Here is a 101,782-nt window from a genome sequence, read left to right as displayed (position 1 = left end):
CGAAGAATCTTTTCCAAAGAAATTGTTCAAACTAAAGAATCCTCCTAACGTCGGAATGACAGAAATCACAAGCACAGGTCATTCAGAGCGCAACAAAGTGGAGCGAAGAATCTAATCACATTATTTCTTAATATAGTAAGATGAAAACCTTTGGAACACATAATTACTATGTCTATATTCTATCCAATAAACATAAAACTGTTTTATATATAGGAGTAACAAATAATTTAGAAAATCGCTTATACCAGCATAAAAATCCGGAAGCAAACAGCAAAGCGTTTACCGCAAAATACAATTGTTTTTATCTTATATATTATGAACTTTTCTTTGATATAGATACTGCAATCCAGCGGGAAAAAATAATAAAAGGTTGGTCTAGGCAAAAGAAAGATGATTTAATTACAAATTTCAATCCTTCTTGGAACTTCTTGAACGATAGGATATGAGATTCCTCCTGTGTCGGAATGATACCACTCCGAAATGACAGTCGTATGTGATTCAGAGCGCAACAAAGTGGAGCGAAGAATCTTTAACCTCCAAACTCAATGAGATTTCTCCTTCGTCGAAATGACAAATTTAGAGGAATGACTATTGTAGATTAAATCTTCAACAACAAATTAGGATCCGGGCAGTTTTTAAGAAAAATTTCTAAATCCTCTTTTTTCACCACGCCGGGATAATCTCCGACATTGCCCTGCATATCTTCGATGATCTGAAAATGTAAATGAGGCGCATAATCGCCATTTTCATCATAATCACCTAATTCAGCAATTTTATCACCTTTTTTTATCTCCTTGCCGATCTCCAGGTTATTAAGTGACTCTCGTGATAAATGTCCGTAAAGTGTGAAGAATTTTCGATCCTGTAAATTATGTTCAAGAATAATAGTTGGTCCATAATCGCCAAAATTATCATTATCTCTAAAACTATGGATCTTAGCATCTAAAGGACTAATAATATCGGAAAAAGCAGGAACCCAGATATCAAGCCCAATATGAATATTTCGATTTGCCTCCGTATTATTAAAAAGCTGGCTTCGGTTATATAAAGTTCTCAATTCATTGTATCCTCCATATGCAGCCTTGGATTCTCTGTTCTTTAGATATTCTAAAATGAAAATAGAAAATGCTTCCGAAGAAGCAACTTCAAGTTTCAATAGATCCCGGTTATTTTCAGAAAGGTCTATATATGCGTAATCTTCCTGCTTATACGCCCCTCCAATAACAGGAGTAAAACCGGAAGTCAATTCATTTAAAAAATCAGAAAAACTTTGCATCTCATTTAACTTAAGGAAGCCAAATGTAATATCTATGTTTTAATTTATCAATACATCGCTAAAATTAGCTTTTATAGTGATATTGGAATTTCCTTCCCTGGATTTATTATACCCATTCAGGATCTCATTATCGTACGATTTGGTAGATTTTAATTTCAAACCTGATGGATGTTTTATGGAACTTTGCATTCCATTGAAAGTAAAATTGAAAGCTGTATCCGGAACATTGAGCTCCAGATCACTATTTTCCAGGCTGATATTCAGGGTTTCAAATCCGGCGCCAAGATTATTGATATCCAGCTTACCGAAAGAACCGGTTAAAACCCCGGTTTTCTGAAGTTCATTGATCACCACATCGCTGGAATTTGAATTTAACTTAATACTCACCGCTTTATCAATATTGCAGCTTTTAACGAACTCGGTAGAAAGTACACCATAATCCCAAAAAGCTACTTTTACTGGCGTATAAGATGCTTTTATATGGGTATCCTTTCCCATGATTCGATTAGCTGAAAGCCGACTGTGTGACAGATCGGCTTTCAGGTTTTTTATATTGCTTCCAAGTTTTAATTCTCCGTGACGTACATTCAATTCTAATTTTGCATCCTTCGGAATCTTAAGTTTGATGGTTTTTTTCGATTTTACACCCTTTCCATCTTCCATAATGAAAACGTTGCCTCCACTATTTTCCATTTGAGCTTCAAATTGTTTTCCAAATCGTTCACCCCAGGCTTCCATTTTCTTTCCGAATTCTTCTCCCCAGGCTTCCATATCCTTTTCAAAATCTTTGCCCCAGGCTTCCATTTTCACTTCATATTCCTTTTCCCATTTTTCAGAATTCTTCTCCATGTTCTCAGCCCACTTTTCCATTTTGACTTCATATTCTTTTCCGAATTTCTTTTCGAAATCTGCCTCCCACTTTTCAAGGTATTTGTCGCCATCCTTTTTATAGGCTTCGTAATCGAATTTCATACCTTTCATATCTTCAGCAAATCCAGGCGGAAGTGGATTTTCAGCTATATTGTTCAGAATAGGACCCACAAGATTTTCCATTAAAGGACCCAGCATATCTGGCAACTCATCTAAAGCCGGTTGTAAATGAGACATTGCTATGTCTATTTCTCCCATATCCATACTCCAATTAGAACTGCCCCCTGAATTGATCTTTACTTTTCCATTGGAAGCTGATGTTTCCAGTTTCCACGAATCCAGAATTTTCTTTGTCATTTCCTTGTCACCGGTATCTCCTTCAAGAAAAGCCTCTATTTGCACCTCGTTCTTATCCCAGTTTTCAATGATGATATTCGTATGTCTGGAATCGAGTTCTACATTCACATCTTGCGAAGTTTTATAGTTTTTGCTTAGTTTTTTAGTTTGAGCAAAACTTCCAGCTGTGGTAAAAAGCAGTGACAAAATCACGTATTTAAGCCTGATAGTTCTCATATCTGTTGTCTTTTGATTGTTTAATTTCGTTCAACTTTGTTTTTAATTTTTTAAGGAGATCCAGTCTTAGCTGTAAGTTCGCGATCATCGCTTCAACAGTTTCCTCATTTAAACCGGTATCCTGAATTTCAGCATTCAATGCTATATATTCATCATTCAGGGTTTCCAGTTTCTTCATAAATGCATCTATAAGTTCTTTGTTATTTGGAGTCATTTCCAGCTTGGCCAGCTGAATATTCACACTCGCCATATAATAATCTTCTATTTTTTTGAATTCAGGAGAAACATCGCTCAACCTGTATTCTGTAGTTGACTCTTTCTCTTCTTCTGAAACTTCCTCAGCCGGAGCATCTACCATTTGATTGTTATGCTGAACAGGCAGCTCATTGTTATTGAAGAAAAAGAAAGCACCTATTCCTAGGGCTACAACTATCACAGCTGCTATTTTAAGGAAATCACGATAACCTTGTTTTGATTTTTTCTCAACCGGCAGCGCTTCCTCAAGCCTGGCTTCAAATCTTTTTTGATGACCTTCCCTAAGCTTTTCATTTTCTATATGCTTCTCGCTTCGAAACATCTCTCTAATATCCTGTCCCATTTCTCAATCTTTTTAGTTCTTCCTGTAATTTCTTTTTTCCCCTGTGTACTAACGTCCTGGATGCGACCTGTGTGATATCTAAAATCTCACTTATCTCTTCATGGTCGTAACCTTCTACCAGATATAGCATTAAAGGATATTTATATTTTTCAGGCAGATTCTCCATTTTCTTTTTCACTTCTTCTATGCTCACTTCGTCTTCTATCTGCCAGTTCTCTTCATCTTCAACCGTTCCAAGAGTCTGCTCGTTTATAGCGACTAATTCCAGTTTCTTTGCTTTTAGCTTGTCCAGACATTTATTGATGACAATTCGTTTAAGCCAGGCACCAAAGGTGACCTCTCCGTTAAACTGATGTAATTTTGAGAAGGCTTTTATAAAAGCTTCCTGCATTGCATCCTCTGCCTCCATCGTATCTTGCATAAATCGCAATGCCACATAATACATCCCGTCACAATATTTGTTGTACAGCTGCAACTGAGCCCTTCGGCTATTTTGCTTGCAAGCTTCTATTAGCTTATGCTGTATCAATTTAATTGGTTTTTGATGGGTTAGTTCATTTTAAAGACGAGACTAATATCCTCGCGTTGCAAAAAATCATAAATTTTTTTTCATCTGGATCTAATTTATACCTTTTATATGATGAGATGCGATTTAACTTTAGACAATCTCTTGAAGATACCTGTTTATTAAATCTTACTACATTTGAATTGAAGTTATGGCGAGGTTTTTGAAAAAAGACTATAAAACAAATTATGAACAAAAATCTTAAACTTATACTGAAGATTGGAGGAATCCTTGCTTTGCTAGGGCTTATCGTCATGTTCATCTTAAGATATACCACGAAAGCACATAGCCCCGAGGAAATAATAACTTATGAGCAGGATGGGTTAAAATTAGAAGTTTTTTATAACAGGCCTTATAAAAAAGACAGGCGTATCTTCGGAAATCTTGTTCCATATAACGAAGTATGGAGAACCGGTGCTAACGAGGCCACTACTTTTGAAACAAATCAGGATATTCTAGTGGACGGAAGTCTTTTAGAGGCCGGAAAATACACCTTATGGACTATTCCTATGGAAAATAGCTGGAAAATAATGTTCAATTCAAAAATGTATCCCTGGGGTATTAACATGAACGAAGAAGCTTACCGTGATCCACAATTCGACTCCCTCGTGCTGGAAAGACCTGTAGAAGAAATAAATAAAGAACTGGAACAGTTCACCATTTTTTTTGAAGAAAACGGGGAATTTGTTAATATGGTGCTTGCCTGGGATGACACCAGTATTCGTATTCCCATAAAAGAAGAAGAGGCACCAGTTGGCACCTCTTCAATCTAAACAAAATCAAATTTTATTCGTCTAAAAGTAGGTTTAGACTAACATCTATATTATCTCTTGTCGCTCTGGAATAAGGACAGATCTCATGAGCTTCGTTTACAAGTTTTTCACCTGTTTCCACATCAACTCCTGGAATGTAAGAATCCAGAATAGCAGTTAACTGAAGATTTCCTGAATCTGTCTGGCCAAGTTTTACCGTAGCGGTCACACTATAATCTCCAAGCTCTACCTTATGCTTTTTAGCTACTTCTTCCAGTGCACTACCATAACAGGCAGAATAGCCTGCAGCAAATAATTGCTCAGGGTTTGAATAATCGCCACCCGGACCACCAAGGCCCTCCGGCTTTTTAAGTTCCATATCTAAAATACCATCTTCACTACGAGTGTGACCATTACGACCACCGTGCGTAGTTACTTTAGTTTTATACAGGTTTTTCATTGCGTGAAATAATTTAAGTAATTTAGTTTGCTTCAATATACCAAGCATTTAATGATGCCTGAAACACGATTTCATAAATTTGTCATAAATATTCAACCTAATTTTGAGTAAAGAACAGCAAAAATCAGCCTTAAGCGAGTCTGGAAGCAAACCCGCCTCTAAAAATATAAGTGCAGAATCTGCGAAAAAGATTAGAAGTTTCAGGAGAAATAAATCTTCTGAAAAGGATTTTTTGAAGGATTTGCTGAACGGAAGCAAAACAGCGCTGGGAAGAGGCATTACCCTGATTGAAAGCAACCAGAAAACCCATCAAAAACAGGCAGAATCTTTAATTGAAGGTGCTTTGCCTCACGCACATAAATCCATTAGGATTGGAATTACAGGCGTTCCTGGTGTAGGCAAAAGTACATTTATTGAGAGTTTTGGTTCTTATTTGATAGAACAGGGAAAGAAAGTGGCTGTTCTTGCCGTAGATCCCAGTAGTTCTGTTTCTCACGGTAGTATTTTGGGAGATAAAACAAGAATGGAAAAACTCGTAACTGAAAAAAATGCTTTCATAAGGCCTTCCCCCAGCGGCGATTCCCTTGGTGGCGTAGCTCGAAAAACAAGGGAAAGTATTATCCTTTGCGAGGCAGCGGGATTTGATGTCATTCTTATTGAAACCGTAGGGGTTGGACAAAGTGAAACCACCGTCCATAGTATGACCGATTTCTTTTTATTATTAAAACTTGCCGGCGCCGGTGATGAACTTCAGGGAATTAAAAGAGGTATCGTGGAAATGGCAGATGCTATCGTCATTAATAAAGCCGATGGAGAAAATCAGAAAGCAGCGAGGGACGCTAAAATGGAATTTAATCGCGCATTACACTTATATCCTCCAAAAGAAAGTGAATGGAAACCGAAAGTAAAACTTTGCAGCGCCTTATACAATGAAGGAGTTCCGGATATTTGGGAAATGATTACTGAATTTAAGGCGAAAGTAGATGAAAATGGCCACTTTCAGCACAATAGACAGGAGCAGAATAAATTTTGGTTATATCAAACCATCAATGATTATTTGAAAAGCAGGTTCTACGATGATCCTAAGATCAAAACTGCCTTAAAAGAACAATTAAAGCTTATTGAAAATAATAAAACTACGGCTTTCGCTGCCGCAAAATATTTATTAAGCCTGGCTTAGATCTTTCTTTTAGAATTTTAAGAAATAGCTTTCTAAACAATTATTAAAACCTTCAATATGACTTTTTTTAAATTCTTTAATTTATAGAGACTTATTATTTCAGAAATCATTGTGATTTATCTTCAATGGCTTATCGAAAATTTATTATGAATTTTGAAGTGAAACCAGCGCAAAATTTTAGGCTGTTTAAGCGGAACTAATTTTAGTATATGCTAGAATCACCCTCGCGAGTTCCTAAAATTTAGGTGAAAAATAAATTCAAATAATTTTTCGGAAGCCTAGATTTTTTTGGTTACTTTTTTCATCAATGGAAAAAAGTAACAAACACAAGATTTAGGATGATATTATTTTTTTCGTCAGAAATTTTCTGAGAAGATGAAATAGATATCCGAAAACAGCACCTATAAACATACCCGTCACAACATCCCCCGGATAATGTACACCAAGATATATCCTGCTGTAAGACACTACTACGGCCCAAATTAAAAGAAATACAAATAGTTTAGGATAATGTTTTCTAAAAAGGAGACTTAAAAAAACTGCCACTCCGGTAGAGTTTGCTGCATGAGCAGAGAAATATCCAAATCTGCCACATCTTTCTGCCACGTATCTGGCATATTCCATCACGCCTTCCTGCCTGCAGGGCCTTGGTCTTTCAAACCCATGTTTGAAGATATTGGCTAATTGATCTGTAGCGGTAATCAATAAAGTAACTACCACCATGGTGATCAAAGTTGGTTTCCAGCCGAATTTTCTGAAGATAAGATATAGCAAAAGCGCATATAAGGGAATGGCCATCCATTTGTCACTTATCGCGATCCATAACCAGTCCCAGGTTTCTGAACCAAGATTATTTAGGAATAAGAAAAGTTCCCTGTCTAATTCGGCTAATTTCCCCATTTAACTGTCTTCGTATCGATTTACCTCACGGTCGTAAAATTCATTTGCCTGGGTGATCAAAGATTCAGCTTCGCTTGAAAGCTCTTTTTCATCATCTTTATCAAAATCTTCCAGCCATTCCACCTCATCATCCTTCAGATCAATGATAAAACGTGGAAATTCAGTATGAATCACAAAAATTGATTCGGGAAGATCTGTGTTGTCTCCTAATATAAATTTTGGAAGCTCCATATAACTATGCTATTAAGGTTTCTTTTGTCCTGATTAATTTTCGGCTTAAATAATTAAAGCGGAAATATAACAATATTGCCGAGGATGTCAAGCCTGCAAGCAATCCCAACCATATTCCCATACTGCCTAATTCATCTGCCTGTCCGAAATAAAAACTGACCGGAAAGCCGATGATCCAGTAAGAAATAAAGCAAATAACGGTGGGTATTTTCACATCCTGCAAACCTCTTAAGGCCCCCAGAATCACCACCTGAATCCCGTCACTAAGCTGAAATAATGCCGCGATGACAAGCAGTTGGGATGCTAATGAAATTACTTCAATATTGTCTATATAGAAAACCGGCAAAATATCCTTCAGCAGAATGAAGAGAATTGCAAAAACGGCTTCAATCAAGAAGACCAGTAAGAAAATAGAATATCCAATCCTCCTTAATTCCCTGTAGCGTTTTAATCCTACCTGGTTACCTACCCGAATAGTCGCAGTTACGCCAAGACCTACTGCGATCATAAAAGTCATGGAGGCAAGGTTTAAAGCGATTTGATTGGCCGCCTGCGGATTGGTACCAAGATTCCCCGCCAAAAAAATAGTTCCGGTAAAAATGGCGACTTCAAAGAGCATTTGTAAAGCTGTTGGAAAACCAAGGGAGAGTATTCTTTTAAAAACAGACCACTTGATCATTTCTTTTTTAGACCACTTAAAATATTCTATGAATTTTGACTTTCGCCTTAAAATCTCCCAAACAAACCAAAGCATAAAGAATCTTGAAATAAGCGTACCCCAGGCCGCACCTTCCAGTTCCAGTCTCGGGAAAAACCAGATTCCGTAGATCAATAAATAATTGAAAACCACATTCACTACATTGGCCAAAATCGTGGCATACATAGCGTACCGGGTTTGAGAAAGTCCGTCGGCGAACTGTTTAAAAGCCTGGAACGCCATTAAAGGAAGCATGGAAAAAGCTACAATATTAAGATAAGGGATGGCGAGTTCTACCACTTCAGCCGGCTGATCCAGGTAATAGAGCACCGGTTTGGCGATAAGCAGAAGTATAAAAAGTAATAACCCATTGATGCTGCTAAGAATGAGTCCGTGATGGAAATAGCTTCTACCACCTTCAAGATCATCTGCGCCGTCAGCTTCTGCAATTAAAGGCGTAATAGCAAAAGAGAAACCAATTCCCATTGACATGGCGATAAAAACCAGGGCATTCCCTAAAGAAACTGCTGCCAGCGGGGCAGCTCCCAATCTACCTATCATAAGGTTATCTACCAAACCTACCATCACATGACCTAACTGACCGAGCATCACGGGATAAGCGATATTAAGGTTCTTCCGAAATTCTTTGGTGTAGGCTGTAAGCTGCAAAACTAAATTTTAAGTTTGCAAAGGTAGAAGCTTTAGATTTCTTTTAAAGTGATAATCCCTAAATTCTTCAGTCGAATGATCAATCCAGGATCTCTGTAGTTTCCTTGCTTATATTATTAAAACCATATTTATCTACCAGGTACACCAGGGAAGCCATTGTAGCAGCACCTAATTCCAGTTCTCTCTTATTAACTTTATCAAAAGTATCGTTTGCAGCATGGTGATAATCAAAATAACGCTGTGAATCTGGCCTTAAACCTGCTAAAACGGTATTACCACCTTCCAGCGGACCTATATCGGCACCACTTCCCCCCTGTTCAAAATAATGGACAAGGTAAGGTTTGAACAAATTTTTCCAGGCAAGCACTTTATCGAACTGCGCATCTGTAGCCATAAAACTAAAACCCCGGGGAGTAAAACCACCTGCATCACTCTCCAATGCAAAAACATGATTTTCATTCTTCGATTTTGCGACCTCAGCATATTTATTCCCTCCACGAAGTCCGTTTTCTTCATTCATAAAAAGCACTACTCGAAGCGTTTTTTTAGGTTTATAGCCAATCTCTTTAAAAAGCCTAAGCACTTCCATAGATTGCACAACACCGGCGCCATCATCGTGAGCACCATCGCCCAGATCCCATGAATCCAGGTGACCTCCTACAACCATAATTTCTTTTGGTTGTTCTGAACCGGTTATTTCACCTATAACATTATAAGACTCAACATCTTCATGCAGTTCACAACTCATTTTAAAATATAATTCCAGGTCTTTCTGAACTTTTAGAATTCCGCTTAAATATTGAGCATCATTGGTAGAAATCGCGGCTGCCGGAATCCTCTTATCTTTTGGAGTATCACCATAACTCATAGCGCCAGTATGCGGAAAATCATCCATTCGTAAGTTCATAGACCTTACGATGACTCCAACAGCACCATATTTTGCAGCCTCCTCTGCACCTGAGTAACGCTGATCCACACAACCGCCATAAGCTTCAAAAGTCTGAATATGATCGGCACGCATAGGTCTGTTATAGAATACAATTTTTCCTTCAATCTGTTCCCGGCCATATTCTTTTAGCTGTTCTAATCCCTGTACTTCAATCACCTTGGCCTTTGTTCCTCCGGCAGGAGTGGCAATAGAACCACCAAGCGCAGTGATATTGACATTTCGTGTAACGCCCGGGGCGGTTTGCACATAAGCAAACTCCCTTTCTCCACGCGTCCACTTTGGAACCATCACCGGTTGCAACCATACTTTATCCAATCCAAGCTTTTCAAGTTCTACTTTGGTATATTCTACGGCTTGCTGCGCACTAAATGATCCGGACAATCTTCCTCCAATCTCATTAGATAAATGGTCTAACCACTCATAACTCTTCCCATTAAGAAGAGACATGTCGTAAATTTTTCTAATATTAAGAGAATCAGATGTGGAATTGTTCTGACCAAAGGCCATAATTCCAGAAAAAATTAGAATAAAAGTGAAATAAAATGACTTCATGAAAAATAATTTTGCCGCTAAATAACGGCATTTTTTTCATTTATGCGAAGCCTGGTTAATTCTTTTCCTTTTTCAAATCTTCCCTATAGGTATCGAGATTCTTTTTAATCTCAGGATCCAATTCCGGCTCTTTAATATCTTTGTATTTGATTAATTCTTCGTAGAGAATTTTAGCAACTAAATACCTGGCGGTAGCTTTATCATCTGCCGGAATCACATACCAGGGAGCTTTCTCTGTAGAAGTTTTGTTAATAGCATCCTGATAACATTTTTGATAATCGTTCCACAATTCCCGCTCTTTAAGATCACCCGGAGAAAATTTCCAGTTTTTGCTCGGCTTATTCAATCTTCTTAAAAGCCGTTGACGCTGTTCTTCTTTAGAAAGGTGCAGAAAGAATTTAAATATGATGGTGCCATTTTCAGCAATATGATCTTCAAAATTCCGAATCTGTTCAAATCTTTTGTTCCAGAATTCTTCCGTGATATCCCCGGTGCTATCTATTGCGGGTAAATTCTCACTCAAAATATATTCTGGATGCACCCTGGTCACCAGCACATTTTCATAATGGGTGCGATTAAAAACACCAAATTTTCCTCGTTCTGGCAATGCGATATAGTGCCTCCACAAATAATCATGCTTTAGCTCTTTTTCCGAAGGAACTTTAAAACTATGTACTACCACTCCCCTACTATTGAAATCTTTAAAAACTTCTCTTATCAAACTATCTTTTCCGGAAGTATCTGTTCCCTGCAAACATATAAGCACCGCATATTTTCCATGAGCATATAACTTATCCTGCCAGTCCCCAAGATCTTTTCTAATTTCTTTCATTTCACCCTTTATCCTTTCTTCTGAAGCGCCAAGATCTATTTTAGTCTTTGTCTGGGAGAGCTCTGTACTTCCTGCCACCTTCAATGCGGAATGGTCTATTTGTTTCATATCTTCAATGTATCTACAATTAAATATACAATCTTTATAAGAGTTAATTTTTTTATCTTCGCAGCAAATAATTTTTCAGCTTGGACAAACTTGAAAGGAAAGACATCATAGATAAGGTTACCACACTTTTAAAAGAAATTCCATCTTCTATGGATATCGTAAAAAAGGGAGGAAATAGGGATAAAAGATTTCAATATCTCGCTACCCACATGGTAGATAAAGCGATTGAAAAAGATGCGCTTATCGTTTCTGAAAACCGCCAGGGTGTTGCCATCCTTTTTAAGACCAGTAAGAATGATGATAATATCTGGAAAGATCTTTGGGCGCAACTTAAACTTGTTGCAAATGTTACCGGAGTTAAAAATGCGCTACAGATTCTAAGAACTCAAAAATATATCAAAAATCAGCGTCCTCAGGAGGGAGAATATCTTTATTGCTGGTTTTGGGGTATTTTAAAAGACTATCGCGGTGCAGATACGCAGGTAGGAAAAGAAATGAAGGATGTTTTCTTCAGAACCGCACACGATACCGGCCTGGAATTATATGCTGAAACCCGCGGAAGAACAAATGCCATCGTATACCAACGGGTGGGTTTTGAACTTTTTCATGAATGGGACCACCCTAGCGGGGATACCATGTATTTTCTAAAATATAATCCTAAGAATCCCCGAAATAAAAGACCTTAGAAACGGCTTCCGAAAAGTTTTACATCTTCATCGGTAATCTCTTTTCCGCCAAGGATAAATAATCGTTCCACCACATTTCTTAGTTCCCGAACGTTTCCGCGCCATTCGCTTTCTTTTAAAACCTGTATCGCATCTTCAGTAAACTCCTTTTTGTTGGTGCCCTGCTCCTGGGCGATCTTTTCACTGAAATAATCAACCAATAGAGGAATATCTTCTTTTCGATCTTTTAAAGCCGGCACTTCAATAAGGATCACGGCAAGCCTATGATAAAGATCCTCCCTGAAATTATTCTCTTCGATTTCTTTCTTAAGATCCTTATTCGTAGCCGCAACTACTCTAACATCTACCTTAATATCCTTGTCGCTACCTACTCTAGAAATTCTATTTTCCTGAAGCGCCCTTAAAACCTTCGCCTGGGCTGAAAGGCTCATATCGCCAATTTCATCCAGAAAGATCGTTCCTTTATTTGCTGCCTCAAACTTCCCTGCCCTGTCTTTATTAGCGGAAGTAAAAGCTCCTTTCACATGGCCAAAAAGTTCACTTTCGATCAATTCTGAAGGGATGGCAGCACAATTAACCTCTACCATAGGTCCTTTAGAACGATCACTTTTTTGATGAAGCCAATGAGCTACCAATTCTTTTCCCGTACCATTGGGACCAGTGATTAGAACACGCGCATCGGTATGCGCAACCTTTTCAATCATATCCTTGATATTCTGAATTGCTTCAGATTCACCAATCATCTGGTAGTTCTTGCTCACCTTCTTTTTAAGCCTTGTGTTTTCTACCACAAGCTCCTTTCGGTCTAAAGCGTTACGAACCGTATTTAAAAGTCGGTTTAGATCTGGCGGTTTAGAAATATAATCGAAAGCTCCAATTTTCATGGTATTCACTGCAGTATCCAGATCACCATGACCGGAGATCATAACCACCGGAATTTCCGGTTTTATCTTTTTCACAGCCTCCAACACCTCAACACCATCCATTTTTGGCATTTTTATATCACACAGAATAAGGTCAAAATCTTCATTTTTCACCAATTCCATACCTTCCAATCCATCTTCGGCTTCGGTAACATGATAATCTTTGCTTTCTTCAGTAAGAATTTTATTTAAAACCCTCCTAATCGATGCTTCGTCTTCTATTAATAAAATTTTTGCCATTATAGTATCGTAAATTTTAATCCGCTTCTAACGTAAAATGTATTTGTATCGTTTATAGTATAAACATCATTTCTATCTACATCCCTAAATCGTATATCATTTATTAAAGTATGCCCGCCATATAGATAGAATTTCAAGTGTTCAGTAAGCATGAATTCATATCCCAAACCACTCAAAAGAATGGTCATGGACATACTTTCTGCGAGCTTATCATTATTCTCAATTTCAGGAGTGGTATCAAAGTTATTCTGAACATTTGAGAAAAAACCATCCAGGGTCACAAAAAACTGGGCTTCATGTCTGTCATCAAAATAATACTTTAAATTGGATTTTGGGGTGCCTAGCATATAAGACCATTTTTCGTCCCATCTTTTATAATAATTTACAATAGGTAGCGGAAAGGGAAAACCGGTAGTTGTAGAATACTGAAGACCCAGAATGAGTCTCCAGGGCTCGTAATATCTATCGTCTTCTTTTATTTTGATAAAAAAAACCGCGCCGGTATAAATGAGATCATCTTTCAAAATATCTCCGCGATCAAAATTTGAGGCTATTTTCACCCCGCCCTGAGCTCCAAACCTCCAGATTTCATCCATTTTAAAGGTATATCCCAATGTAGCCGTAAAGCTTTGAAATCGATCTAAATCTCCTGTATTGAACAATTCAGGATCATCATATTTAAAATGAACGTTTCTATATTCAAGGCCAGGAATTAAATAGGAGCCTTCTTTTTTCAATGATATAGGAAAAGCTACCTGTGCCCTTGACCTTCTAAAGGAATTATCTGAATTTTTCTGTGGAAAGTAAGTATACTCCAACCTGGCCAGATCTGTAGACTGGCAAAAGGAATTTATACTGAATCCTAAAAGAATAAGAAAAATAAGTCTTTTATGCATCATCAGTCAATTCTTCATTGCTTCCTGTTTCCCTGGGATAAAACATATGGACATCCCTTTGTGGGAATGGAATGGTGATATTATTCAATCTAAACTTATGATTGATTTTAAATCGTAATTCACTCTTCACTTTGGGATCTACGAAACTATCTGAAATATAAAAATGTAATCCGAATAACAAAGCTGAATCCCCAAAGTCTTCAAAAAGCACAAAAGGTTCAGGCTTCTTTAAAATTCCTTTTTGCTCCCTGGTACACTCCAGTAGAACCTCTCTCACTTTCTCAATATCACTTCCGTAGGAAACTCCAACTTTAACAGCTTCCCTGGTGGTTTTATGGTTTTGGGTATAATTATAAACGGTATCACTAATAAATTTATGATTGGGAATGATCATTACTTTATCATCCCGGGTAAGCGCTCTTGTAGTTCTGAGTTTTATTTCAAAGACACGAGCTACTCTCCCTTCCAGTTCAATAACATCTCCAACCAGTAAGGATTTATCTAAAATTATAAAAATACCCCCAATAACGTCCTGAAATAATTCCTGTAAGGCAAGTCCAAGACCTACAAACAAGGCGGCAGAAGCAGTTAAAAGTATGGTAACATCCACACCTGCCGAGCTTAAGGTTATGAGAATTACAGTGAGATAAACAAAATATTTAATGAACTTAAATACACTAATGAACTTTAGCTTATCTTCTTCTAAGAGTTTTGAGGTTATAAAAGATCTTATCACCCGTAAAACTACACTGGTTAAAAGAAAAGCAAGTACCACCAGAACTATTAATCCTACCGTAATTTTTACTTCTTCGTTACTAATAGTATAACTAAAACCAGCATTCCAAAACTCTTTTATGAGACCCCAGATATCCTGCTCAATAACCTCTGTAACTTTTTCTTTAGTTGTTTGATCCTGCATACTTAATATTTGAGCCATTTATACAGTTCTTTATAACTGGGCTTCTTGCCATACATCAAAATTCCTACGCGATAAATCTTAGCCGACAACCATAAAACTCCAAAATTTGTGGCAATTAATATAATTATGGAAGCGGTAATTTCCCACCATGGCACTCCAAAAGGAATTCTCATTAACATTACTATAGGAGACGTTAAGGGAATTATAGAGAAAATAGTAGAAACCGTTCCATGTGGGTTCTCAACTACAGAAAAGAATCCAACGTAAATCCCAAGAATTAGCGGAAGAATAATAGGAAACATGAATTGTTGTGTATCTGTTTCACTATCTACTGCAGCACCAATCGCCGCATATATCGCACTATACAAGAAATACCCTCCAATAAAATAGATAACGAAGAAGGTAAGTAAACTTGCATAAGGCAGCTTGAGAATATCTACCACCAGCTGATTGATCTCCGGTCTTGCTGCATTCTCTATAGCTGCTGAGGCCGGGGATTGTGCTGCAGCAGGATCGATCCCTAAAAATGAGGAAATTCCCAGCAGGAGAACACTTCCTAAAATTACCCAAACCGTAAATTGGGTTATCCCGGCCAATGAAGTTCCAAGAACCTTTCCCAACAATAACTGAAATGGTTTTACTGAAGAAACGATAATTTCAATAATTCGGTTGGTTTTTTCTTCGATCACACTTCGCATTACCATATTACCATAAATAATGATGAACATCATTAAAAGATAACCTGCTGCGCCTCCAAAAAACATCTTGATATAATTAGACATTTTAGAGCTTCGCTCTCCGGAAAAATTCTGGATCTGCACACTTACATCGGCACGTGCTTTATCAATTTCAGAAACATCAATTCCTTTTGCGATAAGCTGCTCCCTGGTTAATTTATCTGAAATGGTTTTTTCAATATTTTCAATAGTTCCAAAACCCGGAGTGTCTTTTCCTAAAAATTCGATATTAGCTGGTTTACCTGTAATTCTATCTAATTCTGAAATATGGATCAGGCCAAAATATTCATTATCCAGCACCTCCTGACGGGCGATTTCAAGCTCTTTTTCGGAATAATCTAAATACTGTACCTGTTCACCATCCTTGAATTCGGCTGCAAACATGCCACTCTCATCATGAATACCTATAATCTTCTGTTCCGTACTATTCAGCATACTTAAATAGGCTATAAGCAGGATCATCCCCACGAAGATCAACGGACTCAAAAAAGTCATGACAATAAAGGTCTTATTTTTGACCCTCGCCATATATTCCCGGTTAATGATAAGTTTTAGATTACGCATGTTGAGTCACGGTTTTAATAAAAATATCGTTCACAGAAGGAATCACCTCCACAAAATGATTGATTCTGGCCCGGCTGAGTAAGAACTGAATCAAATCGTTGGAAGATTCATTATTCTTTAATTTAATCGTTAGTTTTAAATCGTTCTGAATACTTTTAAATTTCGCTGGTCCTACCGTAAAACGATCTTCCAGCTCACGTTTTAGGGTAGGTTCGTCTACGGCATCCAGCCCCACTTCAAAAGTATTTGATTTGTATTGCTTTTTTATATCTGAAACCTTGCCGTCTAAAAGCTTATTGGATTTATGGATCAAAGCAATATATTCACAAAGTTCTTCAACGCTTTCCATACGATGGGTTGAAAATAAAATCGTAGCTCCCTCTTCTTTTAACTGTAGAATTTCGTCTTTTATAAGGTTTGCATTTACCGGATCAAAACCACTAAAGGGCTCATCAAAAATGAGCAATTTCGGCCTGTGCAAAACGGTAATGACAAATTGTACTTTTTGCGCCATCCCTTTAGAAAGTTCCTGTATCTTTTTATCCCACCAACCTTCAATTTCCAGTTTCTTGAACCAAAATTGCAGCCTTTCCTTTGCTTCAGCTTTAGACAATCCTTTAAGCCTGGCAAGATAAAGCGCCTGCTCCCCCACTTTCATGGATTTATAAAGCCCCCTTTCTTCCGGAAGGTATCCAATATGGGCGATATCATCTGGATGAAGCGGCCTGCCTCCAAGGTAAATCTTACCTTCATCGGGCATGGTAATTTGGTTGATAATTCGGAGCAAAGTGGTCTTTCCTGCGCCATTGGGACCTAATAGACCAAATATACTTTCTTTAGGGATATTTATTGAAACGTTATTGAGTGCAGTGAAATTTCCGAAGCGTTTATAAATATTTTCCGCAACCAAAAGATTTTCCATATAGCGAATTGTAGAAGTGTTAAAGATATATAAATAGGAAGAGAGTAAAAGGCTATTAAGAGGATTTTATAATTTGAAAAACCTCTATAAAAACAAAACCCACCCTTAATAAATTAAGGATGGGAAAAAAATTGCTATGAAAAAGAAAAATTATCACTAAAAGACTTAGTGATTCTCAAATATATAAATTTTTTCTTAAAATTGGCTTTCTAAGAAAACATATCTTTAACTTTTTCAAAGAATGATTTATCATTTTTTTCCGGATTCGGCTGGAAGTTCTCATCATCAGCCATTCTTTCAAAAAATTCTTTTTGTTCCCTGGATAAGGTTTTAGGGGTCCATACATTTACATGAACCAGAAGATCGCCTTTTCCATATCCATTAATACTGCTAATACCTTTTCCTCTAAGTCTTAATATCTTACCAGACTGTACCCCTTCTTCAATCTTAATACGAACTTTACCTGTAACGGTATCAATTTCCTTAGAAGTACCTAAAGCAGCTTCAGAATAACTTATATAAAGGTCATAATGCAAATTATCACCTTCTCTTTGCAAGGTAGCATGCTCTTTTTCTTCGATCGCTACGAGAAGATCTCCTGGAATTCCATTTCCTGGGGCATCATTTCCTTTTCCTGATACCTTTAATTGCATTCCATCTTCAACTCCGGCCGGTATTTTGATCGAAACGGTTTCTTCCTGCATTACGAGGCCCTGAGCATCTGAACCTTCAGGCTTTTTATCTATCATCTGCCCACTACCACCACATGTAGTACATGGAGATGCCGTTTGCATTCTACCCAGGATTGTATTGGTCACTCTGGTCACCTGACCTGTACCCTTACAGGTACTGCAGGTTTTATAAGTAGTACCGGAAGCCTGAACTTTCCTTTTAACTTTTATCTTCTTCTCGCATCCATTCGCAATCTCTTCCAGATTTAAACTTACGCGTATTCTAAGATTACTTCCTTTAGCCCTACGCTGGCCGCCACCAAAGCCGCCAAAACCTGAAAATCCGCCGCCGCCAAAACCGCCGCCAAAGATATCACCAAACTGGCTGAAGATGTCATCCATATTCATACCTCCACCGCCAAAGCCACCACCTTCAAATGCCTGGTGACCAAAACGATCATATTTGGCTCTCTTTTCCTGATTTCCTAAAACTTCATAGGCCTCAGCAGATTTCTTGAACATTTCTTCTGCTTCCGTATCTCCCGGATTTTTATCTGGGTGGTACTTTAAAGCCTTCTTTCTATATGCTTTTTTAATCTCTGCAGCTGAAGCATCTTTACTTAAGCCTAATATTTCGTAATAATCTTCTTTCATGTTGGGTTTTTACAAAATTTGTAAAAGCGATTTTTATTTTCCGGTTACTACTTTTGGATATCTTATAATTCTCTCTCCAAGTTTATATCCTGGCTCTACTACATCAACAATCTTGCCTTTAAGATCATCAGATGGCGCCGGAACCTGCGTAATGGCTTCATGTACTTCAGAATCAAAATCTGAGCCCTGCTCCACTTCAATTCGCTCTAATCCCTTTGCCTTAAGGGTTTCCTTCAATTTATTATGTATTAAATTAATCCCTACCAGAAGGTTTTCGTCGCCAGACTTCTTTAATTCAGCTAACGCCCTGTCAAAATCATCTAATATAGGCAGCATGGCAGTCATGACTTCCTGGTTGGCAGTCTTGAATAATTCCAGCCTTTCTTTAGAAGTACGCCTTTTGTAGTTTTCAAATTCAGCAAAAAGTCTTAAAAATTTATCTTTTTCTTTTTGCACTTCTTCTTTCAAAAGCTCTTCTTCCGTTAGCTCATCTTCTTCCATTTCAAGGGGGTCACTACTATTATTGTCATTTCCTTCTACTTCATCTATAGCATCATTCATCGCTTCTTCCACCTGGTCTTTCACCTTTTTATCTTCGTCTTTAATTTTATCTTCTTTTCGGCTCATCGTTTTTAATTTTTCTTTCACGCACTTCAGGTCAAATTCGTTGCCAATTCAATTAAAATGTCAAAATGTCACAAGATATTTTTAGTAAAATTTTATGAGCTGTGGAATGAATTTCGGCTTACATTTGCGCCGAACTTTTAAAATCATTAAACCTAATGAAAAGAATTTTTTTAAATGCATTTGTAATTGCAGGTCTTGGACTGGCTTTTACGGGATGTAAGAACGAAAATAAAGAGGCTGAAATGGCAGAATCTAAAGAAGTTGCTACTGCAGAAGCTGAAGCAATGGAATTTAAAGTAGATACTACATCTTCTGTAATAGAATGGAAAGGTGAAAAACCTACGGGAACTCACACCGGCACAATTAAAGTAACTAACGGTACTTTTATGGCCAATGACAGTGTTGTAGAAAGTGGAACCTTTGTTATAGATATGGAATCTATTGAAGTTACAGATCTGGAAGGCGAGCAAAAAACAAATCTTGAAGCTCACTTAAAAGGTACTGTTGAAGGAAAAGAAGGTGACTTTTTTAATGTAACTAAGTTTCCTGAAGCTACATTTGAAGTAACTGGAGTTACTGAGCAGGAAGGCCAGGCAATGCTTCAAGGTAACCTTACGATTAAAGAGGAAACCAAAAACATTGTTTTTCCGGTAAATATTTCTAATAACGGAGAGACGATCGAAATTACAAGTGAAGAATTCACGATAGATCGTACTAAATGGAATGTGAATTACGGTTCAAAATCTGTATTTGACGGTTTAGGTGACAAATTCATCAATGATGATATTACATTAAAAGTAAATCTGAAAGCTAAAAAAGCTTAATTTATAATTTGAATTTTATAAGAGGCTGCCAGTGATGGCGGCCTTTTTTATTTTAAGTTAAATCTCCAAGTGCCCTGGAAAGATTCGTGTAATTAAAATTATAACCGGCACTCTCAATTTTTTTGCTGCTTACCAACTGGCTGGATAAAACGATTTCTGACATTTCTCCCAGCAAAGCTTTTAAAGCGAAGGCTGGAACATTTGGTAACCAAACGGATTTTCCCATTTTGCCTGCCAGTTCTTTTGTAAGTTCTTTATTAGTAACCGGATTTGGCGCCACAGCATTGTAGACTCCTGTTAGATCATTTTTTATCGCAAATAAAAAGATCCCTGCAAGATCCTCTATATGAATCCAGGATTGCCATTGTTTTCCACTTCCCAGGGCAGCTCCCATATTTAAGGAAACCGGTTTTTTTATTTTTTCCAGCATACCGCCATTTTCAGCGAGTACCAGACCTACCCTGATTTTAGCTACATCAAGCCCTAACTTCTCAAATTCATCTGCGGCTGCTTCCCATTTTTCAACTACTTTACCCACAAAATTATCAGCAACCTGATTATCATCTTCAAAATATAATTTCTCCAACGAACTGGGATACACCCCGATTGCGCTGGCTGAAATATAATTTTCAACCTGATGTGGATTTTCCTGCAAGGTTTTACGGAGTAAAGCAGCGGTTTTGGTTCTGCTTTTAATGATGGTTTTCTTGTAAGAATTAGACCAGGGCTCTGCAATACTGGCTCCGGCCAGATGAACAATAGTATGTACGTCTTTTATACATCCAGCCTCTATGACTTCATTTTTAGGATTCCAATAATACCCCTGATAATCTTCCTTATTTTCAATTTTGGATTTGTTGGTAGTCAGGTAGTTAATTTTTATCCCTTCGTTGCGGCACAAATTGCTCAGTTCTGAGCCAATCAATCCTGTTGCACCTGTAATTAATACCCGCATATTTTTTCCCGTTAAGATACATAAGACAAATGGTGATTGACTTATTTTATAACAGGTTTAACGGCTTTCCTTTTAAGATTTAACAGCTCTTATCATCTCTCTTTTCCCCGGTGGACCGGGAAGTTTTTGAACTTCAAATCCCGAAGCAATCATCGCTCTTCTCACACTCCCCTTTGCAGCATAAGTCACCAATACCCCGTTTTTTCTTAAAGCATTGTACATTTTACTGAATATTTCCTCAGTCCATAATTCCGGCTGAACCCGAGCTCCAAAGGCGTCGAAGTAAATAAGATCATAAAGGTTTTCATCATTCACTTCAGCAAACTTTTTCTTTATTTTGGTCAGGCTGAAATAATCAGAAATTGGGAATAACTTCTCCCATTCGATATCATGTAATTGGAAAAAAAGATCTGATTGTTCCTGTGCCTGACAGGTTTCAGGATAATTTAAAAACTTTACTTCCTCCGGCGGAACGGGATAAGCTTCCACTCCGGTATAATTTATTTTTAAATTCAACTTTTCAGCTTCCAATAATGTAAGGAAAGCATTTAGACCTGTGCCAAATCCTATCTCAAGGATCGAGAGTTCATCTAAAGAATGCTGTTCTAAAAAATAGTGCAGACCCATTTTTAAGAAGACATGCCGCGCTTCCTGAACAGCGCCATGTTTAGAATGATACTGTTCATTCCATTCCGGTAAATGTATTGTTACTGAACCGTCATCGGTTTTTATTATTTTTCTTTCCAATTATTTTTTTATTAAAATCCCGTCTGCTATAAAACCAAAAGATTTCAGGGGTTCGGTTATCGCCACCACCTCATCAACAGGTTTTCCAGCATCTTCAGCATAATGCCTTTGCTCTTCTACCGAAGTTATCTGTACAAATGCTTTTCCGCGTACAATCACTTCTTTTCCTATCACATCCTCTGGTACAAAAAATCCGTAATCTTTAAAAGTCACCCTCACATCATCTACTCCCGGCAACTCAAGCACCATCCAGCAACCTTTCTTCTGGCATACACTATTTATGGTGGTACGGAATTTCTCTTTAATAGTATCTCCACTTCTTAATCCTTCAAATTTTTCCAACATGACCGATGAGGAAAAACTTCCTTCTTTACTTATTTTAGCACCATAGGATTCAAATTCTTTCTGCTCCTGTTCGACTATCCCAATTTCTTCCTGGTCCTTCTCTTTATTTTGTTTACAGGAAATTACCAGGAACAGAACAAAAACAAATAAAACTTTTTTCATGATTGTGTATAAAACGGAGTTGACCTCAAATTTACCAAAACTTTAGATTTTGATTCTGCTATTAATTGGGTAAATTTGTTGACTTATCACGAATCCATGAAAAATCCAATATCTATGATAGACATACAAAGAGCTCCCAAATCTAAACTAAGCGAAACTAATTTTGATAATCTGGTTTTCGGGCAGGTCTTTTCAGATCATATGATGGAATGTGATTATAAGAATGGTAAATGGCAAACGCCTGTAATCAAACCTTATGGCCCTTTATCGCTGGAACCCTCGGCTCGAGTTTTTCACTATGGCCAGGCGGTTTTTGAAGGGATGAAAGCCTATAAGGATGAAAATGATAAAATCTGGCTTTTTAGACCTGATGAGAATTTCAATAGGATCAATAGGTCCAGTAAACGCCTGGCGATTCCAGAATTCCCTAAGGAATATTTCTTTGAGGCTTTGGAAGAATTACTTAAAATTGATAAAGCCTGGATCAAGAAAGGATTTGGAAACAGCCTTTATTTGAGACCTTTTGTTATCGCTACAGAAGCAGGGGTATCTGCTTCCCCGGCTAATGAATATAAGTTTATGATCATCTGCTCTCCTGCTCAGGCATACTATAGCGGTGAAGTAAGAGTGAAATTTTCAGAGAAATACAGCCGTGCAGCAGATGGCGGTGTTGGTTTTGCCAAAGCAGCTGGTAATTATGGTGCTCAGTTTTATCCAACCAATCTTGCCAAAGAAGAAGGATATCAGCAAATTATCTGGACAGATGCCAATACTCACGATTACCTTGAAGAAGCTGGAACTATGAATATTTTCTTCAGGATTGGGGACAAACTTGTTACCGCCCCCACCAATGATAGAATACTGGATGGGGTGACCAGGAAAAGTGTATTAAGCCTTGCGGAGGAATTTAATATTGAGACTGAAGTTCGCAGAGTTAGTGTGCAGGAAATTATAGAAGCGGCTGAAAAAGGAGAATTAAAAGAAATGTTTGGTTCGGGAACCGCAACCGTTATAAATCCTATCGTTGGATTTGGATATAAAGATCATAAATTTGATTTACCAAACATGGAAGATTCATATGCCCGATCCTTCAAGGATAAGCTTATGAAAATACAATATAACCAGGCCGAAGATAAATTTGGTTGGAGATATGAAGTAAAATAATAATTCCTATTTTAAATAATGAAATCCTGGCTTCTGGCCGGGGTTTTTAATTTTTAGAAAGTAGTGTTCGATAGAATTTAAAAAAACGAACCTGAACCCAGTTATTTTAATAACTCTAACTCAAGGTATTTTCCTACTAGCTATCCACTGCTTTTAAAATTTCTGATTTTTGGTATTCTTTATGTTGAACTTCTTTTGTCTATCAGTTAGTTAAGTTCAGGTCTAAATTCTTATAACTAAAAGCCAAGCGGTCTAGTTTCTTTTAACCTGAGATGAGTGATTTTTAGACGAAAATAGAATGGGTAATTTATAGCTTCTGTCCTTACTTTTTTTACCTGAAGGATTTGCTCTTTTAAAGATTAGGTAACCGCGTTTATAATTCGGTGATTCAAACTCTATTTTTCCCGAGAAATCCACAAAATCCTCCGTCATCCATTTTCCCTCTGCCTCAATGTATGATTCTGCCAACGTGTTAAAATTTTTATCCTGAATTTCTATTGGCGCATTTGCCTCAAAAAACCAATATCCAAGTGCCTTTCCTTTTATTATAAGCGGTGAAGTAACAACCTTATTTGGCAATGGCTTTTCAATTTTAATCCAATTAGAAACCAAGTTTTGGTGATTTGAATTGAATTGAAAGGATTCCAGTATTTTAATCATCCTGGACTTTATCTCTGCTTCAACTTTTCCATAATATTTAATATTATCCTCTCCCATGGGATCGCAATTCTCTAAATCCTTTTGATTTCCAGCTTTATCCACACATTTAGCTTCAAAGTTCTGAATAGGAAAATGGACAAAGACACCACCGTATTTTTTCCAATTTTCAGGTGGATCTTTAAACCTTAAAAAATAAGCCCAGGATTCTCCAGATTCTAAAATATAGGCTTCATTAACATCCATCTTCAAATCTGGGTTTAAATTGACAGTTTCATTTATATCTTCAAAAGCTATCTTACTTCCGTTAGGTGCGTCCACACCAAAACCTTTAGGAAGCACCGCGATATAAGCATTTTGAGGATCTTCATGAATGGCAAAAGGAGGCTTAAAGCCAGTATCCTTCAAATAAAAATTAATAACCGGTGATTCACCAGGAAGTTCAGACTCCAGCGAAGTGAAACTTTTAGGATATTCCAAAGTGAAGCCCCATTCCTCATTGTTATAGGCTATCACTGAATCTATGGGAGTACCTATAGATTCTTGATCTCCTGTAAAATCAGATTCAGTTTCATTTCTATCCTGGTCTTTACAGGAAATACAGCTTAAAACTATCAAGAATATGATAAAGCTTCTCATTTTTCTTTTTAAGATAAAAAAATGAGCAGAGGAATATTTTAAAATTTTCTAAAACTACTCATCAAGTATCTTTAAAATATCGGGTTTGAAATAATTTGGCCCTTTAAGTACTTTTCCATCTTCCCTATAGATTGGTTTTCCATCGGCTCCCAGCTTACTCATGTTACTGGATTGTATCTCATCAAAAACTTCTTCAATTTTATGTTGCATTCCGTGCTCTATAATAGTTCCGCAGAGAATATATAACATATCCCCCAAGGCATCTGCCACTTCAGCGAGATCACTGTTATTGGCTGCTTCAAGATATTCTTCGTTCTCTTCCTTCATCAAATTATACCGAAGTAAATTTTTAGCTTTCCCAAGGTTAGCTACTGGTTTTTCTTCGATTCCCAATCCAAATGCCGAATGAAATTCTTTTACGGCTGCAATTCTTTTCTTCATATTGTCTCAAGCTTTAAAAAGTTAACTTTGCATAAAAATAAATAAATGTTTTCTACAGGACAGCTCATTTTTGCGGGACTTTTTATTGTTGCGTTTGTAATCATTATAATCTATAGTTATAGAAAAGACATTAAACTCCATAAGAAATACTATAAAGGAAGTCTCTATGTTTTAATTGGATTTATAATTTTTATACTCTTGCTTTTCTTTATTAAAACCAGGCTTAATCATTAGTTCCATCGGAATTAACCTATCCCCGGTCTCTTAAAATAATTATATTAGCACTATCAAATCTTAACCAAGCATGAAAATTTTCAAATACTTATTATTCTTATTGCTCATTTTTATCATTGGAGCCTCCATATACATCGCAACCAAAGACGGTAAATTTCAAGTGGAACAAGAGATGATCATGGAAGCACCCCAGGAAGTTGTTTATAAAGAGGTAAATGATTTTACTACTTGGAAAAACTGGGAGCCATGGTCACAGGAAACTGATGACATGATCTTAAATTATGGTGAAAAAACTAGTGGTGAAGGTGCTTCTTACTCCTGGCAGAGTGAGGAAATGGGCAAAGGTAAAATGATTACCACTAAAGCCAATCCACATAAAACAATCGAACAAAAAATAACTTTTAAAACTCCTTTTGGAGAGTCAACAAGTGATATCTATTGGGAATTTGAACCACAGGGTGATAGTACCAGAGTAACCTGGGGTATGATAGGAGAACAGAGTTTTATGGAAAAAGCAGCGTTTATTTTTCAGGATGAAAGCCTGAAGGAAATGATGCAACCCATGTTTGAAAAAGGACTGAACAATCTTCAGGAGGAGCTAAGAGTGAAGATGAATAGTTACTCTATTAATATTGAAGGAGTAACTCAACATGGTGGTGGTTATTATATGTATATCACCACTGCTAGCAAAATTAGCCAGGTTAATGAAAGGATGGTAAAAATGATTACTGAAGTAGGTAATTTTATGAATACCAATAATATTGAGCAGGTAGGGAAACCTTTTGTGCTGTATAACGAATGGAATGAAGATCAGGCTACTGCTATATACTCTGCAGCTTACTTTACTCCAAGTGAAGTGATAACAACTTCAGAGAGCAGCGTTTTAAATGGATTTATGCCAAATCAACGCACCTTGAAAACAACTTTAAAAGGTGATTATGATAACCTGCAGGAAGCATGGGATAATTCTTATGCTTATTTACAGAAAAACGGCATGCAGATAGACGAGGATGCAAAAGCATTTGAAGTTTATGTAACCGGACCTAAGGATAATGCTAATCCAGCAGAATGGATCACAAACATCTATATTCCACTAGAGCAGGTAACAGCAGACACAAATAATAATGATTAAAAATTTACTTCTTGTATTTATCGGGGGTGGCCTGGGAAGTTGTTTTAGATTTATTATTAGCAAATATCTCAATACATCATCCATTATTCCCTACGGAACATTTCTGGTAAATATTGTGGGAAGTTTATTATTAGGGATCATTTTAGGCTGGGCAATAAAATCCAATTCTCTTAATAGCCCTCTAAATTTAATGCTGAGTATAGGTTTTTGCGGAGGCTTTACCACTTTTTCTACCTTTTCTTTTGAAAATTACTCCATGATCCGCTCTGGAGATTACTTAAATTTTTCAATCTACTTCTTCGGAAGCGTTATATTAGGGATTTTAGCCATCCTTGCCGGAGTTTTGATCTCAAAATATCTATAAATCGTTTTCTTACGATATTAAATTCTTAAAAATTTTCAATTAAAATAAACACCCCTAAAATTTTAGGGGTGTTTATTTTTTATATAGAAAAAATTAAACATTACCCCTATTTTTATAGGGGTATAAATATGTATTTTTATAATTTTAACCTATTATTAATAAATTATTATGAAATGAGCCAAAGATTGAAATTCGATTTAAATAGAGATAATCATTGGCGAATTACATCTGAAAAGATCAAAAACAATTAAACAAAAGCAGATGAAAAAAATTGAAGCAATCATTCGAAAATCAGAATTCGATGAAACCAAAGAGGCACTCCATGCGATTGGAGTTACCTTTTTTAGTTACTGGGACGTTACCGGAGTTGGTAATGAAAAAGTAGGTCATGTTTACCGGGGGGTAAGTTACAGCACCGCAGATATCCAAAGAAGATACCTCTCTATAGTGGTAACCGATTCTTTTCTGGAAAAAACTGTTGAAACTCTTCTAAAAACAGCCCATACAGGAAAAGTGGGTGACGGGAAGATCTTTGTTTCTTCAATTGAAGAAGCTTATCGAATTAGGACCAAAGAAAAAGGCGGTGAATCGCTTAAATAAATTACAATAAAACTAAGGTATAAGATATTATGGAAGGACTATTAACTATAAATAACGTATGGATGATGATCTGTACGGGATTGGTGTTTTTTATGCACCTCGGTTTCGCATTATTAGAAATAGGGTTAACCAGACAAAAAAATACAATCAACATTTTATTTAAAAATATTTTCATTATCACCATGGGGCTGCTTTTATATTGTCTCCTAGGTTTTAATTTAATGTATCCGGGTGAATTTAACGGGTTTATAGGTTTCGCCGGTTTCGGGTTATCGAGTCCCCTCGTAGACGGTAGTCTTGACCTGGCTTATAGTGAAGGATATACTTACTGGACCGACTTCTTGTTCCAGGGAATGTTTGCAGCTACAGCCGCCACTATCGTGTCTGGTGCTGTTGCAGAAAGAATTAAGCTGAACAGCTTTATGATCTTCGTGATACTCTACATAGGAATTGTATATCCAATTGCAGGTTCCTGGAAATGGGGAGGTGGATTCCTTGATGAGATGGGATTCTATGATTTTGCCGGTTCAACGCTGGTACATTCTGTTGGAGGATGGGCAGCATTAGTAGCTATCTGGCTTTTAGGTGCCAGAATAGGGAAGTTTAAAGACGGTAAGATTGGAGCTTTTCCTGGTCATAACATGCCTTTCGCCACGGCAGGGGTTATCATACTTTGGTTAGGATGGTTTGGTTTCAATGGAGGTTCTGTACTTTCTGCAGATCCAGAATTAACCTCCTTAACACTCGTAACAACCTGTCTTGCCGCGGCCGCTGGTGGTGTTGCATCTTTTATTTTCTCCACGATTCTTTATAAAAATTATGATATTACCATGTTTTTAAACGGTATACTTGGCGGATTAGTAGGTATAACTGCCGGAGCAGACCAAATGTCGCCCACCGATGCTATTCTAATAGGTGCCATAGCCGGAGTGATCATTGTACTTGGAGTGGCATTGATAGATAGAATAAGACTGGACGATCCTGTAGGAGCGGTTGCAGTTCATCTAATTTGTGGGATTTGGGGAACCCTTGCTGTTGGTATCTTCGGAAATCTGGCCGGTTGGGATCAGTTTATTAATCAGCTTATAGGAGTAGCTTGCTACGCCGCTATTTGTATAGTTGGGTCCTTTATTATTTTCTATTTATTGAAGCTTAGCATAGGAATACGGGTTTCAGCCAAAGAAGAAACTGAAGGTCTTGACATCCATGAACATGGAATGGACGCTTATCCAGATTTCGGCTTAAAGCAACCTTAATATCAATGTGGAATAAAAAATTTCTTGGAACCTACTATTCCCCGGACAAGCTGTAGAAGTATTTCCGATGGTGATCGGTATCACTTTAGCATCCCTGCCAAAATCCGAAATTTTTTATTTCCCCTCACCCGAAACTGCGAAATAGCAGTTCCGACCTCTCCCAAGGGAGAAGTAAAGCATAAATCCAGGGGCAGAGTCGCCGGGAAATTTGTAGAATTAAAACAAAAAACGGAGCGTTCCTCCAAACGCTCCGTATACAATAATCACTTCAATGTATGATCAATAGAAGATCAATCCGGTCGCAAAACCAAATATTAAATCAAATTATTAATCAATGTCATTATGAAAGCAATTACAACTTCAAAATTAGTGAAATTTCTCTTTTTACTACCTGTAGCCTTTACAACTTCTTCCTTAATTGCACAGGAAGAAGAGGCTACGTCAACTTTCACCATAAGCGGTAGCGTAGATGCCTATTTTAGAACTAATTTCAACGGCTTGAATAAAGAAGAATATAGTTCTGCAGAACCTGATCTATTAATTGGATCCCCGCAGGCACCTGCTTCTTCTTTTGCTAACGATCCTGGATTTGCCATAGGCATGGCCAATGTTATCCTTGGTTATGAAAGGGACAAAGTAGGTTTCGTGGCCGATCTTGTCTTTGGTCCAAGAGGTGAAGATGCCGTATTCTTATCACAACCTTCTACCAATATCGTGAATCAGTTATATGCCTATTATAAAGTAAATGATGCCTTAAAATTTACTTTGGGTAACTGGAATACTTTTCTGGGATATGAAGTGATTTCGCCTGTAGGTAATTTTAACTACTCCACCTCTTATATGTTTTCATACGGCCCATTTTCGCATACCGGGCTAAAAGCAGATTTCAGCTTTGATGCTCACTGGACAGGAATGCTGGCGGTTATGAATCCTACCGATTATACTGAATTTAATCCTATTGGAAAATATTCCTTCGGGGGACAACTGGGATACTCCAACGCTTATGGTAGTGCTTTTTTAAATTTAATCTACGGGGAACAATCACTTTCAGACGATGCTTTATTCCAGATTGATCTTACCACTGGATGGGACCTTACCGAAACTTTCTATTTAGGATTCAACGGAACATATCAGGATACTGATGGAATAGGCTTTTATGGTGCTGCCCTTTATCCGCAATTAAGCCTCTCTGATAATTTTGGACTTGGACTTAGAGCGGAATATTTTAAAGAGCTTGAAGATGGAGGCCCGGTTTATGGGGCCGATGTAAGAGCACTGGATTTTACCTTAACCGGAAGTTATACGGTTGGAGGCCTTATCATCAAACCGGAATTACGACTTGACAGTATTTCTGAAGACGTTTTCTTAAATAAGGACTTGGAGGCTACAGACAATTTATCATCCTTTGTACTTGCAGCCATCTATGCTTTCTAATCAATAAGCTTTAAATGCCTTCACACCGGCAAATATTTCTATCTCCAAATCATTTTCTTCAGGTGGAATGGGACAGGAATATTTGCCGCTATAAGCACAATAAGGATTATAAGCCTTATTGAAGTCTAGAATCACTTCCTTAGATTCCGGAATCCTGAAATCTATATATCTTCCACCACCATAAGTACTTTCCCCGTTTGTTAGATCTGTAAAAGGCAGAAACAAATAATTAAAATATTCCGGATCCTGGGTCAACTCCTGGTTCTGATAGAGGTTCAGTTTAAAATCCTTTCCTTTTAAATTAAAATAAAGCTCGCCGTACTTCACATACACAGGCATTCTGTCTGTACTGGTCTTCATACGAAAAGGAGACTCTGCGGGCGTTCTAACGAATTCAGCTTTTACGATATAATCTGGATTGATTTCAAAGAAATCCAGACCTCGAAATTCTTTTAAATCTTTATCCTCTAATGGAGATTCTTCAGGATTGGCATATTCCCTATTTAATTCATCCTGAAATTCCCTGGAACTGTCGATAAATGCTTTCTCCTGTGTTTGCATTTCACTGCAAAAACAACTAAAAAAGAATAAAATTAAAAGCTTTGTTTTATACATAATTGGGCTTCTTCAAAGGATTAAAATTAATGATTAATACCGTCAAAATTTAATTTAATTTTGAAGCAGACACCAACCATGAAAAAATTATTTAGATCATATTTTGAATCCTTCGGAGGATTAAGAAAAGAAATCTGGCTCCTGTCCCTTATTACCCTGATTAATAGAGCGGGAACTATGGTCATCCCATTCCTATCGCTTTATCTTACTAAAAGCAGGGGTTTTAGCCTGGAAGAAGTAGGATGGATACTCAGCTTTTTCGGACTTGGATCTGTCACTGGTTCATGGCTTGGCGGAAAACTTACTGATAAGATAGGCCATTACAAAACCATGGTAATAAGCCTAATTTTATCTTCAGTATTATTTGTTCTACTACAGTTTCCTTCGTCATTTTGGTCCATATGCCTCGGAATCTACCTGGTGATGACGGTGGCAGATATTTTTAGACCAGCAGTTTTCGTAGCAATTAACGCCTATAGCAAACCAGAAAATAGAACCAGATCTGTTACCTTGATTAGGTTGGCCATAAATTTGGGTTTTTCTGCGGGTCCGGCAGTAGGTGGATTGATTATTGCCACTGCAGGTTATAGCGGACTTTTCTGGATAGATGGGCTCACCTGTTTAGCAGCAGGAATTTTACTTCTAAAACTTTTACATCCTAAAAGGGCAAAAGAAGAGCCCGAAGATATCATAGTACAGACCAGAACTGCCATGAGTGATAAATTATACCTAATCTTTATCCTGGCAATGATGATCTTTGGATTTATTTTCATCCAATATTTTTCTACCATGCCCCTGTATTATGCGAATTTTCATCAATTAGATGAATTTGAAATAGGGCTGCTATTAGGATTAAACGGATTAACGATCTTCCTTTTTGAAATGCCCCTCATAAAATTTTTAGAAAATCGAAAGCATTCTGCCATAGCCTATGTAATATTAGGAACGATATTATCTGGGATCAGTTTTCTGGTAATCAATTTAACCGATTGGACAGGAGTATTAATTATAGGAATGTTACTGGTGACTCTAGGGGAAATGATTGCATTTCCGTTTTCAAACAGCTTTGCCCTGAACAGATCTGACGGAAAAAAAAGAGGTTCCTATATGGCTCTTTATAGCATAGCATTTTCCGTAAGTCATATTTTTGGCCATAACTCAGGAATGCAGCTCATAGATAATTTTGGTTTTAAATTTACCTGGTACACCATGCTAATACTGGCAATTGCTGCCTGCGGATTGCTTATAATTTTAAAAGGATTGCTAAAAAAAGAAGCCGTTTAATTCTATTCCACTTTATCATCGAAGAATTTAGATTCACCCAGATATTGTTTTACGATCTTATTATATTCAGGGGAGAACTGTAAATCTAATGCGCCATCTATATTATAGAGTGATTCCATGTCTGAATAACCGGTTTTAAGAAGATCTTCCAGGTAAAGTAATGCGGTTTCATAGTCGCCATCATTCGAAGCCAACGAAATAATTTTAAAATAGGCCTCCGGGTCTTCTTTATTAATTGCAGTTCTAAGAACGCTAATGAATATTTTGGTATCTATAGAAGCATTGGATTTTACGATATTATCAAATTCTTTTTTAGAAACAAAATCAAGATATCCCAACAGTCTATAGGCCATATTTGACTTTGCTTCATTTGAATTCTCTTTTAGTTTTTCCAGTTCATCTACCTGATATGCCCACCAGCCTATATTCTGAAAATTGGAGGTCATTATATCATTGATTAGCAAATATTCATATTCTGCCTGTTGTTGTTTTTCAAAGGAAGTAGCTTCTCTGAAGTCCCTTCGCTGGGATTTAAACCCATCGGTTTTTTTAATAGCTTTTTTTCTTTCCTTAATCTCATCTTCATAACCAAACCGCTCATATTTCTCCTCCATCCTGTCTAATTTCTCTGATGCAGCATAATAATTACGTGTTCTTCTTAAGGTTTCAACATAAGCAATTTCATCTTCATAAAGTTTCTGAATAAAATCTTCTTCTTTAGTACGTTTTCCGTTTTTGATTGCTTCCAGGGTAAAACCAGACATGGCATTGGTTATAACAGAAGGATTTGGCCATTCGTCCTCCTTACCATCGAAATAATAAACATCTGTAGTGAAATCCTGATTGTCATAAAACCGAAGGTAATTTTCTATTTCATATACCATATAATCCTTATCTCCGGCAATCCCAATAAACATATATGGATTATTTCTATCAAGATAATTTGGATTCACAAAGGAATTGCCAATAGCCATAACCCCTGCCATTTGTTTGTAGATTAATGGTAATGCCGAACCCACCTGTGCACCCTCTCCCAAACCGGCAGTATACACCATGCCGGGATCAACAGGAAAAGAATTCAGCACGCTATTCATCATCGCAGTTGCGGTTTGAATAATACTGTCTATGGGTTTGGAAGTTAGATTGATATTGGAAGAAGCTATAAGATATTTTTGATTTTCTGCAGCAACTCTGAAAAGGTTTGCAGTGGTAGCCCCTCTACCTTTAGGATCAAACACAAATACGACGGGCCACTTTTGCTCTGCTGAATAATTTGTAGGCGCATAAAGGGCATAGGTATCTGAGGTACCCGATGGAATTGGAAGTGAATCTGTAACTCCACCTTTAACGATCCTATATTCCTGTGCGGCTAAATTGGAAAAACTAGCAATAGTAAAAATTGCCAATAATAATCTTTTCATAATTATAAGAATATGCTTAAATATATGAATTGCATCATTAATTATTCCATAAAAAAACCCATTGTAAAAACAACGGGTTCCAATTTTGAAATTTATATACCTTTTTATTTATTTACTGGCTGATATTTCACTTTAGGTTTTTCACGAAAAAATAACTTTGCCAGTAGTGAAATCACCAATAGATCTGCAAAAATCAGGAACATGACTCGTATCACTTCAATACCGTCAAAGGATAATCCTGTGAAACCAACAATTCCTGTTATTAATGCAAGTACTAAAAATAATAATGTCTTCTTTTTCATAGCTCTTTCTTAGCTTTCTATTTTGAAACAAATTTAAGTACAGATTAGACGTAACATTCATAATAAAATTACAATTGGATTCCTTTTAACTAAAAAAAAAGAAGTTGGTAATGAGTTGTTAATTTCCATTTTCAAAATAGAATAGTTTTAACAACACTCAGGGCTTATTATGATCAATACGCTGTTTTACCGGAGCATCTTCCACTACATTTGAAAGAACTATATGGGTTCTGGTCTCTCCATAGGTAATTAATCTGTCTATAAGTTTTTCAAGGTGTTCCTGATCGTGAAGGATTACTTCCATAATAATGTTCTCGTTACCGGTTATCCTATAACAATTAATCACTTCTTTAAAACTGTTCACAGTTTCCAGAAATGCTTTTAACCTTCCGGTGAATGCCCGAAGCGTTATTACCGCCCTAAGCTGATATCCCGCTTTTTGATGGGAAATGTTTACTTTATAAGAACCAATCACCCCAGAATCTTCCATTTTTTTAACTCTTTCTGCTACAGCCGGTGAAGTAAGTCCTACTTTTCTTCCTATTTCAGAAAAAGAGGCTCTTGCATTTTCCTGCAATTCCTCTAAAATTGCCCAGTTTAGTTTATCCAGATACATTTAAGGTTTTTTGATTTGTTTTCGTTTAAATTTAAATAATTTTCCACATTTAGCTATTAAATTTAAAGTAAAGTAAACCTCCTGAATAGTAATTTAGAAGAAAATTAAAGCAGATGCCTTCTTTTTCAGCTAATTCAGATAATCCTCGACTGGCTCTTTATTTTAAGGCTCGCGAAATTATGTTCCTGTCCAGGCATGTCTCCGATTATCTGGTACCTGACCTTGCCGGGTTGAATGAAAGTGGAAAGGAAGATAAATATGTCTATTTTACCGGAGATATCATTAGACACTCCAATTCACTTATTCCTAATATAATAAAAGCTGAAAATGAATTCTTCCAGGAAGCACGAAGCCAATATGTAAGTGCGGTAGGACATTTAACAGATCGGCTTTCAAAAAATTGTGAAAAATTAGAGTCGGCTAATAGTAATGGACGGGAATTCGTCTGTCTTTTACGCAAGGAACTTCAAAAATTTAAAAAACTTCAACGGGTCTGGAGATTGACTCTTTAAGACTCTATTTCCATATATTAGAAACTTATAGAAAGTACAGGTTCAACTTCCTATTTCATAAAAAAGTTTGTTCCAAATAAGGCTCATCCGGATTTTTCCTATTTTTACATTAACTTTTATCAAACTTAAGTTCAAACTTAACTATTGAAGTATGAGTGATTTATGGAAGCGACATCCTAAGTTTGAAGAATTAGAGATCAAGGCAGATGGTTCCGAGCTGAAATACAAAGGTAAACTGCTGAATATTAGAGATTTTAAAGGAAGAACCGGAAGATTGATGAAAAGGGTCTATTTTAAGCGTTCTCACTATTCGGTTCCAAAATTAATACTCGAAACTTACACCGGATATATGCCTAAGGGACGGCACTATGCTACCTACAAAGATGGTAACATTCACAACCTACATCCAGACAATCTCTATTGGAGTAAAGCGCATGTAATTTCGAAAGAGCGAAAATTTGAGAACGACCTTAAATTGAGTAAATTAACAAAAGATCAAACCTATTCTGCCCTGGTAAGCCACAGCAAAGGCATTCCCATTTCAAAAATCGCAGAAAATTATAAGGTGTCAGACATGACGGTTCACAGAGCAATTCAACGCCTAAAAAGAAAGATTGAAAAATAGGAATGGTTTCCTGGATTATCTTCTCCTCACATAAAAAATATTTGAAAATATCCAGTAGCTTTTAAACGACCCTAAGGATTATTCTGGACAACAACAAAAAGAAAGATTCAGGGAATAGATCCCGATATCGCTTTGCTTATCGGGATAAGCGATTCGCACAACTTTCCAACCGAAGCTGGAAAGTTGGCTCTCTGCTTACATATTTCTTCTATACTGCCCTCCTACTTCAAATAAAGCATGAGTGATCTGTCCAAGTGAACAAACCTTGGTGGCTTCCATCAGTTCTTCAAATAAATTTTCATTGTTCACTGCTGCTTTCTTAATCTTTTCCAGGGTTTTATCGGCTTTAGATTCTTTTGCTTTGTGCAAAGTTTCTAAGGTTTTGATCTGATGTTCCTTTTCCTCTTCCGTAGCCCTGATCACTTCACCCGGCGTAACCGTTGGAGAACCCGTAGAGCTCAAAAAAGTATTTACCCCGATAATTGGATACTCCCCATTATGTTTTAAAGTTTCATAATAAAGACTTTCTTCCTGTATCTTTCCTCGTTGGTACATGGTTTCCATTGCCCCAAGCACTCCACCTCTTTCGGTAATTCTGTCAAATTCTGTAAGTACAGCTTCTTCAACAAGATCTGTTAGCTCTTCTATAATAAATGATCCCTGAATTGGATTTTCATTTTTAGCAAGTCCTAATTCTTTATTGATAATAAGCTGAATCGCCATCGCTCTTCTTACTGAAGCCTCTGTTGGAGTTGTAATTGCTTCATCATAAGCATTGGTATGCAGCGAATTACAATTATCATAGATCGCATACAATGCCTGCAGGGTAGTTCTAATATCATTAAAATCAATTTCCTGCGCGTGCAATGACCTACCGGAAGTCTGGATATGATATTTCAGCATTTGTGCCCGGGAATTCGCTCCATATTTGTGTTTAAGCGCTTTAGACCAGATTCTCCTGGCCACACGACCAATTACTGCATATTCAGGATCTACACCATTGGAAAAGAAAAAGGATAAATTCGGTCCGAATTTATTGATATCCATTCCACGGCTTAAATAATATTCCACATAGGTAAATCCGTTAGCAAGCGTAAATGCCAGCTGTGTTATTGGATTTGCTCCTGCTTCGGCAATATGATATCCGGATATAGAAACCGAATAAAAGTTCCTTACCTTCTCTTCAATAAAATATTCCTGAACATCTCCCATTAACCTCAGGGCAAATTCAGTAGAAAAAATACATGTATTCTGTGCCTGATCTTCTTTTAAAATATCTGCCTGCACCGTTCCACGAACTACACTAATGGTTTCCGCTTTTATTTTTTCATAAACTTCTGTGGGCAAAACCTGATCTCCGGTTAGACCCAGCAACATCAATCCAAGACCATTATTGCCTTCAGGAAGATCACCCCTGTATTGGGGACGGTCTATATTATTGTCATCATAAAGCTCTTTCAACTTAGCTTCAACGCGGTCTTCGAGTCTGTTTTCCTTGATATACTTTTCACAATTCTGATCGATCGCTGCATTCATAAAAAACCCAAGTAACATTGGTGCAGGACCGTTAATGGTCATAGAAACCGATGTCATCGCATCTGCCAAATCGAACCCGGAATATAATTTCTTGGCATCGTCCAGGCAGCAAATTGAAACTCCTGAATTACCAATCTTCCCATAAATATCGGGACGATGGTCCGGGTCATTTCCATAAAGGGTTACCGAATCAAAGGCTGTAGAAAGTCGTTTTGCTGGAAGTCCCTGGCTTACATAGTGAAAACGCCTGTTGGTTCTTTCCGGCCCACCTTCGCCGGCAAACATTCTGGTTGGATCTTCCCCGGTTCTTTTAAAAGGATATAATCCTGCCGTATATGGGAACTCTCCCGGAACATTTTCCTGAAGACACCACAATAATATATCTCCCCAGGCCTTATATTTTGGTAAAGCTACTTTAGGAATCTGTGTATGTGAAAGGGACTCAGTATGAGTTTCAATTTTAATTTCTTTATCCCGAACTTTAAAGCTATAAACAGGTTCTCTGTATTTCGTCACTTTATTATTCCAGGCAAGGATCATTTCCCAGTTATAGGGATCCAGATCCATCTTAATTTTATCAAATTCAGCAAAAAGCAATTTCAAAAAATCATTCTGAGACTCTTCAGCTATATCATAGATTCCATCCTGATCAATTCCATTCTTATCCAAATATTTCTGCTGGTCTTCCCCAAATTCAGTCTTGATCCCCGCAACAGTTTCTATGGTTTTATATATTCCGTAGAGCCTTTGAGCTACGTCCACCTGCGCACTGGCTTTCTCATCATAGCTTCGGTTATTTTCAGCAATTTCAGAAAGGTAACGGGTACGTTTTGGCGGGATCACAAAGATCTTCTCACTCATTTCTTTCGAAATCTCAAAAGTGGAAGAAAGTCCAGATTTGGTTTTCTCTTCTACCTCATCCATGATACTCTTATAAAGAGTGTTCATTCCGGGATCGTTGAACTGAGAGGCAATTGTTCCAAAAACAGGTAGCGTTTCAGCATCTGAATGCCACAACTGGTGGTTTCGCTGATATTGTTTTTTCACATCCCGCAAAGCATCCTGAGCGCCACGCTTATCGAATTTATTGATCGCTACCAGATCTGCAAAATCAAGCATATCAATCTTTTCCAACTGAGTAGCCGCTCCAAATTCCGGTGTCATCACATATAAAGAAACATCTGAATGATCTAAAATCTCCGTATCACTCTGTCCAATCCCTGAAGTTTCCAAAATAATTAGATCATAACCTGAAGCTTTCAAAACATCTACTGCTTCAGCAACATATTTGGAAAGGGCAAGGTTGGCCTGTCTGGTGGCCAGTGACCGCATATATACACGTTCGTGATTAATTGAATTCATACGAATCCTGTCACCCAAAAGTGCTCCGCCAGTCTTCTTTTTGGATGGATCTACAGATACGATTCCAATATGTTTTTCAGGAAAATCCATTAGAAACCGACGAACTAATTCATCTACCAGGCTGGATTTACCTGATCCCCCGGTACCGGTAATCCCAAGAACCGGAGTCTTTTCTGAATCAAAATCATTCCTATTAAAAAACTTATCAAACTCTTCATGCCGGTTTTCCGCAAGAGAAATAAGCCTGGAAATTGTATTTACGTCTTTTTTGCTAAGATTTTCTGAAACCTTATCTGGGTTCTTGAGATCTGGAACTTCATTGTCCACCCTTTTAATCATATCGTTGATCATCCCCTGAAGTCCCATTTCACGGCCATCATCGGGTGAATAAATACGATCAATACCATAATCCATCAATTCCTTGATCTCCTCAGGTAGAATAACACCTCCACCCCCACCAAAAACTTTGATGTTTCCGGCGCCTTTTTCGTTGAGCAGGTCGTACATATATTTAAAGTACTCGGTATGACCACCCTGATACGAAGTCATGGCAATTGCCTGGGCATCTTCCTGAATTGCGCAATTCACCACTTCTTCCACACTACGATCGTGTCCAAGGTGAATTACTTCAACGCCGGTCGCCTGGATGATTCGACGCATGATATTAATTGCCGCATCGTGACCATCAAAAAGAGAGGCGGCGGTTACAATTCTTATTTTATTTTTAGGTTTATAGGGATTTTGCTGTTCCATTTCTAATGTTAGGTATTTTTTGGAGCTGCAATTTACGAAAATTGTAAAAGATACAGGCCTTCTTTAAGAATAGTATAAAAGCCATCGGCAGTCAATCTTAGTGTCTGAAAATCTTTAATATTCTGTGGAAATATCATCTATTAAAATTTCCCTTGCCAATTACTTGCGGAAAGATTGAAAATAAATAAAATTCTGAAACCCATTATCACCGAGGAGCCCTGAAGAAATTAGTATCATTAAATTTTATCTCATGGAAAATAGCCGACTTCCAACAAGAATTCTACCTAAGGAATTGAGCAGACTACCCTAGTTTTAGTATTATTATAACTTTTAGTAATCAGGTTATAACACTATTGCCCTTATTTTTATCAAAAATGCCATACATGAAAAAAATTATCGCCCTTGCAGGAATCCTTTTCTTTTCGTCCTGTGCTGAATTACAACAAATTGCCACCCAATTACCTCAGGAATACGGGGTAAGTAATGCCGAAATTAGTTCAGGTTTAAAACAAGCCCTTGAATTTGGTATAGATAAAGAGGTTACCAATCTGGCAAAAGAAAATGGTTTTTTCAATAATGAGTTAATAAGGATAGGGCTTCCGCCAGAACTTCAGAAAGTAGATAAGACCTTACGTGACGTGGGATTAGACGCATTGGCAGATGAGGGTCTTAAGGTACTTAACCGTGCCGCAGAAGATGCCGTGGGCGAAGCAATACCCGTTTTTGCTGATGCCGTAACCGGAATTAGCTTTGCAGATGCCAGAAATATTTTACTGGGTGCAGATAATGCCGCGACCTTGTATCTTTCTAATAAAACCGAAACAGAATTATATGCACGATTTAATCCTATTATTAATAATTCTTTGGATAAAGTTGGTGCAACCCAGGTTTGGAAAAATATCATCCAGAAATATAATTCCCTTCCAATAACCTCGAATGTAAACCCAGACCTGACAGATTATGTAACCAATGAAGCTCTTGAGGGAGTTTTTATAATGATCGCAAAAGAAGAAAAAGCCATCCGAAATACGATTTCTGCAAGAACCACAGATCTACTACGGAAAGTATTTGCACTTCAGGATAAATAATATTTTTCTTTCAATGTGCATTTTTTTAACACTTATCACCTCTAATTCTTTATTTTTTACAATAAACTTAACTGCTATTTATAATTTTGTAAGTTATTAGCGCCTTAATTTTGTAATGTGAAAATGATTTAATGACGAAAGAGAATTTAGATTTATCCCATGTTTAAAATTTTTGAAAATAAAACAAAGGAAGAAAGACTTTGCGAGAAATATTCGTGGCTAATGCAGCGCTCCTACAAACTTGCCCTTTTTGATAAAGAAAAAAGTGATCGATTAAATGACCGCGCCAGAAAAATCATGGCTGAATTAAGAAGAATGAATTGCGATTTGGTGGAAGCTAAGAGTGAAACTGCTTAAAATAATCCATCGCCTCTAAAAGTCGGCTACCGTACCAGCTAAAATATTCACCATCCACGATTTTTGCTTCTTTAGAAACATTCTGAAATTGGAATTTATGTTCTTCTTTAAAAGGAAAAGGTTCCGAAGAAAGTAAACATATCTCTATATCTAAATCCTTAAGTTCTTCCAGATTCGCCTGTGGATACCTTTCAGCAGAAAAAACATTTTTAAACTTATTCAGGCTAAGCATTTCATCTATAAAGGTGCCGGTTCCTGCAACCATTAATGGTTTGTTCCATATAAAATAAGCGACTCTTTTTTCAGTAGAATTCACGACTATCTCTTTGAGTTTCTGCGCTTTCTTCTGAATAGATTTAACTATAGTTGATGCTAACTCCTCACATTTAAAGATGCTGCCATAATCCTTCATAAGCCGATAGGCGTCCTCGATATTCGCTACATCAGACACATGAACCGGTGCGATCTTCTCGAGATCTTCCACCATTTCTTTAGTATTTTCTTCTTTATTGCAAAGAATGATATCCGGCTGTAGCTCCTTTACTTTACGTAGATTTACTTTTTTTGTACCCCCAACACTGATTTTTATTTGCTTTAAATATGTTGGATGAACGCAATAATGGGTAATCCCAACGATGAATTTTTCCAGTCCCAGATCGACTAATAATTCTGTCTGACTGGGAACAAGGGAAATTATTCTTACAGGAGTCTCCTTCAGTTCAATTGTTCTTCCTAACTGATCCTGAATTCGCATGACAAAAAATTATAATTTTTCTAATTCCAGGGCCATCTGGTTTTGCATGGCTTCAGCCTTTGCACCGGCTATTTCTGCAAAATTTGAAGAATCTGAAGCATAAATTATTTTACGGGAACTATTTACCAGAAGCCCCACATTTTTAGTGATCCCATATTTACAAACTTCTTCCAAACTTCCTCCCTGTGCTCCCACTCCGGGAACCAGCAAGAAATTTTCAGGAATAATTTTTCTAATATCTGCGAGGTATTCAGCTTTCGTGGCGCCCACAACATACATTAAATTTTCAGAATTTTGCCATTCTTTTGAAGTTTGGATCACCTTTTTGTAGAGATCGTCATCTCCGGTTTTCAAGGTCTGAAAATCAAAAGCACCTTCATTGGAAGTCAAAGCCAAAAGAATGGTATGCTTATTTTTAAATTCAAGAAAAGGTTCTACAGAATCTTTTCCCATATAGGGCGCAACCGTAATTGAGTCAAAACCAAGATCATCAAAAAAGGCTTTTGCATACATTCTGGAAGTGTTTCCAATATCACCCCGCTTAGCATCTGCAATGGTATAAATATCTGGATATTCTGAATGTAAATATTCTATCGTTTTTTTTAATGCCTTCCAACCATCTACTCCTAACGCCTCATAAAAGGCAATATTTGGTTTATAAGCTACACAATACTCGTGCGTTGCATCTATAATAGCTTTATTAAAGCTGAAAACAGGATCTTTCTCAGAAAGTAGATAAGTAGGGATCTTATCCAGATCGGTATCAAGGCCCACACATAAAAAAGATTTCTTTTTAAATATCTGTTCTGTGAGCTCTTTTGAAGTCATATTTGTTTATCGGTTGTAGGTTCTCGATTATCTATTGTCACCCTAAGCTTGGTGAAGGGCAGTTATCAGTTATCAGTTATCAGTTATCAGTTATCAGTTATCAGAAAATAAAATTTTAATCGTACTTTAGAAAACTTTTCACTTTTCACTTTTCACTTTTCACTTTTCGCTTTCCCTTCCACCTGTCATTGAAAGCGAAGTGTAACGAAGCGACGCAATCTCGTGTTTGCTTTAGAATTAAATTAGACTGCCGCGCTATTCTGCGCTACACTCGCATCCAGACTCACTTTTCACTAAAGCATATCTGAATTCTCTTTCAGTTTCTCAGTATTTTCAGCTAACTGAAGTTCATCGATGATCTTTTGTATATCCCCATTAATTATATTGGAAAGATCATATAACGTTAAATTGATCCTGTGATCGGTTACACGACTTTGCGCATAATTATATGTTCTAATCTTGGCACTACGGTCTCCACTGGAAACCATGGAGTTTCTTTTAGCGGCATCTGCTTCCATTTTTTTAGCCAGCTCCATTTCATAAAGCCTGGAACGGAGTACACGAAATGCTTTCTCTTTATTCTTATGCTGGGACTTCTGATCCTGACACTGCGCTACTAAACCTGTAGGTTCGTGAGTTAACCTTACTGCAGAATAGGTTGTGTTTACCGACTGCCCCCCAGGTCCTGAAGAACAGAAATAATCTATTCTCACATCTTTTGGATCAATTTCCACATCAAATTCTTCTGCTTCAGGCAGTACCATCACGGTTGCTGCTGAAGTATGAACTCGTCCCTGGGTTTCGGTTTGCGGAACACGCTGAACACGATGCACCCCGGCTTCAAACTTCATTGTTCCATAAACATCATCCCCAGAAATTTCAAAGATCATCTCCTTAAATCCTCCACTGGTACCTTCGCTAAAATCTACAATATTATGGCTCCAGCCTCTGCTTTCCACATATTTTGTATACATACGATAAAGATCGCCGGCAAAAATACTGGCCTCATCTCCTCCTGTACCGGCACGAATCTCCATTACCACATTCTTGGCATCTTCAGGATCCTTAGGAATAAGCATCATTCTTATTTTCTCCTCCAGTTCCGGAAGTTGACCTTTGGCCTCTTCTAACTGGAGTTTTGCCATTTCGGTCATTTCGGGATCGCTGCCGTCTGAAATTATTTCTTCAGCTTCCTGAATATTATCGGTAAGACTGATATATTTTTCGCGCTCGTCCATTAGCGCACGAAGATCTTTATACTCTTTATTTAATTGAATATACCGCTTCTGATCTGATATTACATCTGGCTGAATAATTAGATCATTCACCTCATCAAACCGCTGTTTTACGATATTTAGTCTCTCAATCATATAATACTACTGAATTTAGGATAGCAAATTTACGATAATTTGCCTGAAATTTCAGAGAAAGCTTTAAAGGCTTTCTAAAGTTTCGACCGTCTTATGGCTCTTCCGAAGGAATTAAATTTCACCAATCCGGCAATTCCCAGAATATAGAAAAACCTATCGGGAAAATAAAATTCTTCAAATTCAAGATAATAAGCGATAAAGGAAGAGATATCAGAAAAAACCAGACAAAGGGTGGCTGCCGTAAAGAAGAAAGATGTTTTATCTGAATAACGGTTGCTGTAGGAAATCGCAGCAATAACCATACTTATCATAGATATTCCATAGGCATAAAAAAGAAGATTCAGGCCGGGATAAACATATTCACCAGGCACCATACCTACTAATAGATAAAGCATGGCAAGGTTCAGCGTAAAAACAACTACAAATAATACCTTCTGAAAAAGACTGGTTTGAAGCTTCTTTAGCTCTGACCCCACCACGAAAACGAGTAAGAGATAGGCCGTAATTCGCATTAAAAATGTTCCTGCATTGGCTAAGGGATTTTCGTAATAGAATAATCCAATATCAGAAATAAGCAAGAAAAAGAACACTCCAAGCAACCTCTTACTGTAAGTTCTTTGTAAAAGTAAAAGAAACATAAAAACGGAAGTACTCACTAAACGAGCCCATCGGCTAACTTCCAGGTCATAAGCAAATATGATATAAAAATTTGCCAAAAGTATTATCGCAGTGAGCGCAGATAGTAAAGACTTAGAAAGCATGGTAATTTGTTTGGTTGCAAGAGAGTTAGGATAAATATAGAATTCTACCTGTTAATTAAAGGAAAATATAAAGGTTTTTTAAAGAGTAGACGCACTAACAGAATTTTTATCCTTATGTTTTAATCGTCTTGAAAATAATAATAGCGCTCCTATGCCAAGAATATTAGCTAATCTATCCAGATAATAAAATACTTCAAAATCAAGATAGTAAGCATTATAATAGAAAATATCAGACAATACAAACCCAAACGCCGCTATCACAAGGAGGAAAGCTTTCTTATTCGCATATCTGTTTAAATAAGAAAGACATGCAGCTACAATGGCAAGTGAAAAAAAACCTAACAGATAAAAAAGACTAAGAAATAAAGGATTTTTATCACTCTCTGGCAATGATTCAGCCATTTCATGCAAGAGATAAATATCTATGCCTATCACAAACACAGAGATTAAAACAGTGAATAAATTGAGAACAAGTTTATTTAAGGCAGGTATAACTAATAAAATGAGATTTAAATAAGCAAGTATCCTTACCAAATAAAGAGTATTCTTTACAACGGAAAATTTCATAGAATACGATAAGGCCGTCGCAGATTGCCAACAATAAGAAAATACTGAATAGTCGCTTGCTGGAGAAATATTTTAAAACGTAGATCAGCAGAAAAAGAAAGGTCGCCCAAACCTGAACCACCTGTCTGCGATTAAATCTAAATAGAATATGGCTAAAAAATTGGCCAGGACAACGATACATATGAAAAGGCCAAACCAGAATTTCATTCTTTTAAGTTACTTCTTGTCAAATTAAACTGAATTATCTAAATCGCGTCACCAACTACCGCTTAATTTAAACGCTGTACAGTTAATATTAACTATATTCAAACATTCCATGCGGGCTTTTGATAGATAGTTTCTTATTTTCTGAAGCTTCTACCCTGCCTATGATCTTTGCATCTACATTAAAGGATTCTGAAATTTTAATGATTTCTGAGGCAAAATTTTCATCCACATAAATTTCCATTCGGTGTCCCATATTAAAAACCTGGTACATTTCCTTCCAGTCGGTTTTACTTTCCTGCTGAATCAATTTAAAAAGCGGTGGTGTCTCAAAAAGATTGTCCTTTATGATATGGTTTTGATCTATAAAATGTAATATTTTGGTTTGGGCACCTCCACTACAATGAACCATTCCATTAATATTTTCATTCCCAACATCCTGAAGGATCTTTTTGATAATAGGAGCATAGGTCCTGGTAGGGGAAAGCACTAATTTACCGGCATCTATGGGACTCTCTGCCACCTCATCGGTAAGTTTCTTAGTGCCGGAATATACTAATTCTTCAGGGATCGAATCATCAAAACTTTCCGGATATTTTTCAGCTAAGATTTTGGAAAACACATCGTGACGGGCAGAAGTCAATCCGTTACTTCCCATGCCGCCATTATATTCTTTTTCATAAGAAGCCTGCCCGGAAGATGATAAACCAACTATAACATTGCCGGGTTTGATGTTTGCATTATCAATAACCTTATTTTTAGGCATCCTGGCAGTTACTGTGGAATCTACAATGATAGTTCTTACAAGATCCCCCACATCGGCAGTTTCTCCGCCGGTAGAATGAATTTCGACTCCAAAGTTTTTGAGTTCTGAAATTAATTCTTCGGTTCCATTAATAATTGCTGAAATAACTTCACCGGAAATAAGATTTTTATTCCTTCCAATAGTTGAAGAAAGTAAGATATTATCGGTTGCGCCTACGCAAAGTAGATCATCGATATTCATGATAAGAGCATCCTGCGCTATCCCCTTCCAAACCGAAATATCACCGGTCTCCTTCCAGTACGTATACGCCAGTGAAGATTTTGTTCCAGCACCATCTGCATGCATGATCAAACAGTGATCCTCACTCCCTGTTAAATGATCTGGTACAATTTTACAGAACGCCTTCGGAAAAAGTCCTTTATCTACATTTTTAATCGCATTATGTACATCTTCTTTTCCGGCGGAAACACCTCTTCCTGAATAACGCTTACTAACTTCTTTACTCATTATTTTTTCTTAGAGACCTCAAAGATAATTAGTTTAAACAGTTTTGGTAAATAATCGGTAAATTTTAAAGAAAAAAGCCACGCTTTTGGGCGTGGCTTTAGTAAATAATTCGATTTTAAATAATCTATCTCGTAAACAATAGCTCTCTGTACTTGGCTAATGGCCAAAGTTCATCATCTATTAATAACTCTAACTTGTCACAATGATATCTTATCTCTTCAAAATAAGGTTTTACATCATCACAATAAGCAAAAGCTTTTTCTTCAGCCTCCTCTAATTTATTAGCAATCTTTCTGGCTTCGATCATAGCATTTACATTAGAGTTGATGCTAGCGATGTGAGCAGAGATACCTTCTATAAGCTCTAATTGCTCTTTAGCATGGCGCGTAAAATCATCTGTATAGATTTCCTTTAATCCACGCACATTCTCAATAAGGATATTCTGGTAACGAACTGCGGTAGGTATCACATGATTTCTGGCAATATCTCCAAGAATACGACCTTCAATCTGGATCCTCATCGCATACTCCTCGAGTTCGATCTCATGGCGAGCTTCGACCTCTGTTTGGTTCATTACCTCTAATTCTTTATATAAAGCGATGGTCTTCTTGCTAACCTGAGCTTTTAAAGCTTGCGGAGTAGTACGGTTATTACTTAAGCCACGTTTTTCTGCTTCCTTTTCCCATGCTTCGCCGTAACCATCACCTTCAAACCGGATCTTTTTGGATTTTTTGATATATTCTCTAAGAACATTAAAGATCGCATCATCCTTCTTCATCTTCTTGTCCTTGATTAACTTATCTACTTCTACTTTAAAGTCTTTAAGCTGCTTTGCCACGATACTGTTCAGCACGGTCATAGCGTTTGCACAATTCGCAAGAGAACCAACGGCGCGGAATTCAAATTTGTTCCCGGTAAAGGCAAAAGAAGAAGTACGGTTTCTATCGGTATTATCACGCAAAATTTCCGGAATCTTGCCTACTACATTTAATTTTAGATCTGTTTTTTCCTGGGGAGAAAGTTTACCATCTGTCACCTTTTCAAGCTCATCCAGAACTTTCGTTAGTTGTGAACCTATAAATACAGAAATAATTGCCGGTGGTGCTTCATTGGCACCTAAACGATGATCGTTAGATGCACTCGCGATGCAAGCCCTCAACAATTCTTCATTATCATAAACGGCTTTAATAGTGTTTATAAAGAAAGTTAAGAATTGCAGGTTCTTCATAGGGGTTGAGCCAGGAGAAAGCAGGTTTGTTCCAGTATCTGTAGCTAAAGACCAGTTGTTATGCTTTCCACTACCGTTAATCCCGGCGAATGGTTTTTCATGCATCAAGACACTTAAATTATGTCTTTCCCCAACTTTTTTCATCACATCCATAATTAATGAATTATGATCTACTGCGAGGTTAGCCTCTTCAAAAATAGGTGCCAGCTCAAACTGATTAGGTGCTACTTCGTTATGACGGGTTTTAACCGGTATCCCCAATTTCATACATTCGATCTCAAGATCCATCATAAAAGCAATAGCCCGGGAAGGAATAGATCCAAAATAGTGATCATCCAATTGCTGTCCTTTTGCAGGAGAATGTCCCAGAAGGGTTCTACCTGTAAGGGTTATATCTGGTCGTGAAGCAACAAGTGCAGAATCTATAAGAAAATACTCCTGCTCCCATCCAAGGGTGGCATTCACTTTCTTAACGTTTTTATCAAAATATTTAGCAACATTGGTGGCAGCATTATCTACCGCCTGAAGCGCTCTTAGTAAAGGAGTCTTATTATCCAGTGCTTCTCCCGTATAGGAAACAAAAATTGTTGGAATGCATAATGTGGTTCCCCAGATAAAAGCAGGAGATGTTGGGTCCCATGCGGTATAACCACGTGCTTCAAAAGTATTTCTAATACCTCCACTTGGAAAACTGGAAGCATCTGGTTCCTGTTGCACTAACTGACTACCTCCAAATTTCTCAATAGCAAGACCTTCAGATAAAGGTTCGAAAAAAGAATCGTGTTTTTCAGCGGTAGTTCCTGTTAAAGGTTGAAACCAATGAGTATAATGGGTAACTCCCTTAGAAATCGCCCATTCTTTCATTCCGGTAGAAATGTGATCGGCTACATTACGGTCAATTTTCTTCCCGGTACGCATGGCTTCAGTTACATTTTCAAAAGCCTCCTTGGTAAGAAACTGGCGCATCACCGTTTCATTAAAAACATTACTGGAGAAAATTTCTGATCTTCTTGCAGGTTCTTCGATCTTAACTGGTTTGCGGTTAAGTGTTTCCTTTAAAGCTTGAAATCGTAAAGTTGGCATATATTCTAAATTAAGATTTTTAAAATTTACGCGACAAATGTATGTAAATTAATAATTACCCCATAAGAATAAAGGGGCTAAAAATAAATAAATAGGATTTTATTAAGAAGAACCCCTGTTTTTTAACAGTTCATAAAAACCGATGTGAAAAGAAGCCATATATTACGAATGTCATAAACCGATTATAACCTAAAGATTCAAAAAAAGATTATTTTTTCGATAAATAGCCTGAATACTATCTCCTGATATTTAAGATGATCAGAAAAAAATTTTGAAACATTCCTTTTAAAGGAAATTTATGCAGAAGTACTTTCTATATGAATTGCATAAAAATTGACTTATGTCCGGTTGAAGAAACCAGACCGCCTCACTTTAGACATAAGGAGTTAGACCTGAACTTAACTAACTGATAACCAAAAGAAGTTGGAAATTGTGTCTTTCAATAAATACTATAATTATAAAATGTGTAAAAGCGGGGTATAGGGAATAGTTAAAAGCTCTGAACTATTGAAAATTCTGTTCAGGTTCGTTCTTTAAATTTTATCAGACACTACTGAAAAAAATTATAAGCCATTTTTAGAATGGCAGTTTACATAATAGTTAGGAGAATAAAAACGGTATAACCTGCAAGCAATGCAAAACCTTCTTTCCTTCCCATTTCAGAGAATTTTGGGATTAAAAGCATAGGCAGCAAAATAAAAGCGATCCCAAGCATCCAGAACATGTCATTGGTTAAAATTGCGGAGGATTGAACTACAATAGGTTTGATAACAGCAGTTAACCCAAGTACCGATGCAATATTGAAGATATTGGAACCTATTAAATTCCCCAGGGAAATTGCTTTTTCTTTTTTTACCGCGGCAATAAGGGAAGCGGCAAGCTCTGGCACACTGGTTCCTACCGCAATAACGGTAACCGATACTACCCGTTCACTGATTCCTAGTTTTGTTGCCAAATCTACAGCTCCTTTAACCAACAATTCAGACCCACCCCAAAGAGCAACAATCCCAATAAGGAGCCAGATAGTCAATTTAAATCCGCTTACATTTCGAAGTGATACATCAACTTCTTCTGCAATGACCTTGTCTTTTCTTCGGGAACGTTTTATAAGTAGGAACAGGTAAGCAACCAGTCCTATTAATAATGCTACGCCTTCTATTCGGGATAATTCATTATTGCTTAACAGAAAAAAATAGAGCACGATAGAAAAAATCATCATGGTTGGCCAGTTAATCCTATAGAAATCACGATCTACCATCAATGGAGATACCATTGCCGTTAAGCCCAGCACCAAACCAATATTGGCAATATTGGAGCCAATTACATTCCCCAGGGAGATATCAGAAAAACCCTCAATCGCCGCCTGTAAGCTTACCAATAGTTCAGGAGCAGACGTAGCAAAAGATACCACTGTTAGCCCAATGACCATTCTGGAAATGTTTAGCTTTAATGAAAGGGCAACGGAAGATCTTACCAGAAACTCCCCTCCTATTACCAGCAACACAAAACCAATCAATAGAAATACAATGCTCATGCAACAATTTTTGGCGAAGATAGGAGAAATGCTTTAAAAAAGTGCTAGATTAAAACACAACTACGTTTGTAGTTTTTAAACTATTTTTTTCGTTATATTTGAGAATTGGAAAATTTAAAATGCAAATAAATGGAGAAACTGACTAACAAAGAAGAAGAGATTATGAGAGTGCTTTGGCAGCTTGAAAAAGCTTTTGTAAAAGAGGTGCTTCCCGAGTTAAAAGATCAAAAACTGCATTACAATACCGTTTCTACAATTATTCGAAATCTGGAGGAGAAAGGTTATGTTTCACATAAAGCCTACGGAAAGACTCATCAGTATTTTCCTATTATAAGCAAGGAAAAATACAGAAAGCAATTTATGAATATGGCCACCAAGCGCTTTTTTGACAACTCTTTCAAAAATGTAGTTTCCTATTTTGCCAGGGAGGAGAAAATTAGTGCAGAGGAACTACGTGAAATTTTGGACATCATCGAAAAAGAAAAGAAATGATGGAAAGTATTATTATTTATCTCTTAAAAGCCTCTGCCCTGCTAGGAATTTTTTATCTGGGTTATTTGTTGCTTCTCAAAAAGGAAACTTCTTTCCAGCTAAACAGGAAGTATTTAGCTTACGGGATCATTACCGCTACAATCTTACCTTTTATCTATTTTACGCGGAAAGTATTTATCGAGCAAAAACCCCAATCCCTTAATTTCCTGGTTGGTACTACTGAAACCTCCAAAATTCCTATGGAAACTCCGGTGGACTGGTGGCAGATCACAGGAATTCTATACTTCATCATCACCGGCTTATTTTTATTGAGATTTTCCATTCAGCTATATACAGTCATTAAAATTATTATATCACATGATTTTCAGAAAAATTCAGGATTAAAATATCTGGAAGTGTCAGAAAATCAACTTCCCTTTTCTTTCTTTAATTATATAATTTACAATCCAACCCAACACTCCCATAAAGACCTAGCCCTTATTTTAGAGCACGAAAAGGTGCATGCGAAACAACTACATTCAGCCGATATTCTTCTGGTGAACCTGGTGAGTTGCCTGTTATGGTTCAATCCATTTGCTTGGGTATACAAAAAATCGGTAGAAGAAAACCTGGAATTTATTGCCGACCGGGAAACGGTAAAGTCAAAAGCTGAATTAAAGCAATACCAGCATGCCCTGGTAAAAGTTTCTATAGCCGACCTGAAACCGGCACTTACTAATCATTTTTACAAATCATTTATCAAAAAACGAATCCTTATGTTAAACAAAAAATCATCCACACAAAGTCCGGCATGGAAGTTAAGCTTACTGATGCCTGTTTTGCTAGCTTTTCTGCTGCTATTTAATGTGAAGACTGAAGCAAACGTGCGAACATCTACTGAAAAAGAGGTTTCTACACAAATAGAATATCCCAGGGAAGGGATGGCAATTACAATCAATGCTAAGACATCAGAAGAAGATCTTGAAAAACTCGAAAACATTTTTGAGAAAGATGGAAGGGTTTTGAAATTTTTTGACTTAAAATTTAATTCTGAGAAAATCATTAGTATAAGATCCACGCTTACAGATCCTGTTAAAGGTATTACCCGAACTTATAATCAATCTAATAGTAATGGTATTAAACCGGTCAAAATCTTTGTAAATAAAGATGGCAACATAGGTTATGAAACATTGGAAAATGCAGATATTTCAGTTGTAGACCTTCATAAACAGATGGAGGCACTAGGTGATAACCCACTTTATATAATCGAGGGTAAGCCCATTAAGGCTAATAAACTTCGAAATAAATATGTGAAAATCATGGGACCTATAGAGATTAGAACAGGTATTAGATCTGTTGCTTTATACGGCTCCAGTGGTCAGGATGGTTCTATAGATATCAGCAAAGGAAAAATACTTGATAAATTTACAGATGACCAGGTTTTTGAAACGGATAAAAATTTTAGTCAGAATTATTTAATCATAGATAAAAATGGCAAATCGAGGATAATGAAAGTTGATGCTCAGGTGAACGTTTCGGAAGAAAAGACTAAACAGAAAAAGAATAAAAGTATTGAAGATGAAGGTTTCCAGAAAAAGAGCGATTATGAAATGATGAAGGATAAACCCGGGAAAGTTGAAGTTACAGGAACTGGATTTTTCACAGAGGACCCAGAAGAAATTAAAGAAATGTCTGGTGACCACATAATCGGTTTTCAGTCAACCAAATTAAATTCTAGACATACAGGAAGCATATCTGAATCCAACAATACGATCACGAGTGATCAAATATTTATACAACAATCCAATCCTTTATACGTCTTAAATGGAGAGGTTCAGAAGAGAGATTTCGAGAAGGAAAAAATCGACCCTAAAAACATATTAAAAATTAATGTGCTAAAAGGAACATCTGCAACCGATAAATATGGGGAAGCGGCTTCAGATGGTGTGATAGAAATTTATACTAAGAAATTTGAAGGAGACACATCTCATCCAGTTAAAACCGATTTGTATGTACTTCACAAAAACTCCAATGAAGAAAATATTAAAAATTTGAAAAAAATGATCAAATCTGGAGCAGACATTGAAACTGAATTTACGGGTATCAAGAGAAATTCGGAGGGTGATATAACTGCTGTAAGTATTAAGGCAACAACAAAAGACGGGAAGATGGCCAGTGCAAGTTTTCAGAACTCAGAAGGTATACCACATGTGATTATTGGCCTAACAAAAGATGGTAAACTTATCGTTTCGAGCAATTATGGAAGCTATTAAACAATATGATTTGTGATAAAAGCCGCTAGTGTAGTGGCTTTTTATCATCATTATTATAATTGTATATTAGATAACTAATTGTTGAATTGATGAAAAAGCATATTTTCAAGACAATTGCCAAACTCAATAAAAAAGTCCTCCCCAGTTATTCCAAGAAGGATGATTTTGATTTGCGGAATGCTTCCAAAGCACAAATGGCAATTATAGGATGGAAACTGTGGGTAACAAAAAACTCCCTGGATTAGGGATATTTAATTAAGGAGGACACATTGTAATTTTTCAGCTTATTTAGCCCCTTTAAGAACTCCAACTCTACCAGGAAATTACACTGCACGATCTCTCCGCCACATTTTTCTATTAATTTACAGGTGGCTGCAGCCGTACCTCCAGTGGCGAGTACATCATCATGTAAAAGAATCTTTTCACCTTTTAGAATGGCATCTTCATGTATTTCTAATGAATCTTTTCCATATTCCAGTTCGTATACTTCCCTATGCACCTGATAAGGCAATTTACCCGGTTTACGAACGGGAATAAAACCTGCATTCAGTTTTTCGGCAAGTAGCGTTGCAAATAAGAAACCCCGTGATTCAATGCCAACTACTTTATCTATATTTCCTTTGGGCAGATTCTCTAAAAAAAGTTTTACAGCGAGTTGCATTGCCTTGTGATCCAGTAAAAGGGGCGTAATATCTTTATAACTCACTCCTTTTTTAGGAAAATCGGGGATTTCACGAACGTATGATTTTAAATCCATTAATTTCTATTGAACAGTTATCGCGTTGTTAAGGTAGTGACGAAAAGCTGACATTTCTCTATATATACTTATAAGTTTTTCCTGAAAATCATCTTTTACAATCTCTTCTTGGTTAAGGCTAGACATTACGGCAAAACTCTTATTTCGCAATAGTTCTATATGCTCATGGTTTTGATAAAAGCCTTTAGGGGCAGTTTTTAGTTTTTCATCCTCCATCAATCCGCCAAAAGTATCTTTAAAGGATTTTTTATGGAGTATTTTTTCCAAAACCTCACCATTATAATCTATAGCAGCTCTAATACTATCTAGCATTTGTTTTTTCGGCCTGTAAATTCCTCCGGCTACAAAACTTTCATTGATTCCTATATGAATATAAAAATCCCCTTTATCTTTCTCCTTATCGAGGCCAGCTCCAAAATGGTCTTTATAAACCGGTTTATTTGGATGAAAAAGAAGGTTGTTGTTAATTCTATTTATTGCCTGCTTTCCGGTAGTGGGTGAATAATTTGAATCAATTTTAGCTAGTTTTATATCCAATTGATTTAACCAATCAACATAGAAATCCCGCACTTCATGATATTCATTTCGATGCTCATCCATCCACTCTTTATAATTGTTCCGGTTGAGTCGACGTAAAAAATCAAACATTTTGTAAAAGCCCATTTTTATATCAAAGGTGTTAATCTGAATTTAAATTAGATAAATAGAGCCTTCTTTTAAAAAATAGACCTCAAGAACCTTTTCTTCAGATGCTAAACTCTAAGCTTAAATCCTGGTTTTTTCAACCAACTTATAAGAAAAAAAAGCAATCCCTAATTTCTCTCAAAAAATTAAGGATTGTGAATATATTAAACTTTCTCAACATTAATAATCAATAAAACGCTTACAATTATTCACTCATCTTCCCTGCTCTTTCTTCCAGTTTATTCACTTGTGTGGGATAAGGACTCTCCTTAAGTGTTTTTGCGAGATGCACCATATTATGAACCATAAGCAGCATCATATTATTCGTAAATTCATGTTTATCGCCTTCAGCCTCTATATAACTTGGTCCTGGCCCTGCCTTACCAACATAATAACAAAAAGCATTTACAGGAATGCTGAATCCGTGTTCAGAGAGATCGAAAGCAATACTTGAAATTGCCTTTTTAGCGCCATCCTCATTCCCGTCTACCATAATGCCTCCAACTTTATTATAGGTAGGATACTGGCCATTTTTATCGTTTCCTTCTTCCATAATACCATCAAAACGTTCATTGATCATTTTCGCGACAGAACTACGGTCCCCTCTCCAAATTGGGGTCGCTATAATGAGCATATCAGCTGCTTTTACTTTTTTTAGGATTTCAGGCCATTCATCACCATCTCCTTCATCTGATGTATTGCCAAAACTCACTTGGTGATCTACCACTCTGATACTTTCCGTCTCCACATCAAGTTCTTTGAATATCTTTTCGGCGTTTTTAATAAAGGCTTCAGTATTGGAAGTTTCCGGGGATTTTTTCAATGTACAATTAAGGAAAAGTGCTTTCAGTTCCATAGATTTATTTTTTTCAGGTTAATAATTACTGAACATATAAAATTCCCCTCTGTATTGCAGTTAACAACCGGTTAAAAAAATTCATTTTCTGCTATTATATTTTAAAATCTGAATTTTAAGGAACGAACCTGAACCACATCTTTTCAATGGTTCAAAGCGCTTAACTGCTATATTTAACCTGCTTTTTTTATTTTTAATTGGGACATTCATTGAAAGACAAAATTTCCCACCTACATCGTTAAGTTCGAGTGTAACTTCTAAAAGCGAAGGTGAAATTAAATTTAGAGGTAGATAAAAATAGCGCCAGGCTTACCGACAATTATGTTACTTACTGAATACCAATCTTTTGTATTCATAAAAAACGGGATTGTGTTAATTGAAATAAAGATTTTAAATTAATTTTAGGTATAAACCCGACCACCATGAAATACAAAAAACTTGGAAATGATCTGGAGATTCCGAAGGTGAATGAACTACCGCTTAAGAATAAAGAGAAAATTAAATTTAATTACTATTGTTCAAGCAGAACCAATGGAAATTTAATAGATCTTGATATTACATCTAAACTATTTGATCAGGATAAAATGTACATTAGAAAATCCTGTTACCGCATACCTCTTGGGGAAATGGAAAAATGTGTAAAACAGAACAGCATAGATCATATGATCAGTCTTGGATTAAAGGAAAAGTTTATCCCGGATTCTTTGAAAAGATTTAATAAAAACCCTTCTTCCAAGAATTTCAAAAAGAATGCTATTCCTGAATAGCCTATATTTTATAGATTTTAAAATCCTGATATTTTCTACTTTCTGATTGCAGAATAATATAAAGAATTTTATTTGAGGTTAATTTTATTTACCTCATTAGCTGTATTTTTAGCAGATCCTGACCGAGAAATTGATTCTTTTTCTCAATTCATAATTTCCTTATCATAATTCATGAAGCTTTTATAGCTTTAAAAGATTATAAAAATTCAGGAGAATTGGAATCATTGAGTTGATGATATTATAGTGGAATTTTTAAGCTCTTAAACCGAGAGGGAATAAAAACTTTCTTGAAAACTACTATCTTTAAGGTAAGCTGTAGGGGTATTTCGCCGGTTTCATTTTGGCCTTCCCGGCCAAAAACCGATTTTTTTATTTTCCCCACCCGGAACTGCTAAAAAAGCAGTTCCGACCTCTCCCAAGGGAGAGGTGCAACTGTTAGAGGAAAAGGAACTGGAAAATATTATGCATCTCCAAGTTTATAAACTCAAAATGGCTTTAGAAATAATCTCATGAGCGAAGACATTTACTCCAGGCTAAAGAGGTATATAAACCTTTAAAATTTAAAGAATATTTAATGGAATCTATTTTATGAAAAATCTATCCCTTCTACTATTCATCCTTGTTTGTTTCAGCTCCTTAGGACAAACCCCCGAAGAAAAGTTAAATCATTTAAATATCAAGCTACCCGAAGTTACAGAACCTTCTGCCAACTTTGTAAAATGGCGACAGACAGGAAATTTGCTCTATCTGGCGGGCGATGGAAGTAAAATGAAAGGAAAACTTGGTGAGGATCTTACTATCGACCAGGGATATGAAGCAGCTCGCCAAACCGGCATTGATATCATTGCAACTCTTAAGGCGGCAACCGGAGACCTCAGCAGAATTAAACAATTTATAAAAGTACGGGGAATGGTAAATTCCTCTTCTGAATTTTATGATCAGCCTAAAGTGATCAATGGATTTTCTGATCTTATGGTTGAAATTTTTGGAGATAAAGGAAAACACGCACGTGTAGCCGTTGGACATTGTTCATTACCATCGAATATTGCTGTAGAAATTGAAGTGATTGTGGAATTAGAGGAATAAAAATCTGGAGAATTTAATAAATAACGTTTATTGTAAAAACTGTTTAGATCTTCCATAAAATTACTTATTAATAAATAGCATTCTTTATCAACTGCTGGATCTTTGGTACAGTCAAATATTTTCATAGGAAAGCGCAGAAGGGTTTATTTTTATTGGTTCCATCCTATAACTATTGTTTTTTCGCTGGAGATTTTTCCAGTATGGGATCAGTGTTTTGATCTCGCGGAATGTACCTGGATCTCTTAGATATATGAAAGATGAGTAGTCTTGTGCCTCAATTCCAATTAGTGTAAGAATAATTTGAATTCATGCAGTAGATTTTGAATAGGCTAATCTTAATCTTATTTCGCTCTAACTATTTTATCTCTTATTTCCCGCCAGGTAACCAAAATAATGTTATTGTCTTCCACTAATTTTCGTGCTTTTTCACTGGTGAAGAAATCAAGATCATCCTGTCGCCATTGGCTTCCATAATCTGGATGATCTTTGGTAACAGCCTTCATTTCATCATTATTGATAGCCAGATGGATAAGGATCACTGAAAGTCCGGGCTCAAGATTAGTTAGAATATCTTCATAGAAATTCTCCATACCCTGGGTATTGTAAGCTTCTGGATATGCCTGAAAAAGATGGTCTGTAACTACATCCTTGGAGGTAAATTCCATCTTCTCCTTTAGCATTTCAAAAGCAGGAAATTGTTTACTTAATAATACTGGTACTTTATACTCCCTGCCTTTCTTAATATATGCTTCCATAAATTCCGGTGTACTCATCACCGCCATCATATGGCCGTCAAGATGGGTTACATCCACTCCAAAGTCAAGCGCTTTTCTGATCTGACTGTCTATCTCCTTTTCCACATCCATAGCATCGCCTTTTACTCGTACACTATCTGTTAAATGGTAAAAATATCCGTGGTTATTAATAAGGCTCTTCACCTCATTTTTGGAGCTTGTAGAACCCCATTTAAAATCTTTCCATTCACTAGTGATAGTGAGGTGAAGCCCAAAATCCTTTTCGGAATTCTCTCTTGCATATGCCGCAATTTCCGGAAACCAGGGGCATGGTACCATTATACTGGCAGAGTTAACGATTCCGGCTTCCATTCCTTTAATGGTAGCCATATTTTCTGAATGACTTACCCCTGCATCATCGGCATGAATAATAAGGAGTTTCGAATCGCCCGGGTAGCCTAATTTTTCAGCAATATTGCCTGTATTCTGTGCTGAAATCGAAAAAGTGAACGTGAATAGAAATACAAAAAAACAGGAAGCAACTCGAATTTTCATTAGATAGATTTTTGTTGAACCATATGAAGATAATTAAAATTTTTCGGTTAAACTTCATAATTAGATAGTGAGCCTAATATACCGGTATTATAACCAATTGTCTTGGTTAAGAATTTTTTAAACACTCCTTTCCAATTACTTATAGTCTTTTTCCTGATCGGGCAAGCATGACTATAAACTTCAATTTTTATCGTACTTTTCACAATAACTTAAAATGAGCTTCACCAATGTCAAAACTTTTAAAATTCAGCATTATACTCTTATTTGTTATCGCTTCTCAGCCCATATTCGCGCAGGAAGGCCCATCAGACTTCGATAAGAATTTCGTCCATGTGGTTTACTTCTGGTTAAATAATCCACAAAATGAACAGGACAGAGCAGATTTTGAGGCCTCACTTAAAGAATTTCTAAATAAAAGCGAATACGCGGGAACAAAATTTATTGGTGTTCCTGCCAATACGCCTAGAGAAGTTGTCGATAACTCCTATACGTATTCTTTGATACTTAGCTTTGCTTCAAAAGAAATTCAGAACAAATACCAAAAAGAACCAGCTCATCTAAAGTTTATTGATGAAGCTTCCCATCTATGGAAAAAGGTACAGGTATATGATTCAGTAGAATTGAATAAAAGTAAATAAAATAGATTTGTCTTTTTTTTCTTCAGTTTCTCATAAAGCTTAGTTAATCTGCAATTCCCGAATTACTAACGAACACTATGTATCTGCTATCCGGGGACCACGACGGGACGTTAATAGTTCCCTGACCACCGTACAAATAAGCAATTACTTTTGGCGCGCCTCCTGAAGTTGGCATTAAATTGAGCGTTACCCCTTTAAAGGAAGGATGATCGTTTACCGGAATTTCTGCAGGAAATGAGATATAGGCGATCCATTTTCCGTCCGGTGAAATATGCGGAAACCAGTCATTCCTGGCATCAAATGTAAGTTGCTCTTTATTGGAACCATCTGGTTTCATTCTCCAGATCTGCATGGTGCCGGAAGCACTGCCATTGTAATAAATATATTCCCCATCTGGAGAATATTCACAACCATCTACGTGTTCACCTTCCCCGGTATCGGTAAGGGCAATTTCTTCACCGCCATGAATAGATTTTTTATAAATATCATAAGTGGGATTGCCTTCACGAGTAGCTACGTAAACCACCTCCTCATTATTTGGCGCCCAGCCGTGCCAATAAGATGGAGTTTCTTCTGTAACAAGCTGCGGAGTTCCTCCCTCAATAGGAAGGACATAGATCGTGGAGCCCCCACCTTGCAAACCATCACGATGATGGCTAATAGCAATCATTTTCCCATCAAATGAAATCCCATGATCATTGTTGAGGTTATCTGCGAACCCTGTATCGAATTTCACAGGTTCACCTCCGGTTAAAGGTATGGTGTATAAGGAACCTTCCATATTGAATAAAAGATTTTCTCCTCCCGGCATCCAGTTAGGTGCTTCAAAGCGATCATTTTTTTCATAGATCACATTTCGCATTCCATTCTGCACGTTCAGAATTTCCAGGCGACAGCCTAACCAGCCTTCTTCACCCGGATTGTAATCATCTGCTACCGGCCGGTCTATTCTAACATTCCAGGCTCTGGCAGTTTCAACCACCTCTTCATTATGAGAATTTATAAATAAGCCTACCAATACTTCACCAGAGAGATTGGGCAGGTTTTTGGAACCTATTTTTTGTAGAGGTTCGCCCCAATGTGCAGCCCGCATTATAATTTCATTTCCTTTCCGTTCAAGTTGAAGAATTTCGTATCCGGATTTCGGTGAAAATATCTGTGTTTCGGGATTTCTCATTTCAGATCCCCGTGACTCGCGCCACTGCAATAGCGTAAGACCATCCCCATGAAGACTTGCGCTGGCATGTGCTGCATCTTCGTCTTCAGATTTTCTTATCATCAATCCTACTTTGCGATGGGAATCTGTTCCCTCTCCATCGAATTCAAAATTCGCGGTTATAATAAAATCTCCTTCAATTTTATTGTACAGGTAATGAAATTCATCTTTTTCGAACCAGATATTATAACCGGCTCCACTCAAAGTATAGCTTTGATCCTCCTGATTATAGATTGCAGAACCTTCCCCGGAAGGATTGCCAATATCTTTGCTGAAACTGAATATCCCTACAGGGTTTTGAGCAACACTCAAAATACTGTTCAACAATAAAAAGAGTAAACTAAAAACTCGCATTCTGGGAAGGTTAAATTTTTAAATGAAAATTAGATCTATATTATTATAAAGACATAGCTCTCCCGCTGCCCAGTTCAGTGATTGGTGCACACGGAATATATTCACCGGGAACCGGATCGTACCAGAGCACGTTTTCCCCTATTTCTTCACTCGTTTTCCAGGCCCATATCCCCATATTCCTGATATCCTTAAGGTATCCAAAAGCAAGTGAATCTGCCTGCTCAGGAGTGAATAGATTCTCTTCTTCCGGAGTTTTATCCATAGGATCCTGAGTTTCTCCACTCCTCCTGGCAAATTCCTCCTGTTGTGCAGGGGTAGCCTCAAAAAATTTCTTTATGATCCTTAAAAAATCCTCTGTGTTTCCTTCTTCAGCTTCTTTCTCTAACTCATTCTTAAAGGCCTGGCTAAATGCTTCGGCAGAACGTTTAAAATTCTGTTTTTCCTCCGGGGATAGTACTTTTTCCATATAGGCATCAATAAACCCGGCAACATTTACATCGTTCGCCCCAGGAGTATCTGTAGCCGGGATAATTACATCAAGAATTTTAGTAAGAATGAGGCCTTGGCCTGCGCTCAAGAAAACCGGCTGCCATTTATTTTCAGGCTCCTTTTTACAACCCTGAAGAATGCTAAGAGCAGTAGGTCCTACTACGAAAAAGCCTGCGCCGTATCCAATATTTTTTAATGCTTGTCGCCTGTTCATTTTATATGTGTTTTTCTCTGAAAAAGCTTTATAATTGGATGAGATCATTCTTTATATAGGAATAACTTTCAGCAAGGCTCTCGTATGGATCCATTTTAAAATTCTCCTGCTCCAGGATGAAATGCTTAGCTCCTGCCAATCTAGCTTTTTCAAATATTTTCTGAAAATCGATTGTACCACTACCAATTTCCGTATTCAATTCATTATTCATTCTATCCATATCTTTCACATGCCATAATGGAAATCTTCCCGGATATTGCTGAAACAATTCAACCGGATCCTTACCTGCCCTGACCACCCAATATATATCCATTTCGAAAAAGACAAGATCTTCCTCGGTATTTTCCAGGAATACTTCATAGCCCGTGCTTCCATTGAAGCTATCGAATTCGAACGCGTGATTATGATAGCCCAATTTTAAACCTGCTTCTTTACATTTTCTTCCGGCCTCATTCAGCTTATCGGCCATCCGTTTGTAATCATCAATAGAGGTCCTTAAAGGCTCCCCGATGTATGGTATGATCACATAAGTTTGTCCCAGCTCGTTAGCCGCATCCAGCACATTCTGAAAATCACTCATAGTACCCTGCGCACTCAAAAATTTATCGGCTCCATAATGTCCACTTGGTGAGCTGAGTCCGTTCCTGTTCAAAAGATCCTTAAACTGTGTTATAGTTAAACCCCAGAAACCATTTTCCGGTGAATAACCATAGGTCTCTACTTCTTTGAATCCTACTCCGGCCACTTTCTCGATCGCACCTTCCACATTATTCCCAATGGTCTCCCTTAAGGAATAAAGCTGTAAACCAAGAGGATAATCTTTTCTGCAGCTATAAAAAATACTGGGAAGAACTGTTGTAGCCGCAAGTGCCAGTCCTGTTTGTTTTAAAAAAGTACGTCTTTGGATCATAATTTTTATTTTTAGGTGGGTTGGATTTCTACAGTATTACTCGAAGAGGTTTTAAATTTGCCCGCTTTAAATTCTTCTATGGCATGATTGGCTGCCCTGGCTGTAATAGCCATATAAGTAAGGGAGGGATTCTGGGAAGCTGAAGAGGTCATGCAGGCTCCATCTGTTACATAAACATTAGGAACTGCGTGAATTTGATTATACTTATTTAAAACAGAAGTTTTTGGATCCCTTCCCATCCTGGCAGTTCCCATTTCGTGAATACCATTACCTGGAAAGCACGGATCTTCGTAGCCTTCCACATCTTTAAATCCTGCTGCTTTAAGCATTGCTACGGCCTGCTCCTGAGCGTCTTTTCGCATCGCTCTTTCATTTTCTTTATATTCACAATCGAAGGTAACTGTAGGCAACCCCCATTGATCTGGCTTATCATAGTTCAAGGTCATTTTGTTATCATGATAAGGCAAGCATTCGCCGAAACAATTGATGCCTATCGTCCAGCCACCCGGCTTGATTAATTTGTCCTTGAGTTTTTTACCATAACTCATTTCCCCTACGGCTTCCGTCCAATCGGTTCTGCTGGCTCCGCCCTGCATACCATAACCGCGGATAAACGTATTCATGGTGCTTTTTTCGTCTATATTCCGAAAACGAGGAACGAAAAAACCTGCCGGCTTTCTTCCCTTATAATAATCCTCCTGGTGATTATCAGATTTACCGGTAGCACCCACTTTAAAATGATGGTCCATTATATTATGACCCAGCTCTCCGCTATCGTTCCCAAGGCCATTTGGAAATCTTTCCGATTTTGATTGCATAAGAATCGAAGTTGAAGGGATTGCGCCGGCACAACAAAATATAACATCAGCGTAGAATTCCATTTTTTCTTTAGTCTCCGCATCAATAACCCTAACCCCTGTAGCCTTTCCCAAGGCATCATCATATATAATTTCATGAACGATCGAATGCGGTCTAAGGCTTATGTTACCAGTTCTTTCCGCAGCGGGAAGCGTACAGGAGTTACTACTAAAGTATGCTCCATAAGGACAACCTCTGATACACCTGTTCCGGTACTGGCAGGGACCACGTCCTTCCCTTCCTTCAGGATCAGTTAGGTTTGCAGCCCTGGAATTTATAACTTTTCTGTCATCGTAGTTTGCTTCTACTCCGTCCTTCAGCTCCATTTCCACACAATTCAGGGGCATTTCCGGAGTAAAGATGCTATCTGGCAATTGAGGTAGATTTTCAGTTTTCCCACTAATTCCAATATATTTCTCCACCTTCTCATACCACGGAACCAGATCTTTATACCTGATTGGCCAGTCTACCCCGTGGCCATCCTTTTTATTGGCTTCAAAATCCATTTCGCTCCACCTAAAAGACATTCGGGCCCACATGAGGGATTTTCCACCAACATGATAGCCGCGAATCCAGTCAAAACGCTTTTCTTCATTATAGGGATGCTCTATATCATCAACAAACCAGTGCTTACTCGCTTCCCCTGTAGTGTAGCCCGTTCTCGCCTGTTTCAGCTGCCGCTGTCTTTCTTCATAGGTTGGCTGACCTCTAAACTGAAAATCCCAGGGATCTTTATTCATAGTAGGATAGTCCTTTACATGCTCCACCATTCTTCCCCGCTCCAGAACAAGTGTATCAAGGCCTCCTTCTGTGAGTTCCTTCGATGCCCATCCTCCGGTAATACCGGTACCAATAACTATTGCATCATATTTTTTCTTTAGATCCGGACTTTTCATAAATGGTTGATTTTGCTGAAATATTTAATTATTAGCGGCTGCTATTTCATTATTCTTTGAAATCGGCTCTTTAAGCTTAATCAATTGTAAATTGTCATTATTCTTAGCCACTATGATATATTCCCCATCAGGAGTTCTCAGCCTGGCCATATCCTTTACATCACCAGGTATAAAGAAACCACTATCTCTAGCTTTTACCGGCTCAAAACCCCCATTTCCGTCACCTAGCAGCAAAAGACCTATTCCGGCATCTGCCCGGGGTGTTTCCACTTCTGAAGCATATAGATTGCCGGCAATTATTACATCCAGGTTTCCATCCTTATTAAAATCTTCTGTGAGAATCTGGTTTATAGTTGAAATCTGGGCCTCCTTAGGTAAATTATGTTTAATAAATTTATCTCCCCTGTTTTCAATATATACACTGGCAAAAGAGTTTACCTGGTAATGGAGAGCATTTCCTAAGTAATTCGTGGTATATATATCTTCCAGATTTGCATTTGCAAAAGAGTTATAATCTTCAAATTTCTTTTTGATTCCGGGCATTTGTTGGGAAGAACACTCTCTTCCCCGCACAGGAAATTTTTCCCCATCATTATAGTAACTTAACACAATATCCCTGGTGTCATTTCCGTCAAAATCATAATAATATATATCAAAACTAGCATCCTCGCTGGCCTTGTACTTATAGTTCTCACCTAAGTTTCCTGCTATAAAATCCATATCACCATCATTGTCAAAATCACCCTCCTTTATGCTGAACCACCAACCTGTAGAATCTGCAAGTCCTAACTGTTTTGATATATCGAAAAAATTGCCGCGATTATTCTTAAATACCTTGATCGGCATCCATTCTCCTGCGATAACTAAATCTGTCCATCCATCATTGTCAAAATCTGTCCAAGTAGCACTAGTTACCATTCCAAGATTTGAAAGTTCAGGCGCTGCTTTTGGTGTTGCATCTATAAATTTGGCATTTCCATTTTCAGAAATATTTTCCAAAAGATAGCTGGTAGCAGGTGAGGGATAATTACCCGGCACTAACCTTCCACCAACAAAAAGATCGAGGTCTCCGTCCTTATCATAATCATGCGCATAAGCTCTTGAACCACTGGTAATCATTTCCGGCAGTGCGGATCTCGATTTTTGAAAATTTCCATTTTCATTGATATACAGCCTATCCTGTAAGAATTCAGAATGTGGAGAGAATTCATTTCCACCGCTAACCACATAAAGATCATTATCGCCATCATTATCTGCATCGAAGATCAGGGCTCCAAGGTCTTCGTATTTAAGATCTTTATATATAGCCTCAAACTCCTTCTTTTGAAAGCCATTAGGAGTTTGAAAATAAATTCCGGCTGGAGATTCTGAAGCTCCGCCAATAAAAAGATCATCCAGTCCGTCATTATTCAAATCCCCTACAGCCATCCCCGGGCCAAACATAGAAGTTTTATGAGGTAGGAGAATTTCTTTTTGGAAATCATCAAAGGTGTTTTCCGAATGTTTATAATCAAGATTAAGCGAGTCTGCTGAAACCGTTAAAAATAGCTTTCTCACAGGATTTTTGGGAACCACAGAAGTCGGGGTCTGGGAATCGGAATAATTAATAACCAAATCTTGGTTAACTGAAACATCCTTTAAGACCTGGGTTCTTTGATCTGCCCAAACAACCTTAAGCTCTTCTATTTTTTTCCTGTTTCCTAATCCAAAGTGTAATTCCGGAGCTACAGAAGATTGAAAGCCCCGGCTTAGATTAAGCTCCTGCATTTGAGACTGCTCATTATTTTTAAGATAAACCCGGGCACCAATACCAAATTTATTTTTTTCCGGACCTTTCAAGCTGATATTTAAATAACTATTTCCATCTAGATTATTATTCCGAAATATGGTTGCGGTATCATCAATATTGTTCAGCACAATTTCCAGGTCCCCGTCATTATCAAGATCGGCATATACAGTTCCATTGGAAAAGCCTGCATAATTTAAACCCCACTTATCATTCACTCTTTCAAAAGTTAAATCTCCTTTATTTCTAAAAACGAAATTATCTATTTTTTCAGAAGGAATTTCCAGGGATTTCTCCAGAAGACTATCGTTCTGAACAGATCTTTTTTTAAGTTCATTAAAATAATCTTTATTGTTTATCTCCCTTCTTGTGCCGTTCGAAATAAAAATATCCTTCCATCCGTCATTATCCAGATCGGCAAATAACGGAGCCCAGCTCCAATCTGTGGCTTGTACTCCAGCAAGATTTGCTGTATTACTAAAATAGGGTGTATTTCCTTGCAAATTTCCCGCATTGGTCTGAAGAGAATTGAACATATACTGGTAATGAAACCCTGAATTTACTGTACTCCAGAACAGATCTGGATTCATACTGGCCATATTCGCTTTCGAGCGTCTATTATCCTTGGCGGCCATATCCATTTGCAGAATATCCAGAAGTCCGTCATTATTGTAATCAGCAATATCCACCCCCATACCATAGAAAGAAGTTTGTTGAGTAGCTTCTTTCAGCACATCGGTAAAAGTTCCATCCTGATTGTTAAGATACATATAATCTGGTGTGCTAAAATCGTTGGAAATGTAAATATCTGGCCATCCATCTTCATTCAAATCACCCACTGTGGCACTGAGTGAAAGTCCGAAAGATTTTACTCCGGCTTCATCGGTAACTTTGGTAAAAACGCCATTATCGTTTCTATATAAATTATCTGACTCTACCTCTTTGAGGTTTTGCATTTTGAACAAATAAAAATGATTGGGGGAATCAAAACGTGTGGGAGGATAATTAGCTACAAAAAGATCCAGATCTCCATCAAGGTCATAATCAAAGAAAGTAGATTGCACACTATGACCTTTATCTGCTATTCCATATTCCCGGGCTCTTTCTGTAAAGGTGCCATCCTTATTATTCACATACAGTAAGTTTTCGCGAGGTTCAAATTTTCCAGAAGCCGAGACGTAAATATCAAGCCAGCCGTCAGCATTTACATCTGCCATGGTCACGCCGGTAAACCAACGTCCATCTCCTTCTACACCTGCTTTTTTTGAGATATCCTTAAACTTAAGCTTGCCTTCATTTAGATACAGTTTGTTTGATACCATATTTCCGGTAAAAAAAAGATCTGTAAGGCCGTCATTATTTATGTCTCCTGCAGCTATACCTCCACCCATATATAGATAAGAATAACTGAAGTAGTTAAGACTATCATTCTCGGTTAAAATATTCTGAAAATCTATATTCGAGTCTTCTACACTTAATCTTGTAAAATGGGTCTGATCTTGTAAACTTTCTTCACTTTCGGTAATACATGAAAATGAAATACAAGCAGCAATGATCGGTATGAATTTAATGCTCTTCATTTTCAACATCCTCCTCTTTGAATTTTAATAAGACATGACTGTTTCAATTTTATTATTAAATAAACTGAGCCTATCGTTTATTTTCCTTTTTATAGAAAAACGAAAAGCTCAGTTAAACAACTAAAACTATTTTTAAACAGTCCTGATTATTTCTAAATAAATATGATTAAATTAATATCCTTGATTTTGAGTTAGCACTCCCCCAGAAAGATCTATTGCTGTGGTTGGGATAGGCATTATTACCATATGTTCCTGGAAAGTTGATGTTTTTGGCCCGAAATTAGGAATAGTGGAGGTTTCATTATCGATATATTCCTCAATAACATTTTTCATATAGTTAGGTCCCCACCTGGCAAGATCAAAATATCTGTGACCTTCCATGGCAAGTTCTAATCTCCTTTCGAAACGAACTGCCTTTCTCGCAAATTCCTGGTCTGAAAAAGAATCATATAGATCTATATTGTAATTAGCTGCAGGGGAACCGTCCTCGGCCTGCACATAGGTCATATTCTTTGCTCTTTCCCTTACCTGATTAACATAATCTAATGCGGTATCTAGATCGCCCAATTCCACGGCAGCTTCTGCCGCCATCAATAAAACACCTGAAAATCGCATAACATTGTAATTAATTCCGGAATATTGCTGCCCCCAGGGACCTGTGCCCATATTCACATCTTCTCCTGCATAGTACACATTCTTTTTAGGAAGATAAGGACCTGATATATCTGCAAAACTATTACGAACCCATTCCTTTCCTGGATTTATCCCATAACCATTATAATCTATTCCTCTTCTTCCTACAGTATAATCTAAGCGTGGGTCCAATGGTCCCGATTCAGGAGTAAAAGGCTGGTCACTTTCTATTCCATAATCATTCGCTACATCATTTTCACCGAATGTGTCCAAAAGTGGCAAACCATCCTCTCCTGTTTGGTATGCATTTACAAGATCCTGAGTAGGGGAATAAAAACCACAACAAAAACCTAAAGCGTTGGGAAAGTTTAATGTACTTCCCACATTCCCGTTATAAGAATTACCATCATCGGCCGTAAATTGAATAGAAAATACCGATTCTGGGCTATTTTCGCCTTCAGCTCTAAAATTGGCAAAGAATTCTTGGTTTAGACTATATGGTCCATTTTGGATTATATCCTGTAGAAGATTAAAAGCTTCCTGCCACTTTTCCTGAAATAAGTAGGTTTTGGCTAAAAAGGCTTTAGCTGTCCATGAAGTTGGTCTACCTGGTTCTGCTTGTGTCTCGGGTAAATTTTCTATGGCAAATTGCTGATCAGCTTCAATTTCTTCCCATATTGGTCCAGGGTTTGGCTGGTTGAAATTACTATTGGCATAATTTTCAGCTGAGATAAAAGCAGGGTTACCAAAGATTTTTTGTAGTTCAAAATTATAATAACCTCTCAAAAATCTAGCCTCTGCCAGTTTTCCCGTAACATCCTCTCCTTCTATTCCATTAATTACATTAATAACAGCATTTGCCCTGTTTTCACCTCCATATAGCGCTTCCCATTTCCCAAGAATATAAGGGTTGGCAGGAGTAAACTGATAGGTCTCCAACAAAAATAAATCCAGCTGATCACCATCGGTACTTCCTTTGTGAGCATCGTCTGACATTACATCAAACCACCAGTTATCAGGACTCACAGCAAAACCATTCCCTCCATTATTGTTAACTGCGCCTGTCAAAGCCGAATAAGCTCCTGTAAGTAAGAGATCTACTCCCTGAGGATTCTGTAACGCTTCATCACTAAGGGCACCTACAGCGGGAGTCTCCGTAAATTCTTCATTACAAGCTATCAAAGCCAATAATGGAAGGATATAATAAATTAATTTCTTTTTCATCATTACTAAAGTTTAATATTAACACCAAATGTATATATCTGTGAAAGTGGATATACTGTTAATAAACCTCCACCTCCAACATTTCCATCAACACCCAACGTAAGACTATCAAAGGAACCTACCTCAGGATCGAGTCCGTCATATCCAGTAATAGTGAACAAATTAGTTCCCTGAACATAAATACGCAAATTCTGTACTCTTAATTTTTCTACTATAGTTTCAGCAAAATTATAGCCGATTTGTAAATTTTTTAATCTTAGAAAAGAACCATCTTCCACAAAATAAGAATTTGGGTTCGTTTCATTATTTCTTATAGTTGCACTTAGTGCAGGTAATGCGGCGTCCGGATTATCCGGTGTAAAGGAATTTAAAACCCTGGCACTTCTGTTGGCATTAAAAAATAGGGGGAAATCTGTAAATACTTTTTGATAATTGTATATTTCATTCCCTTGCGAGCCGGCGAAAAATGCCGAAAAATCAAATCCTTTATATTCAGCATTGAGGTTTAAACCATATGTAAAATCGGGATGAGGGGATCCTATATCCGTCCTGTCATCATCGTTTATCACTCCATCATTATTGATATCAGCATACTGGAAGCGTCCCACTCCATCAGCAGAAGTTTCAAATCCCTGATCTGCTGCTGCTTCAACCTCTGCTTCAGAGGCAAATATTCCTATTACTTCTCTTCCATAAAAATATGAAAGCGGTTTACCTTCAGAGGTTCTGGTAACAGGTCCTCCCCTAAAACCGGTATTACCAGTCTGGAATTCGCTAATCAGATCAATCACCTCATTCTTATAATGCGAAATATTCAGGTTAAAACCATAGGTAAAATCTGAAGAAGACTCGCTTTGATAACCAATATTAAAATCCACTCCCGTATTTCTAATAGAACCAAGGTTCACCAGCGGAGCCTGTGCATCTATCGCTGTTGTACTGATTAGGCTATTATCCCTGGTGATAAGATCTTCAGTGGTAATTTCATAAACCTCTATAGTGGCATCCAACCTGTCATCCAGCATTCCAATGTTCAAACCTATATTTTTGGTGACACTGGTCTCCCACTTAAGATTTGGATTTCCAACCTGGCTAAGTATTGCTCCTGTAGTCACACTACTTCCATTAAAAGCATAATCTGCAAATTGCTCATTTAAATTGGAAATATTAATAGTAGGATTGGAAGCTGGCAAGGTCTGATTTCCCAATTCTCCCCAGGACGCTTTTAGCTTTAATCTGTTCACAAAAGCATCGGTAGGATAAAAATCTTCCTCACTTATCACCCATCCTGCGCTAAAGGAAGGAAATATATCACTTTGATTATCGCCTCTGAACCTGGAGGATTTATCCCTTCTTAAAGTTGCTGATAAATAATATTTTCCAGCATAATTATAATTTACATTTCCAAAAAAAGAATACAGGGTTGAAGTTTGATCAAATGCGTAATTCACAATTGGTGTACCTGAACCATTACTTAGAAGATAAAAATCCGGGGTTTCGAATAAATAACCATTCCGGGAAATCCCATTCCCTTTTCCTCTTTGAGATAAAGCTTCAATACCAGCAATAGCATTCACACTATGCTCCCCAAAGTTATTATTATAGTTCACAGTATTCGTCCACTGCCACTGGTAATTATTGGAATTCTGCTCGGTTAATGTGTTTGTTGAACGAGGCTCTGAATGCTCTGGATTTAAAGGAAGGAAAAACCTACCATCATAAGCTTGAATATCAGCAGCAACTGAAGTCTTTACGTTGAAATGTTCAAACAGTTCAAGAGTAGCATAAACATCCCCGAACAACCGAAGTGATTTATTAAAGTTATCGGAAGCCCTTAAAAGATTGGCTACAGGGTTTGTTGGATTACTAAGTCCCGTATCCGGACCATAAGTTCCGGTAAAATTACCATTATCATCCCTTACCGGCAATAACGGGGAGAATCGCAATGCGTTATTAACTTCATTACCGTTACGGGTATTGCTGAAGGATACATTCAGGTGCTCACCAACCCTTAATTTATCAAAAATTTTAAATTCCGAATTTAAACGCGTCGTAGCCCTTTCAAAACCTGTTTCAAGTTGAATCCCTTCTCTTTTTAAGTAGTTAATGGACATAAGATATTTTCCAAATTCGTTACCGTTTTGCATGCTTAGAGAGGCGCTGTAGGTAGGGGCATTTCGAAATATTTCATCCAACCAGTCCGTCCCTCCTTCAGGCACCGTAACATCTACCGAGATCTCCTTGATCATATCAGGAACCACAGGAGTAGAACCTTCACCATATTGGGCATGATCAAGCACAGCTCCATCATTACGCCAACTCTGAAATATCATTTCACCATGTTGCTGTGGATTCAAAAGATCTGGCAAGTTAGCCGCTCTTGAAAAACCAACATAAGAATCTATCGAAATAGAAGGTCCCACCATACCAAATGAACCGTCTTTGGTAGTAATAATAACGACTCCATTAGAAGCCCTTGCACCATAAATTGCTGCCGCTCCATCTTTTAAAACGTTCATCTGAGCTATATCATTAGAGTTCAGACTATTTAATATTGAGGGATCATCCGTCTGAACACCGTCTATAATATATAACGGATTGTTATTATTACTAGTTCCAAAGCCACGAATCCTAACTATAGGAGACGAACCCGGTGAACCATCGTTTTGAACAGTAACTCCGGTAACCCTTCCCTGCAAAGCTTCTGCAGCATTTACGATTGGAGTTTTAGTTGCCTCAGAAACATCAACAGAAGATACAGAACCAGTTACATCGGCTCTGGTTTGCTGGGTATATCCCAAAACAACTATTTCATCCAGTTGACTGGCATCTTCCTCCAGGGAAACATCTATCGTATCCTGGTCACTCACGATTATTTCCTGTGAAGTGAAGCCAACATAACTAAACACAAGAGTCTCACCCTCTGGCACAGTAATAGAGTAATTCCCATCGAAGTCTGTCTGAGTTCCCACAGTTGTGCCTTTAACAAAAACATTTACCCCAGGTAATGGAACTCCATTTTGATCGGTCACCATACCAGAAACTGTCTCCTGATCTGTGATTTCAAGCGTACTCATTGCATAAATATCGGTATTCCCAATGTTTAAAATCATTGTGGCAATACAAATACTTAAGAAAATACCCTTTCTTTTTCCTTCTGATAGCCATGAAGGACGAGTAGTAATTTTCATGCTCATAATTTAAATTATAGTTAATTAGTTAACAGGTTATTATTAAAAGTATAAAAAAAACTTAAATGAGCAACTAAGAATCAAAATAAATAATAAATTTTATTTCCTAAGTCAATAAAGTTAAATCATTTTTTATTAAAAGTTTGCTTTCTCGTTTTAAAATTTAATCCTCCTGCTTTAAGAGAAAATATCTTTAAAAAAACTCTCTGATCTAATCCAGGTAACAATTAATATTTATAAGCAATATTGAGTGGACCAGGCCTCTGTTTCTAAATCGGCAAAAAGCAACCGGCCTATGCTAATACTTTTTAAGAATTAGCTTTCGCAAAAAGTATCCGATCTTAATTAAATTTTTAATTAAGATCAGATACTAATAATTATCTTTGGTAGAGAGATTTAAAATATAATGCTAATCCCACCAGCTATTAGATTCTGATTCCTGCAGGTGACTCTGAATTAATTCAAGAGCTTCATCAACTTGTTCCACCGGATATTTACAGGTTTTGTTCTGGCATACATAGATCAAGGTTTTGCCCTGAGTAAGTTTTGCTTTTAGCAGTGGCAGATTCTCCTCCCTTCCACCCATAAATAAGGAAGTAGGCAAATATTCCTGGTTCATCTTAAAATTTTTACTTACTGCCTCTTTTCCCACGATGGCTATTTCATAAGATCCAAAAGCTTTAATTCCGTAAAGCCTTGTCCAGTTAGCAAAGCTTGATGGGTTGCTAATCACTAAATCTAAAAGCTGGGTAAGCATTTGATCACTTAGATCAAGGTATTGTTTCTTTTCCAGAAGATGGCCTAGAACAAATAAGTTCTTGGCCATTACAGAATTCGAAGAAGGCATTACATTATCCTGAATTTCAATCTTCCTAACAATAAGATTTTCCTGCCCAGCATCGGTATAAAAAAACATGACCTCCTGCTCGCTCCTGAAATGCTCTATTGTATAGTTTAAAAGTTTATCCGCCCTCTGCAACCATTTAATATCAAAGGTTATTTCATAAAAATTGATATATGCCTGGATCAAAAAGGCATAATCATCAAGAAATCCAGGGATTTTCTTTTTTCCATTTTTATAGTTTCTCCAAAGTTTGCCATCTTCCTGTACCATCTCTCGATTAAGAAAATTACCAATTTTTAAGGCCTCTTCCAGATATTCTTTCTCACCAAAGGCAGTATAAGCGTCGAGATATGCCTGTGCCATGAGCGCGTTCCAAGAAGTGAGCACTTTTTTATCCACAGACGGTTTTTCTCTACTTCTCCTGAACTCCAACAACTTCTTTTTCGCAGAATTTAGAGTTTCATTAAAATCGGATAGTAAAAATGTTTTTTCCTTTACGAATTCCTCAGGAGAAGTACTGCGGTGAAGAATATTTTTACCCTCTTCCCAGTTTCCATAACGCTCTACATTAAAATAATCTTTAATGATCACTGCTTCACTTTTTGTTAGCACATTATCTATTTCTTCTGTAGTCCATACATAATATTTACCTTCTTCACCATCACTATCAGCATTTATGGAAGAATAAAAAATAGCATCGCCATTAGATAGTTCTCTTTCCGTAAACGCAATAGTTTCTTTAACCAACTGCTTATATTCTTCATTATGTGTCACCTTATAAGCTTTGGAATAGAGACTAACGAGCTGAGCGTTATCATAAAGCATTTTTTCAAAATGCGGTATCAGCCATTTTGAATCTATAGAATATCTGGCAAAACCGCCGCCTAACTGATCGTAGATTCCGCCGCGTGCCATTTTTTGTAAAGTTGTATTCACCATATTCAATGCATTCTTATCCCCGGATAAATAATAATATTGTAATACTGCCTCCCACGACATCGGGAGCGGAAATTTTTGTGTGCCAGAATATCCACCAAAATAAATATCCCATTCATTTTGCCAGTTATTGAGGATTGAAAAGTAATCGGCCTCAGAAAATCCAGTTTTAGTATTGGTAAGACTATCTAGACTATTCGAATTCCTAATTCCCTCGGTAAGGGCTTTGGCTGTATTAACAAGATCAGCTTTATTATTTTTATAGGCTTCGGCAACTCGGCTAAGAATATTCTTCCATTGTTCTTTTGGAAAGTATGTCCCGGCGAAAAAAGGTCTTCCATCGGGCAAAGCTATTGCATTCAAAGGCCACCCTCCACTGCCATTGATAAGAACAGCGGCATCCATATAAATTTTATCGATATCTGGACGTTCTTCGCGATCTATTTTTATAGACACGAAATATTTGTTCATAATTGACGCAACGGTGGAATCCATAAAGCTTTCCTTCTCCATCACATGGCACCAGTGACATGATGAATACCCAACACTAATGATAATAGGTTTATCTTCTTCCTTTGCTTTTTGAAGGGCTTCGGGTCCCCATTCGTACCAGTCTACCGGATTATCGGCATGTTCAATTAGATAGGGACTGCTGGATTGAGCCAACCTGTTTTTAGGTTCATTTGCTTTAGAAATATTCTTCTTTTCTGAAGTACACGCCGTGAAAATGAAGAAAACTATCAGAAATAAAAATATATTAGAAATCTTCATACAAGAAGTTTATTGCTGCCTAAATATAGCTTTTCAACTAAAATTTACAAATTTAAATCCTGTTAATAACAGAACTAGACCTGGAATAAAGAGAATTTTAATGACCCATAAGTAGGTCGGGCATTAGGAACTTACTCTTTCATTTATTTTTCCTCACCGAACAATTATTCAGGACAAGTAAAATTCTCCGGGGCAGTCCGCGGAGCATTTAAGTAAAATACATTTCGAATCTCTAAAAATTTAAAAACCAGCCAAACTTTGGGATTTAACCATCCTATAATAGAAAAACCCGCAGTTAGCTAGGTTTTTTTTGACTTTTTAGTAAAATTTGATTCGTTGTGATCTCGCAGGATCGATTATCCTTCTAAGATATGCTTTGAAGATGCCTCAAATAAAAAAACGCTCAAGCAAGCTTAGCGTTTTTTCTTATTATAAAATTTATTTTGTGACCTCGCCAGGATTCAAACCCTTTCTCGTATACCCTGTATTTATAGGGCTTCTGCAAAATTCTATTCTTTGTGTTGACGATTTGTGAACCACAAAAATCTTATATAATTCTATTCAATTTTCGATATTTAAAAATACAGAAATTATCTTCTTTTAATTCCGTAAAAAAGAGAAACTATTCTTCTTTATTATTATAAATGTTAATAAGGATTTAAAAAATGACCTAAAAATTAAGGCACCGATATTTTCTGAGATTGGATATTTCTTAAAATGCAACTGATATATTTTGAACAATCCTGTGAATAGGACTTATATATTCACTAGCACGAGAGCATATTATGAGCCTTAGTTTTTGTCATGTTTAATCACAGTTATAAAACGAAAGTGGGAAATCATCTCGTAGAAAGATATTAAAACGCTGCTGTCTTTTTTAGATTAACCTACTTATACTCCAGATGGCACCTATTTAGCTTTGCCTATTATCTAAAATCTCCATTGAAGAATTTCAATGACAGTTGTAATTCGTACTTACTTTTTCTGTAGGATGAGAAGGAGATAAATAAGGAATTTCTAAACCTAGTCCTCTTACAATAAAAAGAATGGCTATGATCCCTACAAAGACAGGTATTGCTTTACGTATTCTTTGTCGAAATTTTACTGATATGAAATTCCCAATCCAGATTGCGGTGGTCATCAATGGCATGGTGCCGACACCAAACAGAATCATATAAATACTTCCCTGGAATGCATTCCCCATGGCAACTGCACCAAAAACCGCCATATACACGAGTCCACAGGGAAGAAATCCATTTAGCAAACCTACTGTGAAAAAAGTGTCGGGACGTTTCTTTTTCAATTCTTTCCCAAGCGAATTCTTTAATGTGGAAATCAACCGAAAACTTTTTTGCGAAAGCCTGTTCTTAGATTGGCTAAATTTCGGGATCAATATGATAGTCAGCATTAAAACTCCCATGATAATGGAAAGCTGTTGCTGAAGCCCGAACAGCGAAAGACTTTTTCCCACAACACCAAAAGCCAGGCCAATGACTGCATAAGACGCAATACGACCAAGATGATAAAGCAATATCTGAATAAAACGTTTCAGCATATTCTTCCGGTCGACGGGGAGCATAAAGGCAATAGGGCCGCACATCCCCATGCAATGGAAACTCCCCAATAATCCAAATATGAGTGCTGAAAGTAGCATTTAGTAAAGAATTTCTTTTTTGAAAAGGTACTCCTCACCTTCATAAACCCAGCTTACGATCACGTTCCAGCGACCCGGAATAAGCTTTTTAGATGAAATTTCTATAGTCTTTTCCACAAGATCCTGCAAAGGAATATCGAAATCCAGTTTTTTGTTAGAGGGCCTGTACAGCGTTACAGAACCTTTCATTTTTGATAATTCCATTTCTTCAGGCAGGTTTAGCATCAATCTGCCATCCTTTTTATAGACATCCACCCCCCTACTTAAAGCAAGAAGGTTCCGCTGTGCATCTATATCTTCCTGATAATGCAGCTCGGCTTTGTAATAATCTTCTACCACCAGATCATGGTCATAATCTGTACTGCTCAGCATGGTTATAACGAAATACATGATGAATGATATAAAAATAACCATTCCAATCGCCAGTCCTGTCCCCCAATGTATCTTGATTTTCATAATTCTTATTTATAATTTCTCGGTCCCATAAAAATGGTAGAAGTGGTTTCAATAAGTTGATCGTTATTATAAACTTCGATCTCTACCACATCTTTATCATCTTCCAGGGCCGACCTGTTAATTTCGATGAATAAGGTTCCTTCCGCCAGTGCGTTGCCGGAGACCTCAATATTTTGCTGTTTTACCGTTTCAATAGTTCCTTTATGGGATGCCAGTTCAAAACGGATATTCCCATACGCATTGTTGGTTTTATTGATAAGTTTATAGGTATAAACATTGCTGATGATATTCTCTTCCTTGTGTTCGTATAACTGACCGGGAAGCCTTAGAATATTGGCTTCCACATCACTTCTAAGAAACAACATACCTGTTAAAATAGAAACTAATATGAATAACACTGCCGTATATCCTTTGAGACGTGGAGTAAATTTGAATTTCGCCTTCTTTTCAATATTCTCTTCACTGGCGTACCTGATAAGGCCTTGTGGAAGATCCACCGCCTCCATCATCTGGTTGCAGGCATCGATACATGCAGTACAATTGATACATTCCAGCTGGGTACCGTTGCGGATGTCTATTCCGGTAGGACAAACCTGCACACATTGAAAACAATCAATACAATCACCCTTTCCGGTTGCTGAACGGTCTTCATTTTTTTTAAATTTCGCCCTTCCCTTTTCCTTTTCACCGCGTTTATGATCGTAAGCCACCACGATAGATTTGTTGTCCAGCAACACTCCCTGCAAACGACCATAAGGACAGGCGATCACGCAAACCTGCTCGCGGAACCAGGCGAAAACAAAATAGAACACACCGGTAAAGATGAGTAAAGAGATCAATGTGCTAAAATGTACCGCCGGACCTTCATAGATATAAAGCAGCAGGCGGTCACTTCCTATAAGATAGGCCAGGAAGACATTGGCGATGAGCAAAGAAATGAAGAAGAAAATTGACCATTTTAGGACCTTTTTCCTGATCTTCTCTGAATTCCAGGGTTGTTTTTCAAGCCGTATCTGCTTTCCGCGGTCACCTTCAATCCAGTATTCAATCCTTCTAAAGACCATTTCCATAAAAATCGTCTGGGGACATATCCAACCACAGAAGATCCTTCCGAAAGCTACGGTGAACAATAAGATGAACACCACACCTATTAACATAGCTATCACAAACAGATAAAAATCCTGCGGCCAGAAGACGGCTCCGAAGATATTGAAGCGGCGCTCCAGTACATTGAACATCAGGAACTGGTTGCCGTTGATTTTTATAAAGGGAGAAACAAAAAGAAAGGCCAGTAAAACATAACTCACATATTTACGATATTCATAATATTTCCCAGAAGGTTTCTTAGGGAATACCCAGGAACGTTTCCCTTCCTCGTCCATCGTAGCAATGCTATCTCTAAATTTCTCTTCTTTCTTTTCCAATTTCCGCAATTTTATTCCTCCAGCATATCTTCTTCATATCCCATTTCCATTTCGATGGAAAGAGAATCGGGACTGTTTACATCTACTTCCTCTATCCTTGCATCAGGATCAATCCAAAACTCACCTTCAGGTTCTTTGGGATCGGCAGGAGTGCTGCCGTGCAGGCTTAGCACATAACTGGCCACCTGAGCAATTTCCTCTGGTTTGAGATCGGTTTTCCAGGCAATCATACCCTTTCCCGTACGCCCACCTTCAGAAATTGTATTGAAAACATTCTTGATCCCACCCCCCAAAATCCAATAAGAATCTACGAGATTAGGGCCAATACCTCCGCCTGCATCTATCTTATGGCAGGCAACACAATTAGCTTCAAAGGTGGCCTTTCCCCTATTAATATCTTCCTCCCCGGTCAGCAACTCTACCGTATTGGCATCTATAAGGCCGTTGGCATTCTTTTTATATTCTTCAACGGCCTCACGTGCTTCCGTTATCTCAGTCAGATATTCCTCCCGCTGACTTGATCCGTCAAATATGTGGTATCTGGCCATGTAAATTCCTGCGAAGACAATACTGGCGTAAAAACCATACAGCCACCATGGCGGTAGATTATTATCCAGCTCCTTTATGCCATCGTAATTATGATCCAATACGATCTCCTCTTCTTTCTCCAGTGGCTTTTTATCTAGAAGTTTATCGTAAAATTTCTTGAACCAGTTTTTCCATTTTTCTTGTTTTGCGATAGCAGCCTGGTCATATTTAATTTTCATTTCCGGCTTAAGCGCTTTGTAGAGAGTGCTTTCCAGTGCAGCTACCGAAATTTCGGCAGCGATTGCAAATATGAAAGCTACACCAAGGATTAGCCATAGAATTGGGTATACTCCGAAACTGCTTTTACCCCCGGTTTCCAGAGTATTTTCAGCGATGATAACCGCCAGCAACATCAATCCCGAAACCCTTAAAATTGAATATATCTTTTTCATGACAGGTCTTCTTTGGAATTATTGATTTCGTCTTCCTGTTCCAGCGGAATGCTGCTTACATTATTGATATAATCTTTTTTTGCGGTAAACACCCACCAGAAAAGCGCAGTGAAAAAGATGAAAAAGATAAGCAGGGAAATGATCGGATATATTTCCACACCTTCTATACTTTCCAGGGGTCCTTTTACGAATTTCAACATCGTTTAAAATTTATTCGGTTGATACTTGCTTTAAATCTTCGGCTTTGATATCAGTGCCCAAACGTTGCAGGTAAGCGATAAGAGCAACGATCTCACGGTCACGCATTTCAGTGAATGCTTCCCCGCTCTCTGTCGCATATTTCTTATCGGCCTCGTATGTGGCGGCGAAATCGGGATCTGAATACAGGTTCTGTTCTATCCTCGTTCCCTGTTCTTCCATCCACTGTTGGGCATTCGCGATCTCTTCTTCGGTATATGGCACTCCCAGGATTTGCATGGCGCGCATCTTATCTTCGGTCTGTGATTTATCCAACTCATCCTCAATGATCCAGGGATAGGACGGCATAATGGAACCGGAAGAAGTACTTTGCGGATCGTACATATGGTTCAGGTGCCAGTTATCTGAATATTTCTGGCCAATCCTGTGAAGATCGGGCCCGGTACGTTTACTTCCCCAAAGGAAAGGATAATCATAACGGTACTCCCCGGCCTTTGAATATTCGCCATAACGCTCCACTTCACTTCTAAATGGCCTTACCATTTGCGAGTGACAGGAAACACAGCCTTCCCTTATGTAAATATCCCGACCTTCCAATTCCAGCGGCGTATAAGGTTTTACGCTGGAAATTACCGGCACATATTCATCTACCATTAATGAAGGGATGATCTGCACCATTCCCCCAATAAGGATCGCTATGGTGGCGAAAATGGTAAGTTTTACCGGTCTTCTTTCCAGCCAGCTGTGATAGGCTTCCCCGGCAGTCCTCTTTTTGGTAACCGGTTGCAATGCGGCTGCTTCGGCAAGTTCATCTTCCACCTGGCTTCCCTGGCGAACGGTTTTAACAATATTGTAAAGCATTACAAAGGCACCAAGGATATAAAGGCTTCCTCCTATGGCACGCATCCAGTACATCGGGATAATCTCGGTAACGGTTTCAAGGAAATTTCCGTAGGTAAGAGTACCATCAGGATTGAACTGTTTCCACATGGATGCCTGAACAAATCCGGCAACATACATTGGCATCGCGTAAATAATGATACCAAGGGTACCCATCCAGAAATGAGTATTAGCTAGTTTTATAGACCATAAATTCGTTTTAAATAACCTTGGTACCAGCCAGTAGACCATTCCGAAGGTTAAAAACCCATTCCAGGCAAGTGCGCCAACATGAACGTGAGCGATGATCCAGTCACTAAAATGGGCAATAGCATTCACATTTTTAAGCGAAAGCATTGGACCTTCAAAAGTTGCCATTCCATATCCCGTGATAGCCACTACCATAAATTTCAGCACGGGATCTACCCGTACTTTATCCCATGCACCTCTCAATGTTAAAAGTCCATTGATCATTCCTCCCCAGGATGGGAAAAGCAACATTACAGAAAACGCCACTCCAAGGTTCTGGGCCCAGTCTGGCAAAGAAGTATATAGCAAATGGTGCGGACCTGCCCAGATATAGATAAAGATCAGCGACCAGAAGTGAATAATGGATAATCTATAGGAATATACCGGCCGGTTTGCGGCCTTTGGTACAAAATAATACATCAATCCCAGGAATGGTGTGGTAAGGAAGAATGCAACGGCATTATGCCCGTACCACCACTGTACAAGCGCATCCTGAACTCCTGAATAAAAAGAATAACTTTTAAAGGCACTTACGGGAATTTCAATATTATTTACAATATGCAGCACCGCTACGGTTACGAAAGTGGCCAGGTAAAACCAGATTGCTACATACAAGTGTCGTTGCCGCCTTTTTAACATAGTCCCGATAAGGTTGGCTCCAAAAGCTACCCAGATTACCGCAATGGCAATATCGAAAGGCCATTCCAGCTCAGCATATTCTTTAGAAGAGGTAAAACCCATGGGCAGGGTGATCGCCGCGCCCACAATAATGAGTTGCCAGCCCCAGAAGTTTATGTTACTTAAGGCATCGCTCCACATCCTGGCTTTAAGTAAACGCTGTGTGGAATAATAAACTCCAGCGAAAATGGCGTTCCCCACAAAGGCAAATATTACCGCATTGGTATGCAAAGGCCTCAACCTACCAAAACTTAGCCATGGGATGCCTTCGGTAAGATTAGGGAAAATAAACAAAAAAGCGAGCAGTAGCCCGACACTCATCCCTATAATGCCCCAGAACATCGTAGCGATGATAAATTTCTTTACGATCTTATTATCGTAATAAAACTGCTGTAATTCCATAATTAACTAGATTTCTCTTTTTTGACAGATTGATTTGTATTGGGATTTTTAATGATCTCGTCCTCAAAAAGCATTCGAACGGAAGGTGTATAAACATCGTCGTACTGACCTTTTCTCACTGAAAAAATAAAGGCAACAAAGAATATCAGTGCCACTACGAGACTTATTGCTAGCAACAAATAGATAATATTCATCTTTCCTGTTCTTCGACTGTAAAAGTATTTCCAGGCAGCATCCTAAAAAATGACAATGGTCAGCTTTCCGGTTTTAAATTGCTTTCGAGTTTTTTACCCAGTAGTTGAGTAGCCAACGTGGCAAAGAATACGACACTGATGGAACTAAGCGGCATCAGGATCGCTGCCACCACAGGCATAAGGTTACCGGTAACCGCAAAACCAAGCCCCACGAGATTGTAGCAAAGCGAAAGCATAAAACTCCATTTTATCACTTTGATCGCTTTAGAGGATAAATCGAAAAACTTATTGATATCACCGAATTTCCTGGCATCCAGGATTCCGTCACAAGCAGGAGAAAAGACATTGATATCTTCAGAAATGGCAATTCCCACTTCACTTTGTGCCAGGGCACCGGCGTCATTTAGCCCGTCTCCAATCATCATCACTTTCCTGTTCTGCTGTTGAAGATCTTTTATGAACTGCAATTTATCTCCCGGATTCTGATCGAAAAACATGAGTGTTCCTGCAGGGAGTAGTTTTTCCAGTTTTTCCCTTTCCCCTGCATTGTCCCCCGAAAGAATAATTAACTCCCGGTCTTCCGATAAGCTGGCGAACAATTCAGAAATTCCCTTGCGGTACGCGTTATGAAAACTGAAACAACCTTTATATTCATCGTTCGCGCTTATATGCACGGAAGTTTTTGAAGCTCCTCCAGACAATGTTTGCGCAGCTTTCGGTTGCTTTACAAATTCCGAAGAACCTATTTTCAGTTTAAGATCACTGGAAGAAGTTAGCAGTCCTTTCCCGGTTACCTCTTCAAAATTTTCAGGCAGTGCGATATCGTTCTTATCCAAAATACGGTAAAGTGCCCGACTAAGTGGATGATTGGATGCCCGAAGGCTGCCGGTCAATAATTGCTTTTCGGCGTCATTAAGCTCCAGCCCTTCGTAAGTAATCGTTTCTTTTTTGCTTGTGGTAATCGTGCCCGTTTTATCGAATACCACGGTATCTATCTGGGATATTTGTTCGATTACCCTAGCCTCTTTCAGATACAATTTATGCTTACCGAAAATACGCAGCATATTTCCCAGGGTGAATGGTGCGGAAAGCGCAATGGCACAGGGACAGGCGATAATAAGCACCGCGGTAAATACATTCCAGGCCCTGGAAGCATCATAAAACATCCAGAAAACTGTAGCAACAATTGCAATACTAAGCACCGCGATCGTAAAACGTTGGCTGATCTGGTTGGTTAAATTCTGGAAAGCGTTGTTCTTATCTTTACTAAAGACCTCGTTATTCCAGAGTTCGGTCAAATAACTCTGCTGAACGGGTTTTACTGCTTCCACTTCAATAATACCACCCTGCTGGCGGCCACCGGCAAACAGTTTTTCACCGCTTTTCCTGCTTACCGGTTCAGCCTCGCCCGTCACGAAACTATAATCTATTCGTGCTTTCCCTTTTATAAGGATACAATCCATGGGAATAAGCTCTTCATTTCTAATGAGTATCCTGTCCCCTATCTTTATTTTGTAAACCTGTACCTGTTCTTCTTTTTGCCGGTTTTCTTCTGAATTAAGCCGGGTTACCGCTATAGGAAAATAAGATTTATAGTCCCTTTCAAAAGAAAGAAAAGAATAGGTCTTCTGCTGAAAAAACCTTCCGAGGAGAAGAAAGAAGACGAGTCCGCTAAGACTGTCGAAAAATCCTGTGCCAAGATCAAAGGCGATTTCCGCAGTACTCCTTAAGAAAAGAACGGCAATTCCCAGCGCGATGGGAACATCTATATTCAGCATTCCTGCATGTAAACCTTTCCAGGCAGAGGTGAAATAGTCCTTTCCGGCGTAGAATACTACAGGCAGTGAAAAACTGAACATAAGCCACCGGAAAAGATGTTTAAACTTTTCCAACCAGAACTCATTGATTTCGAAATATTCAGGGAAAGAGAGGAACATAATATTCCCAAAAGCAAAACCAGCCACGCCCAGTTTGTAAATAAGACTACGGTCGATATTTGAGTTTTTTGGCTCATAACTTTCCAACGATATGGAAGGTTCGTAACCAATACGCGCGAGCATGATCACGAGTTCTTTCAAGGTTAGCTTATCTGAAGCAAAACTTATACGGACTCTTTTCTTCGGAAAATCTACCTGGGAACTGCGTACAAATTTATGGATCTTGTTCAGGTTTTCCAGTACCCAGATACAGGAACTACAGTGAATGGATGGGATCATCAGCGATATTACCTGGATATTATTATGGTCGAATTCCAGCAGTTTTTCAGCGATCTCCGGATTATCCAGGAAATCGAATTTGTTTTCGCTGAATTTCGGCGAGGTACCGGGGTTTCTTTCCAGTTCATAATAATAAGAGAGATCGTTCGTATTCAGAATTTCAAAAACGGTCTTACAGCCGGTGCAGCAGAAATCCTTTTCAGAAAAGCGAATTACTTCATCCAGGCATTCCTCTCCACAGTGGAAACAATTCAAAATGTGCATTGTATTCAATTTGAATACAAAAATTAGGAAGCAACCCCTATTAAAAAATGACAGATATCAGGAAACGTCCGGTTCATGAATAATTACTAAAAACAACTTAGCTGACGATGGTCATAATTTAGGCCATGCTCTTTCCCCAACTTTGTACTGACTTTAAAACGCAATTATTATGAAAACCTATGGCACCCTAAAATTGATGATCGCTGTCCTTCTAATAGGATTTGGAAGCACCGCGATCGCTCAGACCTATACACTGAACAATAAAGCTAGCAGTCTTAGTATAGATGGCACTTCCAATATACACGACTGGACCATCGAGGCAGAAAGTTTTACCGGAACTATAACTGCAGAATTTGATGAAGGCCAGCTTAAAGAGATCGAAAACCTTGAATTCTCTGTAGAAGTTGAAAGCCTTGAAAGCGGAAAGGGCGCCATGAACAAAAACACTTATAAGGCCCTGAATATTGATGACCATAAAAGGATCCTTTACAAGCTAAAAAAGATTAATGACATCCAGAACTTTTCAGGAGACAGCTACAAGGTAAAAACTACCGGAACACTGGAGATTTCGGGCACCAAAAAAGATATTAGCCTTGACTTCGATCTTGAAACCACAGAAAACAAGATCATTCTCAAAGGTGAGCACAGTTTAAAAATGACCGATTACGGCGTGGAACCACCTTCAGCAATGTTTGGTACCATCACTACCGGTGATAGTGTTAAAATAAAATTCGAAACTCATTTTAATCAATAAATCAACCTTAAAAATTTTAAAAATGAAAACTTCCATTCAATATCTCGTATTCCTGCTGGTAGCAGTATTCAGTTTCCAATTGCAGGCCCAGGAGCAGAAACAGTCTTTCTGGGAAAGTGATTTGTTCAACCGTGATTTCCCTAACTTCAGGGAAAGAGACCAGCGAGGGGTAAATGAATTCGAACCTAATAAAGATACCCTAACCAATTTTAAAGGTATTAATGTAAGGGTAGGCGGTGCTTTTGCATTGCAATTCCAGGACATAGATCATGAAAATTCAGGAAATGAAGCCACACCGATCCTGCAGGAAATAGGTGGTAACTTCAACCTGGCAACAGCAAACTTGGATTTTGACGTGATGCTTTATGATGGGGTACAACTACATCTTAGAACCTATCTGTCTTCCCAACATCATACAGAAACTTATGTAAAGGGTGGATATCTCCAAATTGATAAACTGGATTTTATAAGCGAAGGTTTTGCCGAAGGTCTTATGGACCACTTGAGGATCAAAATTGGCCATATGGAAAATAATTACGGGGATGCACATTTTAGAAGGACCGATAATGCCATGGCTCTTTATAATCCTTTTGTTGGAAATTATCTTATGGATAGTTTTACCACTGAAGTAGGTGCAGAAGTTTATTATTTCAACAAAGGTTTTCTTGCCATGCTGGGAGCTACCAATGGTAAATTAAATCAGTCTGTTACCAATCCGAAAAGCACCAGCCCTTCTTTACTTGCAAAAGTGGGTTACGACAATTACCTGAATGAAGATTTTAGGTTTAGGCTAACCGGTTCTGTTTATCACACCAATCAAACTGCAAGTGCTTATTTATATAGTGGAGACCGTGCAGGTTCCCGTTACTACAACCTGTTTACCGATGTGGATGGTAGTGGGGATACCTTTAGGGCTGCAAGAATTAATCCTAACTTAAGAAATGAGCTAACCTCTGTAATGATTAATCCCTTTATTAAATATGGCGGACTCGAATTCTTCGGGATCTATGAAAGAGCTTCAGGAAAAGTAGCCGCTGAAGCTGATGAACGAGTATGGAACCAGTATGCCGGGGAACTTATTTACCGCTTCGGAAGTAATGAAAAATTCTACCTGGGTGGCCGTTACAATTATGTGGACGGAGAACTTGCCAGCGGGGAAGATGTCAGTGTTAACCGTTTAAACCTTGGAGCAGGCTGGTTTATGACCAAAAATATCCTGGCTAAAATTGAATACATGAACCAGAATTATAATGACTACCCGGTAACCGATATCCATAACGACGGTAAAGCTGATGGATTTGTCTTTGAAGCAGTAATTAGCTTCTAATTTGAATATGCTGAAATCGGGCGAGGTTCATGGCTTTTCAGCCTAAGTTCTTCGCCCTTTTTTCTGAACTAGAACAAATACCATGAAAAATCTTTTAATGTCTTTCTGTATGCTGTTTTTATGCACTGCAATCCTGGCACAAAGAGATTTCAGTGAAACCAGGATAAAGATTTCGCCCAAAAGTGAACTTATAATCGCTGGAAGTACCAACGTAAATAAGTTTGATTGTAAGTTTGATTCCGATCTTATAAAAGGGAACCGAGAAATTGAATATTCCAAAGGTGAAAAGGAAATCCGGTTCAAAGGACTTTCCTTAAAACTTGCAACCGATGCTTTTGATTGCGCGCACCGCAGAATGAATGAAGACCTTCAGGACCTGCTGAAATTTGATGAATATCCGGCAATTGTGCTTGAAATTAATAAAGTGGAGCTCATTTCCGAAGAATTTGTGAGGGCATTTATCACGGTGAACCTCGCCGGCGGTCAAAAAGATTATGAGCTGCCAGTACATATTAACGATAATAACTTTGAAGGGGAATTCAATATCAATATCAGGGATTTCGGGCTGGAGCCACCAAAAAAAGCTATGGGTTTGGTCCAGGTGAGAGAAATTATCGAAGTACAATTCAATCTCAAAGTACTAAGATAAGAACCATTAAAAACCGACATTTTATAAGGCATTCCGCACATAAATTTCGAAAAACAACATGAGTTTAGCCATTACTGAACTTCACTCCTAACCGAGATGATCATTGGCAAATTACATTTTAAAAATATACACAAATGAAAAATCTAGATATCGTCTCAGCTCAAGAAGCAGTAAAAGAAGTTAAATCTGGCCATCGGGTTTTCTTACAGGGTGCAGCGATGACCCCCAACACCCTTATCAACGCACTATGCGATAGGCATGAAGAACTTAAGGATGTGGAGCTTATTCAAATCCATACTGAAGGAAATGCACTTTACACCCAGGAACCTTACAATAAATCATTTAAGACTAACTCCTGTTTTGTAGGAAGTAATGTGAGAAAAGCAGTGAATTCTAATTATGGAGCTTATATTCCAATTTTCCTCAGCGAGATACACGTGCTCTTTCGCAGAAATATTCTTCCGCTGGATTTTGCTTTTATCCAGGTTTCCCCGCCCGATAAACATGGTTATTGTTCACTTGGTGTTTCAGTAGATGTAACGCTTCCCGCCATACAAAGCGCAAAAAAAGTAGTTGCACAGATCAATCCGCAGGTTCCAAGAACCCACGGAGACGGGATCATTCATATTAGTCAGCTACATGCGGCCATTGCAGTTGACCAGCCTATTCATGCCGCTCATTTATCGGAACCTTCCGAAATTGAGAGGCAGATAGGAAAACATGTGGCCGGTCTTGTGGAAGACGGTGCCACCCTTCAAATGGGGATTGGTGGTATCCCGAATGTTGTACTGAATAATCTCACCAACCATAAAAACCTGGGAATACACACCGAAATGTTCTCAGATGGGGTATTACCACTTATAGAAAAAGAAGTGATCACCGGCCAACAGAAAAAGATCAAAACTGGTAAGCTGGTGACCTGTTTCGCAGTAGGTTCCCCCAAATTGTACGATTTTATAGATGACAATCCGCTGGTACATTTCAAGGAAGCGGCTTATACCAACGATACAGCCCTAATAAGACAAAACCCAAAAGTAACCGCCATCAACTCGGCCATTGAGATCGACCTTACAGGTCAGGTCTGTGCCGATACTATTGGGAAAATCCAATATTCCGGTGTTGGCGGGCAGATGGACTTTATTCGCGGGGCTTCCCTTTCAGAAGGAGGAAAGGCAATTATCGCCATGCCTTCAGTCACGAATAAAGGTATTTCCAAGATCGTTCCCTACCTCAAAGAAGGCGCGGGAGTAACCACTACCCGCGCGCATGTGCACTACATTGCTACGGAATATGGCGTGGTAGACCTTTTCGGTAAAAATCTAAAACAACGAGCCGAAGCGCTTATTTCCATAGCAAATCCAGATCATAGGGAGAAACTGGAACAGCAGGCGTTTGAAAGGCTTAATAATGTATAAATCAATAATTTAAAATCAGATAAAACTGATCTGTGTCATATTTTACCTGCTATGATGGCGGTAATTTTACATCATAATTTAAAAGCTGAAATCATGACACTATATCAAAAAACTCTAAACGAATTCACTCAGGATTTTTTTGCAGGCGCAACTACCGGAATCTTAGTTTCAAGCTGTTTGGGATCTATCGCGGCAATGTTCATTTTAATGAACGGGCATGATGTTATAAATATGATCCAGCTTGGAATAATCGTTGTCGCTTGTATGTGGTTCAATGCTTCGGTCCTTGCACAGTTAAAAGCAAAATTTGTTCTTAATTCGCTTATCATAAGTCTTATATTAAGTTCCATTTTAATTATCATAAATCTTATATGATCAAAAAAGATATTAAAAACCGGGCTGATGTATTTTTACTGGTGGACAGCTTTTATAAGAAAGTTAGGCAGAATGGAGAGATCGGCCATTTTTTCAATAACACGATCACCAATTGGGAATCACATCTTGAAAAACTGACCGATTTTTGGGAAGGCAATCTTTTCTTTACTGGCTCATTCATGGGAAATCCGGCGCAGGCACATGTAAAAGTTGACGCTGAACATAAGAATAGTATCACCGAATATCACTTTGGTATCTGGTTAAATCTCTGGTTCCAAACCATCGATGAACTTTTTGAAGGCGAATATGCGCAACGGGCCAAGAACAATGCCCGAAAAATGTCTACCCATCTCTTTCTGAGGATTTACCAAAACCGTGGGATCTCTTCAAAAGCATAGTCCTAAAAAATACCTTTACACCGGTCACTGCGAGCCCGTACACCGCCGCAGGCAAATCTTCGTTTTTTAAAAATAAAGGTCTCGAATTTGCTACAACCTGACTAACAGCAATTGATAATCCTTTCACATAATTACTGGCTTATATTAAGGTTAAGATTAATAGAGAGCAAATTGCCACGGCTTCGCCTACCATTGACATCAAATTAAAGTGTAACTGCGAGTAGAAACGATGGAGCAGTCTATTTTAATTCATAGGATCTCATCTAATTTGCTACTGATGATATACGAAAATTGGAATTTTGATAACCATCTTGGCTGAAAAGCCGTAGCGGGTATGTAGAAACCTGTCACAAATATTCAGGTTTTTACCAATTATGAAGATAAAATCAAATTTTTCCCTGATGTCTTCCAGGAAATTGTAGTTGAGATCTTTGAACCGGATCACGTTCTTTTCCTGGCCTTCCGGGTTACGCGCAATTACCTTTGTATCATTGATCTCCATCAGGCTAAATTTGGTTTTTTTTAAATAAAAACTTTCCTCCATGATCTGTACGATCTTTTCATCGGGAATCAGAGATGAATCTACCGGGAAGATCGTGTTTTTGGGAATTTTATATTGGCAGCCTGCTGGCACGGCGATAATATTACATTTTATCTTCCGAACCACATCATAGGCATGGTCGCCCAGGATAGGATGCTGATGTGTTTTCTGACTAACGGTTCCTATAAAAATAAGATCAATTTTACGTTCTTCCATCGCCAAACGTACAGCCTTTATAAGATTTTCTGAAGAAAGGGAGGTATTGAAATGATGTTCAGGATTACTGCTATAATATTTTAGTTCTTCAGCATTTTTCTGAAGCTTCTCTAAAATATCAATTAGCTGATGCTCAAGCTTATTGCTGGCTGTCCTATTAAAATTAAAATCCTGAATATTCAGTAAATAGAAATTCGAAGGAATTTCCTGTAAAAAATCTATAGCATATTTTGCAGCATTATCTGAAACTTCCGAAAAGTCAGTCAGGATTAAAACATTCATCTTTCATCATTTAACATAAGCGAAATTACGCCAGAAGTGACTATAGAAAAATGACAAAAATCAGTTATTAGAATGTAAGGGATGAATTGCGCTACTTAATATTCTTAAGCGCTTCAGGATTCAGCAATTTGATATTTCGACCTTCGATCTCGATCAATCCTTCTTTTTTGAAATCAGATAAGGTTCTAATAAGACTCTCCGGGGCCATCCCCGCGACACCTGCAAGATCTGCCCGCGAGATACGGATACTTTTTAGTGGATGCTTTTCAATCCTTTCAGCAAAAAGCAAAATAGTATTCGCAGTTTTTTTCCTAACAGAACCATAAGCCATATCCATAAGCTGCTGTTTCAGTTCTGAAAGGTTCGTATTCAAAACCTCGATAAGTTGTAACGTAACTCGTGGATTTTTTGCCAACACCTTATGGAATTCCTCCCGGGAGATCACATATAACTGTGAATCTTCCATAGCGGTGGCGTAATCTTCATAAGCCGATTGTGTATTATTTGCATGATTCCCGAAGAAATCCCCAGCTTTATAGAGTTCCGTGATCAATTCCTTTCCCTGGTTATCCATTCTGTGTGCCTTCACCACCCCACGTTTTACCAGGTAAAAGAAATTTGAGTGTTTGCCTTTTTCATAAATGACCTCTCCTTTCCTGAAATCTTCCAACCTATATTCCTTGAACATTTCACGAAGATCATCGAGATCTTTGAGGGTTCCCTGATCTGTTTTGGGCTGATCGATTTTTTGATAAGATTTAAGGATCGCGACTTTTGCCAGTCGACTTTCAATCGCACTTAAAAGATCTTCTTCATCAAAAGGTTTGGTGAGGTAATCATCGGCACCAAGATCCATTCCTTTACGAATATCCTTATGTTCAGTCCGCGCTGAAAGAAAAATAAATGGGATATTGGCGGTTTCAGGATCGTTGCTCAAAGCCTCCAGAACTCCATAGCCATCAACTTCCGGCATCATGACATCGCACACGATAATATCTGGATGAGAAGCCCTGGCTTTATCGATTCCCTGTCTTCCATTAGCCGCAGTTGCCACTTCATAATCTGATAATTCCAGTAATTCGGCTGTATTTTCCCTTACGGTTATATCGTCTTCAATAAGTAGTATGTTCTTCATAATTTCAATTTATCAGGATTGATTAACCGGCAGTTCCACTCTAAATTTGGTTCCTTTTTCTTCTTCACTTTCAAAACTGATGTTTCCACCAAGATTTTCAAGGTGGGCCTTCGCAATATTAAGTCCAATACCAGTTCCCTGATCAAGAAGTGCGTTTTCTGCCCTGAAATAACGTTCAAAAATATGTTTCTGATCTTTTTCCGGTATTCCCCGACCCTGATCTTCAATAGTAAAAATTATATTCTTTTCCCTGAAAGCTATCACCAGTTTGATAGTGGTATTTTCCGGAGAATATTTTACCGCATTTCCCAAGAGATTGGACAGGATAAGCTCCAGTATCTTTTCATCCTGAAATAGCGTAATATCTTCAATGTCCCTGGGATAAATAATTTCCTGGCCATCTTTCAAAGTGATATTGGCGTTGTAGATCACTTCATTGATAAGCCGCTTGAGACTGAAACTGGTATATTTGTACTGGCCTTTTCCTGTGTCCAGTCTTTCGATAGAAAGAAAATCGTTAAGGATATTATTGAGGTAATGCACCTTATTCCTGATGGTCACGAGGTGCTTCTCCCTTTTTTGCTGCTGCTCTTCTTTGGTATATTTTTCAGTGAGCATTGCAGAGGTTAAAATACCACTTAAGGGAGTTTTGAATTCATGAGAAACCAGCGAAAGAAATTTTGTTTTTAGTTCATTCAATTCCTTTTCCTTTTGCAGCGCATCCTTGATCTTTTTTTCGGCTTCTTTTCTCCGAGCTATTTCCTCTTCGAGATCTACATTTACCTTTTGAAGTTTCTTTACACTTTCACTCAATTCGCTGGTCCTTACCTTGATCTTGTTTTCAAGCTGAGCATTTAGTTCCTGTATTTGCCGCTGGGTTTCTTTTCTCACGCTAATGTCTATCACCAGGGACATGACATATTCTTCCCCCTCCATTTTAAAAGGATTCAATCCGGCTTCAACGGGAAAAAGGGTACCGTCTTTTTTTACGCCGTGCAGGTCCCTACCATGGCCCATCTGCCTTTTTTCCGATTTATCTATAAAATTATTGAAATGACGATGGTGACTGTGGTGATATTCTTTAGGGATAAGCACGTCCAGATGCCGATCTATGAGTTCCCCCTCTTCATATCCAAACATTTCTTCGGCAGCCAGATTCGAGGCAACGACTATTTGTTTTGAATTCACCACAATGATCCCTTCCGAAGCGGCCTGGAAGAGCAAATTGAAAATATCACGATTATTCTTGAATTTTTCCTGCAATATGAGCTAATTAAGAAAGTACAAAATTGAAAATTAAAACCATTCCATTCAAATTTATGACATTCTAATTTTCTATTCCCTGTCTATAGGATGATCTTCATAATAATCTTCAAATGTTTTTTCTGTGGTATATTTTTCAGTAAGCACTTTATAAACAGTCCAGATCAACAACAACTGCCCCGCACAAACCATATAAAAGATCAAAGGAAACGGGAAATTCAGTGCAGAAAAAATGGTAACAAGAACCAAAACGCAGGTGGTTAATATGAGGAATAAAATAGCCGAACTTTTCATTTTTAATTTTAAGATATCCATTTTAATAATGGAAACATCTTAAAAAACCGCTAAAAATTCGCTTAAAATCAACTAGTTATACCTGAAAACATTTTAAGCCATAAACTTTAAACAGTCATAGAAAATAATCTGGCTTCGGGTTTTTTTCTTTGCAGACGTAAATCAAAAGCCATGGCCACATTTCTTACGAATGGCCTGCCTTTTTCGGTGATTTTAAGGTAATTGCTATCAATTTCCACAAGTCCGTCCTGCTGCATTTCCCTGAGTTTGACCAGCACTTCAGGAAGTTCCCTAAAAAACTGATTACGGGTATACCAAAAAGTTTTCAGTTTGCACATTAGATTGAGAATATGCTTTCTAATGATAAGATCTTCTTCAGTTAAAATATGGCCGCGATAAACAGGTAAAATATTATTCTGAACCAGGTGCTGATATTCCTCCACGCCCTTTACATTTTGAGCAAAACCATACCAGCTGTCACTTATAGCTGAAACACCCAGGCCAATCATCGACAGTGTTTTGGAGGCCGTATATCCCATAAAATTACGGTGCAGGCTTTTATTTTCCACGGCCTGGTAAAGACTATCGGTTTTCAGTGCGAAATGATCCATTCCTATTTCTTCATATCCGGCTTCAAGGAGCATTTTTTTTCCTATTTCGTATTGCTCACGTTTTTCGGAAGCTGAAGGAGTGTCGCTTTCTTTGAATCCGCGCTGGCCATTGCCTTTAATCCATGGAACATGTGCATAGCTATAAAAAGCGATCCTGTCTGGCATTAATTCCCTGGTTCGCTCAATGGTATGGATGATATGTTCCTTCTTTTGAAACGGCAACCCAAAAATAATATCATGCCCCACTGAAGTAAAACCTGCTTCCCTTGCTTCTATAGTTGCTTTTTTCACGTTTTTGAAAGGCTGAATACGGTGAATGGCCTTCTGCACTACTGGATTATAATCCTGCACTCCATAACTAAGCCTGTTGAAACCTAATTTAGCAAGTGCTTGTAGATGATCTTTTTTAGTGTTATTAGGATGCCCTTCAAAACTAAATTCAGCATCGGGGTGTTTACGGGCTAAACTAAAAATTCCATCCAGCAATAATTGAAGGTTTTCTGCTGAAAAAAAGGTGGGTGTACCCCCGCCAAGATGTAATTCCTTGATCACCGGTTTTTCTTCAAAAAGATCCCAGTACATCTTCCATTCCTTTAAAACGGACTGGATGTATGGAACCTCTACATGGTGGTTTTTTGTTATTCTTTTATTACAGCCGCAAAAAGTACACAGGCTTTCGCAGAAAGGAAGATGAATGTAAAGACTTATGCCTTCTGAAAAATTGCTCTCGTCAAAGCTTCTCTGGATCGAAGCCTTCCATTCTTTTAGTGTAAATAGTTCATCGTCCCAATAAGGCACGGTGGGATAACTTGTATAGCGAGGTCCCGGGACATTATATTTACCAATTAATTTTAAATTCACTTTCTTAGGTTTTAGCAATTTCAAAAGTAATTTCAGTAGCCGAAAAGAAACATGACGATAATCAGGTTTTGGTAGAATAATTAAGTGTGTAATTTAAACTTTGAGCTACTTTATTAAAATCCCGGAACAGACCATTACTCCTCTGGCTTTCCGTTTAATTTTAACTTTCTCCATATTTAAGCGTAGAGCATATAAAGTCCAACCACAATTGGAACTTATCACAAATCATCATTTTTTTTACTATTCAATTAAATATTTATTGTGGTTGATATAAATTATTAGTACTTTGACAGATCGGCCTGCCATCAAATAAAAGACTAGATGAAAATTTCCACCTCACCAATAGCCAAAAGGATTAGAAAGCTTAGGCAGTCTAAAAATTGGACTCAAAAAAATGTGGCGGAAAAGCTATTTATTTCACAAGCGGCATATAGCTTAATTGAAGGGGGCCAAAATGGGATAAGTGTTAATCACGTTATACGCCTTAGTAAAATTTACCACACTACCACGGATTTTATTTTAATTGGTAAGACCATTCCAGTTTACATAAAAATCAACCTCGATTATCACCATCTTATCTTTAAATAATTTCAATAACTAGCGAAATGGTAACTATTCATAAAAAATTTTAATAATTTTTAATCACCAATTTTTTTATTTAGGATAAAAATTGTTAATAATCCAATTCCCGCCATTATGATTCCTATCATTATAAAACAATCTTCCATACTAAATTTTTATTATGTACGCATAATAATTATACCAAATAGCTTATTCTGAAATATTTATCAGCAGATAGCAAAAAATTTAATGAGAAAAAGTTTTTTATTATATTCAAGTTTTAGCAGAGCTATTGAAAAATCTCTTTCCCCTTATTACTGCTTTAGCCATAACCGAACGATGTTTAATAATTTGTCTATTTTGACCGGTTTGGTAAGGTAATCATTGGCACCAGCCTCAAGACTTTTGGCTTTATCTTCAGGCATTGCTTTTGCGGTTAATGAAATTATCGGTAAATTATTATAGGCTGCATCTTCCCTGATTTTTTTTGTGGCTTCGTATCCATCCATGACTGGCATCATTACATCCATCAAGACAATATCTATTCCTTTTTCCTTTTCTAATTTCTCAATCGCCATTTTTCCGTTTTCTGCCAATACTACCTTCATACCCGAATCAGTTAAGGCTTTGGAAAGGGCATAGGAATTACGTTCATCATCGTCTACTACCAATACCTTTCTGCCTTTTAAAACATGTTTCGGATCATGCAAGTCATGCATTATCTTTTTCTGCCTGGTCGAGAAATTATTTTCGTTAAAATGTATAAATAAAGAAACCTCATCCAGAAGTAATTCAGGAGAAGAAGCTCCTTTAATTAAAATACTATCTGTAAACTTTTTCAGTTCTCTCACTTCTGTTGTTGTGAGTTCCTTTCCGGTATACACAACTACTGGAGTATTACCTTCTTTTGGACTTGATTGTAACTGTTTCAGCACCTCAAACCCGGTAATATCTGGTAGTTTAAGATCAAGAATAATACAATCAAATCTTTTGGATTTTAGTTCTTCTAATCCATCCTTTCCCGTGCTTGCCGTAGAAATTTTTAATTCTTTATTCTTGAGGATACTTTTTATTGCTTTTAAAGTTACTTCATCATCTTCAATTATTAGAAGTTCTCTAAGAGGCGAGCTATCTAATTTCTTTATTTTTTTTATAGCATGCTCAAGAACATTGGAGGTTAAAGGTTTTACACTAAAGCCCATTGCACCTTTACTTAACGCCTCCCTACGTCTATCTTCATCTCCCGTACAATATACCGGTATGTGCCTGGTTTGTAAATTGAATTTTAAATGATCCAGAAGGATCAGCCCTTTCATATCAGGTAATTGATTGTTTAAGAGTATACCCTTGGGTTGGTATTGAGCAGCCATTTTCATTCCTTCTTTCCCGTCCTTTGCAAAAAGAAGTTTAAAACCGTATTTCTTGCCTAGTTTCTTTATTGTCTGCGCCAGGTATTGGTCTTCATCAATTATCAATAATGAGTATTCGGAAGCTTTTAAATTATCCCTATCATCAGAAATATTATTTAGTTCCTGTGAACCTGTAGATTTATTTTCTACCAACTCCATCGCTTTATTTGGCGAATTATTTTGGTTTGAATGTCTATAAGAGGAAATGGCATCATCCATTTCTTTTATAGGTGCGCTTGGAAGGTCTATAGGAACATACACCTTAAAAATGCTGCCCTTTCCTTCTTTACTCTCTATATGTATTTCCCCACCTAGTAATCTTGACAATTCTCTTGAAATGGTTAATCCAAGTCCTGTGCCCCCATATTGACGACTGGTACCTCCCTCTGCCTGCTGGAAAGCTTCAAATATCATCATTCGCTTTGCCTCTGGAATTCCAATTCCGGAATCTTTTACTGAAACTTCCAATACTTCAGATTTGGAAATGGTAATTTCACGAAAATCAACCCCTTCATCCGGTTTGCAAATAGAAACCTCCACCGAACCTTTTTCGGTAAATTTAATTGCATTTGAAATAAGATTCTTTATGATTTGTTCCAGCCGCTGCCCATCGGTAATTATTCTTTCAGGCGCATTTGGTTTAGATTGAATTGTAAATTTTAGCTTTTTCGATTTGGCCAGGGGTTCAAACTGGTCCTGAAGGTTATTTACAAGGTTATCTATTCGAATTTCTTCCGGATGAATCTGTAGTTTTCCCGCTTCTACTTTAGAAAGGTCCAGAATATCATTAATAAGATTTAGCAGGTTTAAACCTCCTTCATAAATAATGCTTGCCGACTTTTGCTGATCTTTAAACAAATTGCCTTTTCTATTATCACTAAGGTCTTTGGAAAGGATCAGAAGACTATTAAGTGGTGTTCTCAATTCATGAGACATATTGGCCAGGAATTCTGATTTATATTTACTGGCTAGCTCCAATTCCTTTGCTTTACGTTCTACCTCAACCCTACTGGATTGAAGATCTTCTTTCTGCATCTCCAAATCTGTAGTTTTTGATTCAAGGTCTTCATTGGCCATCTGTAATTCCTTACTCTGAATCTTTAGTTTTTCCTGTTGTTGCAGCAACTCTTCTGATTGACGCTGCGACTCTTCCAGTAAGTCTTTCATCTTTTCCCTATCGAGAGCAGAGTTAGTAGTAATAGCAATGTTTTCTCCTACCGACCGTACCAATTCCAATTGATTATCATTGAATGACTTGAAAGATCCTATTTCTATCACCCCCTTTACCTCACCATCTATAATGAACGGCTGAACCAAAATGTGTCTGGGTTCGGTTTTTCCCAGGCCAGATGATACACTTATGTAATCTCCGGGTATTCCTGAAAGGACTATGGCTTCTTTCTCCGTAGCAGCCTGACCTACAAGACCTTCTCCAAAATCAAAAGTGGTTTTAAGGGATTTTCGATGGGTAAACGCATAAGAACCGGTCATTCTTAATTGTTTCTTATCCTTATTCCCTTCCGCCAAATAAATTACTCCTACCTGGCCATCGAGGTATTTAGTTAAATAGGAAATAATATTCTTGGACAACGTCAGGAGGTCTTGTTCGCCACGCATTCTATCGTTAAGCCCAGCTTGTCCGGTTTTAATCCATGCTTCATTCTCATTTTCTTCTGAGATACGTTTCAAGTTTTCAGTCATGGAGTTCAGAGCAATTCCCAACTGATCGGCTTCACTACGAAGTGGCATTTCAATGGCAAAGTTCCCTTCTGCTATAGTATTGGCTGCCTTTACAATGGTCGTGAAACTGTCTACCATCGCGTTGATGTTATTTTTTAACTCCTGAACTTCACCCTTTACTTCCACATCAATTTTCCTGGAGAAATCACCTCTGGCTAGGGCAGTAGATACCCCGGCGATATCCCGTACCTGGGAGGTAAGATTACTTGCCATCTGGTTCACATTATCAGTAAGATCTTTCCAGGATCCTGCCACATTAGGTACCTCGGCCTGACCGCCTAGAATACCTTCCGTACCTACTTCCCGGGCAACATTGGTTACCTCATCTGCAAATATATTAAGGGCATCTACCATGATGTTGATCGTAGTAGAAAGTTCTAATACCTCGCCTCCTTTTCCTTGTTCTGAAATTTTCTGTGAAAGATCCCCATGTGCAACCGCTGTGGTTACAGAGGCAATCTCCCGTACCTGGGTGGTCAAATTACTTGCCATGGTATTCACATTATCCGTAAGCCCCTTCCAGGTACCTGCGACATTAGGTACTTTTGCCTGACCTCCAAGCATACCTTCAGTTCCAACTTCCCGGGCCACACGCGTTACCTCCGCGGCAAAGACATTCAACGAGTCCACCATCTGGTTGATAGTGTCTTTTAATTCAGCAATCTCCCCTTTTACATTAATAGAAATTTTTTGTGAAAGATCCCCATTGGCTACCGCAGTCGCCACGTTAGCGATCTCCCTCACCTGACTGGTAAGGTTACTCGCCATCGTATTTACATTTCCGGTAAGGTCCAACCAGGCACCCGCAACATTGGGTACTTCCGCCTGACCTCCCAACATCCTCTCAGTACCTACCTCGCGGGCAACACGCGTTACCTCATTGGAAAGTATGTTCAGGGAGTCCACCATGGTATTGATAATAGTCGAGAGTTCTAATACTTCTCCTCCTTTTTCCTCTTCAGAAATTTTCTTAGATAAATCACCGTTTGCTACAGCCTTTGTCACCGATGCAATTTCCCTTACCTGTGTGGTAAGGTTTGATGCCATCGTATTTACATTCTCGGTTAATTCCCACCAAGCTCCACCTACATTGGGAACCTGCGCCTGACCACCAAGTATACCTTCAGTTCCAACTTCGCGGGCAACACGGGTTACCTCATCTGAAAATATATTCAGGGAATCCACCATGGTATTGATGGTTTCCTTTAGTTCTGCTATTTCACCTTTGGCTTCAATGGCAATTTTTTGTGCCAGATCTCCTTTTGCTACTGCGGTTGCAACATTCGCAATTTCCCGTACCTGAGTGGTAAGGTTCGAGGCCATATAATTTACATTATCGGTAAGGTCTTTCCAGGTTCCGGCCACATCTGGAACCTTAGCCTGACCTCCAAGAATTCCTTCTGTTCCCACCTCCCGGGCAACACGGGTTACCTCATCAGAGAAAATGTTTAGCGAGTCCACCATCTGGTTGATGGTATCCTTAAGTTCAGCAATCTCTCCTTTTACATCAATAGTAATTTTTTGTGAAAGGTCACCATCGGCTACCGCAGTAGCTACATTTGCTATTTCCCGCACCTGGGTAGTCAGGTTGCTGGCCATGATATTAACATTATCGGTAAGATCTTTCCAGGTTCCGGCGGCACTAGGTACAGTTGCCTGTCCTCCCAGTTTTCCTTCGGTACCCACTTCACGAGCAACCCGCGTTACCTCAGCGGCAAACAGGGTTAATGAATCAACCATGCTGTTAATGGTATTCGAAAGAATTAATACTTCTCCACCTTTTCCTTTTTCCGTAATTTTTTGTGTAAGGTCTCCCTGGGCAACCGCCGTGGTTACAGATGCAATCTCCCGCACTTGATTGGTCAGGTTGCTTGCCATGGTATTTACATTATCTGTTAAATCTTTCCAGGTCCCGGCCACATCAGGAACTTCTGCCTGTCCCCCTAGTTTTCCTTCAGTACCTACTTCACGCGCCACGCGGGTTACCTCGTCAGAGAAAATATTAAGGGAATCCACCATCTGGTTGATAGTATCCTTTAATTCAGCAATCTCTCCCTTAACATTAATAGAGATTTTCTTTGAAAGGTCACCATTTGCAACTGAAGTTGCCACTCCTGCAATCTCCCGTACCTGGGCTGTAAGATTGGAAGCCATGGTATTTACGTTAACAGTAAGATCTTTCCAGGTTCCGGCAACATCGGGCACATCTGCCTGTCCTCCCAACTTTCCTTCAACCCCCACTTCCCGGGCCACATTCGTAACCTCTGCAGCAAAAATATTCAGGGAATCCACCATTCGGTTAATGGTCGTAGACAATCCAAGAACTTCACCACCTTTTCCTTCTTCCGTAATCTTTCTTGAGAGGTCACCATCAGCAACCGCCGTGGTTACACCTGCTATTTCCCGCACTTGCTCCGTCAGGTTACTTGCCATCTGGTTCACATTATCGGTAAGATCTTTCCAGGTTCCGGAAACATTCGGTACGCTCGCCTGTCCTCCCAATTTCCCTTCTACTCCTACCTCTCGGGCTACCTGTGTTACTTGTTCTGCAAAAATATTCAGGCTACCCAAGGTTCGGTTTATTACATCGGCCATGGACCGGAAGTCACCAGTTACTGTAAGACTAAATTTATCTTCCAGTTTACCCGCTGCTATACTATTAAGGATGCGGCTTACTTCAAGTACGGGTTTAGCTATAGCTTCAATAAGAATGTTGATGTTATCGATCATATCCTTCCAGACCCCACTGGAAGCTTTGAATTCAGCCCTGGCATCCAAGTTTCCTTCAATTCCCCCTACACGGGAAATACGTGATACTTCCGTACTTACACCTCCAATCATTTCAACCATGGTATTGTAAGCTTCAGACAGATCAGCGAATTTATCGTTTCGTTCTTTTGACAACCTTACGGAAATATCTCCTTCCCTAAATGCTTCCAATGCAAATATCAGCCTGTCCAATTGTTCATGCATATAATCATTATCCTTGAACATATCTTTATCTGCTACCCGTTTAGATTTTTTAACCAATCGACGTTTTACAGGAGTGGTTTTTTGGGTTGAGATTTTACTTTTTGTTTTGGTAGGTGTGGTCTTTTTGGGCATAGGAAATGGCAGATTTTAAATACGTGGGAAAATAATCATGAAAAATCGAATATGTATTATGAATTTTTCAAGTGTAAAAGCTTTTTAAATCTAAAAATTGTGTGAAATTTATGTGAAATCTGGGGAAAAATAATTTTCTAAAGGTATTTTTGGTGAATTATATAGAGGGACAAGATGTGATTTTTCCACGAGCAATTATCACATTATGAGGCCTGCAGAATTTATAAATTCCGTAAATAAGTATTATAATGCATAAAATTTTACTGGTTGAGGACGATAATCACCTGGGCCTTATACTCAAAGATCAACTGGAAATGAATGGTTATGAGGTATTCTTATTAAGAGCCCCAAGGGAGACAGTAGAAAATCTTCTGGAAGGAAAATTTGATTTGGTAATAATGGACAAATTATTGAACGGAATTGATGGGACAGATATCTGTGCCGAAATAAG

General features: G+C 38.0%; 92 protein-coding genes. 31 read left to right on the top strand and 61 right to left on the bottom strand.

Annotated features, from left to right (window positions below; genetic code table 11):
* The first annotated feature begins 140 nt into the window (after nt 1–140).
* Nucleotides 141–446: a GIY-YIG nuclease family protein gene (locus Q1K34_RS08260; protein WP_300437072.1), complete on the top strand. Its 306-nt coding sequence runs from the start codon at nt 141–143 to the stop codon at nt 444–446.
* A gap of 152 nt (nt 447–598) precedes the next feature.
* Here Q1K34_RS08260 and Q1K34_RS08255 read toward each other — a convergent pair whose 3' ends face one another.
* The 4 genes from Q1K34_RS08255 to Q1K34_RS08240 are packed head-to-tail and all read right to left on the bottom strand — an operon-like array spanning nt 599 to nt 3,846.
* The gene (locus Q1K34_RS08255; RefSeq protein ID WP_300437069.1) at nt 599–1,276 is read right to left on the bottom strand and encodes a peptidoglycan DD-metalloendopeptidase family protein; all 678 of its coding nucleotides are present in this window, start codon (nt 1,274–1,276) and stop codon (nt 599–601) included.
* A 39-nt stretch (nt 1,277–1,315) separates the two neighbouring features.
* Nucleotides 1,316–2,719: a hypothetical protein gene (locus tag Q1K34_RS08250; protein WP_300437067.1), complete on the bottom strand. Its 1,404-nt coding sequence runs from the start codon at nt 2,717–2,719 to the stop codon at nt 1,316–1,318.
* A complete protein-coding gene (locus Q1K34_RS08245; protein WP_300437065.1) occupies nt 2,700–3,317 on the bottom strand; it encodes a hypothetical protein in 618 nt (205 codons plus the stop codon). The genes Q1K34_RS08250 and Q1K34_RS08245 overlap by 20 nt, the downstream gene beginning before the upstream one ends.
* A complete protein-coding gene (locus Q1K34_RS08240; RefSeq protein WP_300437064.1) occupies nt 3,301–3,846 on the bottom strand; it encodes a sigma-70 family RNA polymerase sigma factor in 546 nt (181 codons plus the stop codon). The genes Q1K34_RS08245 and Q1K34_RS08240 overlap by 17 nt, the downstream gene beginning before the upstream one ends.
* 224 nt (nt 3,847–4,070) lie before the next feature.
* Between Q1K34_RS08240 and Q1K34_RS08235 the strand changes: the two genes are divergently transcribed.
* Nucleotides 4,071–4,655 (top strand): DUF2911 domain-containing protein, encoded by a 585-nt coding sequence (locus Q1K34_RS08235; RefSeq protein ID WP_300437062.1) that lies wholly within the window; start codon nt 4,071–4,073, stop codon nt 4,653–4,655.
* Between the two features lie 13 nt (nt 4,656–4,668).
* Here Q1K34_RS08235 and Q1K34_RS08230 read toward each other — a convergent pair whose 3' ends face one another.
* Nucleotides 4,669–5,094, bottom strand: coding sequence for an organic hydroperoxide resistance protein (locus tag Q1K34_RS08230; protein ID WP_300437060.1), 426 nt, complete (start codon nt 5,092–5,094; stop codon nt 4,669–4,671).
* Between the two features lie 103 nt (nt 5,095–5,197).
* Between Q1K34_RS08230 and meaB the strand changes: the two genes are divergently transcribed.
* Nucleotides 5,198–6,274, top strand: a complete 1,077-nt coding sequence (gene meaB / locus Q1K34_RS08225; RefSeq protein WP_300437057.1) for a methylmalonyl Co-A mutase-associated GTPase MeaB — start codon at nt 5,198–5,200, stop codon at nt 6,272–6,274.
* Nucleotides 6,275–6,607: 333 nt separating this feature from the next.
* On the opposite strand, the gene Q1K34_RS08220 is transcribed toward meaB, so the two are convergent.
* The 5 genes from Q1K34_RS08220 to Q1K34_RS08200 all read right to left on the bottom strand — a co-directional run bounded on the left by Q1K34_RS08220 (nt 6,608) and on the right by Q1K34_RS08200 (nt 11,212).
* Nucleotides 6,608–7,174, bottom strand: a complete 567-nt coding sequence (locus Q1K34_RS08220) for a phosphatase PAP2 family protein (RefSeq protein ID WP_300437054.1) — start codon at nt 7,172–7,174, stop codon at nt 6,608–6,610.
* Nucleotides 7,175–7,405, bottom strand: a complete 231-nt coding sequence (locus Q1K34_RS08215) for a hypothetical protein (RefSeq protein ID WP_229340234.1) — start codon at nt 7,403–7,405, stop codon at nt 7,175–7,177.
* Nucleotides 7,406–7,409: 4 nt separating this feature from the next.
* Entirely contained in the window at nt 7,410–8,771 is a 1,362-nt protein-coding gene (locus tag Q1K34_RS08210; protein ID WP_300437048.1) for an MATE family efflux transporter, read from the bottom strand.
* Between the two features lie 79 nt (nt 8,772–8,850).
* Nucleotides 8,851–10,272, bottom strand: a complete 1,422-nt coding sequence (locus Q1K34_RS08205; RefSeq protein WP_300437045.1) for a M20/M25/M40 family metallo-hydrolase — start codon at nt 10,270–10,272, stop codon at nt 8,851–8,853.
* A gap of 55 nt (nt 10,273–10,327) precedes the next feature.
* Nucleotides 10,328–11,212 (bottom strand): PPK2 family polyphosphate kinase, encoded by an 885-nt coding sequence (locus Q1K34_RS08200; protein ID WP_300437042.1) that lies wholly within the window; start codon nt 11,210–11,212, stop codon nt 10,328–10,330.
* Between the two features lie 80 nt (nt 11,213–11,292).
* Between Q1K34_RS08200 and Q1K34_RS08195 the strand changes: the two genes are divergently transcribed.
* A complete protein-coding gene (locus Q1K34_RS08195; protein ID WP_300437039.1) occupies nt 11,293–11,898 on the top strand; it encodes a hypothetical protein in 606 nt (201 codons plus the stop codon).
* Here Q1K34_RS08195 and Q1K34_RS08190 read toward each other — a convergent pair.
* The 7 genes from Q1K34_RS08190 to Q1K34_RS08160 form a co-directional block, all read right to left on the bottom strand.
* Complete coding sequence (locus Q1K34_RS08190; RefSeq protein ID WP_300437037.1) at nt 11,895–13,061, bottom strand: sigma-54 dependent transcriptional regulator; 1,167 nt, start codon at nt 13,059–13,061, stop codon at nt 11,895–11,897. The two genes, Q1K34_RS08195 and Q1K34_RS08190, sit on opposite strands and share 4 nt — an antisense overlap.
* Nucleotides 13,061–13,960: a DUF6268 family outer membrane beta-barrel protein gene (locus Q1K34_RS08185; protein ID WP_300437035.1), complete on the bottom strand. Its 900-nt coding sequence runs from the start codon at nt 13,958–13,960 to the stop codon at nt 13,061–13,063. Before Q1K34_RS08185 ends, Q1K34_RS08190 begins: the two co-directional genes overlap by 1 nt.
* A complete protein-coding gene (locus tag Q1K34_RS08180) occupies nt 13,950–14,894 on the bottom strand; it encodes a mechanosensitive ion channel domain-containing protein (protein WP_300437033.1) in 945 nt (314 codons plus the stop codon). Before Q1K34_RS08180 ends, Q1K34_RS08185 begins: the two co-directional genes overlap by 11 nt.
* A complete protein-coding gene (locus Q1K34_RS08175) occupies nt 14,879–16,177 on the bottom strand; it encodes an ABC transporter permease (RefSeq protein ID WP_300437031.1) in 1,299 nt (432 codons plus the stop codon). The genes Q1K34_RS08180 and Q1K34_RS08175 overlap by 16 nt, the downstream gene beginning before the upstream one ends.
* Entirely contained in the window at nt 16,170–17,099 is a 930-nt protein-coding gene (locus Q1K34_RS08170; RefSeq protein WP_300437029.1) for an ATP-binding cassette domain-containing protein, read from the bottom strand. The genes Q1K34_RS08175 and Q1K34_RS08170 overlap by 8 nt, the downstream gene beginning before the upstream one ends.
* A gap of 209 nt (nt 17,100–17,308) precedes the next feature.
* Nucleotides 17,309–18,424: a molecular chaperone DnaJ gene (dnaJ, locus tag Q1K34_RS08165; protein ID WP_300437027.1), complete on the bottom strand. Its 1,116-nt coding sequence runs from the start codon at nt 18,422–18,424 to the stop codon at nt 17,309–17,311.
* Nucleotides 18,425–18,457: 33 nt separating this feature from the next.
* Nucleotides 18,458–19,051 (bottom strand): nucleotide exchange factor GrpE, encoded by a 594-nt coding sequence (locus Q1K34_RS08160; protein WP_300437025.1) that lies wholly within the window; start codon nt 19,049–19,051, stop codon nt 18,458–18,460.
* 155 nt (nt 19,052–19,206) lie between these two features.
* Between Q1K34_RS08160 and Q1K34_RS08155 the strand changes: the two genes are divergently transcribed.
* Nucleotides 19,207–19,875 carry a YceI family protein gene (locus Q1K34_RS08155; protein ID WP_300437023.1) on the top strand — a complete coding sequence of 223 codons (669 nt, stop codon included), beginning with the start codon at nt 19,207–19,209 and terminating at the stop codon, nt 19,873–19,875.
* 52 nt (nt 19,876–19,927) lie between these two features.
* Here the strand turns inward: Q1K34_RS08155 and Q1K34_RS08150 are convergent, their stop codons facing one another.
* The 3 genes from Q1K34_RS08150 to Q1K34_RS08140 all read right to left on the bottom strand — a co-directional run bounded on the left by Q1K34_RS08150 (nt 19,928) and on the right by Q1K34_RS08140 (nt 22,084).
* Nucleotides 19,928–20,830, bottom strand: coding sequence for a TIGR01777 family oxidoreductase (locus tag Q1K34_RS08150; protein ID WP_300437021.1), 903 nt, complete (start codon nt 20,828–20,830; stop codon nt 19,928–19,930).
* A gap of 72 nt (nt 20,831–20,902) precedes the next feature.
* Nucleotides 20,903–21,577, bottom strand: coding sequence for a tRNA (5-methylaminomethyl-2-thiouridine)(34)-methyltransferase MnmD (mnmD, locus tag Q1K34_RS08145; RefSeq protein WP_300437019.1), 675 nt, complete (start codon nt 21,575–21,577; stop codon nt 20,903–20,905).
* Nucleotides 21,578–22,084: a DUF4920 domain-containing protein gene (locus Q1K34_RS08140; RefSeq protein WP_300437016.1), complete on the bottom strand. Its 507-nt coding sequence runs from the start codon at nt 22,082–22,084 to the stop codon at nt 21,578–21,580.
* A 114-nt stretch (nt 22,085–22,198) separates the two neighbouring features.
* Between Q1K34_RS08140 and Q1K34_RS08135 the strand changes: the two genes are divergently transcribed.
* Entirely contained in the window at nt 22,199–23,248 is a 1,050-nt protein-coding gene (locus tag Q1K34_RS08135; RefSeq protein ID WP_300437013.1) for a branched-chain amino acid aminotransferase, read from the top strand.
* Between the two features lie 252 nt (nt 23,249–23,500).
* Here the strand turns inward: Q1K34_RS08135 and Q1K34_RS08130 are convergent, their stop codons facing one another.
* Together Q1K34_RS08130 and Q1K34_RS08125 are read right to left on the bottom strand one after the other, a co-directional pair.
* Nucleotides 23,501–24,544, bottom strand: coding sequence for a Gmad2 immunoglobulin-like domain-containing protein (locus tag Q1K34_RS08130; protein ID WP_300437010.1), 1,044 nt, complete (start codon nt 24,542–24,544; stop codon nt 23,501–23,503).
* 54 nt (nt 24,545–24,598) lie between these two features.
* Nucleotides 24,599–24,985, bottom strand: a complete 387-nt coding sequence (locus tag Q1K34_RS08125; protein ID WP_300437007.1) for a nucleoside triphosphate pyrophosphohydrolase family protein — start codon at nt 24,983–24,985, stop codon at nt 24,599–24,601.
* A gap of 45 nt (nt 24,986–25,030) precedes the next feature.
* On the opposite strand from Q1K34_RS08125, the gene Q1K34_RS08120 reads away from it, so the two are divergent.
* From Q1K34_RS08120 to Q1K34_RS08095, 6 genes are all read left to right on the top strand, one after another.
* Complete coding sequence (locus Q1K34_RS08120) at nt 25,031–25,219, top strand: hypothetical protein (protein WP_300437004.1); 189 nt, start codon at nt 25,031–25,033, stop codon at nt 25,217–25,219.
* A 70-nt stretch (nt 25,220–25,289) separates the two neighbouring features.
* Nucleotides 25,290–26,351, top strand: a complete 1,062-nt coding sequence (locus Q1K34_RS08115) for an SRPBCC family protein (protein ID WP_300437001.1) — start codon at nt 25,290–25,292, stop codon at nt 26,349–26,351.
* The gene (crcB, locus tag Q1K34_RS08110) at nt 26,347–26,715 is read left to right on the top strand and encodes a fluoride efflux transporter CrcB (RefSeq protein WP_300437098.1); all 369 of its coding nucleotides are present in this window, start codon (nt 26,347–26,349) and stop codon (nt 26,713–26,715) included. The genes Q1K34_RS08115 and crcB overlap by 5 nt, the downstream gene beginning before the upstream one ends.
* 261 nt (nt 26,716–26,976) lie before the next feature.
* Nucleotides 26,977–27,315, top strand: coding sequence for a P-II family nitrogen regulator (locus Q1K34_RS08105; RefSeq protein ID WP_300436998.1), 339 nt, complete (start codon nt 26,977–26,979; stop codon nt 27,313–27,315).
* A gap of 29 nt (nt 27,316–27,344) precedes the next feature.
* Nucleotides 27,345–28,571: an ammonium transporter gene (locus Q1K34_RS08100; protein ID WP_300436995.1), complete on the top strand. Its 1,227-nt coding sequence runs from the start codon at nt 27,345–27,347 to the stop codon at nt 28,569–28,571.
* Nucleotides 28,572–28,913: 342 nt separating this feature from the next.
* Nucleotides 28,914–30,005: a porin gene (locus tag Q1K34_RS08095; RefSeq protein ID WP_300436992.1), complete on the top strand. Its 1,092-nt coding sequence runs from the start codon at nt 28,914–28,916 to the stop codon at nt 30,003–30,005.
* On the opposite strand, the gene Q1K34_RS08090 is transcribed toward Q1K34_RS08095, so the two are convergent.
* Entirely contained in the window at nt 30,006–30,566 is a 561-nt protein-coding gene (locus tag Q1K34_RS08090; RefSeq protein ID WP_300437095.1) for a DUF1684 domain-containing protein, read from the bottom strand.
* Nucleotides 30,567–30,698: 132 nt separating this feature from the next.
* Here Q1K34_RS08090 and Q1K34_RS08085 point away from each other — a divergent pair, with 132 nt between their 5' ends.
* Nucleotides 30,699–31,904, top strand: a complete 1,206-nt coding sequence (locus Q1K34_RS08085) for an MFS transporter (RefSeq protein ID WP_300436989.1) — start codon at nt 30,699–30,701, stop codon at nt 31,902–31,904.
* A 2-nt stretch (nt 31,905–31,906) separates the two neighbouring features.
* Here Q1K34_RS08085 and Q1K34_RS08080 read toward each other — a convergent pair whose 3' ends face one another.
* From Q1K34_RS08080 to Q1K34_RS08070, 3 genes are all read right to left on the bottom strand, one after another.
* Nucleotides 31,907–33,325, bottom strand: a complete 1,419-nt coding sequence (locus tag Q1K34_RS08080) for a hypothetical protein (RefSeq protein ID WP_300436986.1) — start codon at nt 33,323–33,325, stop codon at nt 31,907–31,909.
* Between the two features lie 104 nt (nt 33,326–33,429).
* A complete protein-coding gene (locus tag Q1K34_RS08075) occupies nt 33,430–33,627 on the bottom strand; it encodes a DUF1328 domain-containing protein (RefSeq protein ID WP_300436982.1) in 198 nt (65 codons plus the stop codon).
* Nucleotides 33,628–33,784: 157 nt separating this feature from the next.
* Nucleotides 33,785–34,243, bottom strand: coding sequence for an Lrp/AsnC family transcriptional regulator (locus Q1K34_RS08070; RefSeq protein WP_300436980.1), 459 nt, complete (start codon nt 34,241–34,243; stop codon nt 33,785–33,787).
* 113 nt (nt 34,244–34,356) lie between these two features.
* Between Q1K34_RS08070 and Q1K34_RS08065 the strand changes: the two genes are divergently transcribed.
* Both Q1K34_RS08065 and Q1K34_RS08060 read left to right on the top strand, forming a co-directional pair.
* A complete protein-coding gene (locus Q1K34_RS08065; protein ID WP_300436978.1) occupies nt 34,357–34,755 on the top strand; it encodes a hypothetical protein in 399 nt (132 codons plus the stop codon).
* A gap of 151 nt (nt 34,756–34,906) precedes the next feature.
* Nucleotides 34,907–35,380, top strand: coding sequence for an HTH domain-containing protein (locus Q1K34_RS08060; RefSeq protein WP_300436975.1), 474 nt, complete (start codon nt 34,907–34,909; stop codon nt 35,378–35,380).
* 195 nt (nt 35,381–35,575) lie between these two features.
* Here Q1K34_RS08060 and Q1K34_RS08055 read toward each other — a convergent pair whose 3' ends face one another.
* A complete protein-coding gene (locus tag Q1K34_RS08055; protein ID WP_300436972.1) occupies nt 35,576–39,031 on the bottom strand; it encodes a methylmalonyl-CoA mutase family protein in 3,456 nt (1,151 codons plus the stop codon).
* A gap of 383 nt (nt 39,032–39,414) precedes the next feature.
* On the opposite strand from Q1K34_RS08055, the gene Q1K34_RS08050 reads away from it, so the two are divergent.
* Both Q1K34_RS08050 and Q1K34_RS08045 read left to right on the top strand, forming a co-directional pair.
* On the top strand, nt 39,415–40,119 hold the full coding sequence (locus Q1K34_RS08050; protein ID WP_300436969.1) for a DUF4197 domain-containing protein: 705 nt from the start codon (nt 39,415–39,417) through the stop codon (nt 40,117–40,119).
* Nucleotides 40,120–40,278: 159 nt separating this feature from the next.
* On the top strand, nt 40,279–40,476 hold the full coding sequence (locus Q1K34_RS08045; RefSeq protein WP_300436967.1) for a Lacal_2735 family protein: 198 nt from the start codon (nt 40,279–40,281) through the stop codon (nt 40,474–40,476).
* Here Q1K34_RS08045 and Q1K34_RS08040 read toward each other — a convergent pair.
* The 8 genes from Q1K34_RS08040 to Q1K34_RS08005 form a co-directional block, all read right to left on the bottom strand.
* Nucleotides 40,457–41,230: a helical backbone metal receptor gene (locus Q1K34_RS08040; protein WP_300436964.1), complete on the bottom strand. Its 774-nt coding sequence runs from the start codon at nt 41,228–41,230 to the stop codon at nt 40,457–40,459. The two genes, Q1K34_RS08045 and Q1K34_RS08040, sit on opposite strands and share 20 nt — an antisense overlap.
* Before the next feature lie 9 nt (nt 41,231–41,239).
* The gene (gene pyrF, locus Q1K34_RS08035; RefSeq protein ID WP_300436961.1) at nt 41,240–42,058 is read right to left on the bottom strand and encodes an orotidine-5'-phosphate decarboxylase; all 819 of its coding nucleotides are present in this window, start codon (nt 42,056–42,058) and stop codon (nt 41,240–41,242) included.
* 293 nt (nt 42,059–42,351) lie between these two features.
* Entirely contained in the window at nt 42,352–43,428 is a 1,077-nt protein-coding gene (prfA, locus tag Q1K34_RS08030) for a peptide chain release factor 1 (protein ID WP_300436959.1), read from the bottom strand.
* 74 nt (nt 43,429–43,502) lie between these two features.
* Nucleotides 43,503–44,189, bottom strand: coding sequence for a hypothetical protein (locus Q1K34_RS08025; protein WP_300436957.1), 687 nt, complete (start codon nt 44,187–44,189; stop codon nt 43,503–43,505).
* Between the two features lie 78 nt (nt 44,190–44,267).
* A complete protein-coding gene (locus tag Q1K34_RS08020; RefSeq protein WP_300436954.1) occupies nt 44,268–44,756 on the bottom strand; it encodes a hypothetical protein in 489 nt (162 codons plus the stop codon).
* Between the two features lie 295 nt (nt 44,757–45,051).
* On the bottom strand, nt 45,052–46,233 hold the full coding sequence (locus Q1K34_RS08015) for an AIR synthase related protein (RefSeq protein WP_300436951.1): 1,182 nt from the start codon (nt 46,231–46,233) through the stop codon (nt 45,052–45,054).
* 124 nt (nt 46,234–46,357) lie between these two features.
* Complete coding sequence (locus tag Q1K34_RS08010) at nt 46,358–48,544, bottom strand: glutamine synthetase III (protein ID WP_300436949.1); 2,187 nt, start codon at nt 48,542–48,544, stop codon at nt 46,358–46,360.
* Nucleotides 48,545–49,133: 589 nt separating this feature from the next.
* A complete protein-coding gene (locus Q1K34_RS08005; RefSeq protein WP_300436947.1) occupies nt 49,134–50,078 on the bottom strand; it encodes a calcium/sodium antiporter in 945 nt (314 codons plus the stop codon).
* 129 nt (nt 50,079–50,207) lie between these two features.
* Here Q1K34_RS08005 and Q1K34_RS08000 point away from each other — a divergent pair, with 129 nt between their 5' ends.
* The 3 genes from Q1K34_RS08000 to Q1K34_RS07990 all read left to right on the top strand — a co-directional run bounded on the left by Q1K34_RS08000 (nt 50,208) and on the right by Q1K34_RS07990 (nt 53,067).
* Nucleotides 50,208–50,570, top strand: a complete 363-nt coding sequence (locus Q1K34_RS08000; protein ID WP_300436944.1) for a BlaI/MecI/CopY family transcriptional regulator — start codon at nt 50,208–50,210, stop codon at nt 50,568–50,570.
* Nucleotides 50,567–52,822 (top strand): M56 family metallopeptidase, encoded by a 2,256-nt coding sequence (locus tag Q1K34_RS07995; RefSeq protein WP_300436941.1) that lies wholly within the window; start codon nt 50,567–50,569, stop codon nt 52,820–52,822. The genes Q1K34_RS08000 and Q1K34_RS07995 overlap by 4 nt, the downstream gene beginning before the upstream one ends.
* Before the next feature lie 89 nt (nt 52,823–52,911).
* A complete protein-coding gene (locus Q1K34_RS07990; RefSeq protein ID WP_300436938.1) occupies nt 52,912–53,067 on the top strand; it encodes an SsrA-binding protein in 156 nt (51 codons plus the stop codon).
* On the opposite strand, the gene Q1K34_RS07985 is transcribed toward Q1K34_RS07990, so the two are convergent.
* The 3 genes from Q1K34_RS07985 to Q1K34_RS07975 form a co-directional block, all read right to left on the bottom strand.
* The gene (locus tag Q1K34_RS07985) at nt 53,064–53,579 is read right to left on the bottom strand and encodes an adenine phosphoribosyltransferase (RefSeq protein WP_300436935.1); all 516 of its coding nucleotides are present in this window, start codon (nt 53,577–53,579) and stop codon (nt 53,064–53,066) included. The genes Q1K34_RS07990 and Q1K34_RS07985 overlap by 4 nt on opposite strands.
* A 6-nt stretch (nt 53,580–53,585) precedes the next feature.
* A complete protein-coding gene (locus Q1K34_RS07980; RefSeq protein WP_300436933.1) occupies nt 53,586–54,242 on the bottom strand; it encodes a DUF2461 domain-containing protein in 657 nt (218 codons plus the stop codon).
* Between the two features lie 226 nt (nt 54,243–54,468).
* On the bottom strand, nt 54,469–55,119 hold the full coding sequence (locus Q1K34_RS07975) for a flavodoxin family protein (RefSeq protein ID WP_300436930.1): 651 nt from the start codon (nt 55,117–55,119) through the stop codon (nt 54,469–54,471).
* 422 nt (nt 55,120–55,541) lie between these two features.
* On the opposite strand from Q1K34_RS07975, the gene Q1K34_RS07970 reads away from it, so the two are divergent.
* Together Q1K34_RS07970 and Q1K34_RS07965 are read left to right on the top strand one after the other, a co-directional pair.
* Nucleotides 55,542–55,886 carry a hypothetical protein gene (locus Q1K34_RS07970; protein ID WP_300436927.1) on the top strand — a complete coding sequence of 115 codons (345 nt, stop codon included), beginning with the start codon at nt 55,542–55,544 and terminating at the stop codon, nt 55,884–55,886.
* 588 nt (nt 55,887–56,474) lie between these two features.
* Nucleotides 56,475–56,972 carry a RidA family protein gene (locus Q1K34_RS07965; RefSeq protein WP_300436925.1) on the top strand — a complete coding sequence of 166 codons (498 nt, stop codon included), beginning with the start codon at nt 56,475–56,477 and terminating at the stop codon, nt 56,970–56,972.
* Nucleotides 56,973–57,313: 341 nt separating this feature from the next.
* On the opposite strand, the gene Q1K34_RS07960 is transcribed toward Q1K34_RS07965, so the two are convergent.
* A complete protein-coding gene (locus tag Q1K34_RS07960; RefSeq protein ID WP_300436922.1) occupies nt 57,314–58,261 on the bottom strand; it encodes a polysaccharide deacetylase family protein in 948 nt (315 codons plus the stop codon).
* A gap of 227 nt (nt 58,262–58,488) precedes the next feature.
* Here Q1K34_RS07960 and Q1K34_RS07955 point away from each other — a divergent pair, with 227 nt between their 5' ends.
* On the top strand, nt 58,489–58,899 hold the full coding sequence (locus Q1K34_RS07955; protein ID WP_300436920.1) for a Dabb family protein: 411 nt from the start codon (nt 58,489–58,491) through the stop codon (nt 58,897–58,899).
* A gap of 43 nt (nt 58,900–58,942) precedes the next feature.
* Here the strand turns inward: Q1K34_RS07955 and Q1K34_RS07950 are convergent, their stop codons facing one another.
* From Q1K34_RS07950 to Q1K34_RS07875, 16 genes are all read right to left on the bottom strand, one after another.
* Complete coding sequence (locus Q1K34_RS07950; RefSeq protein ID WP_300436918.1) at nt 58,943–60,469, bottom strand: biopolymer transporter TolR; 1,527 nt, start codon at nt 60,467–60,469, stop codon at nt 58,943–58,945.
* A gap of 43 nt (nt 60,470–60,512) precedes the next feature.
* Nucleotides 60,513–61,172, bottom strand: coding sequence for a gluconate 2-dehydrogenase subunit 3 family protein (locus tag Q1K34_RS07945; RefSeq protein ID WP_300436915.1), 660 nt, complete (start codon nt 61,170–61,172; stop codon nt 60,513–60,515).
* Between the two features lie 28 nt (nt 61,173–61,200).
* Nucleotides 61,201–62,082, bottom strand: coding sequence for a sugar phosphate isomerase/epimerase (locus Q1K34_RS07940; RefSeq protein WP_300436912.1), 882 nt, complete (start codon nt 62,080–62,082; stop codon nt 61,201–61,203).
* A gap of 11 nt (nt 62,083–62,093) precedes the next feature.
* Nucleotides 62,094–63,836, bottom strand: coding sequence for a GMC family oxidoreductase (locus Q1K34_RS07935; protein WP_300436909.1), 1,743 nt, complete (start codon nt 63,834–63,836; stop codon nt 62,094–62,096).
* A 24-nt stretch (nt 63,837–63,860) separates the two neighbouring features.
* Nucleotides 63,861–67,202 carry a VCBS repeat-containing protein gene (locus Q1K34_RS07930; protein WP_300436906.1) on the bottom strand — a complete coding sequence of 1,114 codons (3,342 nt, stop codon included), beginning with the start codon at nt 67,200–67,202 and terminating at the stop codon, nt 63,861–63,863.
* A gap of 171 nt (nt 67,203–67,373) precedes the next feature.
* Nucleotides 67,374–69,062: a RagB/SusD family nutrient uptake outer membrane protein gene (locus Q1K34_RS07925; RefSeq protein WP_300436904.1), complete on the bottom strand. Its 1,689-nt coding sequence runs from the start codon at nt 69,060–69,062 to the stop codon at nt 67,374–67,376.
* Between the two features lie 2 nt (nt 69,063–69,064).
* Nucleotides 69,065–72,250 carry a TonB-dependent receptor gene (locus Q1K34_RS07920; RefSeq protein ID WP_300436902.1) on the bottom strand — a complete coding sequence of 1,062 codons (3,186 nt, stop codon included), beginning with the start codon at nt 72,248–72,250 and terminating at the stop codon, nt 69,065–69,067.
* Nucleotides 72,251–72,659: 409 nt separating this feature from the next.
* Nucleotides 72,660–74,801 (bottom strand): thioredoxin domain-containing protein, encoded by a 2,142-nt coding sequence (locus Q1K34_RS07915; protein WP_300436899.1) that lies wholly within the window; start codon nt 74,799–74,801, stop codon nt 72,660–72,662.
* Between the two features lie 952 nt (nt 74,802–75,753).
* On the bottom strand, nt 75,754–76,455 hold the full coding sequence (locus tag Q1K34_RS07910) for a sulfite exporter TauE/SafE family protein (RefSeq protein WP_300436897.1): 702 nt from the start codon (nt 76,453–76,455) through the stop codon (nt 75,754–75,756).
* Nucleotides 76,456–76,911, bottom strand: a complete 456-nt coding sequence (locus tag Q1K34_RS07905) for a FixH family protein (protein ID WP_300436895.1) — start codon at nt 76,909–76,911, stop codon at nt 76,456–76,458. It lies immediately after the preceding gene.
* Between the two features lie 5 nt (nt 76,912–76,916).
* Nucleotides 76,917–78,293, bottom strand: a complete 1,377-nt coding sequence (gene ccoG / locus Q1K34_RS07900) for a cytochrome c oxidase accessory protein CcoG (protein ID WP_300437093.1) — start codon at nt 78,291–78,293, stop codon at nt 76,917–76,919.
* A gap of 53 nt (nt 78,294–78,346) precedes the next feature.
* Nucleotides 78,347–79,315: a cbb3-type cytochrome c oxidase N-terminal domain-containing protein gene (locus tag Q1K34_RS07895; protein WP_300436893.1), complete on the bottom strand. Its 969-nt coding sequence runs from the start codon at nt 79,313–79,315 to the stop codon at nt 78,347–78,349.
* Nucleotides 79,312–79,515, bottom strand: coding sequence for a CcoQ/FixQ family Cbb3-type cytochrome c oxidase assembly chaperone (locus Q1K34_RS07890; RefSeq protein ID WP_300436890.1), 204 nt, complete (start codon nt 79,513–79,515; stop codon nt 79,312–79,314). Before Q1K34_RS07890 ends, Q1K34_RS07895 begins: the two co-directional genes overlap by 4 nt.
* 10 nt (nt 79,516–79,525) lie before the next feature.
* Nucleotides 79,526–81,721, bottom strand: a complete 2,196-nt coding sequence (ccoN, locus tag Q1K34_RS07885; protein WP_300436888.1) for a cytochrome-c oxidase, cbb3-type subunit I — start codon at nt 81,719–81,721, stop codon at nt 79,526–79,528.
* A gap of 2 nt (nt 81,722–81,723) precedes the next feature.
* On the bottom strand, nt 81,724–81,915 hold the full coding sequence (gene ccoS, locus Q1K34_RS07880; protein WP_300436885.1) for a cbb3-type cytochrome oxidase assembly protein CcoS: 192 nt from the start codon (nt 81,913–81,915) through the stop codon (nt 81,724–81,726).
* Between the two features lie 59 nt (nt 81,916–81,974).
* Nucleotides 81,975–84,395 (bottom strand): heavy metal translocating P-type ATPase metal-binding domain-containing protein, encoded by a 2,421-nt coding sequence (locus Q1K34_RS07875; protein WP_300436883.1) that lies wholly within the window; start codon nt 84,393–84,395, stop codon nt 81,975–81,977.
* Between the two features lie 169 nt (nt 84,396–84,564).
* Between Q1K34_RS07875 and Q1K34_RS07870 the strand changes: the two genes are divergently transcribed.
* The 6 genes from Q1K34_RS07870 to Q1K34_RS07845 all read left to right on the top strand — a co-directional run bounded on the left by Q1K34_RS07870 (nt 84,565) and on the right by Q1K34_RS07845 (nt 89,313).
* A complete protein-coding gene (locus Q1K34_RS07870) occupies nt 84,565–85,149 on the top strand; it encodes a YceI family protein (protein WP_300436880.1) in 585 nt (194 codons plus the stop codon).
* A 22-nt stretch (nt 85,150–85,171) separates the two neighbouring features.
* Entirely contained in the window at nt 85,172–86,476 is a 1,305-nt protein-coding gene (locus Q1K34_RS07865) for a hypothetical protein (protein WP_300436878.1), read from the top strand.
* 82 nt (nt 86,477–86,558) lie between these two features.
* Nucleotides 86,559–87,125, top strand: a complete 567-nt coding sequence (locus tag Q1K34_RS07860) for a YceI family protein (RefSeq protein WP_300436876.1) — start codon at nt 86,559–86,561, stop codon at nt 87,123–87,125.
* Nucleotides 87,126–87,259: 134 nt separating this feature from the next.
* Entirely contained in the window at nt 87,260–88,540 is a 1,281-nt protein-coding gene (locus tag Q1K34_RS07855) for an acetyl-CoA hydrolase/transferase C-terminal domain-containing protein (protein ID WP_300436873.1), read from the top strand.
* A 93-nt stretch (nt 88,541–88,633) separates the two neighbouring features.
* Nucleotides 88,634–88,915 (top strand): hypothetical protein, encoded by a 282-nt coding sequence (locus tag Q1K34_RS07850; protein ID WP_300436870.1) that lies wholly within the window; start codon nt 88,634–88,636, stop codon nt 88,913–88,915.
* Entirely contained in the window at nt 88,915–89,313 is a 399-nt protein-coding gene (locus Q1K34_RS07845; protein WP_300437090.1) for a group III truncated hemoglobin, read from the top strand. Before Q1K34_RS07850 ends, Q1K34_RS07845 begins: the two co-directional genes overlap by 1 nt.
* A gap of 271 nt (nt 89,314–89,584) precedes the next feature.
* Here the strand turns inward: Q1K34_RS07845 and Q1K34_RS07840 are convergent, their stop codons facing one another.
* From Q1K34_RS07840 to hemN, 5 genes are all read right to left on the bottom strand, one after another.
* Nucleotides 89,585–90,352, bottom strand: coding sequence for a universal stress protein (locus Q1K34_RS07840; protein WP_300436867.1), 768 nt, complete (start codon nt 90,350–90,352; stop codon nt 89,585–89,587).
* 91 nt (nt 90,353–90,443) lie between these two features.
* Nucleotides 90,444–91,487: a response regulator gene (locus Q1K34_RS07835; RefSeq protein WP_300436865.1), complete on the bottom strand. Its 1,044-nt coding sequence runs from the start codon at nt 91,485–91,487 to the stop codon at nt 90,444–90,446.
* A 12-nt stretch (nt 91,488–91,499) separates the two neighbouring features.
* The gene (locus Q1K34_RS07830; protein WP_300436862.1) at nt 91,500–92,750 is read right to left on the bottom strand and encodes a PAS domain-containing sensor histidine kinase; all 1,251 of its coding nucleotides are present in this window, start codon (nt 92,748–92,750) and stop codon (nt 91,500–91,502) included.
* Nucleotides 92,751–92,822: 72 nt separating this feature from the next.
* The gene (locus Q1K34_RS07825) at nt 92,823–93,044 is read right to left on the bottom strand and encodes a hypothetical protein (protein ID WP_300436859.1); all 222 of its coding nucleotides are present in this window, start codon (nt 93,042–93,044) and stop codon (nt 92,823–92,825) included.
* A 107-nt stretch (nt 93,045–93,151) separates the two neighbouring features.
* On the bottom strand, nt 93,152–94,516 hold the full coding sequence (gene hemN, locus Q1K34_RS07820) for an oxygen-independent coproporphyrinogen III oxidase (protein ID WP_300436857.1): 1,365 nt from the start codon (nt 94,514–94,516) through the stop codon (nt 93,152–93,154).
* A 321-nt stretch (nt 94,517–94,837) separates the two neighbouring features.
* On the opposite strand from hemN, the gene Q1K34_RS07815 reads away from it, so the two are divergent.
* Nucleotides 94,838–95,104: a helix-turn-helix transcriptional regulator gene (locus tag Q1K34_RS07815; RefSeq protein WP_300436854.1), complete on the top strand. Its 267-nt coding sequence runs from the start codon at nt 94,838–94,840 to the stop codon at nt 95,102–95,104.
* A 287-nt stretch (nt 95,105–95,391) separates the two neighbouring features.
* Here Q1K34_RS07815 and Q1K34_RS07810 read toward each other — a convergent pair whose 3' ends face one another.
* Complete coding sequence (locus tag Q1K34_RS07810; protein ID WP_300436852.1) at nt 95,392–101,331, bottom strand: HAMP domain-containing protein; 5,940 nt, start codon at nt 101,329–101,331, stop codon at nt 95,392–95,394.
* Between the two features lie 248 nt (nt 101,332–101,579).
* Between Q1K34_RS07810 and Q1K34_RS07805 the strand changes: the two genes are divergently transcribed.
* Nucleotides 101,580–101,782: response regulator (locus tag Q1K34_RS07805; protein WP_300436850.1), on the top strand; the 203-nt coding region annotated here is incomplete at its 3' end.

Origin of the sequence: Christiangramia sp. (assembly GCF_029937855.1) — a bacterium.
GTDB lineage: Bacteria > Bacteroidota > Bacteroidia > Flavobacteriales > Flavobacteriaceae > Christiangramia.
Note: the sequence above shows the minus strand (reverse complement) of the source record. Positions and strands in the feature narration are given on the sequence as shown.

Coding starts and splice junctions, on each gene's coding strand:
- Q1K34_RS08260 (WP_300437072.1), top strand. CDS start 141: ATGAAAACCTTTGGAACACATAATTACTATGTCTATATTCTATCCAAT.
- Q1K34_RS08255 (WP_300437069.1), bottom strand. CDS start 1,276: ATGCAAAGTTTTTCTGATTTTTTAAATGAATTGACTTCCGGTTTTACT.
- Q1K34_RS08250 (WP_300437067.1), bottom strand. CDS start 2,719: ATGAGAACTATCAGGCTTAAATACGTGATTTTGTCACTGCTTTTTACC.
- Q1K34_RS08245 (WP_300437065.1), bottom strand. CDS start 3,317: ATGGGACAGGATATTAGAGAGATGTTTCGAAGCGAGAAGCATATAGAA.
- Q1K34_RS08235 (WP_300437062.1), top strand. CDS start 4,071: ATGAACAAAAATCTTAAACTTATACTGAAGATTGGAGGAATCCTTGCT.
- Q1K34_RS08230 (WP_300437060.1), bottom strand. CDS start 5,094: ATGAAAAACCTGTATAAAACTAAAGTAACTACGCACGGTGGTCGTAAT.
- Q1K34_RS08220 (WP_300437054.1), bottom strand. CDS start 7,174: ATGGGGAAATTAGCCGAATTAGACAGGGAACTTTTCTTATTCCTAAAT.
- Q1K34_RS08215 (WP_229340234.1), bottom strand. CDS start 7,405: ATGGAGCTTCCAAAATTTATATTAGGAGACAACACAGATCTTCCCGAA.
- Q1K34_RS08205 (WP_300437045.1), bottom strand. CDS start 10,272: ATGAAGTCATTTTATTTCACTTTTATTCTAATTTTTTCTGGAATTATG.
- Q1K34_RS08200 (WP_300437042.1), bottom strand. CDS start 11,212: ATGAAACAAATAGACCATTCCGCATTGAAGGTGGCAGGAAGTACAGAG.
- Q1K34_RS08190 (WP_300437037.1), bottom strand. CDS start 13,061: ATGGCAAAAATTTTATTAATAGAAGACGAAGCATCGATTAGGAGGGTT.
- Q1K34_RS08185 (WP_300437035.1), bottom strand. CDS start 13,960: ATGATGCATAAAAGACTTATTTTTCTTATTCTTTTAGGATTCAGTATA.
- Q1K34_RS08180 (WP_300437033.1), bottom strand. CDS start 14,894: ATGGCTCAAATATTAAGTATGCAGGATCAAACAACTAAAGAAAAAGTT.
- Q1K34_RS08175 (WP_300437031.1), bottom strand. CDS start 16,177: ATGCGTAATCTAAAACTTATCATTAACCGGGAATATATGGCGAGGGTC.
- Q1K34_RS08170 (WP_300437029.1), bottom strand. CDS start 17,099: ATGGAAAATCTTTTGGTTGCGGAAAATATTTATAAACGCTTCGGAAAT.
- dnaJ (WP_300437027.1), bottom strand. CDS start 18,424: ATGAAAGAAGATTATTACGAAATATTAGGCTTAAGTAAAGATGCTTCA.
- Q1K34_RS08160 (WP_300437025.1), bottom strand. CDS start 19,051: ATGAGCCGAAAAGAAGATAAAATTAAAGACGAAGATAAAAAGGTGAAA.
- Q1K34_RS08155 (WP_300437023.1), top strand. CDS start 19,207: ATGAAAAGAATTTTTTTAAATGCATTTGTAATTGCAGGTCTTGGACTG.
- Q1K34_RS08150 (WP_300437021.1), bottom strand. CDS start 20,830: ATGCGGGTATTAATTACAGGTGCAACAGGATTGATTGGCTCAGAACTG.
- Q1K34_RS08140 (WP_300437016.1), bottom strand. CDS start 22,084: ATGAAAAAAGTTTTATTTGTTTTTGTTCTGTTCCTGGTAATTTCCTGT.
- Q1K34_RS08135 (WP_300437013.1), top strand. CDS start 22,199: ATGATAGACATACAAAGAGCTCCCAAATCTAAACTAAGCGAAACTAAT.
- Q1K34_RS08130 (WP_300437010.1), bottom strand. CDS start 24,544: ATGAGAAGCTTTATCATATTCTTGATAGTTTTAAGCTGTATTTCCTGT.
- Q1K34_RS08125 (WP_300437007.1), bottom strand. CDS start 24,985: ATGAAGAAAAGAATTGCAGCCGTAAAAGAATTTCATTCGGCATTTGGA.
- Q1K34_RS08120 (WP_300437004.1), top strand. CDS start 25,031: ATGTTTTCTACAGGACAGCTCATTTTTGCGGGACTTTTTATTGTTGCG.
- Q1K34_RS08115 (WP_300437001.1), top strand. CDS start 25,290: ATGAAAATTTTCAAATACTTATTATTCTTATTGCTCATTTTTATCATT.
- Q1K34_RS08105 (WP_300436998.1), top strand. CDS start 26,977: ATGAAAAAAATTGAAGCAATCATTCGAAAATCAGAATTCGATGAAACC.
- Q1K34_RS08100 (WP_300436995.1), top strand. CDS start 27,345: ATGGAAGGACTATTAACTATAAATAACGTATGGATGATGATCTGTACG.
- Q1K34_RS08095 (WP_300436992.1), top strand. CDS start 28,914: ATGAAAGCAATTACAACTTCAAAATTAGTGAAATTTCTCTTTTTACTA.
- Q1K34_RS08090 (WP_300437095.1), bottom strand. CDS start 30,566: ATGCAAACACAGGAGAAAGCATTTATCGACAGTTCCAGGGAATTTCAG.
- Q1K34_RS08085 (WP_300436989.1), top strand. CDS start 30,699: ATGAAAAAATTATTTAGATCATATTTTGAATCCTTCGGAGGATTAAGA.
- Q1K34_RS08080 (WP_300436986.1), bottom strand. CDS start 33,325: ATGAAAAGATTATTATTGGCAATTTTTACTATTGCTAGTTTTTCCAAT.
- Q1K34_RS08075 (WP_300436982.1), bottom strand. CDS start 33,627: ATGAAAAAGAAGACATTATTATTTTTAGTACTTGCATTAATAACAGGA.
- Q1K34_RS08070 (WP_300436980.1), bottom strand. CDS start 34,243: ATGTATCTGGATAAACTAAACTGGGCAATTTTAGAGGAATTGCAGGAA.
- Q1K34_RS08065 (WP_300436978.1), top strand. CDS start 34,357: ATGCCTTCTTTTTCAGCTAATTCAGATAATCCTCGACTGGCTCTTTAT.
- Q1K34_RS08060 (WP_300436975.1), top strand. CDS start 34,907: ATGAGTGATTTATGGAAGCGACATCCTAAGTTTGAAGAATTAGAGATC.
- Q1K34_RS08055 (WP_300436972.1), bottom strand. CDS start 39,031: ATGGAACAGCAAAATCCCTATAAACCTAAAAATAAAATAAGAATTGTA.
- Q1K34_RS08050 (WP_300436969.1), top strand. CDS start 39,415: ATGAAAAAAATTATCGCCCTTGCAGGAATCCTTTTCTTTTCGTCCTGT.
- Q1K34_RS08045 (WP_300436967.1), top strand. CDS start 40,279: ATGTTTAAAATTTTTGAAAATAAAACAAAGGAAGAAAGACTTTGCGAG.
- Q1K34_RS08040 (WP_300436964.1), bottom strand. CDS start 41,230: ATGCGAATTCAGGATCAGTTAGGAAGAACAATTGAACTGAAGGAGACT.
- pyrF (WP_300436961.1), bottom strand. CDS start 42,058: ATGACTTCAAAAGAGCTCACAGAACAGATATTTAAAAAGAAATCTTTT.
- prfA (WP_300436959.1), bottom strand. CDS start 43,428: ATGATTGAGAGACTAAATATCGTAAAACAGCGGTTTGATGAGGTGAAT.
- Q1K34_RS08025 (WP_300436957.1), bottom strand. CDS start 44,189: ATGCTTTCTAAGTCTTTACTATCTGCGCTCACTGCGATAATACTTTTG.
- Q1K34_RS08020 (WP_300436954.1), bottom strand. CDS start 44,756: ATGAAATTTTCCGTTGTAAAGAATACTCTTTATTTGGTAAGGATACTT.
- Q1K34_RS08015 (WP_300436951.1), bottom strand. CDS start 46,233: ATGAGTAAAGAAGTTAGTAAGCGTTATTCAGGAAGAGGTGTTTCCGCC.
- Q1K34_RS08010 (WP_300436949.1), bottom strand. CDS start 48,544: ATGCCAACTTTACGATTTCAAGCTTTAAAGGAAACACTTAACCGCAAA.
- Q1K34_RS08005 (WP_300436947.1), bottom strand. CDS start 50,078: ATGAGCATTGTATTTCTATTGATTGGTTTTGTGTTGCTGGTAATAGGA.
- Q1K34_RS08000 (WP_300436944.1), top strand. CDS start 50,208: ATGGAGAAACTGACTAACAAAGAAGAAGAGATTATGAGAGTGCTTTGG.
- Q1K34_RS07995 (WP_300436941.1), top strand. CDS start 50,567: ATGATGGAAAGTATTATTATTTATCTCTTAAAAGCCTCTGCCCTGCTA.
- Q1K34_RS07990 (WP_300436938.1), top strand. CDS start 52,912: ATGAAAAAGCATATTTTCAAGACAATTGCCAAACTCAATAAAAAAGTC.
- Q1K34_RS07985 (WP_300436935.1), bottom strand. CDS start 53,579: ATGGATTTAAAATCATACGTTCGTGAAATCCCCGATTTTCCTAAAAAA.
- Q1K34_RS07980 (WP_300436933.1), bottom strand. CDS start 54,242: ATGGGCTTTTACAAAATGTTTGATTTTTTACGTCGACTCAACCGGAAC.
- Q1K34_RS07975 (WP_300436930.1), bottom strand. CDS start 55,119: ATGGAACTGAAAGCACTTTTCCTTAATTGTACATTGAAAAAATCCCCG.
- Q1K34_RS07970 (WP_300436927.1), top strand. CDS start 55,542: ATGAAATACAAAAAACTTGGAAATGATCTGGAGATTCCGAAGGTGAAT.
- Q1K34_RS07965 (WP_300436925.1), top strand. CDS start 56,475: ATGAAAAATCTATCCCTTCTACTATTCATCCTTGTTTGTTTCAGCTCC.
- Q1K34_RS07960 (WP_300436922.1), bottom strand. CDS start 58,261: ATGAAAATTCGAGTTGCTTCCTGTTTTTTTGTATTTCTATTCACGTTC.
- Q1K34_RS07955 (WP_300436920.1), top strand. CDS start 58,489: ATGTCAAAACTTTTAAAATTCAGCATTATACTCTTATTTGTTATCGCT.
- Q1K34_RS07950 (WP_300436918.1), bottom strand. CDS start 60,469: ATGCGAGTTTTTAGTTTACTCTTTTTATTGTTGAACAGTATTTTGAGT.
- Q1K34_RS07945 (WP_300436915.1), bottom strand. CDS start 61,172: ATGAACAGGCGACAAGCATTAAAAAATATTGGATACGGCGCAGGCTTT.
- Q1K34_RS07940 (WP_300436912.1), bottom strand. CDS start 62,082: ATGATCCAAAGACGTACTTTTTTAAAACAAACAGGACTGGCACTTGCG.
- Q1K34_RS07935 (WP_300436909.1), bottom strand. CDS start 63,836: ATGAAAAGTCCGGATCTAAAGAAAAAATATGATGCAATAGTTATTGGT.
- Q1K34_RS07930 (WP_300436906.1), bottom strand. CDS start 67,202: ATGAAGAGCATTAAATTCATACCGATCATTGCTGCTTGTATTTCATTT.
- Q1K34_RS07925 (WP_300436904.1), bottom strand. CDS start 69,062: ATGATGAAAAAGAAATTAATTTATTATATCCTTCCATTATTGGCTTTG.
- Q1K34_RS07920 (WP_300436902.1), bottom strand. CDS start 72,250: ATGAAAATTACTACTCGTCCTTCATGGCTATCAGAAGGAAAAAGAAAG.
- Q1K34_RS07915 (WP_300436899.1), bottom strand. CDS start 74,801: ATGAAGATTTCTAATATATTTTTATTTCTGATAGTTTTCTTCATTTTC.
- Q1K34_RS07910 (WP_300436897.1), bottom strand. CDS start 76,455: ATGCTACTTTCAGCACTCATATTTGGATTATTGGGGAGTTTCCATTGC.
- Q1K34_RS07905 (WP_300436895.1), bottom strand. CDS start 76,911: ATGAAAATCAAGATACATTGGGGGACAGGACTGGCGATTGGAATGGTT.
- ccoG (WP_300437093.1), bottom strand. CDS start 78,293: ATGGACGAGGAAGGGAAACGTTCCTGGGTATTCCCTAAGAAACCTTCT.
- Q1K34_RS07895 (WP_300436893.1), bottom strand. CDS start 79,315: ATGAAAAAGATATATTCAATTTTAAGGGTTTCGGGATTGATGTTGCTG.
- Q1K34_RS07890 (WP_300436890.1), bottom strand. CDS start 79,515: ATGTTGAAATTCGTAAAAGGACCCCTGGAAAGTATAGAAGGTGTGGAA.
- ccoN (WP_300436888.1), bottom strand. CDS start 81,721: ATGGAATTACAGCAGTTTTATTACGATAATAAGATCGTAAAGAAATTT.
- ccoS (WP_300436885.1), bottom strand. CDS start 81,915: ATGAATATTATCTATTTGTTGCTAGCAATAAGTCTCGTAGTGGCACTG.
- Q1K34_RS07875 (WP_300436883.1), bottom strand. CDS start 84,395: ATGCACATTTTGAATTGTTTCCACTGTGGAGAGGAATGCCTGGATGAA.
- Q1K34_RS07870 (WP_300436880.1), top strand. CDS start 84,565: ATGAAAACCTATGGCACCCTAAAATTGATGATCGCTGTCCTTCTAATA.
- Q1K34_RS07865 (WP_300436878.1), top strand. CDS start 85,172: ATGAAAACTTCCATTCAATATCTCGTATTCCTGCTGGTAGCAGTATTC.
- Q1K34_RS07860 (WP_300436876.1), top strand. CDS start 86,559: ATGAAAAATCTTTTAATGTCTTTCTGTATGCTGTTTTTATGCACTGCA.
- Q1K34_RS07855 (WP_300436873.1), top strand. CDS start 87,260: ATGAAAAATCTAGATATCGTCTCAGCTCAAGAAGCAGTAAAAGAAGTT.
- Q1K34_RS07850 (WP_300436870.1), top strand. CDS start 88,634: ATGACACTATATCAAAAAACTCTAAACGAATTCACTCAGGATTTTTTT.
- Q1K34_RS07840 (WP_300436867.1), bottom strand. CDS start 90,352: ATGAATGTTTTAATCCTGACTGACTTTTCGGAAGTTTCAGATAATGCT.
- Q1K34_RS07835 (WP_300436865.1), bottom strand. CDS start 91,487: ATGAAGAACATACTACTTATTGAAGACGATATAACCGTAAGGGAAAAT.
- Q1K34_RS07825 (WP_300436859.1), bottom strand. CDS start 93,044: ATGAAAAGTTCGGCTATTTTATTCCTCATATTAACCACCTGCGTTTTG.
- Q1K34_RS07815 (WP_300436854.1), top strand. CDS start 94,838: ATGAAAATTTCCACCTCACCAATAGCCAAAAGGATTAGAAAGCTTAGG.
- Q1K34_RS07810 (WP_300436852.1), bottom strand. CDS start 101,331: ATGCCCAAAAAGACCACACCTACCAAAACAAAAAGTAAAATCTCAACC.